This is a genomic window from Spirillospora sp. NPDC052242, assembly GCF_040679555.1.
Lineage (GTDB): Bacteria > Actinomycetota > Actinomycetes > Streptosporangiales > Streptosporangiaceae > Spirillospora.
This window is the reverse complement of record NZ_JBFAUZ010000037.1, coordinates 1-99,516: the sequence shown is the minus strand read 5'-3', so window position 1 is coordinate 99,516 and position 99,516 is coordinate 1. Positions and strand designations below refer to the sequence as shown.

Annotated in this window: 88 protein-coding genes and 2 pseudogenes; 51 read left to right on the top strand and 39 right to left on the bottom strand. The window is 74.5% G+C overall.

What is annotated here, in order from left to right; genetic code table 11:
* Positions 1-112: 112 nt before the first annotated feature.
* The 5 genes from AB0L25_RS27900 to AB0L25_RS27880 form a co-directional block, all read right to left on the bottom strand.
* Positions 113-694 (bottom strand): hypothetical protein, encoded by a 582-nt coding sequence (locus tag AB0L25_RS27900; RefSeq protein WP_500175668.1) that lies wholly within the window; start codon positions 692-694, stop codon positions 113-115.
* 9 nt (positions 695-703) lie between these two features.
* Positions 704-2,662, bottom strand: coding sequence for an FUSC family protein (locus tag AB0L25_RS27895; RefSeq protein WP_500175671.1), 1,959 nt, complete (start codon positions 2,660-2,662; stop codon positions 704-706).
* 97 nt (positions 2,663-2,759) lie between these two features.
* A complete protein-coding gene (locus AB0L25_RS27890) occupies positions 2,760-3,542 on the bottom strand; it encodes a barstar family protein (RefSeq protein ID WP_500175667.1) in 783 nt (260 codons plus the stop codon).
* 11 nt (positions 3,543-3,553) lie between these two features.
* Positions 3,554-7,303: an RHS repeat-associated core domain-containing protein gene (locus AB0L25_RS27885; protein ID WP_500175666.1), complete on the bottom strand. Its 3,750-nt coding sequence runs from the start codon at positions 7,301-7,303 to the stop codon at positions 3,554-3,556.
* A gap of 446 nt (positions 7,304-7,749) precedes the next feature.
* Positions 7,750-9,891 carry a TerD family protein gene (locus AB0L25_RS27880; RefSeq protein ID WP_500175665.1) on the bottom strand — a complete coding sequence of 714 codons (2,142 nt, stop codon included), beginning with the start codon at positions 9,889-9,891 and terminating at the stop codon, positions 7,750-7,752.
* Positions 9,892-10,103: 212 nt separating this feature from the next.
* Here AB0L25_RS27880 and AB0L25_RS27875 point away from each other — a divergent pair, with 212 nt between their 5' ends.
* Positions 10,104-11,168, top strand: a complete 1,065-nt coding sequence (locus tag AB0L25_RS27875) for an RNA ligase (ATP) (RefSeq protein WP_500175664.1) — start codon at positions 10,104-10,106, stop codon at positions 11,166-11,168.
* 52 nt (positions 11,169-11,220) lie between these two features.
* Here AB0L25_RS27875 and AB0L25_RS27870 read toward each other — a convergent pair whose 3' ends face one another.
* The 3 genes from AB0L25_RS27870 to AB0L25_RS27860 form a co-directional block, all read right to left on the bottom strand.
* Positions 11,221-11,775, bottom strand: coding sequence for a PepSY domain-containing protein (locus AB0L25_RS27870; RefSeq protein WP_500175663.1), 555 nt, complete (start codon positions 11,773-11,775; stop codon positions 11,221-11,223).
* Between the two features lie 502 nt (positions 11,776-12,277).
* The gene (locus AB0L25_RS27865) at positions 12,278-13,057 is read right to left on the bottom strand and encodes an aminoglycoside adenylyltransferase family protein (RefSeq protein ID WP_500175662.1); all 780 of its coding nucleotides are present in this window, start codon (positions 13,055-13,057) and stop codon (positions 12,278-12,280) included.
* Between the two features lie 23 nt (positions 13,058-13,080).
* Positions 13,081-14,028 (bottom strand): LysR family transcriptional regulator, encoded by a 948-nt coding sequence (locus AB0L25_RS27860; protein WP_500175661.1) that lies wholly within the window; start codon positions 14,026-14,028, stop codon positions 13,081-13,083.
* Between the two features lie 77 nt (positions 14,029-14,105).
* On the opposite strand from AB0L25_RS27860, the gene dnaE reads away from it, so the two are divergent.
* Positions 14,106-17,720 (top strand): DNA polymerase III subunit alpha, encoded by a 3,615-nt coding sequence (gene dnaE, locus AB0L25_RS27855; RefSeq protein ID WP_500175660.1) that lies wholly within the window; start codon positions 14,106-14,108, stop codon positions 17,718-17,720.
* Here dnaE and AB0L25_RS27850 read toward each other — a convergent pair.
* Genes AB0L25_RS27850 through AB0L25_RS27835 form a run of 4 tightly spaced genes read right to left on the bottom strand, consistent with a single transcriptional unit; the run spans position 17,707 to position 22,052 of the window.
* Entirely contained in the window at positions 17,707-18,294 is a 588-nt protein-coding gene (locus AB0L25_RS27850) for a DUF305 domain-containing protein (protein WP_500175659.1), read from the bottom strand. The two genes, dnaE and AB0L25_RS27850, sit on opposite strands and share 14 nt — an antisense overlap.
* 16 nt (positions 18,295-18,310) lie before the next feature.
* Entirely contained in the window at positions 18,311-19,174 is an 864-nt protein-coding gene (locus AB0L25_RS27845; RefSeq protein ID WP_500175658.1) for a lytic polysaccharide monooxygenase auxiliary activity family 9 protein, read from the bottom strand.
* A gap of 28 nt (positions 19,175-19,202) precedes the next feature.
* Entirely contained in the window at positions 19,203-20,486 is a 1,284-nt protein-coding gene (locus AB0L25_RS27840; protein WP_500175657.1) for a chitinase, read from the bottom strand.
* A 9-nt stretch (positions 20,487-20,495) separates the two neighbouring features.
* Complete coding sequence (locus tag AB0L25_RS27835; RefSeq protein WP_500175656.1) at positions 20,496-22,052, bottom strand: chitinase; 1,557 nt, start codon at positions 22,050-22,052, stop codon at positions 20,496-20,498.
* A gap of 260 nt (positions 22,053-22,312) precedes the next feature.
* Between AB0L25_RS27835 and AB0L25_RS27830 the strand changes: the two genes are divergently transcribed.
* Both AB0L25_RS27830 and AB0L25_RS27825 read left to right on the top strand, forming a co-directional pair.
* On the top strand, positions 22,313-22,486 hold the full coding sequence (locus tag AB0L25_RS27830; RefSeq protein ID WP_500175655.1) for an arginase family protein: 174 nt from the start codon (positions 22,313-22,315) through the stop codon (positions 22,484-22,486).
* A 108-nt stretch (positions 22,487-22,594) separates the two neighbouring features.
* Positions 22,595-23,263, top strand: a complete 669-nt coding sequence (locus tag AB0L25_RS27825; RefSeq protein ID WP_500175654.1) for a TetR/AcrR family transcriptional regulator — start codon at positions 22,595-22,597, stop codon at positions 23,261-23,263.
* Positions 23,264-23,296: 33 nt separating this feature from the next.
* Here the strand turns inward: AB0L25_RS27825 and AB0L25_RS27820 are convergent, their stop codons facing one another.
* Positions 23,297-24,037 carry a sulfotransferase family protein gene (locus AB0L25_RS27820; protein WP_500175653.1) on the bottom strand — a complete coding sequence of 247 codons (741 nt, stop codon included), beginning with the start codon at positions 24,035-24,037 and terminating at the stop codon, positions 23,297-23,299.
* A 388-nt stretch (positions 24,038-24,425) separates the two neighbouring features.
* Between AB0L25_RS27820 and AB0L25_RS27815 the strand changes: the two genes are divergently transcribed.
* On the top strand, positions 24,426-24,851 hold the full coding sequence (locus AB0L25_RS27815) for a PGPGW domain-containing protein (RefSeq protein ID WP_500175652.1): 426 nt from the start codon (positions 24,426-24,428) through the stop codon (positions 24,849-24,851).
* 169 nt (positions 24,852-25,020) lie between these two features.
* Here AB0L25_RS27815 and AB0L25_RS27810 read toward each other — a convergent pair whose 3' ends face one another.
* The gene (locus AB0L25_RS27810; protein ID WP_500175651.1) at positions 25,021-26,652 is read right to left on the bottom strand and encodes a hypothetical protein; all 1,632 of its coding nucleotides are present in this window, start codon (positions 26,650-26,652) and stop codon (positions 25,021-25,023) included.
* 369 nt (positions 26,653-27,021) lie between these two features.
* On the opposite strand from AB0L25_RS27810, the gene AB0L25_RS27805 reads away from it, so the two are divergent.
* A complete protein-coding gene (locus AB0L25_RS27805) occupies positions 27,022-27,621 on the top strand; it encodes a hypothetical protein (RefSeq protein ID WP_500175650.1) in 600 nt (199 codons plus the stop codon).
* 47 nt (positions 27,622-27,668) lie between these two features.
* On the opposite strand, the gene AB0L25_RS27800 is transcribed toward AB0L25_RS27805, so the two are convergent.
* Entirely contained in the window at positions 27,669-28,961 is a 1,293-nt protein-coding gene (locus AB0L25_RS27800; RefSeq protein ID WP_500175649.1) for a sensor histidine kinase, read from the bottom strand.
* 9 nt (positions 28,962-28,970) lie between these two features.
* Positions 28,971-29,624 carry a response regulator transcription factor gene (locus tag AB0L25_RS27795; protein ID WP_026405150.1) on the bottom strand — a complete coding sequence of 218 codons (654 nt, stop codon included), beginning with the start codon at positions 29,622-29,624 and terminating at the stop codon, positions 28,971-28,973.
* Between the two features lie 431 nt (positions 29,625-30,055).
* Here AB0L25_RS27795 and AB0L25_RS27790 point away from each other — a divergent pair, with 431 nt between their 5' ends.
* From AB0L25_RS27790 to AB0L25_RS27770, 5 genes are all read left to right on the top strand, one after another.
* Positions 30,056-31,192 (top strand): peptidoglycan-binding protein, encoded by a 1,137-nt coding sequence (locus AB0L25_RS27790; protein ID WP_500175648.1) that lies wholly within the window; start codon positions 30,056-30,058, stop codon positions 31,190-31,192.
* Positions 31,189-31,953: an ABC transporter ATP-binding protein gene (locus AB0L25_RS27785; protein WP_500175647.1), complete on the top strand. Its 765-nt coding sequence runs from the start codon at positions 31,189-31,191 to the stop codon at positions 31,951-31,953. Before AB0L25_RS27790 ends, AB0L25_RS27785 begins: the two co-directional genes overlap by 4 nt.
* Entirely contained in the window at positions 31,950-33,149 is a 1,200-nt protein-coding gene (locus AB0L25_RS27780; protein WP_500175646.1) for an ABC transporter permease, read from the top strand. Before AB0L25_RS27785 ends, AB0L25_RS27780 begins: the two co-directional genes overlap by 4 nt.
* Before the next feature lie 79 nt (positions 33,150-33,228).
* On the top strand, positions 33,229-33,888 hold the full coding sequence (locus AB0L25_RS27775) for an alpha/beta fold hydrolase (protein WP_500175645.1): 660 nt from the start codon (positions 33,229-33,231) through the stop codon (positions 33,886-33,888).
* Positions 33,885-34,031 (top strand): alpha/beta fold hydrolase, encoded by a 147-nt coding sequence (locus AB0L25_RS27770; RefSeq protein WP_500175644.1) that lies wholly within the window; start codon positions 33,885-33,887, stop codon positions 34,029-34,031. The genes AB0L25_RS27775 and AB0L25_RS27770 overlap by 4 nt, the downstream gene beginning before the upstream one ends.
* Positions 34,032-34,265: 234 nt before the next feature.
* Here AB0L25_RS27770 and AB0L25_RS27765 read toward each other — a convergent pair whose 3' ends face one another.
* Positions 34,266-34,748, bottom strand: coding sequence for a mannosyltransferase YkcB-related protein (locus AB0L25_RS27765; protein ID WP_500175643.1), 483 nt, complete (start codon positions 34,746-34,748; stop codon positions 34,266-34,268).
* A 2-nt stretch (positions 34,749-34,750) separates the two neighbouring features.
* Between AB0L25_RS27765 and AB0L25_RS27760 the strand changes: the two genes are divergently transcribed.
* The 3 genes from AB0L25_RS27760 (at position 34,751) to AB0L25_RS27750 (ending at position 38,807) form a co-directional block, all read left to right on the top strand.
* A complete protein-coding gene (locus AB0L25_RS27760) occupies positions 34,751-36,502 on the top strand; it encodes a helix-turn-helix domain-containing protein (protein WP_500175642.1) in 1,752 nt (583 codons plus the stop codon).
* A gap of 67 nt (positions 36,503-36,569) precedes the next feature.
* Positions 36,570-37,994: an FAD-binding oxidoreductase gene (locus AB0L25_RS27755; protein ID WP_500175641.1), complete on the top strand. Its 1,425-nt coding sequence runs from the start codon at positions 36,570-36,572 to the stop codon at positions 37,992-37,994.
* A 42-nt stretch (positions 37,995-38,036) separates the two neighbouring features.
* Entirely contained in the window at positions 38,037-38,807 is a 771-nt protein-coding gene (locus tag AB0L25_RS27750) for an SDR family NAD(P)-dependent oxidoreductase (protein ID WP_500175640.1), read from the top strand.
* Positions 38,808-38,819: 12 nt separating this feature from the next.
* Here AB0L25_RS27750 and AB0L25_RS27745 read toward each other — a convergent pair whose 3' ends face one another.
* Positions 38,820-39,257 (bottom strand): 5-methylcytosine restriction system specificity protein McrC, encoded by a 438-nt coding sequence (locus AB0L25_RS27745; RefSeq protein ID WP_500175639.1) that lies wholly within the window; start codon positions 39,255-39,257, stop codon positions 38,820-38,822.
* Between the two features lie 96 nt (positions 39,258-39,353).
* Positions 39,354-40,466 (bottom strand): McrB family protein, encoded by a 1,113-nt coding sequence (locus tag AB0L25_RS27740; RefSeq protein WP_500175638.1) that lies wholly within the window; start codon positions 40,464-40,466, stop codon positions 39,354-39,356.
* 87 nt (positions 40,467-40,553) lie between these two features.
* Here AB0L25_RS27740 and AB0L25_RS27735 point away from each other — a divergent pair, with 87 nt between their 5' ends.
* Positions 40,554-41,630, top strand: a complete 1,077-nt coding sequence (locus AB0L25_RS27735) for an AI-2E family transporter (RefSeq protein ID WP_500175637.1) — start codon at positions 40,554-40,556, stop codon at positions 41,628-41,630.
* Here the strand turns inward: AB0L25_RS27735 and AB0L25_RS27730 are convergent.
* The 3 genes from AB0L25_RS27730 to AB0L25_RS27720 all read right to left on the bottom strand — a co-directional run bounded on the left by AB0L25_RS27730 (position 41,599) and on the right by AB0L25_RS27720 (position 46,048).
* Complete coding sequence (locus tag AB0L25_RS27730; protein WP_500175636.1) at positions 41,599-43,083, bottom strand: long-chain-fatty-acid--CoA ligase; 1,485 nt, start codon at positions 43,081-43,083, stop codon at positions 41,599-41,601. The genes AB0L25_RS27735 and AB0L25_RS27730 overlap by 32 nt on opposite strands.
* Entirely contained in the window at positions 43,070-44,428 is a 1,359-nt protein-coding gene (locus AB0L25_RS27725; RefSeq protein WP_500175635.1) for a PucR family transcriptional regulator, read from the bottom strand. The genes AB0L25_RS27730 and AB0L25_RS27725 overlap by 14 nt, the downstream gene beginning before the upstream one ends.
* A 135-nt stretch (positions 44,429-44,563) precedes the next feature.
* The gene (locus AB0L25_RS27720; protein WP_500175634.1) at positions 44,564-46,048 is read right to left on the bottom strand and encodes a hypothetical protein; all 1,485 of its coding nucleotides are present in this window, start codon (positions 46,046-46,048) and stop codon (positions 44,564-44,566) included.
* A 445-nt stretch (positions 46,049-46,493) separates the two neighbouring features.
* On the opposite strand from AB0L25_RS27720, the gene AB0L25_RS27715 reads away from it, so the two are divergent.
* The 5 genes from AB0L25_RS27715 to AB0L25_RS27695 are packed head-to-tail and all read left to right on the top strand — an operon-like array spanning position 46,494 to position 51,189.
* Positions 46,494-47,252 (top strand): ABC transporter ATP-binding protein, encoded by a 759-nt coding sequence (locus AB0L25_RS27715; protein ID WP_500175633.1) that lies wholly within the window; start codon positions 46,494-46,496, stop codon positions 47,250-47,252.
* Positions 47,249-47,968: an ABC transporter ATP-binding protein gene (locus tag AB0L25_RS27710; RefSeq protein ID WP_500175632.1), complete on the top strand. Its 720-nt coding sequence runs from the start codon at positions 47,249-47,251 to the stop codon at positions 47,966-47,968. Before AB0L25_RS27715 ends, AB0L25_RS27710 begins: the two co-directional genes overlap by 4 nt.
* A 2-nt stretch (positions 47,969-47,970) precedes the next feature.
* Positions 47,971-48,852, top strand: a complete 882-nt coding sequence (locus tag AB0L25_RS27705) for a branched-chain amino acid ABC transporter permease (RefSeq protein ID WP_500175631.1) — start codon at positions 47,971-47,973, stop codon at positions 48,850-48,852.
* Positions 48,853-48,860: 8 nt separating this feature from the next.
* A complete protein-coding gene (locus AB0L25_RS27700; protein ID WP_500175630.1) occupies positions 48,861-49,898 on the top strand; it encodes a branched-chain amino acid ABC transporter permease in 1,038 nt (345 codons plus the stop codon).
* 16 nt (positions 49,899-49,914) lie between these two features.
* Positions 49,915-51,189 (top strand): ABC transporter substrate-binding protein, encoded by a 1,275-nt coding sequence (locus AB0L25_RS27695; protein ID WP_500175629.1) that lies wholly within the window; start codon positions 49,915-49,917, stop codon positions 51,187-51,189.
* Between the two features lie 245 nt (positions 51,190-51,434).
* Here AB0L25_RS27695 and AB0L25_RS27690 read toward each other — a convergent pair whose 3' ends face one another.
* Positions 51,435-51,989, bottom strand: coding sequence for a TetR/AcrR family transcriptional regulator (locus AB0L25_RS27690; protein ID WP_500175628.1), 555 nt, complete (start codon positions 51,987-51,989; stop codon positions 51,435-51,437).
* Between the two features lie 25 nt (positions 51,990-52,014).
* On the bottom strand, positions 52,015-53,169 hold the full coding sequence (locus AB0L25_RS27685) for an acyl-CoA dehydrogenase family protein (protein WP_500175627.1): 1,155 nt from the start codon (positions 53,167-53,169) through the stop codon (positions 52,015-52,017).
* A gap of 119 nt (positions 53,170-53,288) precedes the next feature.
* On the opposite strand from AB0L25_RS27685, the gene araB reads away from it, so the two are divergent.
* Genes araB through araA form a run of 3 tightly spaced genes read left to right on the top strand, consistent with a single transcriptional unit; the run spans position 53,289 to position 57,030 of the window.
* The gene (gene araB, locus AB0L25_RS27680; RefSeq protein ID WP_500175670.1) at positions 53,289-54,914 is read left to right on the top strand and encodes a ribulokinase; all 1,626 of its coding nucleotides are present in this window, start codon (positions 53,289-53,291) and stop codon (positions 54,912-54,914) included.
* Positions 54,911-55,573 (top strand): L-ribulose-5-phosphate 4-epimerase, encoded by a 663-nt coding sequence (locus AB0L25_RS27675; protein WP_500175626.1) that lies wholly within the window; start codon positions 54,911-54,913, stop codon positions 55,571-55,573. Before araB ends, AB0L25_RS27675 begins: the two co-directional genes overlap by 4 nt.
* Complete coding sequence (gene araA / locus AB0L25_RS27670; RefSeq protein ID WP_500175625.1) at positions 55,570-57,030, top strand: L-arabinose isomerase; 1,461 nt, start codon at positions 55,570-55,572, stop codon at positions 57,028-57,030. Before AB0L25_RS27675 ends, araA begins: the two co-directional genes overlap by 4 nt.
* A 43-nt stretch (positions 57,031-57,073) precedes the next feature.
* Here the strand turns inward: araA and AB0L25_RS27665 are convergent, their stop codons facing one another.
* Together AB0L25_RS27665 and AB0L25_RS27660 are read right to left on the bottom strand one after the other, a co-directional pair.
* Positions 57,074-59,602, bottom strand: a complete 2,529-nt coding sequence (locus AB0L25_RS27665) for an FtsX-like permease family protein (protein ID WP_500175624.1) — start codon at positions 59,600-59,602, stop codon at positions 57,074-57,076.
* A 3-nt stretch (positions 59,603-59,605) separates the two neighbouring features.
* Complete coding sequence (locus tag AB0L25_RS27660) at positions 59,606-60,376, bottom strand: ABC transporter ATP-binding protein (protein WP_500175623.1); 771 nt, start codon at positions 60,374-60,376, stop codon at positions 59,606-59,608.
* Between the two features lie 203 nt (positions 60,377-60,579).
* On the opposite strand from AB0L25_RS27660, the gene AB0L25_RS27655 reads away from it, so the two are divergent.
* Positions 60,580-60,990 carry a hypothetical protein gene (locus AB0L25_RS27655; protein ID WP_500175622.1) on the top strand — a complete coding sequence of 137 codons (411 nt, stop codon included), beginning with the start codon at positions 60,580-60,582 and terminating at the stop codon, positions 60,988-60,990.
* A gap of 148 nt (positions 60,991-61,138) precedes the next feature.
* Here AB0L25_RS27655 and AB0L25_RS27650 read toward each other — a convergent pair whose 3' ends face one another.
* Positions 61,139-61,594, bottom strand: a complete 456-nt coding sequence (locus AB0L25_RS27650; RefSeq protein ID WP_500175621.1) for a rhodanese-like domain-containing protein — start codon at positions 61,592-61,594, stop codon at positions 61,139-61,141.
* Complete coding sequence (locus AB0L25_RS27645) at positions 61,591-62,061, bottom strand: cysteine dioxygenase (protein ID WP_500175620.1); 471 nt, start codon at positions 62,059-62,061, stop codon at positions 61,591-61,593. The genes AB0L25_RS27650 and AB0L25_RS27645 overlap by 4 nt, the downstream gene beginning before the upstream one ends.
* Positions 62,062-62,264: 203 nt before the next feature.
* Between AB0L25_RS27645 and AB0L25_RS27640 the strand changes: the two genes are divergently transcribed.
* The 7 genes from AB0L25_RS27640 to AB0L25_RS27610 all read left to right on the top strand — a co-directional run bounded on the left by AB0L25_RS27640 (position 62,265) and on the right by AB0L25_RS27610 (position 70,321).
* Positions 62,265-63,419 carry a sulfite oxidase gene (locus AB0L25_RS27640; RefSeq protein ID WP_500175619.1) on the top strand — a complete coding sequence of 385 codons (1,155 nt, stop codon included), beginning with the start codon at positions 62,265-62,267 and terminating at the stop codon, positions 63,417-63,419.
* Between the two features lie 112 nt (positions 63,420-63,531).
* Positions 63,532-64,314 (top strand): GntR family transcriptional regulator, encoded by a 783-nt coding sequence (locus AB0L25_RS27635; protein WP_500175618.1) that lies wholly within the window; start codon positions 63,532-63,534, stop codon positions 64,312-64,314.
* A 60-nt stretch (positions 64,315-64,374) separates the two neighbouring features.
* Entirely contained in the window at positions 64,375-64,602 is a 228-nt protein-coding gene (locus AB0L25_RS27630) for a 4Fe-4S dicluster domain-containing protein (protein ID WP_075896179.1), read from the top strand.
* A gap of 7 nt (positions 64,603-64,609) precedes the next feature.
* The gene (locus AB0L25_RS27625; RefSeq protein WP_500175617.1) at positions 64,610-66,055 is read left to right on the top strand and encodes an ABC transporter substrate-binding protein; all 1,446 of its coding nucleotides are present in this window, start codon (positions 64,610-64,612) and stop codon (positions 66,053-66,055) included.
* Positions 66,052-66,864 carry an ABC transporter permease gene (locus tag AB0L25_RS27620; RefSeq protein ID WP_500175616.1) on the top strand — a complete coding sequence of 271 codons (813 nt, stop codon included), beginning with the start codon at positions 66,052-66,054 and terminating at the stop codon, positions 66,862-66,864. The genes AB0L25_RS27625 and AB0L25_RS27620 overlap by 4 nt, the downstream gene beginning before the upstream one ends.
* The gene (locus AB0L25_RS27615) at positions 66,861-67,631 is read left to right on the top strand and encodes an ABC transporter ATP-binding protein (protein WP_500175615.1); all 771 of its coding nucleotides are present in this window, start codon (positions 66,861-66,863) and stop codon (positions 67,629-67,631) included. The genes AB0L25_RS27620 and AB0L25_RS27615 overlap by 4 nt, the downstream gene beginning before the upstream one ends.
* Entirely contained in the window at positions 67,631-70,321 is a 2,691-nt protein-coding gene (locus AB0L25_RS27610; RefSeq protein ID WP_500175614.1) for a fumarate reductase/succinate dehydrogenase flavoprotein subunit, read from the top strand. The genes AB0L25_RS27615 and AB0L25_RS27610 overlap by 1 nt, the downstream gene beginning before the upstream one ends.
* A 92-nt stretch (positions 70,322-70,413) precedes the next feature.
* Here the strand turns inward: AB0L25_RS27610 and AB0L25_RS27605 are convergent, their stop codons facing one another.
* The gene (locus AB0L25_RS27605; protein WP_500175613.1) at positions 70,414-71,319 is read right to left on the bottom strand and encodes a TauD/TfdA dioxygenase family protein; all 906 of its coding nucleotides are present in this window, start codon (positions 71,317-71,319) and stop codon (positions 70,414-70,416) included.
* A gap of 285 nt (positions 71,320-71,604) precedes the next feature.
* On the opposite strand from AB0L25_RS27605, the gene AB0L25_RS27600 reads away from it, so the two are divergent.
* Genes AB0L25_RS27600 through AB0L25_RS27590 form a run of 3 tightly spaced genes read left to right on the top strand, consistent with a single transcriptional unit; the run spans position 71,605 to position 74,301 of the window.
* A complete protein-coding gene (locus AB0L25_RS27600; RefSeq protein ID WP_500175612.1) occupies positions 71,605-72,651 on the top strand; it encodes an ABC transporter substrate-binding protein in 1,047 nt (348 codons plus the stop codon).
* Positions 72,648-73,469, top strand: coding sequence for an ABC transporter ATP-binding protein (locus AB0L25_RS27595; RefSeq protein WP_500175611.1), 822 nt, complete (start codon positions 72,648-72,650; stop codon positions 73,467-73,469). The genes AB0L25_RS27600 and AB0L25_RS27595 overlap by 4 nt, the downstream gene beginning before the upstream one ends.
* A complete protein-coding gene (locus AB0L25_RS27590; protein ID WP_500175610.1) occupies positions 73,462-74,301 on the top strand; it encodes an ABC transporter permease in 840 nt (279 codons plus the stop codon). Before AB0L25_RS27595 ends, AB0L25_RS27590 begins: the two co-directional genes overlap by 8 nt.
* Positions 74,302-74,798: 497 nt before the next feature.
* Here AB0L25_RS27590 and AB0L25_RS27585 read toward each other — a convergent pair whose 3' ends face one another.
* Positions 74,799-75,203, bottom strand: a complete 405-nt coding sequence (locus AB0L25_RS27585) for a roadblock/LC7 domain-containing protein (protein ID WP_500175609.1) — start codon at positions 75,201-75,203, stop codon at positions 74,799-74,801.
* Positions 75,204-75,419: 216 nt separating this feature from the next.
* On the opposite strand from AB0L25_RS27585, the gene AB0L25_RS27580 reads away from it, so the two are divergent.
* The 5 genes from AB0L25_RS27580 to AB0L25_RS27560 all read left to right on the top strand — a co-directional run bounded on the left by AB0L25_RS27580 (position 75,420) and on the right by AB0L25_RS27560 (position 80,071).
* Positions 75,420-77,861 (top strand): sensor histidine kinase, encoded by a 2,442-nt coding sequence (locus tag AB0L25_RS27580; protein WP_500175608.1) that lies wholly within the window; start codon positions 75,420-75,422, stop codon positions 77,859-77,861.
* Complete coding sequence (locus AB0L25_RS27575) at positions 77,858-78,274, top strand: roadblock/LC7 domain-containing protein (RefSeq protein ID WP_500175607.1); 417 nt, start codon at positions 77,858-77,860, stop codon at positions 78,272-78,274. Before AB0L25_RS27580 ends, AB0L25_RS27575 begins: the two co-directional genes overlap by 4 nt.
* A gap of 6 nt (positions 78,275-78,280) precedes the next feature.
* Positions 78,281-78,643 (top strand): DUF742 domain-containing protein, encoded by a 363-nt coding sequence (locus AB0L25_RS27570; protein ID WP_500175606.1) that lies wholly within the window; start codon positions 78,281-78,283, stop codon positions 78,641-78,643.
* Entirely contained in the window at positions 78,624-79,235 is a 612-nt protein-coding gene (locus tag AB0L25_RS27565; protein WP_500175605.1) for a GTP-binding protein, read from the top strand. The genes AB0L25_RS27570 and AB0L25_RS27565 overlap by 20 nt, the downstream gene beginning before the upstream one ends.
* Positions 79,236-79,306: 71 nt before the next feature.
* Entirely contained in the window at positions 79,307-80,071 is a 765-nt protein-coding gene (locus AB0L25_RS27560; protein WP_500175603.1) for a glucose 1-dehydrogenase, read from the top strand.
* A 20-nt stretch (positions 80,072-80,091) separates the two neighbouring features.
* On the opposite strand, the gene AB0L25_RS27555 is transcribed toward AB0L25_RS27560, so the two are convergent.
* The gene (locus tag AB0L25_RS27555) at positions 80,092-80,451 is read right to left on the bottom strand and encodes a hypothetical protein (protein ID WP_500175602.1); all 360 of its coding nucleotides are present in this window, start codon (positions 80,449-80,451) and stop codon (positions 80,092-80,094) included.
* Positions 80,452-80,582: 131 nt separating this feature from the next.
* Here AB0L25_RS27555 and AB0L25_RS27550 point away from each other — a divergent pair, with 131 nt between their 5' ends.
* The 3 genes from AB0L25_RS27550 (at position 80,583) to AB0L25_RS27540 (ending at position 84,018) form a co-directional block, all read left to right on the top strand.
* Positions 80,583-81,719: a sensor histidine kinase gene (locus AB0L25_RS27550; RefSeq protein WP_500175601.1), complete on the top strand. Its 1,137-nt coding sequence runs from the start codon at positions 80,583-80,585 to the stop codon at positions 81,717-81,719.
* The gene (locus AB0L25_RS27545) at positions 81,716-82,351 is read left to right on the top strand and encodes a response regulator (RefSeq protein WP_500175600.1); all 636 of its coding nucleotides are present in this window, start codon (positions 81,716-81,718) and stop codon (positions 82,349-82,351) included. Before AB0L25_RS27550 ends, AB0L25_RS27545 begins: the two co-directional genes overlap by 4 nt.
* A gap of 71 nt (positions 82,352-82,422) precedes the next feature.
* Positions 82,423-84,018, top strand: coding sequence for a serine/threonine-protein kinase (locus AB0L25_RS27540; RefSeq protein ID WP_500175599.1), 1,596 nt, complete (start codon positions 82,423-82,425; stop codon positions 84,016-84,018).
* Positions 84,019-84,040: 22 nt separating this feature from the next.
* Here the strand turns inward: AB0L25_RS27540 and AB0L25_RS27535 are convergent, their stop codons facing one another.
* Entirely contained in the window at positions 84,041-87,208 is a 3,168-nt protein-coding gene (locus AB0L25_RS27535; protein ID WP_500175598.1) for an ATP-binding protein, read from the bottom strand.
* Between the two features lie 101 nt (positions 87,209-87,309).
* On the opposite strand from AB0L25_RS27535, the gene AB0L25_RS27530 reads away from it, so the two are divergent.
* Entirely contained in the window at positions 87,310-88,806 is a 1,497-nt protein-coding gene (locus tag AB0L25_RS27530) for an MFS transporter (RefSeq protein WP_500175597.1), read from the top strand.
* Complete coding sequence (locus AB0L25_RS27525; protein ID WP_500175596.1) at positions 88,799-89,389, top strand: NADPH-dependent FMN reductase; 591 nt, start codon at positions 88,799-88,801, stop codon at positions 89,387-89,389. The genes AB0L25_RS27530 and AB0L25_RS27525 overlap by 8 nt, the downstream gene beginning before the upstream one ends.
* Before the next feature lie 76 nt (positions 89,390-89,465).
* Here AB0L25_RS27525 and AB0L25_RS27520 read toward each other — a convergent pair whose 3' ends face one another.
* Together AB0L25_RS27520 and AB0L25_RS27515 are read right to left on the bottom strand one after the other, a co-directional pair.
* Positions 89,466-90,347, bottom strand: a complete 882-nt coding sequence (locus AB0L25_RS27520; RefSeq protein WP_500175595.1) for an RNA polymerase sigma-70 factor — start codon at positions 90,345-90,347, stop codon at positions 89,466-89,468.
* 13 nt (positions 90,348-90,360) lie between these two features.
* Positions 90,361-91,500 (bottom strand): NAD(P)/FAD-dependent oxidoreductase, encoded by a 1,140-nt coding sequence (locus AB0L25_RS27515; RefSeq protein WP_500175594.1) that lies wholly within the window; start codon positions 91,498-91,500, stop codon positions 90,361-90,363.
* A 113-nt stretch (positions 91,501-91,613) separates the two neighbouring features.
* Between AB0L25_RS27515 and AB0L25_RS27510 the strand changes: the two genes are divergently transcribed.
* Positions 91,614-93,113, top strand: a complete 1,500-nt coding sequence (locus tag AB0L25_RS27510; protein ID WP_500175593.1) for an SDR family oxidoreductase — start codon at positions 91,614-91,616, stop codon at positions 93,111-93,113.
* Between the two features lie 53 nt (positions 93,114-93,166).
* On the opposite strand, the gene AB0L25_RS27505 is transcribed toward AB0L25_RS27510, so the two are convergent.
* The gene (locus AB0L25_RS27505) at positions 93,167-94,756 is read right to left on the bottom strand and encodes a peptide chain release factor 3 (RefSeq protein WP_500175592.1); all 1,590 of its coding nucleotides are present in this window, start codon (positions 94,754-94,756) and stop codon (positions 93,167-93,169) included.
* Between AB0L25_RS27505 and AB0L25_RS27500 the strand changes: the two are divergent.
* Positions 94,697-94,840: pseudogene (locus AB0L25_RS27500) on the top strand (hypothetical protein); the annotation flags it as partial. The gene AB0L25_RS27505 and the pseudogene AB0L25_RS27500 overlap by 60 nt on opposite strands.
* 3 nt (positions 94,841-94,843) lie before the next feature.
* On the top strand, positions 94,844-95,071 hold the full coding sequence (locus tag AB0L25_RS27495) for a hypothetical protein (protein WP_500175669.1): 228 nt from the start codon (positions 94,844-94,846) through the stop codon (positions 95,069-95,071).
* Positions 95,072-95,077: 6 nt separating this feature from the next.
* On the opposite strand, the gene AB0L25_RS27490 is transcribed toward AB0L25_RS27495, so the two are convergent.
* Entirely contained in the window at positions 95,078-95,938 is an 861-nt protein-coding gene (locus AB0L25_RS27490) for an SCO6745 family protein (protein WP_500175591.1), read from the bottom strand.
* 217 nt (positions 95,939-96,155) lie between these two features.
* Here AB0L25_RS27490 and AB0L25_RS27485 point away from each other — a divergent pair, with 217 nt between their 5' ends.
* Together AB0L25_RS27485 and AB0L25_RS27480 are read left to right on the top strand one after the other, a co-directional pair.
* Positions 96,156-96,461 carry a hypothetical protein gene (locus AB0L25_RS27485; RefSeq protein ID WP_500175590.1) on the top strand — a complete coding sequence of 102 codons (306 nt, stop codon included), beginning with the start codon at positions 96,156-96,158 and terminating at the stop codon, positions 96,459-96,461.
* Positions 96,462-96,630: 169 nt separating this feature from the next.
* Positions 96,631-96,960: pseudogene (locus tag AB0L25_RS27480) on the top strand (peptidase C39 family protein); the annotation flags it as partial.
* Positions 96,961-96,963: 3 nt separating this feature from the next.
* Here the strand turns inward: AB0L25_RS27480 and AB0L25_RS27475 are convergent.
* Both AB0L25_RS27475 and AB0L25_RS27470 read right to left on the bottom strand, forming a co-directional pair.
* The gene (locus AB0L25_RS27475) at positions 96,964-97,446 is read right to left on the bottom strand and encodes an NUDIX hydrolase (protein ID WP_500175589.1); all 483 of its coding nucleotides are present in this window, start codon (positions 97,444-97,446) and stop codon (positions 96,964-96,966) included.
* A gap of 49 nt (positions 97,447-97,495) precedes the next feature.
* The gene (locus AB0L25_RS27470; RefSeq protein ID WP_500175588.1) at positions 97,496-98,050 is read right to left on the bottom strand and encodes a MarR family winged helix-turn-helix transcriptional regulator; all 555 of its coding nucleotides are present in this window, start codon (positions 98,048-98,050) and stop codon (positions 97,496-97,498) included.
* An 81-nt stretch (positions 98,051-98,131) separates the two neighbouring features.
* Here AB0L25_RS27470 and AB0L25_RS27465 point away from each other — a divergent pair, with 81 nt between their 5' ends.
* Together AB0L25_RS27465 and AB0L25_RS27460 are read left to right on the top strand one after the other, a co-directional pair.
* Entirely contained in the window at positions 98,132-98,656 is a 525-nt protein-coding gene (locus AB0L25_RS27465) for a cupin domain-containing protein (RefSeq protein WP_500175587.1), read from the top strand.
* Positions 98,657-98,700: 44 nt separating this feature from the next.
* Positions 98,701-99,249 carry a dihydrofolate reductase family protein gene (locus tag AB0L25_RS27460; RefSeq protein ID WP_500175586.1) on the top strand — a complete coding sequence of 183 codons (549 nt, stop codon included), beginning with the start codon at positions 98,701-98,703 and terminating at the stop codon, positions 99,247-99,249.
* A 72-nt stretch (positions 99,250-99,321) separates the two neighbouring features.
* Here the strand turns inward: AB0L25_RS27460 and AB0L25_RS27455 are convergent.
* Positions 99,322-99,516 (bottom strand): VOC family protein (locus AB0L25_RS27455; protein WP_500175585.1); only part of this gene is annotated, 195 nt, incomplete at its 5' end.

The window sequence follows — 99,516 nt, the reverse complement described above, 5'->3', positions numbered from 1 at the left end:
CCGTGGCGGGTGTGGTGGGGGTGGCCCCCCCCACCCCCGGACCCCCCCGGGCCCCCCCGCCCGGCGGGGCGGCGCCCCGGGCGGGGGGGGGCCCCCGCCGGGGGCGCCCTCCTCACAGGAGGCCGCTCGCTTCGAGGAGCCGCATCCAGGAGTCGCGGGGGCGGCCCTTCCGGTCCCGCTCCTCGACGACCTTCGGCCCGAGGACGCCCGCGACCAGCTCCGGATACTTCGGGCCCAGCACGAACTCGTCGAAGAACTCGACGATGCCGTCCGCGAAGTCCTCCGTGTGCACCTCGTCGATCTCGTACTTGTAGAAGGCGATGTAGTCGTCGGGGTCGCAGTAGTAGACGTCGCCGTTCCGCAGGTCGAGCCGGATGGGGGCGCCGCCCGCGATGTCGTCGCGCAGGTCGGGCGAGAGCCCGTACCGCTCGTAGCCGATCTCCAGCGGATCGCCCAGCGGGCAGTGGTCGTTGGGCCGCCGCCACCGCCAGGCGTCCGGACCGGCGATCTCCGCCGGCTGGACGAAGTTGAAGTAGTCGCCCGCGAGCCGCGAGAACAGGCCGAACACCTCGGTCACCCCGGCGGGCAGCTCCGGGATCGGCTCCAGCGCGTTCGGCTCGCGGATCTCGACCCCGAACCGGTACTCGTCCTCGACCCGCTTGACCAGGTCCAGTTTCGCCCGTAGCGCGTCCATGCCGGCACCCTAGACCGCGCGTCGGACACGGCGCCGGGGCTCGCGCCGCGGCGGCGGCTCCCGCAGCAGGCGGGCGAGCATCCGCAGCTCCGTGCCGATCCGCGGGTCCGGCACGTCCAGGTCGTCCGGCACGTCCGGCGGGACGACGCCGCCCGCCGCGGCCGCCGCGAGCCCGGTGAAGTACGGCCCGACCGCCGCGGCGTCGCCGCCGCCGCGCGGGCCCCGCCCCGGCGACTCCGTTCCCGGCAGCGCCAGGATCAGGTACCCGAGCCGCTCGGCGGCGATGAGCCGCGGCCAGAGCGTCTCCGCCGCCGGATGGTCCCCGACCGCCTGCACGTACACGTCCCGCAGGTTCAGCAGCGACGACTGCGCGTCCCGGCGGGCCTGGACGATCTCGAGCCGGGGGCGCCCCGCGAGCACCGCCGTCAGCAGCCGTCCCTCCAGCCGGATCGTCGTCGCCAGCACCGCCGACACCCGCCGTCCCGTCGCGCGCCGCCACAGCAGGTGCCCGCCGACCACGCCGATCGCGCACCCCAGCAGCGTGTTCACCAGCCGCGCCTCCGCGAACGGCACCGGCGACGCCCCGGGATGCGCGGCCTCCACCAGCAGCAGCGTCAGCGGCGTGATGAACATGACGGCCAGCGCGTAGTTGCGGGCGATCAGCAGCTCGACGACGAACTGGAGCAGCCCCACGATGAGCGCGACCGCCACCCCGTGCGGATGCAGCGGCAGCAGCAGCGCGGCCACCCCGAGCCCCGCGACCGTGCCGATCGACCGGTTGATCGCGCGCTGCCACGTCCCCACGAGCGTCTGCCCCTGCAGCACCGCGCACACCGCGATCGCCGCCCAGTACGGCTGCGACAGCCCGAGCGCGAACACCACCGCGAGCGCCACCGCCGTGCACACCGCCGCCCGCGCCGCCGACGCCGCCACCAGCGAGTGCCGCGACGCCGCACCGGCCAGCGCGAGCCGCAGCGCCCGCACGGACGAGCCGCCGGACGGCGCCGGGCCCTCCGGCCGCGTCCGGCGCGCCGCCTCGACGGTCGCCCGCAGGGCCCGGCCCGTCCAGCCCGGCGCGCCCACCGCGTTGGGGTCGGGCGCCGCCGCCGGATCGTCCACGGCACCGGCGAGCTCCCGCAGCGTCGCACCGACCGACGCGGGCGGCGGACGGTGCGCGCCCGCCGCGACCACCGCGCCGAACACCTCGCTCAGCCGCAGCACCATCGCCCGCAGCCGCCGCACGTGCGCGGTGCCGCCGCGGTCGCCGACGCACCGCGCCGCCGCGTCCAGCGCCCGGGCCGCGTCGTGCCGCGCCTGGTCCATGCCGCCGGTGCCGACGGCGTCCGCCAGTTCGGCCACCGCGCGGAACGCCGCCGACACCGCCGCGTTCTCCGGCCGCCGCGGCCGCCGCAGGAACCCCGACATCATGACCAGCCAGGTGAACGCGCCCCCGGCCAGCACCAGCCCGCCGCGCAGCGCCCACGCGCCCGGATCGTGCGGCAGCCCCGTCGCCGACGCGGCCACCAGCGTGATCAGCAGCGCGCCCGGCGGCCGGGACGTCACGACGCCGACCACGTAGCCGCTCAGCCCGGCGAACACCCCGAGGACGAGCACCACCGCCCACGCGTGCGGCGCGGCGAGCGTCCCGGCGACCATCCCCAGCGCCAGCGCCGCCACCGTCGCCGCCAGCGCCGCCGCGCGGCGCCCGTACGGGACGCCCCGCGCGTACGGGCCCGCGAACGCCCCCATCGACGCGACCATGCCGAGGTCCGGACGTCCGGCGAGGGCCCCCACGAGGGACGGCACGGCCATCGCGAGCCCCACCCTGGCCGCCGACCCGGCCGGCACCCCCGCCCGCCGCACCGCGAACGCCCCCCGGACCCGCGCGGGCGCCCGGATCGCGGGCGGCTCCGCCGGCCGCCGCGCCCCCGGCCCCCGATCCCGCGTGCCGTCGTCCCGGTCGGTCATCGCGCGCAAGGCCCCCCTTCGGACGGCCGCCCCCGGACCGCCCCGTCCTGGATATCAGGAGGTCAACACCGCCTTACGCGCCGCCTCGCGCCCACGCTCAGCGCGGCACCACGGTGACGCCGAACTGCTTCAAGCGGTCCAGGACCTTCCCCAGGGACGGGTCGTGGTACGGGTCGTTCGGGACGCGCGGTGCCCACGAGCGGCGCGCGACGTCGAAGTCACGCCAGACCAGCGTGAACCCGCCGGTGGTCCCGTAGCCGCCGGACATGCAGTCGTCGACGGCGACGAGGTTCTTCCCGAAGTAGCCGCCGGGCCCGTTGATCGCTTCGCCGAGCGCGCAGAAGAAGCCGGCGCCGCCGGTCACGTGGGCGCCGTCCAGCTCGAACGTCGAGCCGTCCGGACGGTCGGCGCCGTCCGTCCGCACGTGCCGCTGCATGGCCACGTTCACCCAGGCGCGACGGCCCCGGTCTCCGTACCGCGCCCAGAGGCCCGCCGTCCGCGGCGGCCCCGCCCGCCACATGTCCCAGATCTCCTCTTCCTCGGGGAAGGGGCGATGCCCCCACGTGGTCGCCGAGCAGCGCAGGCCCTCGGGGACGAGCCGGGTGGTGCTGGGCGCGAGGTGGTACTCGCCGAGGACGGTGCCGTCCGCGCCCAGGACCTCCAGCCTGCCGACGTTCTCCGTGGCCTTCCCGGTGCCGGGGAGCAGCTCCGCCATCTGGGGGCCCGGGGTGTAGCGGCGGACGAGCGCGTCGAGTCCGAACCGTTCCGCCATGTCGTCTTCGAGGGTGCCGGTGAAGAACCCCTCGATCTCGTCGAACGAGCACAGCACCCCCTCCTCGAGGCCGTGACGGTCGTCCGCGATCAGCCGATACCTCGCCATCCCCACCTCCGTCATCGGACCGGTCCCCCTTCGGGATACCACGGCCCGGGGAAGAGCTTGAGATTGCGGTAGTTGTGGTTGAGGGCGTAGCCGAGCTTGCCGTCGCGCATCTCGACGATCCGGTGGTCCGTGCCGGGCACGTCCCACTCCAGGCCCCCCGACCAGCGCGCCCTGTTCTGCGCGCCCAGCTCGTGGCCCTGGAAGACCTTCTGGTCGCCGACGTTCAGCCCATTCGGGATCCGCCCCTCCCGCCGGTCGCGCTCGTCGTAGACGCGGGGCGTGGGGGCGCCCAGCGGCGACGGGATCCCGTTCCGCTCGGCGGCCCGCATCGCCTTGATCTTCTCGTACTCCTCCTTGAGCCTCCTCGGCACCGGGTTGTTGCTCGACAGCTTGTACGGGGCGAGGCCGAGCGGGTCGGTGAGGAGCGTCGGGTTGCGGACGTACGCGTGCGGGTTGAGCTGGGGGTCCAGGCCCTGCGGGTCGGGCGACGCGTACCGGCCCGTCCCGGGGTCGTAGTACCGCTGGTGGTTGTAGTGGAGTCCGGTCTCCGCGTCGAAGTACTGCCCTGGGAACCGGAACGGGCACGGCGCGGCACCGCCCGTCCCGTCCGGATCCGCGCCCCACAGCGTCGAGCCCCGGTGCCAGGCGACCGTCCCGTCCGGGGCGACCAGTTCCGTGGGGGAGCCGAGCAGGTCGGCGACGATCGCGTGGAACCGTTCGTCCACCCACTCCTGCGTGCCGGGTGCGGCGGTGCGGTCGAGCTGGGTCAGCGGACGGTACGTTCCGGGCTCGTAGTCCCAGGAGGACGCGCGGACGGTGAACCCTGCGGTGCCGCGGACACGGTGCACCTGCTCGACCAGGTTCGGGCCGTCCCAGGCGTAGGCGAAGCTCTCGTCGACCGCGCCGTCCGCTGCCACGTGCTGCTTGCCGATCCGGCGGCCGAGCGGGTCGTAGTGGTAGTACCAGCGGGTCCCTTCGGGGACCTCGGCGGCGGTCAGCCGGTCGTCGGCGTCCCATTCGAACCGCCAGCGGCGGCGGGCGCCCGAGAGCGTGACGTGCTCGCGCAGCACCACCCGCCCCTGCCCGTCGTACTCGAACCGGACGCGGCCGGCCCGATGCAGGAGCGTCCCGGACACCTCGCGCGGGCCCGCCGCGCCGTCCTCGCCCCCGGGCCATTCGGCGGCGGTGACGTTGTCCAGCCCGTCGTAGGCGTAGCGTTCCTCCGGGCCCTCGCCGCGGACGGACGTCACGCGGCCGCGCGGATCGAGCTCGTAGGCGCGGTTCCCGCCGAGGCGGTCGGCGACGGTGGTGACCGCGCCGTCGGCGCGGTAGCCGTACGCGCGGTGCTGGAGCAGCCGAGCCTGTCCCTGGTCGGCGGGTCCGGGGGCGCCCCAGACCGCCTGGGCGGCGAGGCGCCCGGACGGGTCCCACTGCTGGACGAGCGCCGCGCCGGGGCCGATGCGGCGCTCGACCTCCCGGCCGAGTTCGTCCCGGGAGAATTGCAGCGTCCCGGTGCGCAGACCGGTGGTGTCGAGGCGGCTTGGTAGGCCGAGCACGTCGTGCGTCCACGTGCTGCGCACACCGGTCGGCGTCGTGCGGGAGACGGTCCGGCCGGCGGCGTCCCGGGCCACCGCGACGCGGGCGCCGTTGCACACCTCCGCGACGACGCGGCCCGCGCCGTCGCGTTCCAGGACGAGGTCGACGCCGCCGCCCGTGGCGCGCACGAGACGGCCCATGTCGTCGTGGGCGAACGTGGTGACCCGGTCGCCCGAGCGCTGCTCGACGACCGCGCCGAACGCGTCGCGGACGAACGTCGTCTCCTGACCGGCGCCGTTGGTCCGGGAGACGAGCCGGCCCGCCGCGTCGTGCGCGTACCGGAGCGTGCGGCCGTCGAAGTCGGTCTCGGCGCGCAGCCGGCCCGCCGCGTCGTGCTCGTAGGTCCAGGCGAGCCCTTCGGGGGTGCCGACGCGGACGAGCCGCAACTCGCCGTCGTAGGTGAACGTGAGGCGCGCGCCGTCCGGGCGGACGGTCGCGACGGGCACGTCGAACGGCCCGTACTCGGTGCGCTCGGTCCGTCCGGCCGCGTCGGTGTACGCGATCGCGTTGCCTTCGGCGTCGTAGGTCCACCGTTCCTCGGCGCCGCCGGGGGAGACGCGCGACTCCAGCAGCCCCTCGACCGTCCAGCGCAGCACGGTCGTCCCGGACGGATCGGTGATGCTCGCGGGCCTGCCCAGCGCGTCGTAGGCGTAGCGGGTGGTCGTGCCGGACGCGTCGGTGATCGACACCGGTCGTCCGGCGGGGTCGAGTTCCGTCCGGTACGTCGCGCCGGACGGGTCGGTGACGCCGACGATCCCGCCCCGTTCGTCGTGCTCGTAGGCGGTGGCGGCGCCGGACGGATCGACGATGCGGGTCATGTTGCCGCGCTCGTCGTACTCCATGGTCCACGTCGTGCCGTCGGGTTGCGTGACGAGCGTGGGCAGGTGGAGTTCGTTGTACTCGGCGGTGGTGCGGGACCCGTCCGGGTGGACGACGGACGTGACGTTGCCGACGTCGTCGTAGGCGAACCGGACGATGTTGCCGAGGGGGTCGGTGCGCGACAGCACGTGGTCGAACTCGTCCCACTCGGTGCGGACGGAACCGCCGAGCGGATCGATCTCCTCGACGACCTGGCCGGACGCGTTGTACCGGTAGACCGTCGCGTGGCCGGTCGCGTCGGTGACGACGGTGCGGCGCTCGTCCGGCCGGTGGTCCAGGGTCGCGTCGAGAAGGCCGCCGGTGCCCTCGCCGCGCACGGCGCGGCCCTCGTCGTCGTAGGTGTACCGGTACCAGAAGCCGTTGCGGTCCTCCCAGCCGGTGAGCCGGTCGCGGTCGTCGTAGCCGAGCTTGAGGGGACGCCCGGACGAGTTGTAGACCTCGGCGAGGTTCCCGGCCTCGTCGTAGCCGTACCGCACGAGGACCGTCCCGGCCGGGTCGGCGTCGTGGAGGAGGCGCAGTGCGGTGACGCGCCGTTCGGGCTCGGGGCCGGCGAGGTGGAGCGGCGCGGTGTCCACGGCGACGCGCGGGCCGCCGAGGGGGCGGATCCCGGTGAGGACGCCGTCCTCGTACTCGAGGTCGACGCGGTCGCCGTTGCGGTCGGTGACGGCGACCAGCGGCAGCCGCGACCAGCCGTACCGCTCGCCGGGGGCGGGGAAGTGCAGGGTGCGGCCGGTGCGCGGGTCGGTGAGCGTGTAGCCGCCGTCGGACGTCAGGACGAGGTCGCGGCGGGCGCCCGCGACCGGCCGGAACGCCACGTTCGGCACCATGGTCTGCGGGAAGCGGTGCACGGTGGCGTCCTCGTCGAGGAAATGGACGCCTTCGGGGTCGAGTTCGAGCGCCTGGTCGAGCGTCGACGCCCAGGTCCGTCCGAACAGCCGGCCCGCGCCGTAGGTGGACACGTGCGTCCGGGTCAGGGGGAACGGCAGTGCGGCGCCGAGGTCCGCGTCGTGCTGGGTGAGCAGGACCTCGCCGGTGACCACGTTGATCGGGTCGTTGGTGGTCGAGGAGTTCTGCTCGGTGCGGGCGCGGGACTGGTCGGAGCCGCCGCGGCGGTTCCCGTCCGTCCCGTCCCGCCTGCCGCCTGGGGTGCGGTTCCCGCCGGGACCGGGGGAGGCGCCCGGTCCGCGGCCCCGCCCGGCCGGGACGGGGAAGTGCGAGCCCGCCGCCCGGCCGAAGACGCCTCCGGCGGCGCCCGGTCCGCGGCGGCCCGGACGGCGCCTACCCATGGACGGGACGGGGGGACGGGGGCATCGGCGTTCCCTTCGCGTGCGGGGGGCGAACGGAGCGAGATCCTAACAAGATCATCGAAGTCCGGACGCGCGGAAGGGCGCGGCGGGGCCGCGCCCTTCGTGGTGTTCGGGTGGCGAGGAAAGCGGGGAGGCTGGAGCGTCAGAAAGGTGTGAGAAGGAAGCCTCCTCATGGCCTCGCCGATCACACGGTAACACACGCGGGCGGGAATGTGCGGGAAAGGGAACGGGCGCCGCGGTGAGCGGCGCCCGTTCGACGAGGAGAGCGAAGGAACTGGGTTGAAACACTGGCCCCTTCGGGCCAGGCATCAGAAGGAAGCTCCCTCGTGGCCTCGGCCGTGGGAGGAAGGCGAAAGGGCTGGGTTAACTTTTGCAGAGTTTGAGAAGGAAGCCCTTTCATGGCCTCACCGCGACGATTCTAACAGTCAGGCCGGGATCAGGTCGCGCAGATTTTGCAGCGTGAACGCCGTCGAGCCCTCGTGGAGCCGGTCGGGACGTTCGAGGCCGATGAAGGTCACGGGCTCGTCCGGCGGCCGGACCCCGTCGAGCACCGTCAGCCGCCGCGGCTCCATGAGGTCGACCAGGTGCCGGACGGTGAGGTAGCGGCGGTCGATGACCGCGCGGGTCAGCGCGGCCGTCGTCACCCGGTTGCCCTCGACGGTGTTGAACGCGAGCCCGCCGCGCAGGTGCAGGTGCATCCACTTGGCGTGCCAGTCGCCCTCCTTGCCGCGGACGAACGCGAGCGGAAGCGCGATCCGGGCGGGCCCCCGCAGTTCGGACTTCGTCCGGACGGTGCGGGGCTCGAACGGCCGGCCCGCCTGCTTCTCGTCCCGCACCATGAACCCGAAGAACGATTCCTCGACCTCGTCGAACCCTTCGCCCGAATAGACGTTGACCTGCGGGATGACGAACGACGCCTTGACCTTCCGCAGCGACAGGTTGATGAACTCCGACGCGCCGTCCGGCGCCTCGGTGATGTCGCCGGAATGCTCGCCGCCGACCTTGCGGAGCGACGTGTACGACAGCCACTGCGGATTGCCGTAGTTCCGGTCGAGCATGAGTGCGGAAAGGTCGAAGTCGGTGCGGTATTCGCGCTGCTTCCAGTAGACGAAGAACCGCAGCAGTTCCCCGTCGACCGGCGAGAGCGAGCCGCGGGGCAGCACGCCCAGGCCGCTCGCGGTCGCCTTCCCGCTGAGCGGCAGCGCGACGTCGAGGACGGCCGGGTCCACGACGAGGTGCGCGGGCGCGGGAAGCCGCGTGCGGATCTCGTCGTCGAGCAGGTCCTTGAGCCGCCGGAACGCGTCCGGGTCGAGCGGCGGGCGGGTGTCGGGGACGGCGACGCCGCGGCCCGTGCGGCCCGCGAAGACGCGCGTGCCCTTCGCCTTCCTCGTCCGGTTGAGCAGGTGCTCGCGGACCGACAGCAGCACCCGGCCGGACACCTGCCCGGCGACGGCCTCGGCGGCGTCGAGCACCGCGCCGGACGCGTCCGGGTCGGTGCGCAGCAGCCGGTCCAGCGACCGGAACAGCACGCCGGGCGCGTTCGCGGCGAGCTTCGCCGCGCCGGGGACGTCGCCCGCGCCGAGCAGGGCCTCGACCCGGCCGGCGAACGACGGCGCCTTCTTCTCCCCGCGCGCCACCGCGAAGACGTCCTGCGCGTGCGGCCACCGCGGGTACTCGTGCGGGTGCAGGCGCTCGCCGAGGCGCTTCCAGCGCTCGCGGTGCGCGGCCACGTCGCCGAGCTTCGCCGGGTTGTCGCGGACGACCGCGTCCAGCCCCGCGAGGAGCGCGCGGCGCTCGCGGCGGGTCAGCAGGAACTCCGTCGGTTCCGCGAGCGTGACGTCGCCGAGCGACAGCGCGCACGCGAGCCGCAGGACGTCGGTGACCGTGTCGAGCAGGAGGTCGCCGCCCTCGGCCACCCGCACCTGGTTGATCAGGGCGCGGTTCTCCCGCACGGGGATCGCGTCCGGCGCGGCCTCCGTGCAGTGCGCGGCGAGCACCCGCAGGACGTCGCGCTCCTCCTCGGTGAGCGGGGTGACGCTCCCGGCCAGCGCCAGGAAAAGCCGCTCGGCCTCGGCGTCCACCGGACGTCCCGCGTGCAGGACGGTCAGCCGGTCGCCGGCGCCCGCGACCAGTTCGTCGTGCGCGGCCAGCATCTCCTCGTAGGTGTGCAGGTACTTCCCGTACTTCGGCAGCGAGAGGAGGTTGAGCGACCCGTTCACGATCTCGACGTTCGCGTCCGGGTCGGCGAGCGCGTCCACCATGCAGGAGACCCAGAAGTCGAGGGTGTCCGGGACGCCGTGCGGGAAGTCCCGGAAGTAGACGTTGTGCCGGACGTGGTCGCCGACCATGTCCCGCACGACGGGCAGCACCCGCGCGGCGAGACCGTCGACGGCGTCCTCGGCGAGGCCGGACAGCGCGCCGAGCAGGTCGCCCGACAGCTTGAACCCGGCGGACATGAGCGCGGCGTCGAACCGCCGCGCGGCCGTGCCGCCCGCGCCCGCCGGGCCGTCCGGGACGGGCACCCGGTGCGCGTGCCGCACGACGAGACGCTCGAGAGTGTTGGTCACCCGGGAATCGTCGCAATATTCGCGATCCTCGCCTAACGGTTTTCGTGAAGTCGCACGAGGCGCGGCCCGAAGCGGCCCCCGCAGGCTCCCCGGCGACCTCGGCGAACGCCTTGCCCGGACGGACGACGCTTCGGCCTCGTACGTCCTAAATGGGTTGTTCGGGGGGTGAACGGTTGCCACTCTTGGCCCGGAAACGGGAAAGGGGAATGCCGATGTCGACACTGCGGGTGACGGCCGAACGGCTGACGATCCTTCCGCACGACAACGCCGACGCGCTGGAACTCGCGCAGGTGGGGCTGTACCGGGCGGTCGTGCAGAAGGGCCGGTACGCGACCGGCGACTGGGCCGTCTACATCCCCGAGGGGTCGCTGCTCCCCGACGAACTGATCGGCGAACTCGGGCTCACCGGAAAGCTCGCCGGGTCGGGCGAGAACCGCGTGAAGGCGGTACGGCTGCGCGGCGAGCTGTCGCAGGGGATCGTCTGCCGGCCGCGCGCCCTCGACGGGACGGACCTCGCCGCGGCCCACGCCGAGGGGCGGAACTTCGCCGACGAACTCGGCATCGTCAAGTGGGTGCCGCCGATCCCGGTGCACATGGCGGGCGAGGTCGTGCCGGCCCCCGACCTGATCCGGTGGGTGGAGATCGAGGACATCAAGCGGTATCCGACGATCTTCGAGCCCGGCGAGGCCGTCGTGGCGACGGAGAAGATCCACGGGACGGCGTGCCTGCTGACGCTCGCGGACGGCGAGCCGTTCGTGTCCTCGAAGGGGTTCGGCGGCAAGTCGCTGGCGCTCGTCCGCGACGGCAAGAACCTGTACTGGCGGACGCTCGAGGCGCACGGGGCCGTCGAGGCGGCGGCGAAGATCGCGGAGCGGTTCGGCGCGTCCCGGGTCGGGCTGTTCGGGGAGGTGTACGGCCGCCGCGTGCAGGACCTGCACTACGGCGCCGCCGAGCCCGGGTACGCGGCGTTCGACGTCGCGGTGGCGGGCGAGGACGGCGCGGTGCGCTGGCTCGACCCGGCGGAGCTCGCCGAGGTGCTGGCCGACGCGGGCCTGCCCGCCGCGCCCGTCCTGTACGAGGGCGGGTACGACGAGGCGCTGCTGATGGAGCTGGCGAGCGGGCGCGAGACGGTGTCGGGGAAGGCGGAGCACCTGCGGGAGGGGCTGGTCGTGCGGCCCGCGGCGGGGCGCCGCAGCCCGGTGACCGGCGGGCGGGCGATCGCGAAGTTCGTCTCGCCCGGCTACCTCACCCGCAAGGGCGGCACGGAGTTCGAGTGAGCCCGGAGTCCGAGTGAGCGGGTCCCGGCGGTCCGCCGCGCGGCCGCCGGGATCACCGCCGCAGGGCGCGGCCGGAGCGGGCGTCGATCACGAGGGCGTGCCGGGCGCCGTCGGGGCCGACGGCGTCGCCCTCCCAGACGAGCGTGCCGCGGTGGTCGTCGAGGTCCAGTTCGGTGATGCGGGCCCCGGCGACCGTCGCGCGCATCGCGTCGGCGGCGTCCCGGTAGTCGAGCTTCGCGCCCCGGATCCGCCGCAGGTTCTCCTCCCGGTCGGCCCGGTCCTCCGGTTCGGTCTCGTCCCGGACGACCTCGGTGCCCGCGCCGTCCACGAGGAGCTCGCGCTCGGCGCCGTCCGCGGCGACGAGCCGTACCTCCCAGCCGTCGCCCTCGCGCTCGACGGACGTCAGCGCGGTGCCCGGGGCGGCCTTGAGCGCGGTCGCCGCCGCCCGGTCGAGGGCGCCCCCGGCGGGGGTGGTGACGGGCAGCGGCGTGGTGTGCGGCGCGGTGAGGGTCTCCCCGGTGACGGACGGTTCCGGGGTTTCCGGGTCGCCGCCGCCGCAGGCGCTCAGCGCGAGCATCGCGGCCAGTGTCGCGGCGAGTCCTCTCACGACCACCCTCTACCCGCGACCGCGTTCCGTACGCGGGCGAGTGCGCAGGGGGAGGGTTCCCGGTTGGCCCGAAACGGCCAGGCGCCGGGCCGTCCTTGACAGGGGATGTGGCCTGATCACGATGGGAGCGCTCCCACATTTCTCCGCCGGGGGTCGACGGGAATGTGGGAGCGCTTTCATGAACAGGAAAGGGGCCCGTTCATGACCGTGCGAGGCGACGCCCCGCCGTCCCGGACCGACCGGGACGGCCGGGCGGTCCGGCCGCCGCGTCCCTGGGCGGCGCACGTCTGGTGGATCTCCCTGCTCGCCGGCGCGACCGGTGCCGCGGCCGTGTGGTTCCTGATGCCGCACGGCCGGGAGATCGAGGCGGCCTGGGAGCTGCCGGCGAAACCGCTGGCGTTCGCGCTCGCGCACGTCCCGCTCGTCGCCGGGTTCGCGCTCTTCCCGTGGGCGTCCCGGCTGCCTCGAACGCCTCCGCCGGCTCCTCAGCAGCTCTCATGCCCTAAGGACGACGCGCCCCCGCCGAATGTGACACCCGGCCGATCTCGGCCGCGACGAACTCGGCGTGCGGGCGCAGCCGGGCGCGCAGGTCGTCCCAGCGCTCGTCCTCCTCGCCCAGGTAGACCGCGCGCGCCCGGGCCAGGACGGGACGGTGCTCCGCGGGCAGCCGGGGCAGCGCCCACGCGGCCGCCGCGTCCTTCGGCATGATCTCCCCGGTCGCGGCCGTCGCCCACACGCGCGCCAGCGTCAGGACGACGTTGCGGGCGTCGCCGTCGAGCTCGCCGAGCAGCCCGGGGACGCTCCCGACGATCGCCCGGACGACGTCCGCGTGCGGCACCGGGTCGAACACCCGGGACGGCGGCGGGCCGAACAGCGGCGCGTCCCCGGCCAGCGCCATCGTGATCAGCGGCGCCAGGTCGGGGCCCGGCTCCGGGGCCGGGACCGCGCCGCGCTCGTACTCGTCCCGCAGCCACTCGCCGTACTGGAACTCGCAGACCGGCGGGTACCGCCACGGCCGGACGGCCGTCTCCACGACCACCGTCAGCTCCACGGGCCGCGCACCGCCCCCGGAGACCGGCAGCAGCCCCGCCACCAGCGCCCGCCGCTCCGCCTCCGCCGCGGGCCGCCGGACGACCGCGAGGACGTCCACGTCGCTGTGCGGCCGCAGCCCGCCGAGCACGGCCGACCCGTGCAGGTACGCGCCGACGAGGTCGGCGCCGAAGACGGCGTGCAGGAGATCGAGAACAAGGCCGGTCTGTGCGGCACCGTCGGTCCGTCCCATCGCCACCATGCTGGCACAGCCGATCACGAGGGCGGGACGGAGAAGGCGGGACGGTCGGGCTCCGGCAGCCACTCGCGGCCGGGCCGGAACGGGCGGAAGCCCTCGCGGGCGTACGCGAGCAGCGGCGGCAGCACCGGATGCCGGTTGCGCGGATGCCACAGCAGCGACCACGGGTACACCGGGACCGGGTCGACCACCGGGATCCGCACGACGCCGGGATGCCACGGCACGCGGATCTTCTCCCCGACGCCGAACGTGATCAGTTCCCGGGACGCGGCGGTCCGCTCCACCATGTCGTCCAGGCCGAAGTCCGGGCCGGACGTGTCGATGCGCACGCCGAACTCGGCGGTGAGCGCGCGGTAGAAGTCGGCCCATTCGGTGTCGGCCCGCGCGGCGCCCGGCAGCCACAGCCGCGGGCCGACCAGCTCCGCGATCGGCACCCGGTCGCGCCCGGCGAGGGGGTGCTCCCGCCCCACCAGGATGTGGATCGGCTCCAGCAGGACGGGCCGCGCCTCGACGTCGCCGAGGTCCCCGACCGCGCGGCCGAAGAACGCGTCGATCGTCCCGCGGGCGAGCGCGGGCAGCGCGTCGGCCAGCCCGCCGGACCGCAGGATCTCGATGCCCACGTCCGGCACCGTCTCGTGGAAGGCCCGGACGATCTCGACGGGCGCGAGCCGCGTCCCGAGCACGTCCACCCGCAGCGCCCGGTGCCGGCTGCGCACCAGCTCCACGGCCCGGTCGGCGAGCGCGAGCACGGCGCGGGCGTGCACGAGGAAGGACGCGCCGTCGTCGGTGGGCTCGGCGCCGTTCGGCGTGCGGCGCAGCAGGGCCGTGCCGAGGTCGGACTCCAGTTTCGCGATCCGCTTCGACACCGCCTGCTGGCTGATGCCGAGCCGGGCGGCGGCGTCGCCGAAGAACCGGTCGTCGGCGACGGCCACGAAGGCGCGCACCGCGCCGAGGTCCAGGTCCATTCAGCTCCTCCGACAACCGGTGGATGTGACCGCCGAGCGTGTCGATTGTTGGACGGGCGACTCTACCAGCGGGTCGAATGTCGGCTGCGGGAGATCGGCGACAACCGGGAGGCGTAGTGGGCGCGGGAGGGGCAGTGGACTCGTTCGTCCATCTGCATGTGCACACCGAGTACTCGATGCTGGACGGCGCCGCGAAGGTCGGCCCGCTGATGGACGAGGTCGCGCGGCAGGGGATGCCCGCGGTCGCGATGAGCGACCACGGCAACGTGCACGGCGCCTACGAGTTCTTCCACGCCGCGAACCGGGCCGGGGTGAAGCCGGTCATCGGCATCGAGGCGTACGTGGCGCCCGCGTCCCGGCACCACCGGGCGCCCGTGTTCTGGAGCGACGACCCGTCCCTGCGGAAGTCGGACGAGACGACCGGCGCGGGCGGCGACGTGTCCGGGCGCGGCCTCTACACGCACATGACGATGTGGGCGGTGGACGCGGACGGCCTGCGGAACCTGTTCCGCCTGCAGTCCCGCGCCTGGCTGGAGGGGCACGTCCAGAAGTATCCGCGGATGGACGCCGAGCTGCTCGCCGAGCACGCGGCGGGCATCGTCGCCACCACCGGGTGCCCGTCCGGCGAGGTGCAGACGCGGCTGCGGCTCGGCCAGTACGCGGAGGCCGCCGAGGCCGCCGCCCGGTACCGGGACGTGTTCGGCCCCGGCAACTACTTCCTCGAGCTGATGGACCACGGGCTGCCGATCGAACGCCGCGTCCGCGAGGACCTGATCCGGCTCGGCCGCGAGCTGGACCTGCCGCCCCTCGCCACGAACGACTCCCACTACGTCACCGAGGACCAGGCGGAGGCGCACGACGCGCTGCTGTGCATCGGCACCGGCAAGCGGCTCGCCGACGAGAACCGCTTCCGGTTCGGCGGCAGCGGCTACTACATCAAGACCGCCGCGCAGATGCGGGCCATGTGGGACGCCGAGGTGCCCGGGGCCTGCGACAACACGCTCCTGATCGCCGAACGCGTCGGCGACTACGGCGAGGTGTTCGCGCACCGCGACCTGATGCCGCGCTTCCCCGTCCCGGACGGCGAGACCGAGGCGTCCTGGCTGCGCGCCGAGACGCTCCGGGGCGCCCGCACCCGCTTCGGGGACGCACCGCCGCAGGACGTCCTCGACCGGATCGACCACGAGCTGTCCGTCATCGGCGACATGGGGTTTCCCGGGTACTTCCTGGTCGTCGCCGACATCTGCCGGCACGCCCGCGAGAACGGCATCGGGCTCGGCCCCGGGCGCGGCTCGGCGACCGGCTCGATGGTCGCGTACTGCGTCGGCATCACCGAACTCGACCCGATCGAGCACCGGCTCATCTTCGAGCGCTTCCTCAACCCCGAGCGGATCACGATGCCGGACGTCGACCTCGACTTCGACGACCGCCGCCGCGAGGAGATGATCGACTACGTCACCCGCAGGTACGGCGACGACCGGGTGTGCCAGATCGTCACGTTCGGCACCATCAAGGCGAAGGCCGCGGTGAAGGACGCCTGCCGCGTCCTCGGCTACCCGTACGCGCTCGGCGACCGCATCACCAAGGCGTTCCCGGCCGCCGAGGGCGGCAAGGAGATCCCGCTCGCCGCCATCCACGACGCGTCCCACCGGCGGCACGGCGAGGCCGCCGAACTGCGCCGGATGTACGCGGACGAACCGGACGTCAAGCGCGTCATCGACACGGCCGTTGGTGTCGAGGGCCTCACCCGCGGCACGGGCGTGCACGCCGCCGGGGTGATCCTGTCGTCCGAGCCGCTGCTGGACGTGCTGCCGCTGGTCCGCCCGAAGGCCGCCGGCCCGGTCGTCACCGGCTTCCCGTTCACGCAGGCCGAGGACATGGGCCTGCTCAAGATGGACTTCCTCGGCCTGCGCAACCTCACCGTCATCCACGACGCCGTCGCGGGCGTGAAGGCGAACCGGGGCCTGGACGTGGACGTCCGCACCGCGCCCCTCGACGACCCGAAGACCTACGAGCTGCTCGCGCGCGGCGACACGCTCGGCGTGTTCCAGCTCGACAGCGGCGGCATGCGCGTCCTGCTGCGGATGATGCGGCCGACGACGTTCACCGACATCGCCGCCGTCAACGCCCTGTACCGGCCCGGCCCGATGGAGATGGACGCCCACACCAACTACGCGCTGCGCAAGACGGGCCGCCAGAAGGTCGAGCCGATCCACCTGGAACTGGAGGAGGCGCTCGAACCGATCCTCGGCGACACCTACCACCTGGTCGTCTTCCAGGAGCAGGTGATGGCGATCGCGCAGCGGCTCGCGGGGTACTCGCTCGGCGCCGCCGACATGCTGCGCCGCGCCATGGGCAAGAAGAAGAAAGAGGTCCTGGACGCCGAGTGGGAGCGGTTCTCGTCCGGGATGCGGGAACGCGGCTTCTCCGCCGAGGCGATCAAGGCGGTGTGGGACGTCCTCGTCCCGTTCAGCGGCTACGGCTTCAACAAGTCGCACACCGCCGGGTACGGGCTCGTCTCCTACTGGACCGCCTACCTCAAGGCGAACTTCCCCGCCGAGTACATGGCCGCGCTCCTCAGCTCGGTCGGCGACGACAAGGACAAGATGGGCGTCTACCTGTCCGACTGCCGCCGCCTCGGCGTCCGCGTCCTGCCGCCCGACGTGAACGAGAGCGTCCTCGACTTCGCCGCCGTCGGGGACGACGTCCGGTTCGGCCTCGGCGCCGTCCGGAACGTCGGCGCGGGCGTCGTCGAGGCGATCGTCCGGACGCGCGCGGAGAAGGGCGCGTACGTCTCGTTCGACGACTTCCTCGCCAAGGTGCCCGCGCCGGTGTGCAACAAGCGGGTGCTGGAGTCGCTCGCGAAGGCGGGCGCGTTCGACGGCCTCGGCCACCACCGCAAGGGCATCGTCGCGGTCCACGAGCAGGCCGCCGACGCCGTCGTGGACGTCAAGCGGCGCGAGGCGCACGGCCAGGACGCCCTGTTCGGCGCGACCGCCGGGCCCGGCGCGGGGGACGCCGCCCTCGCGGTCGCGATCCCCGACGGCGAATGGGACAAGGCCACCCTCCTCGCCCACGAGCGGGAGATGCTCGGCCTGTACGTGTCGAGCCATCCGCTGGACGGCACCGAGCCCGTCCTCGAACGGCACCGCGACCGGACGATCGCCGAACTGCTCGCGTCCGGCCGGGCGGACGGGCGCGTCCGGCTCAGCGGCATCGTCTCCGGCCTGCAGCGCAAGGTCACCAAGCAGGGCAGCCCGTGGGCGATCGTCGCGCTCGAAGACCACGACGCGTCCGTCGAATGCCTCGTCTTCCCGAGAAGCTACATGTTGTACGGGGACGCGCTCGCCGAGGATCGCGTCGTGTCCGTGCAGGGAAGGATCAACCTGCGGGACGACACGATCAGCGTGTACGCCGAGGAGGTGACCGTCCTGGACGTGACCGGACCCGGCGACGCCGAACCCCCCGTCGTGATCACGGTGGCGGAGTCGCGGGTGACGCCGCGGCTCGTCCGCGACCTGAAGCAGATCCTCCTCGCGCACCCGGGCGCCGCGCCGGTGCATCTGCTGCTCCGGCGCGGCGGCCCGGCGAGCGTCCTGTTCGACCTCGCCCCGTTCCGGGTCGCCCCGGACGCGGCCCTGTTCGGCGACGTCAAGTCGCTGCTCGGCCCCGACTCGGTCACCCGCTCCTGACCCGGCCGTCGACCAGGACGAGCATCCGCTCGATCTGCGCGGACCGCGACCGCTCCACCTTCCCGGCGAGCTTCCGCGTCCACGGGTCCTCGCCGCCGTCCAGCTCCATGCGGGCGAGCTGGACGGCGTCGTCCTGGTGGGCGATCAGCAGGTTGAGGAACTCGCGTTCGAACCGGGCGGCCGGGAGCCGCTCCAGCGCCGCGAGCTCGGCGTCGGTCGTCTCCGGGACGACGCCGCCGTGCGCGTGGTGGGAGTCGGCGGGCGCCCGCAGCGGACGCTCCCACCCCCGTAGCCGCCCGACGATCCCGTCGGCCTCGGCGCGCTGCGTCGTCTCGATCGCCGCGGCGAGCGTCCGCACCTCGGGCCGCACGGGACGCTCGCGGGCGAGCGCCGCCAGCTTCACCGCCTGACCCTGGTGCGGCACCATCATCTGCAGGAACATCACGTCGGTCGAGTTGAAGCCCGCGCCGCCGCGGGTCGCGGCGGCGGTGCCGGCGGGCGGGCCGCCGGCACCGCAGCGCGCGAACAGCAGCAGGCCGCAGGCCGCGAGCAGCGCGAGCGCGGCGTACTTCATCGCGTCGGTCCCGGCGTCAGGCGGCCCGCCACAGCGCGGGCGTCGTGTCCGGTTCCCACCCGGCGATGGCGGTGTGCGGCTGGAGGCACTCGTACGTCGTGCCGCCGTAGGTGACCGTGTCGCCGGTGGCGTAGGACGTCCCGGCGGCCCACGTCCCGGACGGCGGGTCCGTCGGCGGGTCGGTGGGCGGGTCCGTGGGCGGGTCGGTCGGGGGATCGGTGGGCGGGCCGCTCGGCGTGCCGGCACCGCCGAAGTCCACGTCGGAGCAGGTGTAGAACGCCTCGTCGCTGTACTCCATCCGCTGCCAGATCGAGTAGACGAGGTGCCGGCCCGTCCGCTGCGGCAGGTTCAGCGTCCACTTCGTGAACGTGGTCGGGTCGACGTCGTCGAACGTCCGCAGGTGCACCAGGTCGGACCAGCGCAGCGGCTGCGTCGGGTCCCAGCCGGCGCGGGTGATGTAGAACTCGAAGCGGCTGCCCCGGTGCGGCGCGGTCGCGTGGTAGGTGATCTCGAACGGGCCGGGCGCCACGCGCGTCGCGGGCCAGTCGGCCCGCTGGAGGTCGAGCCCCCGGTACTTCGCGCGCCCGGCGCTGCACAACTGCCCGTCCGGGATCATCTCGCGGTGCCGCCCGTCCACGGTGAGCAGCGACACCTCGTTCCAGTCGTAGAACGCCTGCGTGCCGCTCGCCGCGACGGCCGCCTTGCAGGCGTCCGAGTCGGGCGTCTCCGGCCCCTCGTTCTTGCAGACGTACACGCGGCTCGGCGGGTTCGACATCGTGCCGTGCGCGCTCGCCGGCGCCGCCGACGCGAGCACGACCGCGACCGACGCGGCCGGCAGGGTGACGGCCGCGAGCGCGGCCTTCGAGCGGGGGGATCGCATGGATCTCCTTCCGGGATCGGTGGACGGCCTACGGGAGCGAATTCAGGAAGGGCTCGTGGGCGTTCATGAACTCCCAGCCGTAGTAGCGGTCCCAGTTGATGGACCACGTCATGAGGCCGCGCAGGGCGGGGGACGGCCCGCCGCGCAGCTCGTACGCACCGCACTGCCGCCCCTCGACCAGGCAGGTCAGCGCCTGCTGCACCTGCGCGGGCGGCGTGTGGCCGTTCCCCGCGCTGACGGCGGCGGGCACCCCGAACGCGATCTGCTCGGGCCGCAGCCCCGGGAACGTGTGCCCGGTGTTCGCGACGGGGAAGCCGGCCTTGAGCATGTCGGTCATCGCGATGTGGAAGTCGGCGCCGCCCATGTGGTGGTACTGGCCGTCGAGGCCCATGACGGGCCCCGAGTTGTAGTCCTGGACGTGCAGGACCGTCAGCTCGTCGCGCAGCGCGTGGATCACCGGCAGGTACGCGCCCGTCCGGTTGTCGCCGGAGCTCGTCCCGCCGTAGAACTGGTGCCCGACCTGGACGAAGAACGTCTCGGGCGCCATCGTCAGGACGAAGCCGTCGCCGTACCTCGCCGTCAGCTCCTCCAGCGCGGAGATGAGGTTGACGACCACGGGCGTCGTCGGGTTCCGGAAGTCGGCGTCGCCCCGGTCGAGGTAGAGCGAGTGCCCCTCGAAGTCGACGTCGAGGCCGTCCAGCCCGTACCGGTCGATGATCGCCGACACCGACCGGACGAACGCGTCCCGCGCGGCCGCCGTCGTCAGCTGCACCTGCCCGTTCTGGCCGCCGATCGACAGCAGCACCTTCTTCCCTCGTGCCTGCTTCGCCCGGATCGCCGCGGCGAACTCGGCGTCGCTCTCCACGTTCGGGCACTCGCCCACCGGGCACCGCTCGAACCGGACGTCGCCGGACGTCGGCGTCGTCGGCTCCCCGAACGCGAGGTTCACGACGTCCCACGCGTCCGGGACGTCCGCCATCCGCACGTATCCGGACCCGTTCGCGAAGCTCGCGTGCAGATACCCGATGAGCGCGTGCTTCGGCAGGCCCACGTCCGCGCATCCCTCCGTCGTCCCGGTCACGGTCGCGGACCGCGCCGACTCGCCCGCGTCGTTGTCGCCCGCCGTCACGCCGCCCGCCAGCGCGGCCGCGCCCGTCCGGGCCGCACCGGCGGCCGTCGCGCCGCCCGAGCACGTCCAGCCGGCCAGCCCCTGCTCGAACCCGCCGTTGGCCAGGACGTTCGCCGCGTGCGCCGACGGCGCCGCGACCAGCAGGCCCGCGGCCAGCGCGCCCGCGAAGAGAATGCTCCGCATGACGTCCCCCTACGGCAGCGTGTCGAGGTGGGCGCCGACCGTCCGGGCGAACCCGCCGCCGTTCGTGACGTCCCAGTTGATCGACCAGGTCATGGCGCCCCGGATGTCCGGGTACGTCCGCGCGGGCCGGAACGAGCCGCAGTTCGTGCCCCGGGCGAGGCAGTCGAGCGCGTCCGTCACCGTCGACGGCGCGACCACGCCGCCGCCCGCCGCGCCCGGCCCCGCGGGCAGCCCGAGCGCCACCTGGTCCGCGCGCAGCCCGTTCTCGAGCTGGATGCAGGCCAGCGCCGTCATGAAGTCGACCGACCCCTGCGCGTACACGCCCTGGTCGCAGCCCAGCATCGAGCCCGAGTTGTAGTACTGCATGTGGACGACGGTCAGGATGTCCTTGATGTTGAGCGCGAGCTGGAAGTACGACCCGCCCGTCGACTGCATGTCGATCGTCTGCGGCGCCATCGTGATGATGAGATCGCTCCCGGCCTTCGCCCGGAGCGCCCGCAGCGCCTGCGCCATGTACGTCGCGTTCAGCCCGTTCTCCAGGTCGATGTCGACGCCGTCGAACCCGTACTCGGTCATCACCCCGAACACCGAGTCCGCGAACAGCGTCGCGGCGGCCGCGCTGTCGACCCGCACCGTGCCCTTCTCGCCGCCGACCGACAGGATCACCTTCTTCCCCCGTGCCCGCAGCGCCGCGACGTCCGCCTTGAACTGTGCGTCCGTGTACCCCCCGACGGCCTGCGCCAGCCCCGGGTCGACCCCGAACACCACCTCGCCCGCCCGCGCGGTGGCCTCACCGAACGCGACCGCCACGAGGTCGTACTCGTCCGGCGTCTGCGACAGCTTCAGCTCCTGCGCGGGGTTCTCGAAGTTGTGCCAGTAGCCGGTCAGGAAGTGCCTCGGCAGCGGCCCGGTCGCGCACCCCGTGGTCGTCCCCGTGACCGTGCTCCCGGCCGACTCGCCCTCCCCGTCGAACGCCTTCACGGTGAACGTGTGCGTGCTGCAGGGCTCGAGCCCCGCGACCGTCGCGGACGTCCCGGTCACGCTCGCGCGCACGTCCGTCCCCGCGTACACCCGGTACCCGTCGGGCGCCCCGGCGCTCGCCGTCCACGCCAGCGTCAGCGAGGTGTCGGTGCGCCCGGTGACGCGCGGCGTCCCCGGAGCCCCGAGCCCGCCGCCCGGCGCGCCCGCGCACGGGCCCCCGTTGAACGTGCAGTTCTCCGGCGCGCCCGGCCCGCTCCCGAGGAACCCGAACGTCACCGTCCCGCCCGGCGGGATCGACGCGTTCCAGCCCCGGTCGGTGAACGTGTGACGGTTCCCGTCGCGGGTCAGCGACGCGTCCCAGAACGAGCCGACGCTCGTCCCGGCGGGCAGGTCGAACTCGACGCGCCACCCGTCGATCACGGTGGCGGACCCGTTCGTCAGGGTGAACCTGGCCTGCCAGCCCGACCCCCAGTCGGCGGTCTTCTCGAACGTCGCGGCCGGCGCGGCGGCGGCCAGCGCGGGCGGCGGAACCAGCAGGACGAGCAGCAGCGCGGCGAGAACGCCGGCGAACGAACGCGTGCGCAAGAGAAACTCCAAGGCGCGGATAGGGAGCTGACGGACGTTCCCCCGAACCCCGAAGCGATCGCGATCTAATAGGAAGGTTTCCTAATTGGTGGCACGTTAACCACGCCTCCGTCCCCCGACAACCCCCACGCCCCGCACCGCCCGAGCCCCCCGACCAACCACCGCAGCTAGCCGCCCGAACCACCACCGCCCGTCGGCGAACATTGGCAAGACCCGCCGAACTCCCACCCCGCCCTCCGGCGAACAGCACCAAACCGGCCGTGAATCCTCGCCCGCGCCCGCCACGACGGCACCTCGACACCCAGCCGGAGCCGGGCGGCCTGTACCCGCGCGAGGTGCTGAAGCTGGTCCGCCGGTTCGCCGCGGAGGGCCTGCTCGGCATGGAGGTCGTCGAGGTGTCGCCGCCGTACGACCGGGCGGTCGCGGTAGGTTGACACGATGCCGACAATCATTGGCGGAGTGCCAGTAAGCGGGCATCGCGGTCATCGCGGCGGTGCCCGGTATCGTCGGACCCCGGACGGGCGAGGACGGTGAGCGCACAGATGAGCGACGACGCAGCGGGCGAGGGGACGCCGCCGCGGCGCGTCCGCAAGGAACCGGACGAGCGGCGCGACCAGATCCTCGCGTGCGCGCGCCGGCTGTTCAGCCGCCGCCCGTACGCCGAGGTGTCCAACACCGAGATCGCGGCCGCCGCCGGGGTCAGCCGGGGGCTGCTGAACCACTACTTCGGCACGAAGCGCGAGCTGTACCTGGCGGCCGTCAGCAAGATGATGAGCGTCCCGCCGATCCCGATCCCGCCGTTCGTGGAGGGCGCGGAGGTGCGGGACCGCGTCGGGCAGAGCCTCGACGCGTGGCTCGAGCTGCTGGAGCGCAACCGGGAGACGTGGGTCGCGGCCCTCGACATGACCACGTCGGGCGGCGACGAGGACCTGGAGCGCATCCTCGAGGAGGGCCGGGACCGGGCCGTCGACCACATGACCGAGGTCGTCGGGCTCACCCCGCTGTCGCGGGACCGCCCCGAGATCCGCGCCGCGTTCCACGGCTACGCGGCGATGGCCGTCGCGACCAGCCGGGAATGGCTCAAGACCGGGCGGCTGACCAGGGCGCAGGTCCACCTGATCCTGCAGGAGGTCCTGCTGAACCTGCTCGACCAGTTCCCCCGCCTGCTGGAGGAGGAGCCGCCGCGTCCCGCCGGGGACGCGCGGCCCTGACGTCTCCCGAGTGACGGGGGCCCGCGGCCCGTCCTACGCGTTCGCCGCGGGGACCTCGCCGTCCCCGGCCGCGACGGGGGTGGGCAGCGGGATGGAGACGTGCCCCTCGGTCAGCAGCCTGCCGAACATCTGCTTGAGCGCGTCGCCGTCGTTGAGGTGCGGGAACGGCTCGTCCGGGGCCTCGACCCCGAGGAACGAGCACAGCGGGCCCCAGCCCTCGCGCACGTCGAACACCAGGAGCCGGTCCGCGGGCAGGCCCGCCCGGACGGTCTCGACGTACCGTTCGAAGGCCGCGGCGGCGGTGTCCTCGTCGGGCACGCCGGACTCCGGGTCCCAGTCGGGGCCGAAGAGGTCGCGCCCGTGCCGGTCCAGGATGGGGCGCATCCGCTCCATGGCGGCGGCGACGGGGCGCGCGGCCTCGGGCAGGTCGTCCGCGGCCGTCATGGCGGGGCCGTTCGTCATCAGGTTGCTGAAGCTGGCGTGCCAGCGGCGAGGGTCGCGGACGGTCAGCACGACCTTCGCCTCCGGGTAGGCGTCGGCGAGCTCGCGCCAGAACCCGCTGGACGGCCAGTCCTGGGCGGACGCGTACCCGTCCAGCACCCGGTCCCAGTCGACGGGCCCGCCGCCGGCGGCCGGGAGCCAGCGGTCGGCCTGCGCCGGATTCGTGAGGATCTCGAACATGTGGTGGCAGGGCCCGAGCCCGAGCCGTTCCAGGGCCGCCTTCATCGACGTCGTCCCCGTTCGCGGCAGTCCCGCACCGATGACCTTGAGCATGCTGACGCCTCTCACCCTCGGTAGGCACGCGCCGCCCTGCGCCGGGTCCCGCGGCCCCGAGGAGCACGCATCGGGCGGCACCCGATCGACGCTAGATCACGTTTCGGAAAAGCTCAATGTCCCGCCTCGCGTTCCCGTCGGAATGATCACGTATTGCCTATTTTGACTGGTAGGCAAGGGGTGAGTGGTCGATGTCACAAAAAGGCGTTCGAGAATTCCCACCTTTTCGGTCGCTTTAATATGAAGCCTCCGCGGGCGGCCCCGGCCGCGCGGGCGCCCGGCGCCGACACGGGACGTCCGGGTACCGGTCAGGGCCCCGGGTCACATAGCGTGACCCGTGCAGGGGGACAGGGCGTTCCCTCATCGGTGGCCGGATGGAGGACCGGGCATGGCCAGACACGTCAGGCGCGGCGTGGCGCTCGTCGTCGGAGCGCTGCTGACGCTGACCGGCGTCGCGCTGCTCGTCCTGCCCGGCCCCGGGCTGCTGCTGGTGCTGGCGGGCCTGCTCGTGCTCGCCCGCGAGTTCCCCATGGTCGAGCGCTACGTCGACCCCGTCCAGAACGCCGCGATGCGGGCGGCCGAGGAGAGCGTGTCGTCGCCGTGGCGCCTCGCCGGGTCGATCCTCACGGCGGCGGCGCTGTTCGGCGCGGGCGTGGCGTGGGGCCTCGTCGACCGGCTCCCGTTCAGCGGCTGGAGCACGGGCTCGGGCCTGATCCTGTCCGGGTTCATCCTCATCGGGCTGCTGGCGTGGAGCCACCGCCGGGTCAAGGCCGCCGCGCTCGCCGCCCCGCCCGCCCCGGACGACGCCCGCTGACCGTCCTCGCCGGGGACGTCCCGCCGAATTCGCCCAGCCCGTAGAAACGGGCCCGCAATTGTTCGAGCCCGCTCCTACGGGAGGGAAAAGATAAGCGAACGGGAACTGTGAGGCGCGCGCGCCGGATGCGGCTGCCCACGTGCCCCACGTGCCCCGCGCGCTCGGGGCCTCAGCGCACGGTGTACGCGCCGATCAGCGTCTGGTCGAGCACGCCCGGGACCGTCGTCCGGAGCGACACCGCGCCGCCGGCCGGATTCCGCACCGTCGCCTTCCAGACGCCTCCCGCCTCGTCCACGCGGACCTCGCGCCAGGTGCGCCCGTCGTCGTGGGACACCCGCAGCGCCGGGGCCGCGTCGCCGCCCTCGACGTCCAGCGTGATCGGCTGCGCGGCGCCCGCGCGGGCGCGGTTGCGGATGTCGAGCGGCGTCCGGACCCGGACGTACGGCAGTTCCATCGGTTCGCCGTCGCGGACCGTGAACCGCGTCTCGCCGCGGAACGCCGACCCGGACTCGGCCCACGGCGCCCTCCCGGCGGCGTCCACGACGAGGGTGTACTCGCCGGGCGGCGGCGCCGCCCAGTCGTGCGCGCGGCCCGGCTCGTCGCTGCGGTAGACCTCGCGGCCCTCGGCGTCCAGCAGCCGCGACGTCCCGGTCGTCCCCGCGTACGGGGAGAGGCCGCTGCCGCTGTCCCACGTGGACAGCAGCCGGACGGCGATGCTCGGCTCACCGCCCGCGGTGCTCCAGATCGCCGTGCTCCGGCCAGGCGCGAACGGGCCGATGTGCCAGTCCCGCCGGTACCTACCGGGACGCGGCGGCGCCACCTCGCGGGACCGCTCGACGAGCTCCGCGAACGCGCAGTCGGGCGTGGTGATCGCGGAGTCGAGCGCCCACCGGAAGCCGGGGGAGAGGTACTCGGTGCGGACGGTCGGCAGCGCTCCCACGCCCACGTAGAAGCCGAGGCGGAAGCCCGTTCCCCAGTCGACGCCGAAGTGGCTCCCGCCGCAGGCCGCCCCGCCCCGCGTCCCGTACCGGGTGCGGTACGCTGCGAGCGTCTCCGTCCGGACGGTCGCGGGGAACGGGTCCGCGACGCGGCCCTCGACCACGTTCGCGAGCCCGTAGACGTACGGGCTGCCCTCCTCGGCGCCGCCCTCGGTCATGATCGCCTGAGTGCGCAGGGTCAGGCCGTCCGCCGGGCCGGTCGGCACGACGTACAGCTCCGCGCCGCCCCACGTGACCGCGAGCGGCAGCACCTCGTCGCCGATCCGCTGCGCCACCTCGACCGACGCGGTCAGCGGGGCCGCCCCCGCCCGGTCCACGCGCGGGAGAACGCGCACCCCTTCGCGGGCGTCGAGCACGAGGTCGCCGGGGCGGACGTCCGGAAGGTGCACGACCGTCGTCGACTCGCCCGTCGCCACCTGCGCGGTCACCGCGTAGCGCCCGTCCGGGATCAGGCCCTCCAGGTACCCGTCCGTCACTTCGGCCTCGAACCCGGGGCCGCCGTCCAGGGGGACGAGCGACACGTGGGTGGGCTCGGGCGCGCGTCCGTCGCGGTCGAAGATCCGGATGCTCACCGGCAGCCCGGACGCCGCCCGGACGGACGCGAGCGGGCGCACCTCCGAACGGTGCGGCGTTCCCGTGACCTTCGGCGCGCGATAGCCGTCCTCCCGCGCGGTAGGCGCGGCGGCGGCCGGGGCGGGGGCCGGTGCGGCGGGTCCGGCGGGTGCCGCCTGTGCCGGGACGGCCGCCCCGGTCACGGCCAGTGCGGCCGCCACGAGGCCCGTCGCGATCTGCTTCGTCGGCAAGAATGCCTCCTTGGGAGAGTGTTCCGCCGACTGTTGCCCGACACCGCCCGCCGCGTTCGCGGCCGTCCGGGACGGGACGGGGATGGGGCATCGAGTGCGGTGCCTCCGCTCTCCCGCATCGAGTAAGCGGCCTTGCCCCGATTCACGTCCAGAAAGTGGCGGGGGCGCAATAGCTACCCGTCGGCCTTCTCCCTCAGCGCTACGCCATGCCGTTCTCGGCAGGCGGCTATCAAGGCAATCGAAAGTGCGGGGCGGGTGTCGGAACTCGGGAGAATGCGAGCTTTTCTTGCTGATACCTTCCCGCAACCGCCCGCTCGGTAGAACGAAAGTCAGAACCGATTCAGCGATCTCGACGAGAGGTGCGACGACATGCAGACGGATACCGACCGCGGCGAGGGGCGCGCCGCCGCGCGGCGGCCGCGCCGCCTCCGGCCGCTCGTGACGATGGCGGCGGCGGTCGCGGCCGTCGGGCTGCTGGCGGGCGCCTGCGGCGACGACGGCGGCGAGGGCGGCGGCACCGGTGTCGCCGCCGCCACCCCCGGGGCCGCGGGCCAGCCGAAGACCGGCGGCGCCGGCGGCGGCGGGGGCGACCCGCTCGCCTACGCCAAGTGCATGCGCGACAACGGCGTCGCGGACTTCCCCGACCCCGACTCGGACGGCCGGCTGGCCATCGACGGCAGCAAGGTCGACATGGACTCGCCGGCGTTCAAGGCGGCCCAGGAGAAGTGCAAGGAGTTCGACCCGCCGCCCCCGCCGGAGCCCGCGGCGGACCGCAAGGCGGCGCTCGAATACGCCAAGTGCATGCGCGAGAACGGCATCCCCAATTTCCCGGACCCGGACGCCCAGGGCAAGACCGACATCGACGCGAGCACCGGCATCGACCTCGACGGCGCGGCCTACAAGAAGGCCGACGAGGCGTGCAAGAAGGTCCTGGTGCACGGCGGCAAGAAGGTCGGAGGCGGTGGGTGACCACCCGCACCGTGCGGAACCCCGGCGCGCGCGACGGCGCGCCGGGGTCAGCCGGCGGCCGCCGGGGCGGACGCGTCCTCGGGAGTGTGCGCGCCGCCGGCCGCCGCGCCGGCCGCGGCCGGCGCGGGCAGGAAGCGGAGCGTGACCGTCAGCCCGCCGCCGGGGCGCGGCTCCGCGCGCAGATCCGCGTCGTGGGCGGTGGCGATGGCCTGCACGATGGACAGGCCGAGGCCGAGCCCCTCGCTGCGTCCGGTGCGTTCGGTCCCGAGCCGCTGGAACGGCATGAACAGCCGCTCCAGCGCGTCCGTCGGTACGACCGGGCCGGTGTTCTCCACCGTCAGGACGGGCCGGTCCCCGTCCATGCCGGTGGCGACCGTCACCCGGCCGTCCGGGACGTTGTGCCGCAGCGCGTTGTCGACCAGGTTGATCACCAGGCGTTCCGCGAGGCCCGGGTCGCCCGCCGCGACCGCCTCGCCGAGGGCGGCGTCCAGGGTGACGCCGCGCCGCTCGGCCTCCGCGCGGCGGGCCGCCACGACCTGCCCGGTCAGCCGGTCGAGCGCGACCGACACCCGGCGCTCGATGCCCGCCTGCCCGCGCGCCAGCGTGAGCAGCGCGGCGACCAGCCGCTCCTGATGCCGGCCCGCGGCGATGACCCGCAGGTGCGCGTCCCGCAGCGACTCCACGGTCGCGTCGGGGTCGGCGAGCGCGACCTGCGACAGCGTCCGCTGCCGCGCCATCGGGGTGCGCAGCTCGTGCGACGCGTTGGCGACGAACCGGCGCTGGGCCTCGAACGCGGCCTCCAGCCGGGCGAGCAGCCCGTCGATGGTGTCGCCCAGGTCCTTCAGCTCGTCGGTGGGGCCGGGCAGCGCCAGCCGCTCGTGCAGGTTGGTGGCCGAGATCTCGCGGGTCGCGGCCGTGATGACGCGCAGCCGCCGCAGGATGCGGCCGGCGACGACCCAGCCCAGCCCGACCGACGCCAGCGACATGATCCCCAGCGCGATGCCGGACTGGACGAGCTGCGTCCGCCGCTGCCGCTCCTTCTGGTGCCGGGCCAGCGCGGCGATCTGCCGGTCGTCGATGTCGCCCGGCGGGGTCAGCCCGCGGTTGCCGGTGTCGCTGTCGTCCCGCTGCGCCGGGCCCCGCTTGCGCGGCGGGTCCCGCATTTCCTTGATCGACGTCGTGATGCCGTCCTCGCCCTGGTAGAAGTACACGCCCTGGGTGGCGCGGTCCACCAGAAAGAAGGTGATGCCGAGCGTGACCGCGCCCGACAACAGGAAAAGCGCGCCGTAGAGCAGCGTGAGCCGGAGCCGGACGGTGTTGCGGGGCAGTCGGAACCGCATGGGCGTCCTTCAGATTCGGTAGCCGGATTTGGCCACGGTTTCGATGACCGGCGGGTCGCCGAGTTTGGCGCGCAGCCTGCTGATCGTCACCTTGACGGTCTTGGTGAACGGGTCGGCGGACTCGTCCCAGACCCGTTCCAGGAGTTCCTCCGCGGACACCGCCCGCCCGTTCGCGGCGAGCAGCAGTTCCAGGACGCCGAACTCCTTCGGGGCGAGGTCGAGGGTCCGCCCGGCCCGCCGCGCCCGCCGCTGCGCCACGTCCAGCTCGATGTCGCCGTGCCGCAGCACCGGCGGCACCGCCGGATGCGCCCGCCGCGCCAGCGCGCCGATCCGCGCCATGAGGACGGGGAAGTCGAACGGTTTCGGTAGGTAGTCGTCCGCGCCCAGGTTGAGCCCGTCGACCAGGTCGTCGCTGGTCGCGGCCGCGGTGAGCATCAGCACCCGGCTGCCGCGCCCCGCCGACACGAGTTGCGCGCAGACCTCGTCGCCGTGCAGGCCGGGCAGGTCGCGGTCGAGGACGATGACGTCGTAGTCGTTGACCATCGCGCGTTCCAGCCCGGACGATCCGTCGAGCGCGACGTCGACGGCCATCCACGCCCGGCGCAGCCCCACCGCGACCGTCTCCGCCATTTCCTCGTCGTCCTCGATGACCAGTATCCGCACCGCCCCGCACCCCCGGAAAGATCATTGAGCTCCGACCGCCCGGTCCATTCGGGCCGGGCGCGCGGCGTCCGCACGCCGCGCGAATCGCCATGCTAACCGAGGCCCGGTTTCGGCAGGGTTTCAGCGCCGAAATCCCGAAGGCGGACGCCGCTTCCCGGCGGCTCACGGCACCGCCCGCCGACCGAAAGGTGCGATTTTGTCGGCTCGCCGGAAGGGGCGGGGGCACCCGCCCGCCGGTCCGCCGCCCGAGGAAATGCGCCGCCGCCGATACCGTCCCGAAACCGTCGCCCGAGTAGAACCACATTGACATCGGAAAAGGCATCCGCCGAAGGAGAAGCAATGCGCGGCACCGAATATCGAACGCGGCCGGACGGGTCCGGCCGCGCCGCCGTCCGCAGCGGCCCGGCCCGGGACGGGGAGGAGGCATGAGCGTGACCTCCGAAACCGTGCCCAGCGAGGACGCCGCGGGCGGCCGGGGCGCCCCGCCGAAGCGCCGCCGCCGGCGCCGCACGCTGCTGTCGGTCCTGGTGCTCGGCGCCGCCGGCGCGGTCGTCGGCGTCGTGCTGGTCGACCCGTTCGGCGACGAGGCCCCCGCCACCACCCGCAACGCGGCGCCGACCGGCACCGCGGCCGTCCGCCAGGGCCAGGTGTCCGCCCGCATCTCGGTCAGCGGCACCCTCACCTACGACGGCGGCTACGAGGCCGTGAACCAGGCGAGCGGCGTCTTCACCGACCTGCCGAGCACCGGCAAGGTCTACAAGGCGGGCCACACCCTGTACCGGGTGAACACCGCGCCGGTCGTGTTCCTCAAGGGGTCCATCCCCGTCTACCGCGACCTGGAGTGGGGCGACCAGGGCCGGGACGTCCGGCAGCTCAACGCCGCGCTCGTCTCCCTCGGCCACGGCAGCGGCCTCGACGCCGACTCCAAGTACTTCGGCTACGCCACCTACCTCGCCCTCCTGCGCCTGGAGGACGCCCGCGGCCTGAAGGAGGACGGGAAGCTGTCCAAGGGAGAGATCGTCTACCTGCCCGCCGACCAGATCCGCGTCACCAAGCTGAACGTCGGTGTCGGCGACCGGGCCGGCGGCGGCACCGCCGTGCTGGAGGCCAGCTCGCTGCGCCGGCACGTCTCGGTGGAACTCGACGCCGCCTACCAGTCGCAGGTCAAGGAGGGCGACAAGGTCACCATCACGCTGCCGAACCTGAAGACGACCGGCGGCGAGGTCGTCTCCGTCGGCAAGGTCGCCACCTCCGACGACGACGAGGAGGGCGGCGCCAAGATCAAGGTGGGGATCCGGCCGGACGACCCCAAGGCCACCGGCAGTCTGGACCGGGCGCCGGTGCAGGTGTCGATCGTGACCGACAGCGCCGACGGCGTGCTGTTCGTCCCCGTGACGGCCCTGCTGGCGCTGCTGGACGGCGGCTACGGCGTCGAGGTCGTCGCGCCCGACGGCGCTCGCCGGCTCGTCCAGGTGGAGCTCGGCATGTTCGACCAGAACAGCGGGACGGTCGAGGTCACCGGCCAGGGCCTCCAGGCCGGCCAGCGCGTCGTGGTGCCGGCGTCATGAGCGGGCCGCACGCCGGCGCGGGCGACACCGCGCTGCTGACCGGGCCCCGCTCCGGCGGCGAGACGCCCGTCCTCGAACTCGACGGCGTCACCCGGCTGTACCCGGGCGCGTCGCCCGTCGCGGCGCTGGCCGGGGTCAGCTTCACCGTGAACCGCGGCGAACTCGTCGCGATCGTCGGGCCGTCCGGGTCCGGCAAGTCCACGCTGCTGAACGTGATGGGGACGCTCGACCGCCCCACGTCCGGCGTCATGCGCATCACCGGCACGGACGTCGCGCGGATGAGCGACCGCGACCTCGCGGCGCTGCGCGCCACCCAGATCGGGTTCGTGTTCCAGCAGTTCTTCCTCGCCGACCACACCACCGCGCTGGAGAACGTCGCCGACGGGCTGCTGTACGCGGGCGTCGGCCGCGCGGCGCGCCGCAAGGCCGCGGCGGAGGCCCTCGACCGGGTCGGGCTCGCGCACCGCGCCGGGTTCCTGCCGTCCAAGATGTCGGGCGGCGAGCGGCAGCGCGTCGCGATCGCCCGCGCGCTCATCGGCGGCCCCGCGATCGTGCTCGCCGACGAGCCCACCGGCAACCTCGACAGCGTCAACGGCGCCGCGATCCTGTCGCTGCTCACCGAGCTGCACCAGCAGGGCGCCACCATCGTGGTGATCACCCACGACCGGGAGATGGCCGCGCGGCTGCCCCGCCGGATCGAGGTGCTGGACGGCAGGCTCGTCGCGGACACCGGCGCACCGGGGGAGGCGCGGCGGCGATGACCACGACCACCACGCCCGGGCGGCTGGCGCCCGCCGATCTGGCGCGCACCGCCAGCGTCGGGCTCCGCACCCGGCGGCTGCGCGCCGCGCTGTCCGCCCTCGGCATCGCGATCGGCGTCGCGTCGATCGTCGCCGTCCTCGGCCTGTCGGCGTCGTCGCAGGCCGGGCTGCTCGCCGAGATCGACCGGCTCGGCACCAACATGCTGACGGTCAGTCCCGGCGTCGACATCGAGGGCAACGAGGTGAAACTGCCGAAGTCCGCGCCCGCGATGGTCGGCCGGATCGGGCCCGTCGAGCGGGTCCAGACGACCGGCAAGACCGACGCGAAGGTGTACCGCAGCCCGCTCGTCCCGGCGATCAACTCCAACGGCCTCACCGTCCAGGCGGCCAGCCTGGACCTGCCCGAGACCGTCCGCACCCGGGTCGCCGAGGGCGTGTTCCTCAACGAGGCCACCGCGACGCAGCCGACCGCGGTCCTCGGCTACGACGCGGCCCGGCGGCTCGGCTTCGACCGCATCCGCCCCGGGCAGCGGATCTGGCTCGACGAGCAGTGGTTCTACGTCGCCGGGATCCTCGCGAAGGCCGACCTCGCCCCGGAGATCGACGCCTCGGTCCTGATCGGGTACCCGGCCGCCCAGAAGTTCCTGCGCCACGACGGGCACCCCACGACCATCTACGTCCGGTCCGACACCGAGCAGGTGAACGCCGTCCACTCGGTGCTGGCCAGGACCGTCAACCCGATGAACCCCGGGGACGTCACGGTCAGCAACCCGTCGGACGCGCTCGTCGCCCGCGCCGCCGCCGAGTCGGCGCTGAACGGCCTGTTCCTCGGCCTCGGCGCGGTCGCGCTGCTGGTCGGCGGCGTCGGCGTCGCCAACACCATGATCATTTCGGTGCTGGAGCGGAGATCCGAGATCGGGCTGCGCCGCGCCCTCGGCGCGACCCGCGGCCACATCCGCGTCCAGTTCTTCTCGGAGGCGGTGCTGCTCGCCGGGCTCGGCGGGGCCGTGGGCGTGTTCTGCGGCGTCATGGCCACCGTCGTGTACGCGTCCATCAAGGGGTGGGCGGTGGTGCTGCCGCCCGAGGCGTGGGCGGGCGGTGTCGGCGCCGCGGTCGCGATCGGCGCGATCGCCGGGCTGCTCCCCGCGATCCGCGCCGCCCGCATGCAGCCCACCGAGGCCCTGCGCACCTCATGACCCGGCCCCCGCCGCCGGCGGGGGCCGCGCGACCCAGTCAGATCCGCCGCGCACCCCGCGCGAGGCGAAGGGACGGCCAATGCCCATCAGCGTCGTGAACGGCGTCCACCTCAGTTACGAGGAACACGGGACGGGCGACCCCGTCGTGCTCATCGCCGGCACCGGCGCCCTCGGCCGGGTCTGGCGCGCCCACCAGGTGCCCGCCCTCAACCGGGCCGGGTTCCGCGCGATCACGCTCGACAACCGGGGCGTGCCGCCGTCGGACGTCTGCCCGGAGGGCTTCACCCTGGCCGACATGGTCGCGGACGTCGCCGGGCTCGTCGAGCACCTCGGCGCCGCGCCGTGCCGCGTCGTCGGGGCCTCGATGGGGGCGATCATCGCGCAGGAGCTCGCCCTCGCCCGTCCCGACCTCGTCGCGCAGGCGGTGCTGATGGCCACCCGGGGGCGCACCGACGCGCTCGGCGCGGCGGTCGCCACCGCCGAGCTCGAACTGTTCGACTCCGGGATCAAGCTGCCGCCCCGCTACGAGGCGGTGTCCAGGTGCTGCGCGGCTTCTCCCGCCGCACCCTGCGCGACGAGCACGCCGTCCGCGACTGGCTCGACCTGTTCGAACTGTCCCCGCTCAGCGCGTCCCTCAGCCGGTCGCAGCTCGCGGTCGACCGGCTGCCGGACCGGCTGGACGCGTACCGCCGCATCGACGCCGAGTGCCTCGTCCTCGGGTTCGCCGACGACCTGGTGACGCCCCCGCACCTGGGCCGCGAGGTCGCCGACCGGATCCCGCGCGGCACCTACCGGGAGATCCCCGGCTGCGGGCATCACGGCCACCTGGAGGACCCCGTCGCGGTTAACGCGGCGATCGTCGAGTTCTTCGGGTCCGGCTGACCGGCGAGCCGGTGCGCGCGCCCCGCACGGGACGCGCGCACCTGCTCCCCGGCCAGTCAGCCTTTCGACAGGTCGTACAGCGTGGTGCCGCCGACCCGCGTCGCCGGGAAGGCGGACTCGACCCACGCGGTGATCCGCCGCGCGGCGTCGCTGCCGCTCGCGGCCCCGCGCGTCCCGCCGGGGCCAGCGCGACCGTGTAGTACTCGTGGAAGATGCCCCGCATGTGGCTGAAGATCACGGCGGTGAGCAGCAGCCAGCCGCCCCACAGCGCCAGCGACGCCCGCGCCGGGTCGGTGCGCGTCGCCCGCCGCGTCCGACGCGCCGAAGAAGAACGCCGCCCAGCTCGTCGCGCCCGCCTGCACGGCGGCCGAGTAGAACGCGTTCGCCCACCGGATGCGCCCAGGCCCCACAGGTACAGGACGGCCGTGGCCGCCAGCAGCACCAGCAGCGCGGGCCGCGCCCAGGCCGGATCGGCGGACGGGCCGCGCACCACCCGGCGGACAACGCGGTGCCGCCGTACTCGCTCGGCCGGACGAGCGTCCCGTGCTCCTGCACCCAGGCGGTGACGTCCGCGTTGCCGCGTCCGCCGGGACCGCCCATGCCGCCGCCGACGACGATGTACCGCAGCTCGCCGTCCTCGACGAGCCGCCGGAGCTTCTCGACGGTCATCAACGATCTCTCACCGGTGGTCCCGGCCGCCCCGGCGATAGCCTTCACCGGTGAACACCCGTGAGCTCCAGGCGCTGTACGACCTGGCGCTGCGGCTGTCGGGCGTCCACGATCTGGACGCGCTGCTGCAGGACGTCGTCGCGCAGGCGCGGCGGCTGCTGGACGTCGACATCGCCTACCTCGCGCTGCTCGGCGACGACGGCGCCCTCACCATCGAGGTGACCGACGGGTCGCTCGGGCCGCGGCTGCGCGGCGTCCGGCTCGCGCCCCGGGTGGGCGTCGCGGGGCGCGTCGTCGAGCGGGGCGAGCCGGTCCGCAGCGCCGACTACCTCGCCGACCGCGACCTGCTGCACAGCGACGCCGTCGACCGGGTCGCCCGCGAGGAGGGGCTGCGGACGATCGTCGGCGTCCCGCTGCGGCTGCGCGGGCGCGTCATCGGCGTGCTGATGATCGCGCAGCGCAGCGTCCGGGAGTTCGCCGGGCGGGAGATGACGTTCCTGACGTCGCTCGCCTCGTTCGCGGCCGTCGCGATCGACAACGCCCGGCTGATCACCGAGCACCGGCGGGCGGCCGCCGAGCTGACCGCCGCGAACGACGAGCTGCGGCGGCACGTGGACGGCGCCGAGCGGGCCGCCCGGATGCACGGCCGGATGCTCGGCATCGCGCTGCGCGGCGGCGGCGCCGAGGAGGTCGTGCTCGCGGTGTCCGCCGAGTTCCCCGGGACCGTGCTGCTCGTCGACGACCGGGACCGGCCGCGCGTCGCCGCGTCCGGCGGCGCCGTCCGGCCCGCCGCGCCGCCGGCGGGGGAGAGCCCCGCCGCCGCGTTCGCCGCCGAGCGCCGCACCCGCCGCGCCGGCCGCACCGTCACCGTCCCCGTCGCGTCCGCGCACTCCTACTTCGGGGCCCTGCAGGTCACGCCCGACGTGCCCCTGCACGACCAGGACGTCCGGGTGCTGGAGCGGGCCGCGATGACGCTCGCGCTCGTCCTGGTCGCCGAGCAGGCCGTCGGCGAGGCGGAGCGCCGCACCGCCGCCGACCTCGTGGAGCGGCTCGTCGCGGGCCGCATCGGGGACGAGGCCGCGTTCGCCCGGCGGGCCCGGCCGCTGGGGCTCGACCTGCGCGCCGCGCACCGGGTGCTGGCCGTCGAGACCGCCGACGACGCCCGCGTGCTCGCGCGGCTCGGCGAGCTGGTGCGGGAGCACGGCGGGATCGCGGCCCGGCTGCGCGGACGCCTCGTCGCGTTCGTCCGCGCGGACGGCACGGACGACGCGGACGACGCGGAGGGGGCGGGCGACGCGGGCGACGGAGTCCTGCGGGCGTTCGCCGCGACGATCGACGGGACGTGCGGGCTCGGCGGCCCCGCCGCGGGGGCCGCCGACCTCGCCGCCGCGCACGCCGACGCGTCCGCGTGCGTGACCGTGCTGAAGAGCCTCGCCCGCGAGGGGGCCTGCGCCGCCCCGTCCGATCTCGGCCCCTACCGGTACCTGCTGAGCGCCTCGGGCCGCGCGGACGCCGACCGGTTTGTCCGCGCGACCGTCGGGCCGCTGCTCGACCACGACGAGCGGCGCGGCGGCGACCTGGCCCGCACGGCCGACGCGTTCCTGTCCGGCGGCCGCCACCACACCGGCACGGCCGCCGCCCTGCACATCCACGCCAACACCCTGTACCAGCGGCTCGACCGGATCACCGCGCTGCTCGGGGACGGGTGGCGGCAGGGCGACCGCGCCCTGGACGTCCAGCTCGCGCTCCGGCTGCACCGCCTCGCCGCCGATCTGTGTAAAGAACCTCCACCCAACCCTTGATCGGCCTGGGAGAACCTCCATGGTCGAAAGGGGCGCCACCGCATACCATCGGTTGGCGGAAAGCGAGGTGTGCCCCATTCCCTCCACCGACGTTCAGGTCAAGGCGCTCGCGGACGCCCTGCCCGGCGCCCGCCTCATCACCGACCCCGACGTCCTCGCGAGCCTCGCCCACGACGACGCCGAGTGGGCGCCGGTCGGCGCGCCGGTCGCGGCGCTGCGGGCGCGCTCGTCCGACGAGGTCGCCCGCGCCGTCGCCGCCTGCGCCGGGCTGCGGATCCCCGTCGTGCCGCGCGGCGCCGGGACCGGGCTGTCCGGCGGCGCCAACGCCGTCGACGGCTGCCTCGTCCTCGACCTGTCGGCGATGAACGCCGTCGTCGAGATCGACGCCGAGAACATGGTCGCGGTCGTCCAGCCCGGCGTCGTCAACGACGACCTGAAGAAGGCCGTCGCCGAGCACGGCCTCTGGTACCCGCCGGACCCCGCCAGCGCGCCCTGGTCCACCATCGGCGGCAACGTCGCCACCAACGCGGGCGGCCTGTGCTGCCTCAAGTACGGCGTGACCCGCGACTACGTCCTCGGCCTCCAGGCCGTCGTCGGCGGCCCCGCCGGCGCCTACGGCACCCGCGTCGACCTCGGCCGCCGCACCACCAAGGGCGTCGCCGGGTACGACCTCACCGGCCTGTTCGTCGGCTCCGAGGGCACCCTCGGCGTCGTCACCGAGGTCACCCTCCGGCTCCGGCCCGCCCGCCGCGACGCGCCCCGCACCGTCGTCGGCGCCTTCGACGACCTCGTCGCCGCGGGCCGCGCCGTCGCCGCCGTCACCTCCCGCGGGCTCGTCCCCGCCGCCCTCGAACTCCTCGACCGCGCCTGCCTGGAGGCCGTCGAGGAGTGGAAGCACCTCGGCATCGGCCCGGGCGCCGAGGCCCTCCTGCTCGCGAGCGTCGACACGCCCGGCCCGTCCGGCGACGACGAGGCCGCCGCGATCGCGTCGATCTTCCGGGACGCGGGCGCCGCGTGGGCCGAGCAGTCCACCGACCCCGTCGAGGCCGACGCCCTGTTCGAGGCCCGCCGGCTCGCCTACCCCGCGCTCGAACGGCTCGGGCCCGTCCTGACCGAGGACGTCTGCGTGCCCCGTTCGTCCGTCCCGGCGATGCTGGCCCGCACCGGGGAGATCGGCCGCCGGCACGGCGTCCGCATCGCCACGATCGCGCACGCCGGCGACGGCAACCTGCACCCGCTGCTGATCACCCCGCCCGGCGACGACGCCGCCCGCGCCGCCGCGCAGGCCGCGTTCGAGGAGCTCCTGCAGGCGGCGATCGACCTGCGCGGCACCGTCACCGGCGAGCACGGCGTCGGCCTCCTCAAGCGCGGCGGCATGCAGCGCGAGCTGCCCCTAGGCGTCCGCGCGATGCAGCACGCGGTCAAGCAGGCCCTCGACCCGCTGAACCTCTTCAACCCGGGGAAGGTCATCGGCGACGATCCCGACCTCTGATACAAAGGTCGCAAATCGTCGCAGAGTGCCCGGGAGGCCATCGTGGACGCCGAGAAGCTGCGGACCCTGTTCGACCTGACCGGACGCGTCGCGATCGTCACCGGCGGCACCCGCGGCATCGGCCGCGCCATCGCCGAGGGCTTCGTCGCCGCCGGCGCGAGCGTCGTCGTCGCGAGCCGCAAGCCCGAGCCCTGCGCGGAGACCGAGGCGCACCTGAAGGCGATGGGCGGCGCCGCCCTCGGCGTCCCGACCCACCTCGGCGACCTCGCCGCCCTGGACGCCCTCGTCGCCCGCACCGTCGACACGTTCGGCCGCCTCGACATCGTCGTCAACAACGCCGCGAACCCGCTCGCCCAGCCCATCGGCGGCCTCACCCCCGAGGCGTTCGCGAAGTCGCAGGACGTCAACGTCCGCGGCCCCGTCTTCCTCGTCCAGCGCGCCCTCGACCACCTCACCGAGAGCCCCTGCGCGGCCGTCCTCAACGTGATCTCCGCCGGGGCGTTCATGTGGTCGCCCGGCGTGTCGATGTACGCCGCCGCGAAGGCCGCGATGGCCTCCTACACCCGCTCGATGGCCGCCGAGTTCGCCCCCCGCGGCATCCGCGTCAACGCCCTCGCCCCCGGCACCGTCGACACCCTCATGGTCCGCAACAACCCGCCCGAGGTGCAGGAGGCGATGGCCACCGCCGCCCTGCAGAACCGCATGGCCGACCCCGACGAGATGGTCGGCCCCGCGCTCTTCCTCGCTTCCGACGCCGCGAGCTTCGTCACCGGCCAGGTCCTCCTCGCCGACGGCGGCCTCGTCCCCCGCTGACCCCCGCCCCGGTCAGGCCTGCAGCAGGGTGCGCCGCAACTCGCCGATGACCGGCGGCGTCGTCCCGGCCGCGAGGCGGCCGAGGGTCTCCGGCACGTTGACGGCCACGCACGTCACCTGGGCGGCGGCGGTGGCGTCATACCGGTGCAGCCGGACGGTCCTGGGCCGCACGTCACGGTCGCTCGCATACAGGATGTAGGCCGTGGGCGGACCCAGGTTGTCGAGAATGTCCCCGCTGCGCTCGTCGTAGCGGCACTCCAGCCGGTCGAGCCGTCCGAAGCGCCGCATCACTTGCCGGTCCGCCAGCAGCCGCCCGCGGACGGCCGGGAGGTCCTCCTCCCGGCGCAGGTAGTCGCGGCGCAGCCCGTGCCGTAGCAGCCGGTCAGCCTCCAAGGTCAGTAGCAGGCAGACCAGGTCGCGTAGGTCGAGACCTTCCCCGAGCCGCCGCACCGTGTCCAGGTTCGGAGTCGGCGGCCGCCAGGTCGGCTGCGCTCGGCGTCAGCCCACCCTGACGGACGGTGCCGTACTCCTGGACCGAGACGAGCGTCACCGGTCGCCCACGGCCGCACCGAACTCCGCCGTCAGGGCGTCCACGAGCGCGTCGTCCTCCAGATCGACGACGGTGTGCCCCCGGACGTCCACGATCCGCTCGCCGAGGAAACGGGCGAGCAGCGAATAGTCGTCGTAGGCGTACTCCTGTAGGAGCGGCATCACCTCGGTGCGGATCACGGCCGCCAGCTCGCCCGGCTCGTCCACCGCCCGCCCGCCGGACAGGAAGAACGAGTGCCCGATCTGGCGTTCCCGTCCGAGCTCGGCGACGACCCGCCGGTTGAGCTCCCGGAGCAGCAGCCCGAGGTCGAGTTCGCCCACCTTCCGTCCGTACAGGACGTCGTCGGCGTCGGGCAGCAGCTCGTAGAAGGCGAACCTGCGGCGCAGCGCCGAATCCAGGAGCCGGATGCTGCGGTCGGCGGTGTTCATCGTGCCGACGATCCGGACGTTGGGCGGCACGGCGAACCGCCGACCTGTCGGCAGCGTGATGTGCAGGCCTCGCTTGTCCGGTTCGAGCAACGTGATCAGCTCGCCGAGGATCTTGGGGATGTCGCCCCGGTTGATCTCGTCGATCAGAACCAGATAGGGGCGCTCGGGATGGGCGGCGGCGGCCTCGCACACCCGCATGAAGACGCCGTCGCGCAGCGCCAGCCGGAGACCGTCGCCCGCCGTCCCGTCCGGCCGGTATCCCTCGATGAAATCCTCGTACCCGTAGGCGGGATGGAACGTGACCTGGGTGAGGTGCCCGCTTTCCGAGAGTGCGTCGAGGGACCGCCGGAACTCCGCCGTCCCGTAGTCGGCGACCGGGTCCAGCTCGAGCTCCGGCATCCGCGTGGCCAGCCGCCACAGGGCGAACCGCAGGCTGGTGTAGGTCTTGCCCGTCCCCGGGGGCCCGTACAGAACGGCTTGGCCCTTCTTGTCGAGAAGGGCGGCGATCTTCGCGAACAGAGGTTCGGACGGGACGGGCGGAGTCGGTGGCGTCGGCCCGGCCTTGCCCGCCACGATCGTCTTCCAGAGGCCCGTGCTCACCTTGGCGACGGTTACGGTGCCCCACGCGTTGTGTGGTTCGGCCAGCGTCTGCGCGTAACTGGTGTCCCAGTCGACGGCCACGGTGTGCCTCGCGCTCGTTTTGCCGACCATGCCGACTGACGCCCGGGGCGGGGGTTTCGGGGCGGGGGCCGGGGTAGTAGCGGCGAGGTGACCAACGGCAAGGGATTCGGCGCCGTTCCGGACGCGTTGCGGAAGGCGGCGGCGGTCGCGGCGTGCTTCCTGGTGATCGCCGCGGCGATCGGGCTGCTCGTCTACTTCCTGGTCATGCTGGCGCCGCTGACCATGGCGGTCATCGCCGCGCTGCTGCTGACCGCGCTGATGTCGCCGGTCGCGCGGTGGACGCGGCGGCTGCGGGCGCCCGCGTGGGCGGGGGCGCTCGCCGGGCTGCTCGCCCTCGTCCTCGCGATCGCGGGGCCGGTCGCGCTGGTCACCGGGCAGGCCGCCGACCAGTGGGAGCAGATGCGGCGGGGGCTCACCGAGGGGCTCGACCGGGCCCGCGACCAGCTCGTCAACGGGCCGCTGCCGATCAGCGAGCGGCAGCTGAACAGCGTCGTCGACGCGATCACGCGGGCAGCGCAGCGGTCGTCCCCCGACCCGGTCGCGGGCGCGAGCATGGCGGCCGAGGTGCTGGCCGCCGCGCTGATCGCCCTGTTCCTGCTGTTCTTCATGTTGAAGGACGGCAAGAAGATGTGGGGCTGGATCGTGGGGCTCGCGCCCGAGCGGCGGCGGGAGCGGATCGACGCGGCGGGACGCGCCGGGTGGCGGGCGCTCGTGTCGTACGTGCACGGCATCGTCGTGATCGCCCTCGTGGACGCGGTCGGCATCGGGCTCGCGCTGGTGCTGATCGGGGTGCCGTTCGCGCTGCCGCTGACGCTGCTGACGTTCGTCGCGGCGTTCGTCCCGATCGCGGGTGCGATCATCGCGGGCGCGGCGGCGGTGCTCATCGCGTTCGTCGGCGGCGGGGTCACCGACGCGCTGCTCGTGCTCGCGGCGGTGCTCGTGGTGCAGCAGGCCGAGAGCCACCTGCTGCAGCCCCTGATCATGGGACGGACGCTGCACCTGCATCCGGTCGTGATCATCGTCGCGGTGACGGCCGGGACGCTGCTGGCCGGCATCGCGGGCGCGGTGATCGCCGTCCCGACGGTCGCGGTGGTGTACCGGGTGTCGTCCGTGCTGGCGGGCCGTGACGGGCCTACCGGGCCGGCGTCGCCGCGGGAGGCGTGAGCGCGCGCTTGAGGATCTTGCCGGTGGGGCCGGTCGGCAGTTCGTCCAGGAACTTGATCATCCGCGGGTACTTGTAGGCGGCGACGCGTTCGCGCACCCAGGCGCGCAGCTCGTCGGCGCTCGCCGGGGCGCGCAGCGCCACGACCGCGGTGATCTCCTCGCCGACCTCCGGGTGCGGGACGCCGACGACCGCGGCCTGCCGCACGGCCGGGTGCTCGTACAGGACCTCCTCCACCTCGCGGGGGTAGACCGTGTACCCGGCGCGGATGATCACGTCGCGGCGGCGGTCGACGAGGTAGAAGACGCCGTCGCCGTCGACGCGGCCCAGGTCGCCGGTGCGGAACCAGCCGTCGCGGATCGCGGCCGCGGTGGCCGCGGGGTCGTTCCAGTAGCCCTTCATCACGTTCGGGCCGCGCACGACGATCTCGCCGATCTCGCCAGGGGGGAGCTCGCGGCCGTCGTCGCCGACGACCCGCATCCGCACCCCGTGGATCGGCCGGCCGATCGAGCCGGGGCGGCGGCCCGCGCCGCTCCGGTTGGACGCCGCCAGCGGCGACGTCTCGCTCATCCCGTACCCCTCGATGATCCGGCAGCCCAGCGCGTCGAACGCGCGCAGGACGTCCAGGGGGAGCGCGGCGCCCCCGGACACGCAGCTCCGCAGGAGCGACATGTCGGACACGGCCGGATGTTCGAGGAGCGCGATGAACATCGCCGGGACCCCGTGGAACACCGTCACGCCGTCCCGCCGGATCATCTCCAGGGCGCGGGCCGCGTCGAACCGTTCGAGGAGCGTGAGCCGGCCGCCCGCGTGGACCGTCGCGTTCAGCGCGCACGTCTGCCCGAACGCGTGGTACAGCGGGAGCGCGCCGAGGACGACGTCGTCGACGCCGAGCCCGTGCATCCGCGCGACCGTCGCGGCGTTGCCGCCGAGGTTGGCGTGCGTCAGCTCGATGCCCTTCGTCGGGCCGGTCGTCCCCGCGCTGTAGAGGAGCACCGCGGTGTCGCCGTCGGCGGTGGCGGCGACGTCCGGCGCGGGCGGCACGCCGCGCAGCAGCCGGCCCCACTCGCCCGGCACCACGAACATGTAGTCGGTGCGGGTGCCGGCCGTGCCCGCCTCCACGGTCTCCGCGTACGCGTGCCAGGCGATCACGAGGCGGGCCGCGCAGTCGCCCAGGTACGCGGCGACCTCCCGCCGCTTCAGCAGCGGATCGAGCGGGACGACGACCGCCCCGATCCGCAGGATGCCGTAGTAGACGACGGCGAACTCGGGCACGTTGGGGAGCATCACCGCGACCCGGTCGCCCGGCCTGATCCCGCGCCGCCGCAGCAGCGCGCCCGTCCGCGCGCTCCGCAGCTCCAGCTCGCGGTAGCCGAGCCCCTCCCGGTCGAGCGTGAGGGCCGTGCGCCCGCCGAGCCGTTCGGCGGCGGCCCGGAGCCGCTCAGCGAGATTCATGGGCCGACGGTACGTCGCCGGTCCCATCCTCCTCATTGGTCGCGGAGACCAGTCTTTCCCGCCCGGGATTGGTGGCCGGGGGCAACACGTCCTGGAGGGCGATCGCGACGAGCAGGTCGACGAGATCGGTGATGTGCCGGAGGTTGCGCCCGGTCCGTTCCTGGATGCGGCGAAGGCGGTACTGCGCGGTGTTGTGGTGGATCTGGAGGCGTTCCGCCGCGGCGCGCAGGTTGAGGTCGGCGGCGGCGAAGGCCCGGATCGTCGCGGTCAGCACCCCGCCGCGCATCCGGTCCTCTTCGAGCAGGTCCAGGACGCGCGGGTCCACCAGGTTCCGCGCGGTGTCGTCCGCCCGCAGTGCCATGTACTCGAACGGGGAGATGCGCGGCAGCGCCGCCACGCCGCCGTCCTCCGGGAGGAACTCCAGCACCGCGCGTGCCTCCTGGTAGGCGCGGGGGATCTCGGCCGTGCCCTCGACGACCGTGCTGATGCCCATCGCGAGCGCGATGTCCTCGTCCAGCAGGTCGCGCCGGACGGCCTGGAGCCGGTCGCACAGCTCGCCGGGGTCGCCGCCGGGGCCGAGCGCGGGCACCGCCACGATCTCCGACTGCCGCACGACCGCCAGCGTCCGGTGCCGGCCGACCCCGGTCCGGGCGATCGCCGCGCACGCCGCGTGCCGGGCGTCCGCCTTCGTCTCGCCGCCGACCAGGACGGCCGCGACCACGACCAGCGGCGCCCGCGACTCGGGGCTCAGCCCGTGCGCGTGCGCGGTCGCCAGCTGCGGCCCGCGCGTCGGCGCCTCCCCGGCCAGCAGCAGCTCGACCAGGTCGCGGCTCGCCTGGACGCTCTCCGCCGCGGCGTACCGCTGGTACTCCATGTACGCGTTCGCGGCGTGCGTGCTGGCGAAGTCGCAGTACCGCATCAGCGGCGACGCCAGCGTCAGCGCCGCCTCCTGGCCGGCGAACGAGCGGCCCGCGTGCGCCACGACCGCCTCCCAGAAGACCTGCTGGCCCACCCGGAACGCGTTGATGTAGTCGGCCAGCGTGAACCCGGCCTGCGCCCGCCGCATCGACGCGCGGCGGCTGAACGCGATGTCCTCGAACGTGACCGTGCGCTCCTCCAGCAGCACGGCGAGCTTGGTGCGGTAGTGGCGGCCGACTTGCTCGCGGACGTCCGCGAGGAAGCCGTCCGAGCGGTCCGCGTACGCGGGGATCTCCGCCCGCATGGCGGCGACGGCCCGGTCCGCCAGTTCGTCGACGATGGTGAGGAGTTCGGCGAGGATCCGTGAGCGTTCGGTGCGGACCGTGTCCGCACCGGTGAGCGTTCCCGTGCTGAGGCCACCGGACATGCCCGGATGATTCCCGTCACATCGGGCAGCGTCAACGGCCCGTGACAACTCCGAGACGCAGGCTGTTCTCAGCGGACAACTCTCCGGACCGAGGTTGGGTCCCCGCGCCCAAGACACCCGGGCGCCGACGCCGGGTCAGCCGTCGGCGCGCAGGACCTTGACGGCGCGGCGCGGGGAGGGCTGGAGCGTGGCGACCGACAGCTCCAGGAAGAGGGTTTGCAGGTAACCGGTGAACAGCGGCGCCGTCTGGCCGAGGTGGTAGGCGACCGCCTCCCGGAAGTCGGCGGGGGGTCCCGGCTGCGAGCGCGCACGGGAGCCGCACAGGGTGCCGTAGAAGACGGCGAACGCCTCGCACGCCACGGCATTGGACAGATCCCAGACCGTGTCCGCGTCCGGGTCGAAACCGAGGTCGGCGAAGGTCACGCCCACGATCGGCGTCGGCGCGAGAGGCCGGGCGGCGGCGAAGTCGAGGGCACGCCGCACGAGGTCGCCGTCGCCCTGCGCGTTCTCGCACATGCCGCAGCCGTGACCGAACTCGACCCTGCCCTCGTTCTGCCACTGGAGGGCGATCTCCCTGATCTGGCCGCCCGCGATGGACGGGCTCCCCACGACCGGAACGTTGTCGAGCGCGCTGTGGATGTTCTCGAGGTCGTAGGAGGCCACGTTGATGTTGGGCTCGGCGTCGTCGCAGGAGATCGTGCGCAGGACGCCCGCCATCGGCGCGGTCAGGTCCGGCGCGTAGAGGCGCTGGTTCCGGGAGATCCAGAGGATGAGCATCCGGTGCAGCGTGCAGAGGGCGGCGATCCGCGCGCGGCGCACGGGCCAGCCGTCCTTGCGGTCCCGGACGGCGGCCGCGGCGGCGTCGATCAGGCCGTCCATCAGCGCGCGGACCACGAGCACCTGCTCGCCGCCCTTCAGCGGGCCGCCGGCGTAGACGTTGCCGTGCCGGGACATCAGCGCGTCCCACTGCGCCGCGAGCGCCTCGCCGTCCTCCGCCGACGGCAGGACCCCGCCGGCCAGGAACATGCTCTGCCCGGCCACCCTCGCCGCCTCGCGGTGCCCCTTGCCGGAGGGCGCCGCGAGATACTCGCACAGCGCGTAGCGGAACGCCGTCTCCAGCGTCTTGCGGGCGAGCACCGCGTGCGCGTTGGCCGAGGACTTCGTCACCGCCCAGAACCGGGCACCGCCCCCGAGTTCGGCCCGGCGGGTGCGCAGCGCCCCGTACCACGCCTGCCTGAACGGGTTGACGGGCTCCCCGGCGTCGCCGCGCAGGCCGTCCCGGTACAGGTCCGGGGCGCATCCACCGAATGCCGTGCCCGCCACCGCGGCGCGGTAACGGTTCGACAGCGCGTCCAGGTTCCCCGCGGCGCCGCCCTGGACGTTGAGCGACGACGCGGCCTCCATGCAGCTTTTGAACGCCTCGATGCCCATGCAGTTGGCGCATCCGTGCGCCGCGCTGTTCTCGGCCGCTCTCGCCTGGTAGCGCCCCAGCAGTCCCTCCGCGCCGAACTGTGCGAGGGCCATCGCGACGGCGGTTTTCGGGTAGTCGGTTCCGAGCCTGCCCGGCAGCTCGATCGACAGGTCGGGGGAGCTGGTCCTGGGGGCGTACCTGCTGCGCATCGCGAGCCTCCGTTCGATCACCTGCCGTGAGCAAAGGGCAACCGTGAGGTCATGTCAATCGGCGCAAGTACGCGCTTGCCGCGAACGACTCGTCCGAAACGGAGCCGCCCTCGAACCGGTTGGGTTCCGTGTTGAGGTATGTCCGGTTCCACTCCGGCGAGTCCTGACCGCCGTCGCGACGAGTGACCACATAAGTCTCCCGCACCGAGCGCCACCGGCCCGCCTTGCAGCGTCGGGCCGTCCGGAGTTCCGTGGTGCCAGTGCCGCCCGGCCGGAGCGGGAGGGAGCGTGCCGACGGCCAGAGCGCGCGCGGGGGCTTCCCGGTAGAGCGCTGTTCTCTGCGGACAACTCCCCGGACCGAGGTTGGGTTCCCGCGCCCAATGTGCGAGGTGAGCGCGGATTTTACGCTGACGGCCCCTGTACGGAACGCGGTTCTGGAGGCCGGATGCTGGAGGTTCGCGAGCTCACCGTCCGCTTCGGCGGCATCACCGCGCTGGGAGGTGTCGGGTTCGCCGTCGACCGCGGTGAGATGGTCGGGCTGATCGGGCCGAACGGCGCCGGCAAGACCACCCTGTTCAACTGCCTGACCAGGCGGTACGACGCCGACGAGGGGGCGATCTCCTACGAGGGGCGCGACCTGCTCGCCGTCGCCCCGCACGCGATCGTCGGTCTCGGGATCGCCCGCACGTTCCAGAACCTCGGCCTGTTCCCGCGCATGTCCGTCCGGGACAACGTCCTCGTCGGCGCGCACCACCACGGACGGGCCGGGTTCGTCGGGGCGAGCCTGCGGCTGCCGTCCGTCCGGCGGGAGGAGGCGCGGCTGCGAGGGGAGACGGCCGAGCTGCTTGACCGTCTCGACCTGACGGGCGTCGCCGAGCACCCGGCGGCGGGGCTGCCGTTCGGCACGCTCAAGCGGGTCGAGCTGGCTCGGGCGCTGGCCGCCCGGCCGCGGCTGCTCCTGCTGGACGAGCCCGTCAACGGCCTCAGCCACGGCGAGGTCGGCGACTTCGCGGGCCTGCTCCAGACGATCCGGGACGACTTCGACGTGACGGTCATCGTCGTCGAGCACCACATGGGCTTCGTCATGGGCACCTGCGACCGGGTGGTGTGCCTCGACTTCGGCAAGAAGATCGCCGAGGGCCCGCCCGAGGACGTCCAGCGGGATCCCGCGGTCATCGAGGCGTACCTGGGAGCCGCGGCATGAGCGACTTCCTCACCGTGGACGACCTCCATGCGGGCTACGGCGATGTGCGGGTGCTGCACGGCGTGAGCCTGCGCGTGGGCGAGGGCGAGATCTGCGCGATCCTCGGGCCGAACGGCGCCGGCAAGACGACGCTGCTGCGCGCGCTCTGCGGGATGGTCAAGGGCCGTGGCGACGTGCGCCTGGACGGGACGCCGCTGACCGGGCGCTCGCCGGACGCCGTCGCGCGGCGCGGCGTCGCGCACGTGCCCGAGGGGCGCGGCACGTTCGTCCCGCTGACGGTCGAAGAGAACCTGCGGCTCGGGGCGTTCGCGCGCCGCGACCGCGCCGCCGTCCAGGCCGACCTGGACCGGGTGTACGGCCACTTCCCGGTGCTGCGGGAGCGGACCCGGCAGGCCGCCGGGAGCCTCAGCGGCGGCGAGCAGCAGATGCTCGCGATCGGCCGCGCGCTCATGTCCCGGCCGCGCCTGCTGCTGCTGGACGAGCCGTCGCTCGGCCTCGCGCCGCTGGTCACCCGGGAGCTGTTCGGCATCGTGCGATCGATCAACGAGGAGGAACGGACCACCGTGGTCGTCGTGGAGCAGAACGCGCATCTCGCGCTGGGCATCGCCGATCAGGCGCACGTGCTGGAGAGCGGGCGCATCGCGCTGTCGGGGTCGGCGGCGGACATCAGGGCCGACGAGCAGGTCGCGCAGTCCTACCTCGGTTACCGGATCTAGCCATGGCCGACTTCCTGCAGCAGTGCGTGGCCGGGCTGAGCGCCGGCGCGATCTACGCGAGCCTCGCGCTCGCGCTCGTCCTCATCTACCAGTTCACCGGGATCGTGAACTTCGCGCAGGGCGAGCTGGCGATGTTCGCGACCTACATCGCCTGGACGTTCATCGACGCGGGGCTCCCGTTCTGGCTCGCGCTGGTCCTCACGCTCGCGATCTCGTTCGCGGGCGGGATGCTGATCGAACGGGTGATCATCCGGCCGGTCGAGGGCGCCCCCGAGCTGACCATCGTGATCGTCACCGTGGGCCTGTTCATCTTCGTCAACGCCGCCGCCGGCTGGATCTGGACGTTCCTGATCAAGGACTTCCCGAACCCGTTCCCGGACGGCGCGCTGCGGGCGGGCGGGGTCAGCGTCGGCTACGCGACGCTCGGGATCCTCGCCGTCGTCGGCGCGGTGATGGGCCTGCTGTACCTGCTGTTCCGGCACACCAAGATCGGCCTCGGGATGCGCGCGGTCGCCACGAACCCCGAGTCGGCGCGGCTGGTCGGCATCCGGGTCGGCTGGACGCTCGCGCTCGGCTGGGGCCTCGCCGCGATGGTCGGCGCGGTGTCGGGCGTCCTCGTCGCGCCGCTGCTGTTCCTGGAGCCGAACATGATGGGCGGCGTCCTCATCTACGCGTTCGCCGCCGCGACCCTCGGCGGCTTCGACAGCCCGCTCGGCGCCGTCGTCGGCGGCCTGATCGTCGGCGTGGCCGAGACCCTCGCGGGCGCCTACGTCGACGCGATCGGCTCCGACCTGAAGATCGGCGTCCCGCTGGCGATCATCCTCGCGGTCCTGCTGCTGCGCCCGCAGGGCCTGTTCGGACGACCGGCGGTGGAGCGCGCGTGAGGAGCGAGATGAAGACGAGCACGGCCGGGACGCCCGGCACCGGGGCCCGCACCGAGCCGACGGCCCGCGACCGCGCGACGGCGTTCGCCGTCCGGCACTGGCGCCCGATCCTGGTCGGCGTCCTGCTGCTGGTGGCGCTGCGGGCGCCGTTCGAGCTGGTCCCGTTCCGGGTGTTCCAGCTGACGATGGTGATGGTGTACGCGGTCGCGCTGATCGGGCTGAACCTGCTGGTGGGGCACGCCGGGCAGATCTCCCTCGGGCACGGCGCGTTCTTCGCCGTCGGCGCCTACGGGACGGCCGCGATGATGTACCACTGGGACGTCCCGTACCTGCTGACGTTCCCGCTCGCGGCGGCGCTGACGTTCGCGATCGGGCTGGCGCTGGGGGTGCCCGCCACCCGGCTGCGCGGCCTCTACCTGGCGCTCGTCACCCTCGCCATCGCGATCTTCCTGGTGCCGCTGCTGAAGCGGTTCGAGTCGGTGACCGGCGGGTCGATGGGGCTGACGCTGGAGAAGCCCGCGCCGCCCTCGTGGACCGGCCTCGCCCCCGACCAGTGGCTCTACTTCCTCGCGCTCGCCGGGACGGTCCTGGCGTTCGCGGTCGTGCGGTTCCTGCTCCGCTCCCGCGTGGGCCGCGCGCTGCACTCCGTCCGCGACAACGAGACGGCCGCCGAGGTCATGGGCGTGAAGCCCGCGTCGTACAAGCGGCTCGCGTTCGCGTGGAGCGCGCTGTTCGCGGGGGCGGCGGGCTGCCTCTACACGTGGACGATCGGGTTCGTCTCGCCCGACTCGTTCACCGTCAACGTGTCGATCACGCTGCTGGCCGCGATCGTCGTGGGCGGCCTCGGGTCGACCGCGGGACCGCTGCTCGGCGGGCTGTTCATGATGTTCGTGCCGAGCCTCTCCCAGGACATCAACGACGCGGCGCCGGGGGTCATCTTCGGCCTGCTGATCATCGCGGTGATGTACGTGGCCCCGACCGGCCTGGCCGGGCTGCCGGGACGCATCGCGCCGTGGACGACCGACAAGATCCTCCGGAAGAGGTGACGCAATGCGTCGAACGATGAGAAGGACGACCGCGGCGTCGGCGGCCGCGCTGCTGCTGGCGTCCGCGGCGGCGGCCTGCGGCGGCCGCGACGAGGGCGGCGGCGGGAGCACCGCCGAAGGGCGGTGCGAAGGGCAGCAGACCACCGGCATCACCGACGAGTCGATCAAGCTCGGCGGCATCTACCCGCTGTCGGGCCCGGCGTCCGCGTACGGCGACATCCCGAAGGGCATCGGGGCCTACTTCGACTACGTCAACGCCGAGCAGGGCGGCATCGACGGACGCAAGGTGGAGTTCGTCGTCCGCGACGACGGCTACCAGCCGCCGAAGGCCGTCGAGGAGGCGCGCCGGCTCGTCGAGCAGGAGCAGGTGTTCGCGCTGTTCCAGACCCTCGGCACCCCGTCGACCACCGCGACCTGGGACTACGCGAACCAGCGCAAGGTGCCGCAGGTGTTCGTGGCCACCGGCGCGTCCAAGTGGGGCACCGACGACAAGCACCCCTGGACGATCGGCTGGCAGCCGAACTACGTCTCCGAGGCCCGCGTGTACGCGCAGTTCCTCAAGCAGGAGAAGCCGAACGCGAAGGTCGCCGTCCTGTTCCAGAACGACGACTTCGGCGAGGACCTCGTCGGGGGCTTCAAGAAGGCCATCGAGGGCAGCGGCATCACGATCGTCCAGGAGGAGAGCTACGAGGTCTCCGACCCGAGCGTCGAACCGCAGATGCGCGACCTCGCCGGCTCCGGCGCGGACGTCTTCCTCAACGTGACGACGCCGAAGTTCGGCTCGCAGGCGCTCGCCGCCGACGCGAAGATCGGCGACTGGAACCCGCTGCACATCGTCAACAACGTCGCCGCGTCCGTCACCGTCCTCGAGCCGGTCGGGTTCGACAACGTCCAGGGCGTCGTGTCCGCCACGTACTACAAGGACCCGAACGACCCGCAGTGGGCGAACGACGCCGAGATGAAGCTCTACCGCGCGAAGATGAAGCAGTACGCGCCGAACGCCGACCCGGCCGTCCCGTACCACGCGTTCGGCTGGGCCGTCGCGAGCAGCTTCCACAAAACGATGGACGCGGCCGAGTGCAAGACCCGCGAGGGCCTGCGCGACTCGATGCGCAACCTCGCGAACGTCCAGGTCCCGATGCTGCTGCCCGGCGTGACGATGCAGACCGGCGAGGGCGACGGCTTCCCGATCGAGTCGATGCAGATGATGCGCTTCGAGGGCGAGCGGTGGCAGTTGTTCGGCGACGCCATCGACACCCGCAAGGCGTTCGGCCCCGTCGAGCACCCCTGAACCCGAGCACCCCTGACCCCGAGCCCCCGCAGGCCCGGCCGCCCCCGCCGGTGGCCGGGCCGCCGCCGGTGGCCGGGCCCGGCCACCCTCGGCCCCGTTCCCGTCTGGGGCGAGCACGTCACGGTGACCGCGACGCTCGACGGGACGCAGATCGTCCACGACGTCTTCGTCGATCCCCCGCCCCAGTAGGCGGGAGGCCCGAGCCGGTGCGCGCGTCCGTCCCGACGGGCGCGCGCACCGGCGCGTCAGCGCTCGCGGTCCGGGAGCGGGGCGAGGAGGAGGTCGAGCATGCGTTCGTCCTGGTCGGGGGCGCCCGGGGGAGCGGGGACCAGGTAGCCGCCGACCCACGAGCGGAGCATGAGCAGGGCGCGCAGGCGGGCGTCGTCGGGGGCGAAGCCGAGGTCGCGCAGGCAGCCGGCGATGTGGCCGAGGAGGGCGCGGTCGGCGTGCCGGACGGCCTCCTGCGCCGCGGGCTCGCGCCGCGCCCACAGCCGCATCGCGCGGTCGATCGGCGCGATCTCGCGGCCGAGCGCCTGGACGCGGCGCAGCCGCTCGCGCGGGTCGGCGGTGGTGCCGAGCGCGAGCCCGAGCATCTCGTCCGTCCGCTCGTGCGCCCACCGGTCGAGCAGGGCCCGCACCAGCTCGGTGCGGTCCTTGAAGTGCCAGTAGAAGCTGCCCTTCGTGACGCCCAGCCGGGACGCGAGCGCGTTGATCGTCACGCCGCGCTCGCCGGTGCGGGCCAGCTCCCCGTACGCGGCCTCGATCCAGTCCCGCCTGGACGCCTTCGTGTGGGCCGTCATCGCGCTCCCCCGATCGTTCGTGCGGTCACACGAGGTTGACCGGGCCGGGGTCCAGGCCGAGCTCGATCTTGCCGTAGAGCGCGTAGGACGCGTCCGGGTCGAACACCACGTGCCCGGAGATCGTATTCACATCCCGCTGCGCCCGCTGGAACGGCGAGTCGGTGAACTGGGTGCTCGCCCCGGCCGCGCCGCACAGGTCGTTGACGACGCGGCGGGCGGTCGCGACGACGTGGGCCGCGGCGAGCCGGGCGTCCGCGCGGCGCCGCAGGTCCGCGGCGTCCTCGCCGGACGCGGCGCGCAGCGCGTCCGCGAGCAGGAGCCGGGCGGCCCGCAGGTCGGCGGTCGCGGCGGCGAGCCGGATCTGCCCGCTCATCAGGTCGCGCTGCCGCTCGCCCGTGTACGACATCACCCGCCCCTCCATGCGCTCGCGGAACCGGGCGAGCACCCCCTCCGCCGCGCCGAGGACGGGCGCCGCGCCGGCCAGCGCGAACACCGGGACCAGCGGCGTCCGGTACGGGACGCCCGGATGGACGCGGGAGCCGGGGGAGCGGCCCTCGGCGAGGTCGGCGAGGGGCACCGACCGGTGCGCGGGGACGAACGCGTCCGCGACCTCGATGTCGTTGCTGCCGGTGCCGCGCATGCCGCTGGTGTGCCAGACGTCGTGGACGGCGACGTCCGCGCGGGGCAGCAGGAACAGGCGGGGCTCGATGGTGCCGGCGGCGGTGACGAGCGCCAGCACCATGACGTGGTCGGCGTGCATGACCCCGCTGCCCCACGACCAGCGGCCGGTGACGGTGTGGCCGCCGTCGACGGGTTCGGCGGTGCCGCTCGGCGCGAGGGTGCAGGGGATCAGGGCGTAGGGGCGCTCGGCCCACACCTCCGCCTGCGCCTCCTCGGGGAACAGCGCGACCATCCAGTTGTGCAGCGTGTAGATGGCGGAGAGCCATCCGGTGGACGCGCAGCCCGCGCCGGCCTCGCGGCACGCGGCGGCCATCGTGGCGAAGCCGAGTTCGGCGCCGCCGAACCGTTTCGGGACGAGCGTGCCGAACAGGCCGGTGGCGGCCAGGTCGGCGATCGTCTCGTCGGGCAGCCGCCGTGCCTCCTCGGCGGCGCGGGCGCGGTCGGCCAGCGCGGGCGCGAGGGCGCGCACGCGGGCGATGACGTCATCTCCATACCCCATGGTACGGAACCATACTCCCAGGTATGGATGCTGTCCATGGGTCTTGACGGCGGCGCATGTTACCGGTCACAGTGGCACCCGGCAGGGAGAAAGGGGACGGTGTGGGGGCAGACGCGTACGTGGTGGGGGTGGACTTCGGCACCCTGTCCGGACGGGCCGTGGTGGTACGGGTCGCGGACGGCGCCGAGCTGGGAAGCGCGGTCCACGAGTACGCCCACGGGGTGATCGACGAGCGGCTGCCCGGCGGCGGGCCGCGGCTCCCGCCCGACTGGGCCCTGCAGTCGCCCGAGGACTGGCGCGACGTCCTGCGGGTCGCCGTCCCGCGGGCGCTGGACGCCGCGGGCGTCGACCCCGCGGACGTCATCGGCATCGGCACCGACTTCACCGCCTGCACCGTGCTGCCGGCGGCCGCCGACGGGACGCCGCTGTGCGAGCGGCACCCGGACCGGCCGCACGCCTGGCCCAAGCTGTGGAAGCACCACGCCGCCCAGCCGCACGCCGACCGGATCAACGCGCTCGCCGCCGAGCGCGGCGAGCCCTGGCTCGCCCGGTACGGCGGGAAGATCTCCGCCGAGTGGGAGTGGGCCAAGGGCCTGCAGGTCCTCGAAGAGGACCCCGAGACGTACGCGGCGGCCGACCGGTGGATCGAGGCCGCGGACTGGATCGTCTGGCAGCTCACCGGCGTCGAGTCCCGCAACGTCTGCACGGCCGGGTACAAGGGCATCTACCAGGACGGCGCGTACCCTTCCGCGGAGTTCGCCGCCGCCCTGAACCCCGGGTTCGCGGGCTTCACCGGCAAGCTCGGGCACGACCCGGCGCCCCTCGGCGGGCTGGCCGGGCGGCTCACCGCCGAGGCCGCCGCCTGGACGGGCCTTCCCGAGGGCGTCGCGGTGGCCGTCGGCAACGTCGACGCGCACGTCACGGCCGCCGCGGCGGACGCCGTCCGGCCCGGCCGGATGGTCGCGATCATGGGCACCTCGACCTGCCACGTCATGTCGTCCGACCGCCTCGCCGAGGTGCCGGGCATGTGCGGCGTGGTGCGCGACGGGATCGTCCCCGGGCTGTGGGGGTACGAGGCGGGCCAGTCCGGCGTCGGGGACATCTTCGGTTGGTTCGCCGACACGTTCGTCCCCGCGTCCTACGCCCGCGAGGCGGACGCCCGGGGGATGAGCGCGCACGAGTACCTCACCTCGCTCGCCGAACGGCAGCGGGTCGGCGAGCACGGGCTCGTCGCGCTCGACTGGCACAACGGCAACCGGTCCGTGCTCGTCGACCACGACCTGTCCGGCGTGCTCGTCGGGCAGACGCTCGCGACCCGGCCCGAGGACGTCTACCGGGCGCTCATCGAGGCGACCGCGTTCGGCGCCCGGGTGATCGTCGAGACGTTCGAGGCGGCCGGGGTGCCGGTCGAGGAGTTCGTCGTCGCGGGCGGGCTGCTCGGCAACCGGTTCCTCATGCAGGTGTACGCCGACGTGCTGCGCCGCCCCCTGTCGGCGATCGGCTCCGACCAGGGGCCGGCGCTCGGCGCGGCGATCCACGCCGCCGTCGCCGCGGGCGCCCACCCCGACATCACCGCCGCGGCCGCCGCCATGGGCCGGCGCGTCCCGGACGCGTTCGTCCCCGACCCCGGCCGCGCCGACGCCTACGACCGGCTGTACGCCGAGTACCGCCGGCTGCACGACCACTTCGCGGACGGCGGCCTCCTGCACCGCCTCCGCGCGATCAGGAACGAGGCCGCCCGATGATCGACGAAGAGCTGCGGGAGACCGTCTGCCGCCTGCACGCCGAGCTCGTCCGCAATGACCTGGTCGCGTGGACGGCGGGCAACGTGTCGGGGCGGCTGCCCGGCGGCGACCGGTTCGCCATCAAGCCCAGCGGGGTGTCCTACGACGACCTGACGCCCGAGTCGATCGTCGTGTGCGACCTCGACGGGAACCTCGTCGAGGGGGAGCTGTCGCCGTCCAGCGACACCGCCGCGCACGCCTACGTGTACCGGCACATGCCGGACGTGAACGGGGTCGTGCACACGCACTCCACCTACGCGTCCGCGTGGGCGGCGCGGGGGGAGCCGATCCCGTGCGTGCTGACGGCGATGGCCGACGAGTTCGGCGGCGAGATCCCGGTGGGGCCGTTCGCGCTGATCGGCGGCGACGACATCGGCCGCGGCGTCGTCGACACGCTGCGGGGCCACCGGTCGAAGGCGGTGCTGATGCGCAACCACGGCGTCTTCACGATCGGGGACTCCCCGAAGGCCGCCGTCAAGGCGGCGGTGATGTGCGAGGACGTCGCCCGCACCGTGCACGTGTCCCGGCAGCTCGGCGAGCCGCTGCCGATCGCGCAGGCCGACGTCGACAGCCTGTACGACCGCTACCAGAACGTCTACGGGCAGAGGAGCACGCGATGACGGCATGGTTCCTGACCGGCAGCCAGGGGCTGTACGGCGAGGACACGCTGCGGCAGGTGGCCGAGCAGTCCCGGCGGATCGCGGACGGCCTCCCCATCGACGTCGAGTGGAAGCCGGTGCTCACCGACGCCGCGGCCATCCGCCGCGTCATGCTGGAGGCGAACGCGGACGACGCGTGCACCGGGGTGATCGCGTGGATGCACACGTTCTCCCCGGCGAAGATGTGGATCGCGGGCCTCGACGCGCTGCGCAAGCCGCTGCTGCACCTGCACACGCAGGCGAACGTGGAACTGCCGTGGAGCTCCATCGACATGGACTTCATGAACCTCAACCAGGCCGCGCACGGCGACCGCGAGTTCGCGCACGTCCAGACCCGGCTCGGCGTGGCCCGCAAGACCGTCGCGGGGCACGTCACCGACCCGTCGGTGGCGTCCCGGATCGCGGCGTGGGCGCGGGCCGCCGCCGGGGCCGCGGCGCTGCGCACGATGCGGCTCGCCCGCTTCGGCGACAACATGCGCGACGTCGCGGTGACCGAGGGCGACAAGGTCGAGGCGCAGCTCCGCTTCGGCGTCTCGGTCAACACCTACGCCGTGAACGACCTGGTCGCGGCGGTGGACGCGGCCGCCGACGCCGACGTGACCGCCCTGGTCGCCGAGTACGAGGACGCCTACGACGTCGCCCCCGAGCTGCGCGCGGGCGGCGACCGGCACGCCTCGCTGCGCTACGCCGCCCGCATCGAGCTGGGCCTGCGCGGGTTCCTCGCGGACGGCGGCTTCACCGCGTTCACCACCAACTTCGAGGACCTCGGCGGGCTGCGCCAGCTCCCCGGCCTGGCCGTCCAGCGGCTCATGGCGGACGGCCACGGGTTCGGCGGCGAGGGCGACTGGAAGACGTCCGCGCTGCTGCGGGCCCTGAAGACGATGGCGCCGGACGGCGGCACCTCGTTCATGGAGGACTACACCTACAACCTGGTGCCGGGCGAGCAGCTCATCCTCGGCGCCCACATGCTCGAGGTCTGCCCCTCCATCGCCGCGGGCACCCCGTCCTGCGAGATCCACCCGCTCGGCATCGGCGGCCGCGAGGACCCCGTCCGCCTGGTGTTCGACGCCGAACCCGGGGCCGGGATCGTCGTGGGCCTCGCCGACCTCGGTGACCGGTTCCGGCTGGTCGCGAACGAGATCGACGTCGTCGTCCCGCCGCCGCTGCCGAACCTGCCGGTGGCGCGGGCCGTCTGGCGGCCGCGCCCCGACCTGGCGACGTCCACCGAGTCGTGGCTCACCGCCGGGGGCCCGCACCACACCGTCCTGTCCACGGCCGTCGGCGCCGAGGAGCTCACCGACCTTGCCGAGATGCTCGGCGTCGAGCTCGCCGTCATCGACGCCGCCACGACCACGGCCCGGTTCGCGAAGGAGCTCCGCTGGAACCAGGCGTACCACCGCCTGGCCCAGGGCTTCTGACGCCGGACGCCCCGGGGGCGCACGGCCCCCGGGGAGCGTGCGGCTACTCGCGGACGCCGATGCCCTCGACCGGACGGGTGCGGCGCAGCACCCGGCCGATCGGCAGCATCGTGGCGACCAGCGCGAGCGCCGCGGTCCCGCCGGCGATCACGACCCAGCCGAGCGCCGGGACGTACGGGACGCGCTGCCCGGCGATCGCGTTGACGATCGAGGAGAGGGTGACCGCCGCGATCGCCGCGCCGATCCCGATCGACACGCCGAGCAGCGCGGCCTGCTCGGCGTGGACCATCCGCTTGACCTGCCCGGTCGTCACCCCGACCAGCCGCAGCAGCGACAGCTCCCGGGTGCGGGCCAGCGCCGCCATGACGAGGGTGTTGGCGGCGGCGAGCACCGCGTAGCCGACGAGCACGGCGATCAGCATCTTGTTGAGCCAGGCGCTGATCTCCAGGTCGCGGGCGAGTTCCCCGGTGAACCGGTCGGTGCCCGTCACGGCGCTCGCCGGGTACTTGCGCGCCAGTTCCGCGAGGGCCGGGCCCGCGTCGGCGCCCGGTGCGGTGCGGATCAGGACGTGGTCGTTCAGCCCGGTCGCGGTGTGCCCGGCGAGCGTCGCGTTGCTCAGCGTGACGTCCCCGAACCCGAAGCCCCGCTCGTAGACGGCGACGACCTTCAGCGTGACGGGCGTCCCGTCGCCGAGCCACAGCCGCGCGTCCTCGCCGACCTCCCACTTCGACGTGCTCGCCTGCGACGACGACACCGCGACCGTCCCGTCCCGCAGGTCGGCGAGGCTGCCCGCGGTGACGTCCAGGTCCATGGTCTGGGCCGCCCCCTGCGGGTCGACGCCCTGCGCGACGACCGCCATGCCCTCGCCCATGAACGGGACGATCACGGACGTGCGGCGCACGCCGGTCGCGGCGACCACGCCGGGGACGCGGCGGGCGTCCTCCGCCGCCGCCGCGGGCAGCCCGGCCCCGCCGACGAGCGCGTGCCGCGCGATCGTCCCGTCCCGGCTCTGCTCGACCGTCTGGCGTTGCAGGTTGTCCTGCAGGAACCAGACGGTGCCCCCGAACCCGACGGACAGGACGAGCGCGGTCAGCACGGCGACCATGCCGCGGGCGTTCGCCCGCAGGTTCGCGGCGGCGAGGTACCCGCTGTCGCGCCACACCAGCCGCAGCACCGGCGCCGTGACGGCCGCCGCGGCCCGGTTGATCCACGGCGCCAGCAGCGCGACCGCCAGCACGAACGTGTACAGCATGCCGACCGCGGCGCCCATGGCCGTCTGCCCGTTCGTGCCGCCCGTGACGAAGATCAGCGCGACCCCGCCGGCGAGGCACGCCACCCCGAAGACGATCCGGACCTGGCCGCCGAGCCCGCGCTCGACCGCCGCCTCGCCGAGCGCCTCGGTGGGCCGGATCGCGGCGGTGCGCCGCGCGGCGATCCCCGCGGACAGCAGCGCGGCGGCCGCCACCGCCGCGACCACCGCCGGCGCGGCCAGCAGCCCGCCGCTCGCGGTGTAGGTGACCGGCACGAACCCGCGGTCGACCAGTTCGCCCCACACCCAGCGGGCGGCGGCGAGGCCGCAGGGGACGCCCGCCGGCGCGGCGAGCGCCGCGAGCATGCCGACCTCGCCGAGGATCAGCGCCCGCACCTGGCCCGGGGTGGCCGCGATCGCGCGCAGCAGGGCGAGGTCGCGGCGGCGGTGCCGCACCGACAGCCCGACCGTCGCGGCGACCACGAACCCGATGATCAGCGCGGCGTAGCCGCCGAACGCGCCGCCGGCCTGCACGAGCAGATCCCGCGCCGCCCCCACCTGCGGCTGCTCCGCGATGCCCCGGTCGTCCCCCGCGTAGGCCGTCGCGCCGGCGCCGTCCGCGACCTCGCGCACCCCGGCGAGGACGGCCGCCGGGTCGGCGCCGCGCTCGGCGAGGACGCCGACCGCGTCGACGTCGCGCGGGTCGGGGTCGAGGCGGGCGGCCAGCGCGTCGGTGAAGAACAGCGCCGCCGGCACGCCGCGGGTCTCGCCCGCGTCGACGACGCCGCTCACCGTGAACCGGTGCGCCGCCCCGCCGGCGACGACGGTCGCGGCCGAGCCGGGACGCAGCCGTCCGGCCTCGGCGATCCGGGCGTCCACGGCGATCTCGCCGTCCGTCCGCGGCGGCGCGCCGGACACCACCCGGTACGGGGCGAGCGCCGCGCCGCCCCAGCCGTGCCCCTGGGCGGGCACCCCGGGCGCGGCCGTCGCCGTCGCGGCGATCGAGCGGTCCGCGACCGCGCGCCCCACGCCCGGCACCCCGGCGAGCCGCCGCACCAGCTCGCTCGGGACGCCGCCGGGTTCGGGCAGCGGCAGCGTGACGGTCTCGGTCTCGCCGAACATCTTGTTGGTGATGGCGAGGTCCCGCTGCGCGACGACGGCGGTCGCCCCGGCGTACCGCTGCGGCAGCCCCTTGTACCGGAGCCCCGACTCCACGAGGACGCCGCACACGGTGAGGACCGTGACGCCCGCGGCGAGCGCGAGGAACGTCGCGACGAACGTCCCCTTGCGGTGCCGGAGCATCTGCAGGGCGAGCTGGAGCACGGCTCAGCCCTCCCGGTGCGCGGCGGGGCGGCGGCCGAGGTTCGCGAGCTGCTCCGCGATGGACCGGACGCCCGGCTGCGGCATGTCCGTGACGATCCGGCCGTCGGCGAGGACCATGACCCGGTCGGCGTAGGACGCGGCGACCGGGTCGTGCGTCACCATGATCACGGTCTGCCCGGTGTCGTCGACCACCGCCCGCAGCAGCGCCAGCACCTCGGCGGCGGTCTGCGTGTCGAGCGCGCCGGTCGGCTCGTCGCAGAAGATCACCTCCGGCCGGGCGGCGAGCGCGCGGGCGATCGCGACCCGCTGCTGCTGCCCGCCGGACAGCTCCGACGGGCGGTGCCGCAGCCGCTGCCCCAGCCCGACCCGGTCGATCACCTCGGCGAGCCACGCCGGCTCCGGGCGCCGGCCCGACAGCCGTCCGGGCAGCAGGATGTTCTGCTCCACGGTGAGCGCGCCGACCAGGTTGAACGCCTGGAAGACGAACCCCACCCGGTCGCGGCGCAGCTTCGTCAGCTGCTTCTCCGACATCGCCGACAGGTCCGTGCCGCCGATCCGGACCCGGCCCGCGCTCGGCCGGTCCAGGCCGGCCGCGCAGTGCAGCAGGGTGCTCTTGCCGGAGCCGGACGGCCCCATCACCGCCGTCATCGTCCCCCGGTGGAACCGGGCGTCGACGTCGTCGAGCGCCACGACGGGCTGCTCGCCGCCGTAGGTCTTGCGCACGCCTTCGACGCTGACGGCGCCGTCGGCCGCGGGCGGGTCGGCTGGGGTCATTGACATGGTGCGGGTGCCTTCCAGGGGAGTCTCTTCCGACGCCCTTCGACGCTAGGGAGGCCGCCCACCCGCGACAATGCAGCCAGTTGCCCACTTGGAGTAGTGCAGGCACTACCGCGCACCGCGAACCCGGGTACGTCCGGCGCGCGGAGATGAGTATCCGTACTCAACCGGCCAGGGCGCCCCCACAACACCATGGACGCATGACGAGAAGAGAGCCGAAGCGCGCCGCGATCGAGGCGGCGGCGTTCCTCCTCCTGGCCGTGGCGGCCGCCGCCAACTGGGCCGCCTGGCTCGGCTGGGACCGGCACTACGACGTGCATCCCGACGGCCGGGTGTCCGGCCCCTACCAGCCGTGGCAGGTCGCGGGCCTGGTCCTGGTCCTCGTCGCGCTGACCGTCGCCGCGGCGGCCTTCCGCCATCCCGTCACCGCGGCCGCCGCGCCCGTCCTCGGCACCATGGTCGCGCTGTGCGCCGACTGGTCCGACGACTCCAGCGGGCTCTGGGCGGTGGGCGCCATGATGGCGTTCGTCGGCCTGTTCACGGGCGCCGTCATCACGACCGCCGTGGTCCGCGTGGTGCGCGACCGGCGGGCCGGCGCCGTCGCGGCATGACCCGCCCGGTCGCGTTGCGGGTCCGGTCCGGTCGCCGCGCCGTGTAGGAGGCCGGACCGGACCCGCGTCCCGGGGGCGGCCGCTCGGGCCGCCCGCGCGGCCCGGCGCTCCAGCCGGGCCGCCCCCGGAGCGGGGAGTGCCCGTCCGGTCAGGACGAGCAGGGGACGGGCGCGGCCGGACGCGCGGAGGCGGGGAGCCCGGCGGCCCGCCAGGCGCGGAACCCGCCGGCGACGTCGGTCGCGCGGGTCAGGCCGAGGTCGTGCAGGGACGCGGCCGCCAGGCTGGAGGTGTACCCCTCCGAGCAGAGCACGATCACCCGCACGTCGTGGCCGGTGGCCTGCGGGATCCGGGCCTCGCAGGCCGGGTCGAGGCGCCACTCCAGGACGTTGCGCTCGATCACCAGCGCGCCCGGCACGCTCCCCTCCGCGGCCCGCTGCGCCGCGGGCCGGATGTCGACCAGCAGCGCGCCGCGCCGCCACTCGTCGTGGGCCGCCCGCGGATCGAGCCGCCGCAGCCGGGCGCGCGCCGCCGCGAGGACCTCGTCGATCGTTCGCGTGGAGATCGTCCGCGTGTCTACTGTCCGCGTGTCGGTCGTCCGCGTCACCACTGGCCCGCCTCCTCGGTGGCGAGCCGGACGAGACGTCCGCCGGCGAGGTCGTAGCGGTTCATGGTCGCCAGCGGCGGCGCGTACGCGTGGACGCTGACCGCCGGGGCGGCGGAGACGTTGCGGACCTCGTGCACGTAGTCGGCGCCGAAGGCGCGGGACTCGCCCGCCGCCAGGTGGCGCGCCGCGCCGATGTCGCGCTCCTCGAGCGTGCCGAGCGCGACCGCGAAGGCGCCGCGCGAGCCGCCGTGGTCGTGCAGCCCGGTGGACTGCCCCGGGAGCCAGCTGATCAGCCAGATCTCGTGGTCGCCGTCGCGGTGCAGCCGCTCGTACCAGCGGCCCTGCGGGTCGAGCCGCACGCGCGGCAGCCACTCGTCGGGGTGCGCGGCCAGCCGCGCGACCGTCGTGGACAGCTCCGCGATCGGGGTGGGGCGCGCCGCCTCGGGGGCGGCCGTGCTCGTCGTCATGTGCCGGGGTCCTCTCCGTTCGGTTCCGTTCCGCGTGCCGCACCCGGCCGCCGGGCCGGGCCGGGCGGACACAGGCCGCTCGCGAGCCGTCCGAGGTCCAGGTGCGGTCGTCGCCACAGAGGAGGATCCCGATGCATGGGCGGCATCCTCGCGCAGGTTTCCCACTAAGTCAATCGGAATAACCGAGATAGCATGTCGCGGCGGTGGGCAAGCGTCAGATGGAGACCGCCCCGGACGAGGAGTGGTGGATCATGCGGAGAACTCACGAAGCGAGCGGCGTCCTCAAGCCGCTGCCGCCGGACCGGTTCGTCGTGCACGGCGCCAACGCGGAGATGCGCTGGGACGCCATGCGCGACCAGGGGCTCCTGGTGCCCAACGACCGGTTCTTCGTGCGCAACCACACCCGCACCCCGGTGATCGACGCGCGGACGTGGCGGCTGCGCCTGTTCGGCACCGGCCTGCGGGGCGCCCCGACGCGCGCCCGCGCGGTGGAGTTCGGCTACGCCGACCTCCTCGCCATGCCGTCCCGCACGCTGGACGCGGTGATCGAGTGCGCCGGGAACGGCCGTGCCCTGTTCGGGAGCCAGCAGGGCACGCCCATGCCGGGCATCCCCTGGCACCTGGGCGCCGTCGGCGCCGCGCGCTGGCGCGGGGTCCCGCTGGCGGACGTCCTGGAGCGCGCCGGGCTCCGCCCCGAGGCGGTGGACGTGCTCCCGTGCGGGCTCGACCCGGCGTACCGCCTCGACGGCGAGGACCTGGGGCCCGTGCGCCGGCCGCTGCCGGTCGCCAAGGCCCTGGACGACGTCCTGGTGGCGTACGAGATGAACGGGGAACCGCTGCCGCCCGACCACGGGTTCCCGGCCCGGCTGGTGGTGCCCGGCTGGGTGGGCGTCGCGTCGATCAAGTGGCTGGGGGAGATCGAGGTCGCCGACCGCCCGCTGACGTCGCCGTGGACCACCCGCTTCTACCGGATGGCCGGTCCCGGTTACCCGTCCTCCGGCGGGCCTCCGCTGGCGGAGCAGGTGGCCAAGAGCGCCTTCGAGCTTCCCTGGGACGCGGGCGTGCCGCTCGGCCGTCCGGTCGTCCTGACCGGCCGGTCGTGGGCGCCGCGCGGCCCCGTGCGGGCGGTCGAGGTCAGCACGGACGGCGGAGCCACCTGGCGGCCCGCGCGCCTGCGGGAGGACGACACCGCCTGGTGCCGCTGGAGCCTGGACTGGTGTCCCGACAGGACGGGCCCGGTCACGCTCGTCGCCCGCGCCGTCGACGGGACGGGCGCCCGCCAGCCCGCCGCGTGGCCCCCCAACGACGACGGGTACCTGTTCGGCGCGGCCGTCCGGCACCGCGTCCAGGTGGCGTAACACCCCTCCGCGGGCGGCGCCGCCGCAGGTGGGCGGGCGTGCGGGGGAGGTGCGGGGTGGCGGAGTCCGGGCACTATTCCACTATTCCTACTCATTTAGTATGTTGCTGCCCGTGAGCAGGAACGATGCGGTCTCCGAACCCCCGTCGCTGTCCGACGCCCGGCGGCGCCGCGCGGACCGGGCCCGGCAGATCGCCGACGTGCTGCGCCGGCAGGTCCTCCGCGACGCCTTCCCGTCGGGAGTCCTGCCGCCGGAGCCCGAACTGGTGCGGGAGTTCCGCACCACGCGCAACGCCGTCCGCGACGCCCTCGGGCTGCTGCGGGCGGAGGGGCTCGTCGAACGCTGCCCCGGCGTCGGGACGACGGTGACGACGGAGAAGTACCCGCACGGGCTGGAGCACCTGCTCGGCCTGGCGGAGACGCTCGGCGGGCACGGGGAGATCGGCAACCTCGTCCGGGCGGCCGGGCTCACCGACCCGCCCCGCGAGATCGCCCGCCGCCTGCGGGTGCCGGACGGCGAACCCGTCGTCTACATCGAGCGGCTGCGGCGGCTGAACGGGCGCCCGCTGTCGCTGGACCTCACCTACGTCGTCCGCGACCTCGGCGAGCCGCTGCTCGCCGAGGACCTGGCCGGCAACGACGTCTTCGTCCTGCTCGAACGCATCGCGGGGCAGCGGCTCGGCCGCGCCGACCTCACCGTCGAGGCGGTCAACGCCGACCCCCACTCGGCCGCCACGCTCGACGCCCCCCGCGGCGCCGCGCTGCTGATGGTCGAGCGGCTGACGCACCTGGCCGACGGGCGGCCGGTGGACCTCGAGTACATCCGGCTGCGCGGCGACCGCATCACCCTGCGGGGGACGGCACGGCGCGGGCCGCGCGCGGACACCGGCGCCTGACCCCGCCCGCCGCCGAGCCCCCGCCGCCATCCCCCGCCGACGACACCCCGAAGGAGCGCCATGTCGCTGGTGAACAACCGTGCCGACGTCCCGGTCACGGTCGACGAGGCCCTGTGCATCGACGGCTGCACCCTGTGCATCGACGTGTGCCCGCTGGACGCCCTCGCCGTCCATCCCGAGACCGGCAAGGCGTACATGCACGTGGACGAGTGCTGGTACTGCGGCCCGTGCGCCGACCGCTGCCCCACGGGCGCCGTCACCGTGAACATGCCCTACCTACTGCGTTGAGGACCCGATGAAACGGAAGAGATCACTGGGCCTCGCGGCCCCGGCCGCCGCCGCGGCCGTCGCGCTGTCGGCCGGGTGCACCGTGGCCGGGAACGCCGCCGCCGGGGACGGCCCGGCGACCGTCGTGGTCGGCTACCAGTCCAAGACCATCAACACCGTCACCGCCGGGACGCTGCTGCGCTCGCTCGGCCTCTTCGAGAAGCACCTCGCCGAGCTGGGCGAGTCCGAGGGCCGCGACTACGAGGTCGTCTGGAAGGACTACGAGACCGGCGCGTCGATCACCGCCCAGATGCTGGCCGGGAAGATCGACATCGGCTCGATGGGCGACTACCCGCTGCTCATCAACGGCACCCGCTCCCAGGGGCTCGGCGCGGACGCCCGCACCGAGTTCGTGTCGGTGACGGGCTACAACATGCGCGGCTCCCTGAACGGGGTCGTCGTCGCCGGGGACTCGCCCGCCCGGTCGCTCGCCGACCTGAAGGGCCGCAGCATCTCCGCGAGCGTCGGGTCCGCCGGGCACGGGACCCTCGTGCAGGCCCTCGGCGACTACGGCCTCACCCCGGACGACGTCTCCGTCGAGAACCAGGAGCCGTCGGTGGGCGCGTCGGCGCTGCAGGCCGGCAGCGCCGCCGGGCTCGCCCAGTTCGTCGCCTGGCCGGGCCTGCTCGTGCAGAAGAACGGGGCGCGGCTGCTGTACGACGGCGGCGCCCTCGACGTGCCCACCTTCCACGGCGTGGTGGTGCCGCGCGAGGAGGCGAAGAGCCGCCCGAAGGTGCTGCGCGCGTTCCTGCGCGCGCAGATCGACGCCACCCGCCACCTGCACGAGCACCCCCTCGCGGCCGCGGAGTCGGTGGCGGCCGAGACCGGGCTGCCCGCCGAGACGGTGTACCTCTACAACGGCGCCGGGGGCGTGGCGACCTTCGACACGACGATCAAGCCGCGGCTGCGCGAGGCGCTCGCCCACGACGTCCCGTTCCTGAAGTCGATCGGCGTCCTGAAGGGGACGATCGACCTGGAGTCGTTCGTCAACGACGCCTACATCCGGGAGGCGTACGGCGCCGGATACGACGCGGCCGCCGCGTCCGCCGCCAACCCGGCCGCCATCACGGGCACCGACCGCGCGTGCGGGAAGCAGGTCGGCGACCCGGCGAAGGCGGGCGAGGTGTGGGTCGCCGGCGAGCGGGCGACCCGCCCCGCCGCCGACCCGGTGTGCCTGCTGCGCAACGTCCGCGCCTTGCGCGCGGACGGCGGCGAGCCGCGGGCCGCGTACGTCCCGGACGCGACGACCGGCACCCGCTGGTTCGCCGACCGGATGACATGGGTCGAGGACCCGGAGGCGGGGGACGACGAGCGGTTCCGGCCGTTCGCCACCGCCGAGCAGGCACGGAAGTACATCGACGCCCACCCGGGAGCGGAGACCGTCCCGTACGACGAGGCGGTGAAGCGCGCATGACCACCACGACCAACGGCGACGCCACCGCGACCGGCGTCGTGCGGTGGGGGGTGCGGGGGGCTTCGCTCGGTGCCGCGCTCGGGTTGTGGCACCTGCTCACCGCCGCGGACGCCCGGCTGTGGATCCGGTTCGACCGGTTCCCCGGGCCGGCGGAGGTCGCCGGGGAGTTCGGGCGGCAGCTCGGGGAGGGCCGGTTCTACGCCGACGTGGCGCAGAGCCTGGTGCGGATCCTCACCGGGTTCGGCCTCGCCGCCGTCGTCGGCGTCGCGCTGGGCGTCCTGGTGGCGCGGTCCCGCTGGGCGAACGACCTGCTGCAGCCGCTGTTCGAAGTGGCCCGGCCGATCCCGGCGATCGCGCTGGTGCCGGTGGCGATCCTGCTGTTCCCCGCGAACGAGCAGGGCATCGTGTTCATCACCTTCACCGCGGCGTTCTTCCCCGTCCTGGTGAGCACCCGGCACGCGGTGCGGGCGCTGCCCGCCACCTGGGAGGACGCCGTCCGCACGCTGGGCGGCGGCCGGGCGCGGGTGCTGTTCCAGGTCGTGCTGCCGGGCGTGCTGCCCGGCGTGTTCGGCGGCCTGTCGGTCGGTATGGGCGTGGCGTGGATCTGCGTCATCTCCGCCGAGATGATCTCCGGCGACTTCGGTGTCGGCTACCGCACCTGGCAGGCGTACACGATCGTCGACTACCCCGGCGTGCTCGTCGGCATGATCACCATCGGGCTGCTGGGGCAGCTCACGTCCGGCGCGGTGGAGCTGGCCGGCCGGCGGGCGACCCGCTGGCTGCCCGGACGCGAGGGAGGCGCCCGGTGACCACCGGACTCGAACTGCGGATGGACGGCCTCGCCGTCGGGTACGGCGGCACGCCCGTGGTGACGGGCCTCGACCTGACCGTGCGCGCCGGGGAGTTCCTCGTCGTGGTCGGCGCGTCCGGCGGCGGCAAGTCCACCCTGCTGCGCACGCTGGCCGGGCTGCTCCCGGCCGTGGCGGGCCGGGTCACCGCCGACGGGACGCCCGTGACGGGCCCGTCCCGCGACCGCGCCCTGGTCTTCCAGGAGGACGCCCTGCTGCCCTGGCGCTCGGCGCGCCGCAACGTCGAGCTCGCGCCCGCCATCGGCGGCGTGCCGCGCGCCGAGCGGCGCCGCGTCGCCGCCCGCTGGCTCGACCGCGTCGGGCTCGGCGACGCCGCCGGACGGCTGCCGCGCGAGCTGTCGGGCGGGATGCGGCAGCGCGTCCAGCTCGCCCGCACGCTGGCCGCGAGCCCGCGCGCGATCCTGATGGACGAGCCGTTCGGCGCGCTCGATGCCCAGACCCGCGGCGCGATGCAGCGGCTGCTCGGCCGCGTGCTGGCCGACGCGCCCGCCACGGTCGTGTTCGTCACCCACGACGTGGACGAGGCGCTGCTGCTCGGCGACCGGATCGCGGTGCTCGGCGCCGCCGGCGTCACCGCCGAATTCCCCCTGCCGGACCGCGCCGGGCGGGCCGGCGGCCCGCCCGCCGGGCTCCGGGAGCGGATCCTCGCCGAACTCGGCGCCGCTCCCGCGGGCGCCCCCGAACTCCTCTCCGAAGGGACCCGCTGATGCGCATCCCCGCTGTCTCCGAGCGGCGCGAACTGCGCTGCGACGTCCTCGTGATCGGCGGCGGGACCGCCGGCACGATGGCCGCGATCACGGCCGCCGAGCGCGGCGCGTCCGTCCTGCTGCTCGACAAGGCGCACGTGCGGCACTCCGGCGCGCTCGCGATGGGGATGGACGGCGTCAACAACGCGGTCGTCCCCGGCAAGGCCACGCCCGAGGACTACGTCGCCGAGATCACCCGCGCCAACGACGGGATCGTGAACCAGCGCACCGTCCACCAGACCGCCTCCCGCGGCTTCGCGATGGTGAAGCGGCTGGAGGGGTACGGGGTCAAGTTCGAGAAGGACGCCCAGGGCGAGTACGCCGTGCGGCGCGTGCACCGGTCGGGCAGCTACGTCCTGCCCATGCCGGAGGGCAAGGACGTCAAGAAGGTGCTGTACCGGGTGCTGCGGCGCCGCGCGATCCGCGAGAAGGTCACGATCGAGAACCGGGTGATGCCGGTCCGGGTCCTCACCCACGAGGGTCGCGCGGTCGGCGCGGCGGGCTTCGACACCCGGACGGGCGAGTTCGTCACCGTGTCCGCCGGGGCGGTCGTCCTCGCGACCGGCGCCGCGGGACGGCTCGGCCTGCCCGCCAGCGGCTACCTCTACGGCACCTACGAGAACCCGACCAACGCGGGCGACGGGCACTCGATGGCCTACCACGCGGGCGCGGAGCTGAGCGGCATCGAATGCTTCCAGATCAACCCGCTGATCAAGGACTACAACGGGCCCGCGTGCGCGTACGTGGCCAACCCGTTCGGCGGCTACCAGGTGAACGCGGACGGGGAGCGGTTCGTCGACTGCGACTACTGGTCGGGGCAGATGATGGCCGAGGTCAAGCGGGAGATCGACTCCGCGCGCGGGCCGATCTACCTCAAGCTCACCCACCTGCCGGACGAGACCATCACCGAGCTCGAAGGCATCCTGCACACGACGGAACGCCCCACCCGGGGCACGTTCCACGCCGGGCGCGGCCACGACTACCGGACCCACGACGTCGAGATGCACATCTCGGAGATCGGCCTGTGCGGCGGCCACTCCGCGTCGGGCGTGTGGGTGGACGAGCACGCCCGCACGACCGTCCCCGGCCTGTACGCGGCGGGCGACCTCGCGTGCGTCCCGCACAACTACATGATCGGCGCGTTCGTCTACGGCGACCTGGCGGGGGAGCACGCCGCCGCGCACACCCGCCCCGGGCCGCTCGACGAGGGGCAGATCGCCGCCGCGCACGAGCTGATCTACCGGCCGCTGCGCCATCCGGACGGCCCGCCGCAGCCGCAGGTCGAGTACAAGCTGCGGCGTTTCGTCAACGACTACGTCGCCCCCGCGAAGACGGCCCGCAGGCTGGAGATCGCCGTCGAGACGTTCGACCGGATGCGGGACGAGATCGCGGCGATGGGCGCGCGCACGCCGCACGAGCTGATGCGCTGCGCCGAGGTGTCGTTCATCCGCGACTGCGCCGAGATGGCGGCGCGCGCGTCGCTGGCCCGCGCCGAGAGCCGCTGGGGCCTCTACCACGAGCGCGCCGACCTGCCCGAACGCGACGACGCGAGCTGGTTCTGTCACCTGAACCTGCGGCGCCGCGACGACGGCGTGATGGAGTTCGTGAAGCGGCCGGTCGAGCCGTACCTGGTGCCGGTCGAGGGGATCACCGTGCCCGAGCCGGGCGGGACGGTCGTCCTGGGCCCGGTCGGCCCGGGGCCGCGCGCGGCGGGCGCCCGCCGGGACGCGGGCGCGGGCGGGGCCGTCCCGGCGGTCGGGCGGTCGCCGCGCATCCTGGAGCTGCAGCGCCTCGCCGAGACCGCGCCCGCGCTGGACGCGTTCGCGCCCTACCTCGACGACCCCGACCCCAAGGTGCGGCGGGCCGCGGTGGCGTCGCTCACCGAGGCCGTCCCCGATGGCGCGGGTGTCGCCCTGGCGCGCGCGCTCGGGGACGGGCACGGGTCGGTGCGCCGCGCCGCCGCGGCCGCGCTCCGCGAACTCGTGGAGGTGCTGCCTGCCGACCGCGCCCTGCACGACGCGCTGTCCGCCGCGCTGGACGCCGCCGACCCGCTCGTCCGGGCCGCGGTGCTCGAACTGCTGCGCGTCCTGCGGCTGGGGGACGCGGCGGTGTTCGAGAAGGCGCTGCACGACGCCGACCACCGGGTCCGGCTGCGGGCCGTGGACGGCGTCGTCGCCCGCGGCGGCCCGGCGGCGCTCGCCCCCGCCGTCACCGACGCGTCGCGCGAGGTCCGCGTCGCGGCGGCGCACGCCCTCGGGTCCCTCGCCGACCCGCTGGGCCGCCCGCCGCTGACGGCGCTGGCGGGCGACGCGGACGTCCTCGTCCGGGCCGCCGCCCTGGAGGCCGCGGCGGAGATCGGCTGCCCGCCGCCGCTGGACGGGCTGGCCGTCGCGTCCCTCGGCGACCCCGCCTGGCAGGTGCGGGTCGGCGCCGCCCGCGGACTCGCCGGGGCGGAACCGGCCGTGGCGGTCGGCCCGCTGGTCACGGCGCTGGACGACCCGAACCCGGACGTCCGGAAGGCGGCCGTGATCGCGCTCGGCCGGTGGGCGGGCGCCGTCCCCGGGGCCGGCGCCGCCCTCCGCGCGGCCCGCTCCGACCCGGACGCCGATGTCCGGGCGCACGCCCGCACCGCGCTCCCGGCGGCCGGCTGACCCGGCCCGCCGCCGGGCGGGCGGCCCGCGCGGGGCCGCCCGCGCGGGCCCGGTGCCACCCCGCCCCGGGCCCGCGCGGACGGGGTTCGGGGTCAGGCCGCGGCGGCCTTCGGCGTGTAGTGGGCCGCGTCGTCGCCCTCGACGCGGTAGCTGCGCCGCCCGTCCACGCCGGCGGGGACGTCGCCCGCGACGGTGACGCGGTGCAGGCGGCGCGGCAGGTCGCCGTAGTCGTCCGGGGCGTAGTGCTGGGTGATGCGGTTGTCGAACACGATGACGTCGCCCGGCTCCCAGACCCAGCGCAGCACGTTCTCCGGGCGGGTCACGTACGACTGGAGGATGTCGAGGATCGCGCGGCCCTCCCTGCCCGGCAGGCCCACGACGCTCTGCGCGAACCCGCCGATGAACAGGTTCCGCTCGCCCGACTCGGGGTGGACCCGCACCACCGGGTGGGCGGTCTTCCAGGTGCGCGACACGAACGCCTTGCGGTGCTCGGCCTGCTTGTCCGGGTCGGCGCCGGACTCCACGGGCGCGGCGTAGTCGTAGTCGTTGGTGTGGACGGCCCAGAGCCGGTCGGCGAACGCGCGCAGCTCGTCCGGCAGGTCCCGGTAGGCGGCGGCGCTGTTCGCGATGAGGGTGTTGCCGCCGTAGGGCGGGACGACGAGCCCGCGCAGGGTGCTGATCTTCGGCGGGCTCTGCACGAACGTGACGTCGGTGTGCCAGTGGTTGGCGCGCGACGTCTCGCCGTCGACCGGCAGGATCTCCCGCCGGCCGTCGACGCCGGGGACGGTCGGGTGCGCGCCGGTCAGCTCGCCGAACTTGGCGGCGAACGCGAGCTGGCCCTCGTCGGTGAGGTCCTGGCCGCGGAAGCCCAGGGCCTTGTGCTCCAGCAGGGCCTCGTGGATCTCGCCGAAGACCCGGTCGGACAGGTCGCGGAGGTCGACGCCGACGACCTCCGCGCCGATGCGGCCGCCGATCTTGCGAACGTCGAAATCGGACACGGAACTACCTCTCTCTCAGGGGGAGCGGGGGACGGTCGCCCCAGCGAAGCACGGCCCCCGCGAGCCAGTCAACTATTCCTACTCATTAAGTAGGGATTATTTCCTATCAAACCTGTTGACTTAGTAGGAAAAGTGGTCGATAGTCGCATCCGTGACTCCCCACCACGCGCTCCGCGACGCGCTCGTCGCGCGCCTGTACGTCGACCTCCGGCGCCAGGCCGGCGACCTGTGTCGCCCCGCCACCTGACGAACCGCGCAGTACAGGCGTCCAGGGAAAGGGCATTCTTGAGCAGCATCACGGGAACCACACGCCGGCGATTCCTCACGACACTCTCGGCCGCCGCGCTCGGCGCGCCGCTCGCCCCGCTCGCGGCCGGCTGCGGCGCGGCGTCCGGACGGGCGCGCCGCACCGGCACCCTCCGCTACCAGGGCTGGACCGGGACGGTCACGCTCCCCGAACTCGCGGCGGACCTCGGCTTCCTCGGCGAGGTCACCCTGGAGTGGGTCGGCAACACCAACAGCGGGCCGCAGGACGTCCAGATCGCCGCGACCGGCGAGGTCGACTTCGGCGGCGCGTTCAACGGCGCGTCCGTCAAGCTCCAGGAGGCCGGCGCGCCGCTGACGTCCGTCATCGGCTACTACGGCACCGACGCGAAGTACTACCACGGCTTCTTCGTCCTGGACGACAGCCCCATCCGGAACCCGCGGGACCTCATCGGCAAGAAGATCGGCATGAACACCCTCGGCGGCCACGCCCAGGCCGTCCTCGACCTCTACCTGCGGGGGAAGGGCCTCACCGCCGCCGAGGTCGCCGAGGTCCGCCCGCTGGCGGTGCCGCCCGTCGCCACCGAGCAGGCGCTCCGCCAGGGGCAGATCGACGTGGCCGCGCTCAGCGGGATCTTCCAGGAGAAGGCGAAGGACAACGGCGGCGTCCGCCCGCTGTTCCGCGACGTCGACTTCCTCGGCCCGTTCACCGCGGGCTCCTACGTCTTCCGGGACGACTTCATCGAGCGGAACCCCGACACCGTGCGGGCCTTCACGGCGGGCGTCGCCAGGACGATCGAATGGTCGCGCGAGCGCCCGCGTGAGGAGGTCGTCGCCCGCCTCACCCGCGTCCTGGAGGCCCGCGGCCGCAACGAGACCGCCGACGCGCTCCGGTACTGGCTGTCGTGGGGCGTCGCGGGAAAGGGCGGCGTGATGAGCGACCGGGAGTTCACGACCTGGAGCGACTGGCTCGCCGAGGTCGGCCAGATCCCCGAGGTCACGGTCGCGCCCGCCGACCTCTACACCAACGAGTTCAACCCGTACGCGACCGGAGGGGGCGCGCGGTGACCGCGAAGATCCGCATCACCGGGGTCGGCAAGACCTTCCCCGTCCGGGGCGGCGGCGAGTTCCCCGCACTGCGCGGCGTGTCCCTCGACGTCGCCGAGGGCGAGTTCCTCACGATCGTCGGGCCGAGCGGCTGCGGCAAGTCCACCCTCCTCGACCTGATCGGCGGGCTCACCCGGCCCACCACCGGCCGCGTCGCGATCGACGACGCCGAGGTGACCGGCCCCGCCCTCGACCGCGGCATCGTCTTCCAGCAGTACGCGCTGCTCCCGTGGCGCACCGCCCGCCGCAACGTCGAGTTCGGGCTGGAGGCCAAGGGGATCGGCCGCCGCGAGCGCGCCGACATCGCCCGCCGCCACCTCGACCTCGTCGGCCTGTCCGGCTTCGAGGACCGCTACCCGCACGAGCTGTCCGGCGGCATGAAGCAGCGGGTCGCGATCGCCCGCAGCCTCGCCCACGACCCCGGCGTCCTGCTGATGGACGAGCCGTTCGCCGCGCTCGACGCCCAGACCCGCGAGGGGCTGCAGGACGAACTCGTCCGGATCCAGGCGGCGACCGGCAAGACCATCGTGTTCATCACGCACGGCATCGACGAGGCCGTCTACCTGGGCGGCCGCGTCGCCGTCATGACCGCGCGGCCCGGGCGGATCAAGGAGGTCGTCGACATCGACCTCGGCCCCCGCGACGCGCACGCCGACCTGCGCTCCGGGCCGGGGTTCGCGGCGTACCGGCACGCGGTCTGGTCGCTGCTGCGGGACGAGGTGCGCGCCGCCCGCCCCGGCGTCCCGCGACCGCGCGAGGAGGCGGTGCCCCGTGGCTGACACCCTTCGCGCCGAAGCCCCCGCCCCGCCAGCGGACCCCGCGCCCGCCCCGCCGCGCGCGTCCCGTCCGGTCCGCCGCATCGGCGCCGCCGCGGCCCGCGCCGCGCGCGGGACGGTCGCGATCCTCGCGTTCCTCGCCGTCTGGGAGGCCGCGCCCCGCGCGCACCTCGTCGACCCGATCTTCCTGCCGCCGCTCTCCGAGGTGCTGCCCGCGCTGGGGGACCTCGCCGCGAGCGGACGGCTGTGGGACGACGCCCGCGCCAGCATCGTCCGCTCGCTCGCCGGCTTCGGGCTCGCGATCGCGGTCGCCGTCCCGCTCGGCCTGCTGATCGGCTGGTACCGGACGGTCGCCGACCTGCTGAACCCGCTGCTGGAGGTGTTCCGCAACACCGCCGCGATCGCGCTGCTGCCGGTCTTCGTCCTGGTCCTCGGCATCGGCGAGACGTCGAAGGTGGCGATCGTCCTCTACGCGTGCACGTGGCCGATCCTGCTCAACACCATCGGCGCCGTCCGCACCGTCGACCCGACGCTGATCCGGTCGGCGCGCTCGCTCGGGCTGCCCGCGCCGCGCGTCTTCCAGAAGGTCGTCCTGCCCGCCGCCGTCCCGGAGATCTTCACCGGGATCCGGCTGGCCGGGGCGACGTCCGTCCTGGTGATGATCGTCGCGAAGGAGGGGCTCGGCTTCCTGGTCGGCTCGTCGCAGCAGAACTTCGCGATCCACGAGATGTACGCGGGCATCATCGCGATCTCGGTGCTCGGGCTGGCGTTCAACTACCTGCTCGTCCTGGTCGAGCGCCGCCTCACCCGCTGGCGCCCCGCCGCACCGGACTGACCGCCCGCGACCCGCCGCGCCCGCCCGCCCGTCCGTCCGGATGGACGGGCGGGTGCTCGTCTTCGGGAGCGTTCCGACCGCGCGGGGTCAAGGGCCGGAGTCACGCCACGCGAATGCGGCGAGGCGGCGAAGCGCGCGGGAGGAGTTTCGGTGCGGACGGGCGCGGCCGGTTCGGCGGCGCGCGCAGCTCGAGGCGTCCATCCCGGGCGTTCTCCAACGCCGGTAACCGGACACTGACCTGCGCGATCAAAAGCGACGCGGATCCACATCGACGATCCGGGCATTGCGGCACACGGCAGTCGATTTCGTCCATTCGACATGATCGTCTGCGACCGCGCCTTTTCGCTTTCCCGGCCATTTTGGACCGTTCCTTGACGCCCACCGTGACGAAACGGCGTTCGATCGGGAAGCGGGAAGTACGCGAACTGGACGCGCCGCCGTTCGTCCCCGCCGGGGGAGTCGCCCCCGGCGGCCGGGCGATGCCGTCCCGGGCGGGCTCAGTTCCCGCGGGGACGGGTCGCGAGGTGCTCGCCGACCCGCCGGACGAGGGTGGCCATCTCGTAACTGATCTGCGCCGGGTCGACGGTGGCGTCGCTCATCACGGTCAGCGAGGCGCCCTCGCCCGCGGCGGTGACGAACAGGAACGTCTCGCTCATCTCGATGATCGTCTGGCGCACCTCGCTCGCGTCGAACTGGGTCCGCGCGCCCTGCGCGAGGCTCTGCAGGCCGGCGGCCAGCGCGGACAGGTAGTCCGCGTCCGCCCGGTCCAGGCCGGAGGACGCTCCCAGCAGCAGCCCGTCCGCGGACTGCAGAACCGCCCTGGTGACCTGCGGCACGCGTTCGACGAGTCCGTCGATCAGCCAGTCCAGCCGGTCGGAAGATTCGCCGAGCAGGGATGTCACGTGAGTTTCTCCTCTTCGGGGAGGGGGCGGGGTCGGCAGACCCTTCGGATGATTCCATCCCAAGACGATCCGTATCCACTCAACCTGGCGACAACTGATCAAAATGGTGGCTATGGTGTCCCCCGTTCCAGCCCCGGTCCGCAGCGAAGGTAAGAGAGACGGCCAGATGCCCGACGTGATCACCTACGTGCCCGTTCTTCATGGTGGCAACGCCCGGTGAAAAGCCCCCGCCGGCGCTCGATCCGGTTCTCGCTCTACGGACTGCTCGTCATTCCCCTGGTGTCGCTGGTCACACTGTGGGCGTTCGCGGCGCAGGGCGTCGCGTCCGAGGCCTTCCAGCAGCGCAACATCGACACGGCCAACGAGATCTACGGTTACGCCGTCCAGCCGATGCTGGTCACCCTGGCGCAGGAACGCCAGGAGTCGGTGGTCTGGCTGAGCGGGGGCGGGCGCCTGCCGCGCACGTCGATGGACGCCGTCCGCAAGAAGATGGACGGCACGATCGTGCAGATGAACGAGGCCGCGCGCTCGGACGAGTTCCAGGACACGCTGAACGGGCCGATGAAGTCGCGGCTCTCGGTGCTGATCGGCAAGCTCAACGAGATCGGGAAGATTCGGGACCAGGTCGACTCCGGGGCGCTGACCAAGCTCACGGCCTTCGAGGCGTACAACGACGTCGTCGACGCCCACTTCCGGTTCATCTACCTGCTCGTCGCCGACAACGGCTACCAGCAGGCCTACCACCTGACCGGCATGTCGCGGGCCATCGAACTGGCCGGGCGCGAGGCCGCGCTCGTCGGCGGCGTGCTGGTCGGCGGCGGCCGGATGACCGCCGCCGAGCACACCGCGATCACCCGGCTGGTGTTCGAGCGCCGCTACCTGGAGACGTCGAGCCTCTCGGAGTTCACCGCGGCCAACGGCGCGCCCTTCGAGCAGGCGCTGTCGTCCGCCGCGGCGAAGAGCTTCACCGGCGTGGAGAACCGCGTCCTCGCGACGCGGCCCGGCGCCCGGATGCGGCTCGCCCCCGACGCGTGGACGGCGTCCGCGGGCGGCTACATCCAGGCGCTGGACGGCGCCCTCGGCAAGTCGCGGATGGTGCTGGCCGCCGACGCGAAGAAGACCTCCGACGCGACCCTGCTGCGGCTCGGCCTCGTCGGCGGCATCGGCCTGCTCGCCATCGTCCTGACCGCGGTCCTCATGCTCAGGTTCGGCCGCCGGATCGGCCGCGACCTGCAGGACCTGCGGGACGCGGCGCACACGTTGGCCGAGCGGCGGCTGCCCGGCGTGGTCGACCGGCTGAAGCGGGGCGACGAGGTCGACGTGGCGGTGGAGGCCCCGCCGCTGGAGGTGGGCCGGACGGCCGAGGTGTTCGACGTCGCCACCACGTTCTCCACCGTCCAGCGCACCGCCGTGGAGGCCGCCGTCGGCCAGGCCGAACTGCGCAAGGCCGTCAACAAGGTCTTCCAGAACCTGGCCCGCCGCAACCAGTCGCTGCTGCACCGCCAGCTGGCGATGCTGGACACGCTGGAGCGCAAGGCGTCCGACCCGGACGCCCTGGCCGACCTGTTCGCCATCGACCACCTCACCACCCGCATGCGGCGGCACGCCGAGGGCCTGATCATCCTGTCCGGGGCCGCGCCCGGCCGCGGCTGGCGCCGTCCGGTCCGCGTGCTGGACGTGCTGCGCGGCGCCGTCGGCGAGATCGAGGACTACGCCCGCGTCGAGGTGGTGAGCACGGCGGAGGAGGCGATCGTCGGCTCCGCCGTCGCCGACGTGATCCACCTGCTCGCCGAGCTGATCGAGAACGCGGCGACCATGTCGCCCCCGAACACCCCGGTCGAGGTCGACGCCGGGCTGGTGGGCCAGGGACTCGTGGTGGAGGTCCAGGACCGCGGCCTCGGCATGGAGCCGGACAAGCTCGCCGCCGTCAACCGGCAGCTGTCCCGCGAGCCGGAGTTCGACCTGACCGACGGCGAGCGGCTCGGCCTGTTCGTCGTCGGCAGCCTCGCGCACCGGCACGGGATCAAGGTCGCGCTGGAGCCGAACGCCTACGGCGGCATCAAGACGATCGTGCTGCTGCCGCACGCGATCGTCGTGTCGGCGGACCGCGCGGACGCGGCGGCGGAGGACGGCGCGGCGGAAGACGCCCCGGAGGGCACCGCGCCGGAGCCCGCCGGACGGCACCGCGCCGAGGACCCCGAACCGGCGCTCCGGCCCGGACGGCACGGCGCGCCCGCCACCGATCCCGCGCCCGCCGACCCCGCAGGCGACGTGCCCGACGCCTCCGCGCCCGACGCCTCCGCGCCCGACGCCCCCGCGCCCGACGCGTCCGCAGGCGGCGCGTCCGGCGCCTCCGCAACCGACACCTCCGCGCCCGGCGGCTCCGCGGACCTCGGCGGGGAGGGCGGTACCCATGCGGGCATGCCGCGCCGGGTGCGGCGGGCGAGCCTGGCCCCGCAGCTGCGCGATCCCGCGCCCGCCGAGACCGCCGCGCCGTCCGGCCCGGACGGGGGAGGGGCGTCCGGGCGGAGCGTGCGCTCGCCGGCGCGGGCCCGTGCGGTCATGGCGTCGATGCAGAGCGGATGGCAGCGCGGGCGCGCCGAGCCGCTGCCGCCGGACCCGGCGGCGGAACCGACCGAGGAGGAGGGGGAGCGATGACCGCGGCACCGATCAGCGCAGGGGAGGTGCTCCGGCTCCTCGACGGCATGGTGCGCCGGGCGGCGCCGCTGCGCGGCGCGGTCCTGCTGTCCAACGACGGGCTGGTCGTGGGGTCGTCCTCCGGGCTCGGCCGGGAGGAGTCCGAGCACCTCGCCGCGCTGGTGTCGGGCGTGCAGGGGCTCGCCCGCGGCGCGTGCCGCCGGTTCTCGGGCGGCGAGCTGCTGCAGAGCGTCATCGAGCTGGACACGACGCTGGTGTTCATGAACCCCGTCGGCGACCGGGCGTCCCTGGTCGCGATGGGGCCGCCGGACGTCGACGCCGGTGCGGTCGCGTACGAGATGACCGAGCTGTCCGAGCGGTTCGCGGAGCGTCCGCCGGTCCTGCCCCGGCTGTCGGTGCCGGGCCCGGGGTGAGTCCCGGTGAGCGATGACCGGTGGCTCGACGGGGACGCGGGGCCCGTCGTCCGCCCCTACACCCTGACGCGCGGGCGGACCCGGCTCCGGGACGACACCCTCGACCTGATCTCCGTGCTGGAGGCGACCGGGGTGCCGGCGCGGACGCGGCTGGCCCCGGAGCACCGGCGGCTGCTGGAGATCTGTCGGCGGTCGATCACCTTCGCCGACCTGACGTCGGAGATCGACCTGCCCGTCGGCGTCGTGCGCGTCCTGGTCGACGACCTGCGTGACGAGAATCTGCTCAGGGTGCTGAAGCCGACCCCGGCCGGCGACGTCCCGGATGAGCTCGTACTAAGGAAGCTGCTGAATGGTCTCCGTGCACTCTGACACCGAGCTCTCCGGCCGGGACGCGCCGGCCGCCGGCCGGCCGATCGCCGCGAAGATCCTCATCGCGGGCGGTTTCGGGGTCGGCAAGACCACGATGGTCGGCTCGATCAGCGAGATCCGCCCGTTGCGCACCGAGGAGATGCTCACCGACCGCGGCGCGGACGTCGACGACACCACCGGCGTGAGCGGCAAGACCAGCACGACCGTCGCCATGGACTTCGGCCGGATCACCATGCAGGACGACCTGGTGCTGTACCTGTTCGGCACGCCGGGGCAGGAGCGGTTCTGGTTCATGTGGGACGAGCTGGCGCTCGGGGCGATCGGCGCGGTGGTGCTGGCCGACGTGCGCCGCCTCGCCGACTGCTTCGCCGCCGTCGACTACTTCGAGGACCGCGGCACCCCGTTCATGGTCGCGGTGAACTGCTTCGAGGGCGCCGAGCGCAAGGACCCGCGGGACGTGCGGATCGCGCTGGACCTGGAGGACCACGTCCCGCTGCTGCTGTGCGACGTGCGCAGCCGGGAGTCCGCCAGGGACGTGCTGATCACGATGATCGAGCACGTCCTCACCACGACCACGGGCGCGCGGTCCTGAGCGCGCCGGCGGCGGCGCCGTCCAGCACGGGACGGCGCCGTTCCTTCACCCCTTCCCCAAGGAGCTGACACGTGAGCACGAAGCTCGCCGGCAAGTCCGTCCTCATCACCGGTGCCGCGCAGGGCATCGGCGCCGCGACCGCGCGGGTGTTCGCCGGGTACGGCGCGCGCGTCGTGGTCTCCGACGTCAACGAGGACGGCGGGCGGGAGACCGCGGCCGCGATCGAGAAGGACGGCGGCGAGGCGATCTTCGTGCGCGCCGACATCACGTCGGGGGCCGACATGGAGGCCGCGGTCCGGGCCGCGGTGGACGCCTACGGCCGGCTCGACTGCGCGGTCAACAACGCGGGCGTCGAGGAGCAGGGCGCGGCGCTGCACGAGATCACCGAGGACGCCTGGGACCGGCTGGTCGCGGTGAACCTCAAGGGCGTCTGGCTGTCGATGAAGTACGAGATCCGGCAGATGCTCGCGCAGGGCGGCGGGACGATCGCCAACATGGCGTCCGTCGCCGGGCTGGTGGGTCTGCCGCTCGGGATCTCCGACTACTCGGCGACCAAGGGCGGCGTCGTGGCCATGACGCGGACCGCCGCCATCGAGTACGTGAAGCAGGGCGTCCGGGTCAACGCGGTCTGCCCGGGCGTCGTCCGCACCCCGCTGCTCGACCAGGCCATCCAGGGCGGCATGTTCACCCCGGAGGAGGCGGCCGCGCTGCACCCGACCGGCGTGCTGATCGACCCGGAGGACGTCGCCGAGACGTTCGCGTTCCTCTGCTCGGACGCGTCGCGGCACATCACGGGCCAGGCGATCGCCGTCGACTGCGGCATGTCGGCCGGCTGACCGGCGCCGCCGCGTCCCGGTCACGGCCGCCGGGCCCCGCCGTCCGGGCGTCCCGCACCGGCGGCGCGGCCCAGCAGGAGCGCGGCCGTGACCGCGCAGCCGACCACGCCCAGCAGGCTCGCGCCGCCCAGCTCCCCGCGGACCGCGTACGAGGACACCGACGCGGTGAACACCCCGGTGCACATGGCGAGCGCGAAGCCCAGCGCCGGCGCCGCGTACGGGCCGGGCAGCGCCGCCGCGACGAGCAGCAGCGCGCACAGGATCAGGTCCGGCACCAGGAAGAGGTTGTCGCCGCGCCACGAGTCGTTGATGAACAGGAACGCGAACGTGGTCGCGCTGATCAGCACCGCGAAAGCGCGGCCGAAACCGATGAGGGTCATGCCCCCATCACAGCGGCGGCGCCCGCGCGGGGGAATCGGCCGGCCGGGCCGATCCGGCGGCCACCCGGCGGAGGCCGCCCTCCTGCGCGCGGACGAGGCCCCCGCCGGGGCCCGGCGTCTACGATCGGGGCGTGTTCGCCGAACGGGTGGAGGAGTTCGTCTCGCGCCGGTTCGTCCCGCTGCGGTCCGTGCTGGTCGCGGTCCTGGCGGCCGGGGACCTGGCGCTCATGCACCGGCCCGGCGGCGCGGCCGACTGGACGCTCGTGGCCGCGGCGTACGGGACGTACGCGGCGGCCGTGCGGCTGCCGATGCCCGCGGTGGCCGTCCTCGCGGTCCTGCTGGGCGCCGCCGAGGCGACGGACTCGGCGGTGCTCCTCCCCGTCAAGGCGATGCTGGCGATCGCGCTGTTCGAGCTGGCGGTGCGCCGCCCGGCGGCGGAGCTCGCGGCCGGGGCGGCGGCGTTCGCGCTGGCGGTCGCGGTCGGCTGGATCGGCGAGCCGCCCGGGGACGTCGCGCCCGCGCTGTTCCGTGTCGCGGTGTTCCTCACCGTCCTGCTCCTGGCGGGCGCGTACGTCCGGTCGGCGCGGGCGGCCGCGCGGGAGGCGGCGGAGCGGGCCGCGGCCGAGGCGCGCGCGGCGCGGGCCGCCGAGCGCACCGCGATCGCCCGCGAGCTGCACGACCTGGTCGCGCACCACGTCTCGTCGATGGTGCTGCGGGTCGGCGTGGCGCGGCACGTGCTGACCGGCGCCGAGCCCCCCGTCCGGGACGTCCTGGACGACCTGCACGCCACCGGCACCGCGGCCCTCGACGACCTCGGCCGGCTGGTGGCGGTGCTGCGCGACCCGGCCACCGTGCGGGACGAGCCGCCCCCGGTCGAACCGGCCGCGCTGCCCGCCGCGCTGGAACGGGCCGTCGAACGGTGCCGCGCGGCGGGCCCGGCGGTCGAGGCGGCCGTCGACCCGGCGGTGGCGGGGCTGGACGCGATGCGCGGCGTCACGCTGCTGCGGCTGGTGCAGGAGGGGCTCGCCAACGCCGCCCGGCACGCCGGGCCCGACGCGACCGTCCGGCTGTCCGCGTGCGTCGACGGCGGCGCCGTCCGCCTGGTGATCAGCGACGACGGGCGCGGCGGCCCGGCCGTCCCCGGGCACGGGCTGACCGGCATGCGCGAGCGCGTCGACCTGCTCGGCGGGTCGTTCGCGGCGGGCCCGGCCGGGCGCGGCTGGCGGCTGACGGCCGAGCTGCCGCCGCCGGAGGGGGCCCGGGCGTGATCCGCGTACTGATCGCCGACGACCAGCACCTCGTCCGCATGGGGCTGCGGATGCTCTGCGAGTCCGCGGACGGCGTGACGGTCGTCGGCGACGCGGCCGACGGGCACCGGGCGGTGGCGCTGGCCGCGCGGCTCGTCCCGGACGTGATCCTCATGGACCTGCGGATGCCGGGCCTGGACGGCGCCGCGGCCACCGAGCGGATCACGGCGGCGCGCCCGGACGCCCGGGTGCTGGCGCTGACCACGTTCGGCGACGACGACCACCTCTACCCGGCGCTGGCCGCGGGCGCCCGCGGGTTCCTGCTGAAGAGCGCGCCGCCGGAAGAACTGCTGGACGCGATCCGCCGCGCGGCGGCGGGCGGCACCCCGTTCAGCCAGGAGGTGCTGGGACGGCTGGTCGAACGGGCGGTGAGCGTCCGCGCCGAGGCCGCGCCCGGGGACCTCACGCCGCGCGAGCGGGAGGTGCTGGTGCTGGTCGCGGCCGGGCTGTCCAACCAGGAGATCGCCGCACGCCTGCACGTGGGGGTGACCACCGTGAAGACGCACGTCGCCGCGCTGCTCGCCAAGACCGGCTGCCCGAACCGGATCCGCCTCGCGGTGTTCGCCGTCCGCGCCGGGCTCGCCCCGGGATGACCGCCGCGCCGTTACCCTTCGCCTCGAAGATCACCGATGCGCGAACCCCCGCCCGTGAAGGAGATCCGGCCGTGAGCACCCAGCCGCTGCGTCCCGACGACCCGCGCACCATCGGTCCCTACCGGCTGCTGGCCCGGCTCGGCGCGGGCGGCATGGGGACGGTGTTCCTGGGACGGTCGGCGGGCGGCCGGGCCGTCGCGATCAAGCTGGTGCACGCCGGGCTGGCGGGCGACCCCGAGTTCCGCCGCCGGTTCCGGCGGGAGGTGGACGCCGCGCGCGAGGTCGGCGGGGAGTTCACCGCGCGGATCCTGGACGCCGATCCGGACGCGCCCGTCCCGTGGTCGGCGTCCGGCTACGTCGCCGGACCCACCCTGCACGAGGTGGTCGGCGAGCACGGCCCGCTGCCGGAGCGGTCGCTGCGCCCGCTGGCCGCCGGGCTCGCCGGGGCGCTGCGCGCGGTGCACGGGCACGGGCTGGTGCACCGCGACCTGAAGCCGTCCAACGTGCTGCTCACCCTGGACGGGCCGCGCGTGATCGACTTCGGCATCGCGCGGGCCGTCGACGCGAGCATCGCCACCCGCACCGGCGCGGTCATCGGGACGCCCGCGTTCATGGCGCCCGAGCAGGTCCGCGGCGACCGGCTGACGCCCGCCGCCGACGTCTTCTCGCTGGGCTCCGTCCTCGCGTTCGCCGCCACGGGGCGGCTCCCGTTCGCGACCGAGGACGGCGGGATGCACGCGCTGATGATGCGCGTCGTGTCGGGCGAGCCCGACCTGGCGGGCCTGGACGGTCCGCTGCGCGGGCTGGTCGAGGCGTGCCTGGCCAAGGAGCCGGGGGAGCGCCCGTCGCCGGAGGAGATCGCCGAGCGGGCGGGCGCCGGTGCCGGCGACGGCCCGTGGCTGCCCGCCGAGGTCGTCGAGCGGCTCGGCCGGCACGCGGTCGCGCTGCTCGACCTCGAGGACCCGCACGCCCCGGACCCGTCCGGCACCGCACCGTCCGGCACCGGGCCCCTTCCGGCGGCTCCGGCGCCGGTCTTCGCCCCGCCCGCGGGCGCGGTTCCGCCGCCCGGCCCGCCGCCCGCACCGGCGCGGGGGACGGCGCACTGGCCGACGCGGCCGCCCGGGGACGGGCCCGCGCGGTTCCCGGTCGTCCCGGCGGCGATCGCGGCGGGGGCCGTGCTGGTCGTGATCGTCGTCGTCGCCGTGGCCGTCGCCCTGTCGCAGGACCGGACGGGCACCGCCGCGACGGACTCCACACCCCCGTTCCCGTCCGAGCGGAACACCACGCGGGGGGAGGGGGCGGGGGAGGACCCGTCTCCCGACTCTTCTCCGGAACCGGTGCCGTCCAACGACGTCCCCTCCTTCTTCGTCGGCACCTGGCAAGGACCCACGGACATCGGCGGGATGCACATGGTCGTCCGGCGGGGCGTCCTCAAGCAGGACGTCGCCACCACGCGCCTCACCCTGAACGGGAAGGTCTGCGAGGACGACTGGATGATGTGGCGGGACGAGGACAGTCAGTCGAGGGCGGCAATCGTCTTCCGGCTCCGCGGTGAGACCGACGACGGATGCCCCGTGCTCGGGGACATGACGCTCGCCCGGATGGGCGATCTCCTCATGATCAGCACTGCCGAGGGCGTCCAGGGCAACCTTCGGCGGGCGGACTGACCGGGCGGCGCGGCGGCGGCGCCTAGCGCGAGGCGTCCGCCTCCTCCGCGACGACCTCCTCCGGGGGCGCGTCCCGTCCCGCGGCGTACGCGGTGGCGAACGCGGCCTCGCCCGCGTTCGCGGCGGCCCGCGCCCGGGCCCGTTCGGCGTCGGCGCGGTGCAGCGGCAGCGTGGCCGCGGCGGCGTCGAGCAGCGCGTCCGCCGCGCCGAGCAGCCGCGCCGCGCGCCGCGGGTCGCGTCCGGCGTGCGCCGCCGCCAGCCCCGTCAGCGCCAGCGCCAGCGGACGGGCGGCGCCGGTCGCGCGGGCGGCGGCCAGTGCGCGGCGGTGCTCGCGCAGCGCGGCGCCGTCGTCGCCGCGCTGCCCGGCGAGGAAGCCCAGCTCGGCGAAGGCCAGCACGACGTCCACCGACCGGTGGTCGCCCGGATCGGCGCCGAGCCAGGTCCGCAGGTGCGGCGCGGCCTCCTCCGGGAGCCCCGCCCGGCGCAGCGCCATGCCGAGCCCCAGCTCGGCCAGCCGCGCCCCGTACGCCTCGCCGTGCACGGTGGAGATCTCCAGGGCGCGCCGGAAACGCCCGGTGGCCCCGGCCGTGTCGCCCCGCGCCAGCGCGGTCCGCCCCAGGCAGCACGTCCAGTGCGAGACGCTCAGCCAGATGCCCAGCCCCTCCGCGAGTTCGAGCGCCTCGGCGGCGATCCGGTCGGCCTCGGCGTGGTCGCCGACGGTGTCGGCGTGCCGCCACAGCACCGCCATCGCCTCCAGCCGCCCCCAGTCGTCGCCGAGTTCGGTGAACGTCCGCAGCGCCTCGGCCCCGTCGGTCTCGAAGCGGGGCAGCCCGCCGCGGATGTAGGCCAGGTAGGCGCGGTTCGCGAGGGCGGCCGCGATGCCCCACCGGTCCCCGCGGGCGCGGAACGCCGACAGGGCCAGCCCGATCCGCGTCTCGGCGGCGTCCAGCTCGCCGCACTCGATCAGCGCCGGGCCGAACAGCCACTGGACGAACGCGCGCCCCTCCTCGTCGTCCGCGCCGTCGAACGCGGCGAGCGCCCGCTTCACCCGGACGAGCGGCGCGTCGGCCTCGCGCGCCACCAGGTCCAGGTAGGCGAGGAACGCGCCCGCCCTGGCGCGCAGCATGCGCGAGCCGCCGTCCAGCTCCAGCGCGCTCGCGAGCATCCGGTGCGCCTCGCGGTGCCGTCCGCGCAGCCACCGGTACCAGAACAGGTGCACGGCCAGCCGCAGCGCGGTGTCGGCGTCCCCGCGCCGGACGGCCGTGCCGGACGCGGCGTCCAGGTTGGCGTGCTCGCGGCCCAGCCGCCGCATCCACGTGCGCTGGCCGGGGCCGCGCAGCCCGGCGTCGGCGTCCGCGGCGAGACCGGCGTAGTAGCGCATGTGGCGCTCCTCGGCGGCCGCCCGCTCCCCGGCCTCGTCCAGCCGCTCCCGCGCGTACGCGGCGACGGACTCCAGCAGCCGGTAGCGCTTCCCCTCCGGGGTGTCCACGGTGCCGACCAGGGACCGGTCCACCAGCCGCGCCAGCGGGTCCAGCACGTCGCCGCCGGTCGCCTCGGCCGCCTCCAGCGTGCAGCCGTCGGCGTGCACCACCAGCCCCTGCAGCACCTCCCGCTCCCGGTCGTCCAGCAGGTCCCAGCTCCAGTCGATCGCCGCGCGCAGCGTCCGGTGCCGGTCCGGGCGCCCGCCCCCGGCACCGCGCAGCAGCCGGAACCGGTCGTCGAGCCGGGCGGCGATCCCGTCCACGCCGAGCGCCCGCACCCGCCGCGCCGCCAGCTCCAGCGCGAGCGGCAGGCCGTCCAGCCGGCGGCAGATCGCGGCCACCGGCGGCGCGGTCCGCGCGTCCAGCGCGAACCCCGGCGCCGACGCCGCCGCCCGCGCCGCGAACAGCTCCACCGCCCCGAACGACGCCGCGTCCGCCCCGGCGTCCTCGGGCGGGACGGCCAGCGGCGGCACCTCCACGACCCGTTCGCCCGCGACGCCCAGCGGCTCCCGGCCCGTCGCCAGCACCCGCAGCCCGGCGGCGCCGCGCAGCAGCCGGGCGGCCAGCGCGCCCGCCTCGGCGAGCACGTGCTCGCAGTTGTCCAGCACCAGCAGGCAGCGGCTCCCGCGCAGCGCCCCCGCCACCCGCCCGGCGAGCGCCGCGTCGCCGGCGTCGACGTCCCGCAGCCCCAGGACGTCCGCGACCGCCGCCGCCACCCGGGACGCACCGCCGCCCGACGGCGGCAGCGGCGCCAGCTCCACCAGCCACACCCCGTCCGGGAACGCGGCGGCGACCCCGCCCGCCGCCTCCAGCGCGAGCCGCGTCTTACCGACCCCGCCGGGCCCGGTCAGCGTGACCAGCCGCTCCGGCCCGTCCGCGACGAGCAGGTCCCGGACGGCCGCGACCTCCCGCTCGCGGCCCACCAGGACGTCCACGATCGCGGGCAGGTTCGTGACCGCCTCCGCTTCCGGCGGCGACCCCCGCAGGATCTCCCGGTACGCCGCCGACAGCTCCGGGCCGGGATCGGTGCCCAGCTCCTCCGCGAGCCGCCGCCGCAGCCGCTCGTACGAGCGCAGCGCCTCCGTCTGCCGCCCCGACCCGTACAGCGCCCGCAGCCACGCGGCCTGCAGCCGCTCCCGCAGCGGATGCCGCCGCACCAGTTCGCCCAGCTCTTCCGCGAGCAGCCGGTGCCCGCCCAGCTCCAGCCGCGCCTCGGCGCGCAGTTCCAGGGCGGTCAGCCGCTCCTCCTCCAGCCGCGCCGCCGCCGGGGCCGCGAACCCGTCGGCGAACCCGGCGAACGCGGGGCCGCGCCACAGCGCCAGCGCCTCGTCGCACAGCGCCGCGCGGCCCGCCGCGTCGCGCGTCCGCCGCGCCCGGTCCAGCAGCGCGCGGAACCGGTCCGCGTCGACCTCGCCGTCCGCGACCGCCAGCCGGTACCCGCCCGGCCCGTGCGCGAGCCGGGCGCGGCCGTCCGGCTCGGCCCGGTCCAGGACGCCGCGCAGCAGCGACATCTTCGAGCGCAGCACCCGCCGCGGATCGGCGGGCGCCCGGTCGCCCCACAGCTCGTCCACCAGCCGGTCCGCCGGGACGGGACGCCCCTCCCGCAGCAGCAGCGCGACCAGCAGCGCCCGCACCCGGGCCTCCGGGATCCGCACCGGCGCCCCGCCGGCGTCCCACACCTCCGGCGCCCCCAGCGTTCCGAACCTCATGCCGATCACCGTATTCGGCCGGAACCCCGCCGGAGCCCTTCCGGAACGCCCCTTCGCGACGCTCGGACCACGACACCGCACCAACGAGAGGAGGTGCCGCGATGCGCGCCACCGCGCGCGACTGGGCGGGACTCGCCGCCCTCGTCCTGCCGGCGCTGCTGCTGTCGATGGACGTCACCGTGCTGTTCCTGGCGCTGCCCGTGCTGGGCACGGAGCTGGGCGCCGACGCCACCGCGCAGCTGTGGATCATGGACGCCTACGGCTTCCTGATCGCCGGGTTCCTCGTCACCATGGGCACCCTCGGCGACCGGATCGGCCGCCGCCGGCTGCTGCTCGCGGGCGCCGCCGCCTTCGCCGTCCTGTCCGCCCTCGCGGCCTGGTCGACCGGCCCCGGCATGCTCATCGCGCTCCGCGCGCTGCTCGGCGTCGCCGGGGCGACGATCATGCCGGCGACGCTGTCGCTGATCCGGCACATGTTCGCCGACGACCGGCAGCGCCGGCTCGCCGTCGCGCTGTGGACCGCCGGGACGATGGGCGGCATGGCGCTCGGCCCGGCGGTGGGCGGCCTGCTGCTCGACCGGTTCTGGTGGGGCGCCGTCTTCCTCATGGCCGTTCCGGTGATGCTGCTGGTCCTGGCCGCCGCGCCGCTGCTCCCCGAGCACCGCGACCCCGCGCCCGGCCGCATCGACCTGCCCAGCGTCGCGCTGTCCCTGGCCGCGATGCTGCCGCTGGTGTACGCGGTCAAGGAGACGGCCCGGCACGGCCCCGGGCTCTGGGCGGCGGCCGCCCTTCTCGTGGGAGCGGCCTCGGGGGTGCTGTTCGTCCGGCGGCAGTCCCGGCTCGCCGACCCGCTGGTCGACCTCCGGCTGCTGCGGCTCCCCGCGTTCGCCCCGGCCCTCGTGACCGTCCTCGCCGCCTCCATGACGATGGGCGCGTTCTCCCTGCTGCTCGCCCAGTACCTCCAGCTCGTCAAGGGGCTGACGCCCGCGCAGGCCGGCGCGTGGCTGGTGCCGACCGCCCTCGTCTCGATCATCGCGATGCTCGCGACCCCCCGGGCCGCCGCGCGGATCGGCGACCGCGCCGCGACCGTCGCCGCGCTCGCCGTCGCCGCGGCCGGGTTCGCCCTCCTCGCCCAGGTCTCGGCGGACCGGCCGACCGCGGCGGCCATCGCCGCGGCCGCCGTCGTCAACCTCGGCATGAGCCCGCTGCTCGTCCTGGTCAACAACCTGGTCGTCGGCGTCGCCCCCAGGGAGCGCAGCGCCTCCGCCGCCGCCCTGGCGGAGACCTGCCTGCAGGCCGGGGCCGCGCTGGGCGTCGCCGCGCTCGGCTCGCTGGCCGCGTTCGTCTACCGCGCCCGCATGGCCGACGCGCCCGCCGCCGCCCGCGACGGCCTCGCCGCCGCCGTCGCCGGCGGGCCGTCCGCCGAACTGCTGGAGACCGCCCGCGCCGCGTTCGTCTCCGGCTACGCCGTCGTCGCCTACGTCAGCGCCGGCATCGCCCTGCTCCTCGCCCTGTTCACCGCCCGCACCACCCGCACGTCCGGTGCGTCCGGTCCGTCCCGCACGATTCGCGACCGTAAGGAGAACGCCCATGTCTGACCTGATCCGGCTGCGCCTCGCCGTCATCGTCGGCAGCACCCGCAAGGACCGCTTCGGCCCCGTCCCCGCCGCCTGGGTGGCCGACCGGGCCCGCAAGCACGGCGGCTACGAGGTCGACGTGATCGACCTGGCCGAGGAGCGGCTGCCGGACGTCCTCAACGGCGACGACGCCGACGCCCCGCCGCCCCCGCCCGTCCGGGCGCTGGCGCCCCGGCTGGCGTCCGCCGACGCGTTCGTGATCGTCACGCCCGTCTACAACCACGGCTACCCCGCCTCCCTGAAGAACGCCATCGACTGGTTCTTCGACGAGTGGAGCGCCAAGCCCGTCGGCTTCGTCTCCTACGGCGGCGCGGGCGGCGGCGTGCACGCCGTCGAGCAGCTGCGCCAGGTGTTCTGCGAGGTCCACGCGACGACCATCCGCGAATCCCTCGGCTTCGCGAACTACTGGGAGCGGTTCGACGACGCCGGGCAGCCCATGGACGCCGCGGGCGCGGAGAAGGCCGCCGCGACCTTCCTCGACCGCCTGGCCTGGTGGGCCCACGCCCTGCGCGAGGCCCGCGGCAAGCGGCCGTACACCGTCTGAGCGGTACACCGTCTGAGCGGTACACCGCCCGACGCTGCACGGCCCGGCGGGGGCGGCCCCGCTCACCCCGCGGCGGTCACGCCGACCGCAGGGTGAGCGGGGTCCCGCCCGCGACGTGCCCCAGCTTCGCGGGGTTGCGGACGTAGTAGAGGCCCGCGATGCGGCCGCCCTCGACCCGCACCGCCATGATGCCGTCCAGCTCGCCGTCCAGCCGCAGCAGCAGCGCCGGGCCCCCGTTGACCGTCGCCGGCTCGCAGGTCAGCGTCCCCTCCAGCCCGCCGCGGTAGAAGGCGATCAACCTGTCGGCGCCCACGACCGGCTCCGGCGCCGCCCGCTTCACCCCGCCGCCGTCGCTCAGCAGGACGACGTCCGGCGCGAGCACGTCGAGCAGCTCCTGCGGATCACCCGTCTCGAGCGCCCGCCGGAACGACTCCACCGCCGCCCGGGTCTCCGCCGGCGACACCGCCCGCTGCGGCCGCCGCGCCGCGACGTGCCGGCGCGCCCGGTGCGCGATCTGCCGCACCGCCGCCGGGCTCTTGCCCACCGCCTCGGCGATCTCGCCGTAACCGACGTCGAACACCTCGCGCAGCACGAACACCGCCCGCTCCGTCGGCGCGAGCCGCTCCAGGACGACCATCATCGCCATCGACACGCTCTCCGCGAGCTCGACGTCCTCGGCGACGTCCGGCACGGTGAGGATCGGCTCGGGCAGCCACTGCCCCACGTACGCCTCCCGGCGGCGCTTCAGCGCCCGCAGCCGGTTGAGCGACTGCCGCGCGGTGATCCGCACCAGGTAGGCGCGCCCGTCCTCCACCCGCGACGCGTCGACCCCGGCCCACCGCAGCCACGTCTCCTGCAGGACGTCCTCGGCGTCGGCGGCCGACCCGAGCAGCTCGTAGGCGACGGTGAACAGCAGGTTCCGGTGGGCGACGAACGTGTCCGTCGAGCCCGCGTCCACGACCGTCCTCCCCTCAGCCGGCGGCCGCGCCCGCGACCGGCAGGCGCCGCCGCTTCGCGTCCTTGACCGGCCACGTGTGCGAACCGGGCTCGCGGGCCTCCTTCGCGAGCTGCTTGATCGGGCTCTCGCACGCGGCCTCCTTCAGTTTCGCGCCGAGCCGCCCGCCCACGTGGATCCACGTCGCGGTGTCGTCGCGGTGCGCGAGCTGGAACACCCCGGCCCGGCGGCCGAGGCTGACGCACATCGCGGCGATCCCCTTGCCGAAGTCCGCCGGAGCCTCCCCCGCGATCCGGGCGAGCACCGTGTCGGCGGCGTGCGCGCCCAGCGGGAGCGCCGCCTGGCAGCTCATCCGCAGCGGCGCGCCCGACGGGGCCGCGGCGTCCCCGGTCGCGACGATGCGCGGGTCGTCCACGCTGGTCAGCGTCTCGTCGGTGAGGAGCCGTCCCACCGCGTCGGTGGTCAGCCCGCTCCGCGCGGCCAGGTCCGGCACGCCGAAGCCGGCGGCCCAGACCGTCACCGTGCTCGCCAGTTCCAGGCCGTCCGAGAGCCGCACCGCGTCGCGCTTCACGGCGGTCGCCGTCACCCCTTCGAGCACCGTCACGCCCAGCTTCGCCAGCCCCCGGGCCACCGCGCGCCGCCCCCGCGGGTGCAGGTACGGGCCGAGCCGCTCACCGCACACGAGCGTCACGTCGCGTCCCGCCTCCGCCAGCTCGGCGGCCGTCTCGATGCCGAGCGGCCCGCCGCCCACCACCGTCACCGAGGACGCGCCGTCAACGGCGTCCCGCAGCCGGCCCGCCTCCTCCAGGGCGGCGATCGGGTAGGCGAACTCGGCCGCCCCCGGCACGCCCGGGTCGGCGCCGCTGCCGACCGCGTAGACGAGGTAGTCGTAGTCGAGGACGGCGCCGTCCTCGAGCGTCACGCGGCGCCCGTCCGCGTCGATCGCCGCCGCGGTCCCGACCACCAGCCGGACGCCGTCCGCGAGGATCTCCCCGTAGTCGACCACCGCGTCGTCGGACCCGCCCACCAGCTGGTGCAGCCGGATCCGCTCGACGAACACCGGGCGCGGGTTGACCAGCGTCACGTCCGCCCGCTGCGTCAACCGGTTGGCGGCCATGACCCCCGCATACCCGCCGCCGATCACGACCACGTTCATGGTGTCTCCTTCCATCGGACTCGCCGTGAAGACACCGCCCGCCCCGCACCTGTGACAGCACGTGAGCCAGATCACCCGCGCTTGCGCCGCCGGGCGCCGGGTACGGGGAGACGATGTTCCTGGTGACGGGCGCGAGCGGGTACATCGGCGGACGGCTGGTGCCCGAACTGCTGCGCGCCGGACGCCCGGTGCGGTGCATGGCACGGTCGGCGCGGCGGCTCCGCGACCATCCCTGGGCGGCGGACGTCGAGATCGCCGAGGCCGACGCGACCGACCCCGAGTCGACCCGCCGGGCCCTGGACGGGGTGGACGTCGCCTACTACCTCATCCACGCGCTCGGCCACGGGACGTTCGCCGACACCGACCGCCGGGCCGCGCGCACCTTCGCCGCCGCGGCCCGCGACGCGGGCGTCCGCCGGCTCGTCTACCTGGGCGGCATGGACCCGGCGGAGGACCCGTCGCCGCACCTGCGGTCCCGCGCCGAAGTGGGCCGGATCCTGCTGGGCGCGGGCGTCCCCGCCGTCTGGCTGCGCGCCGCGGTGATCATCGGATCGGGTTCGGCGTCGTTCGAGATGCTCCGCCACCTGACCGAGCGGCTGCCGGTGATGGTCACCCCGCGCTGGGTGCACACCCGGATCCAGCCGATCGCGATCCGGGACGTCCTGCACTACCTCGTCGCCGCCGCCGACCTGCCCGCCGAGGTGAGCCGCGGCTTCGACATCGGCGGCCCGGACGTGCTCACCTACGCCGGGATGATGCGCCGCTACGCGGCCGTCGCCGGGCTGCGGCCCCGCCTCATCGTCCCGGTCCCGGTGCTGAGCCCGCGGCTGTCGAGCCTGTGGGTCGGCGCGATCACGCCCGTGCCCGGGGGCCTCGCGCGTCCGCTGGTGGAGTCGCTGCGCAACGAGGTGGTGCGCCGCGAGCACGACATCGACCGGTACGTCCCGCCCCCGCCGGACGGCCCGATCGGCTTCGACCGCGCGGTGTCGCTCGCGCTGCGCCGCGTCCGGGACGCCGACGTCGCCACGCGCTGGTCGTCGGCGAGCGTCCCCGGCGCCCCCAGCGACCCGCTGCCCACCGACCCCGACTGGGCCGGCGGCAGCCTGTACACCGACGAGCGGGCGTGCGGGACGGACGTCCCGGCCGAGCGGCTGTGGGCGGTCATCGAGGGGATCGGCGGCGAGCGCGGCTGGTACTCGTTCCCGGCCGCCTGGCGCGTCCGGGGCCTGCTGGACCGGCTGGTCGGCGGGGTGGGCCTGCGGCGCGGCCGCCGCGACCCGCACCGGCTGCGGATCGGGGAGACCGTCGACTTCTGGCGCGTCGAGGAGATCGAACCCCGCCGCCTGCTGCGGCTGCGCGCGGAGATGCGGCTGCCCGGCCTCGCCTGGCTGGAACTGGGCGTCGCGGAACGCGACGGCCGCACCCGCTACACGCAGCGGGCCCTGTTCCATCCGCGCGGGCTGGCGGGACACCTCTACTGGTGGGCCTTCAAGCCCTTCCACGACCGCGTCTTCGGCGGCATGTGCCGGGGCGTCGTCCGCGCCGCCGAGGAGCCCGCCGCCGAGGAGTCCTCCGGCGAGCGCGCACCCTACCCTGACGTGAGGTCAAGGTAGGGCCGGTGCGCGTCGGCTGCGGCCGGCGAGCCCGGACGGCCTCGCCGTCCGGGTCAGTCCGGGACGCCCGCGGCGAGCATCGGGATCAGGGTGAGGTCCGGCTTGTCGCGTTCGATGGCGCGGACGCGCCATTTGTCGGGGAAGACGGCGATGAGGGCGCCGTCCAGGTCGCGGGTGAGGACTTCGACGCCGCGTTGGGCGGTCAGGGCGGGCGCGGATTCCTTGTCGGTGATGCGCGCGGTGGTGTAGTCGAGGCGGGTGAGGTTGACGGGGGCGCCGAACTCGTCGGCCATCCGGGCGGTGACGACCTCGAACTGCAGCGGCCCGACCGCCGCGAGGACGGGGGCGCCGTCGCCGCGCAGGTCGCTGCGCAGGACCTGCACCACGCCCTCGTTGTCGAGCTGGTCGATGCCGCGGCGGAACTGCTTGGCGCGGCCGTTGTCGTCGACGCGCGCGACCATGAAGTGCTCGGGCGCGAACGCCGGGATCGGCGGGAAGGTCACCGGCCCCTTGGCGTAGAGGGTGTCGCCGACCTTGACGCCGGCGGCGTTGGGCAGCCCGATGACGTCGCCGGGGTAGGCGGCGTCGACGGTGAAGCGGTCGCGGCCGAACACCGTCTGGGCGTGCTTGGTGGTCAGCGGCCGTCCGGTGGCGGCGTGGGTGAGGGTCATGCCGCGCTCGAACCGGCCCGAGCACACCCGGACGAACGCGAGCCGGTCGCGGTGCGCGCGGTCCATGCCCGCCTGCACCTTGAACACCTGGCCCGCGAAAGGCGCCTCGATGGGACGGTCGACGCCCCGTTCGTCCGCGCGCGGGCCCGGGGCGGGCGCGAGCCGGCACACGGTCTCCAGCAGCGCCTCGACGCCGAAGTTGGGCAGCGCGGCGCCGAACAGCACGGGGGTGCAGGTTCCGGCGGCGAACGCGTCCATGTCGAGGGTCGCGCCGATCTCGTCGAGCAGCGCGAGTTCCTCGGTCGCGGTCGTCCAGGCGTCGCCCTCTTCGGCGGCGGCCCGGTCGGCGGGGACGGGTTCGGCGATCGCTCGGGTCGCGCCGCCGGGCGTGCGGCGGAACCGCACGTAGGACCCGGCGTCGCGGTCGATGAGGCCGCGGAAGTCGCCCGCGACGCCGACGGGCCAGTTCAGCGGCGCGGGCCGCAGCCCGATCCGCTGCTCGACCTCGTCCAGCAGTTCCAGGGGCTCGCGGCCCGGACGGTCCCACTTGTTCACGAACGTGATCACGGGGATCTTGCGGTGCCGGCAGACGTCGAACAGTTTCAGCGTCTGCGCCTCCAGGCCCTTGGCCGAGTCCAGCAGCATGATCGCGCCGTCGACGGCGGCCAGCACCCGGTAGGTGTCCTCGGAGAAGTCGGCGTGCCCGGGAGTGTCGAGGAGGTTCAGCAGGGCCCCGCCGAACTCGAATCGCAGCACCGACGAGGTGATCGAGATGCCCCGCGACCGCTCCATGTCCATCCAGTCGGACGTCACGCCCCGCCGTCCGGCCTTGCCGTGCACCGCCCCCGCCTGCTCGATCGCCGCCGCGTGCAGCGCCAGCGCCTCGGTCAGCGTCGACTTGCCCGCGTCCGGGTGACTGATCACCGCGAACGTCCGGCGGCGCGCCGCCTCCGCGCGCACCTCGCCGCTCACCGCGGCCCCCCGTGCAGCACCATCGTTCCTCCGTCCCGATCGACCTACACCGACGACGACGTCGCCCGCCTTCTCGTCATCAAGCGGATGAAGCCCCTCGACTTCACCCTCGAGGAGATGCGCGACCTCCTCACCGTCCTCGACGAACTCCGGTCCGCCGGCCCGGACGACGTTACCCGCGCCGACCTCGCCAAGCGCCTCGCCGTCTACCGCGCGCTCGTCGAGGAGCGCCGCGCGAAGATCCGCGCCCGCCTGGCCGACGCCGAGCAGTTCGCCGCCGAACTCTCCGCCGAGCTGCGCGGGCACCGGCCGTAGCGGCGGTCACGGACGGGCGACCCCGATCGGGTTCGGCACCGGCACCGCCGCACGATCGATGAGCGTGCGGCTCAGCGCGGTGAGCGTCCGGACCGTCCACGCCGGGTCGTCCAGGGCGCGCAGGCCGTCGCCGCACAGCCGGTCGGTGGCCTCCTCGATCCGGGCGCGCAGCGCGACGCCGTCCGCGGTGAGCCGCCCGGCGGACTCCAGGACGCCCCGCTCCACCAGCGCGCGTTCCGCCGCGGCCCACTCGTCGTCCGTCCAGCCGCGGTTGTCCTGGATCGCCGCGCGCGACACCCGTCCGGTGGCGACGTGGGTGATCGACGCCTGCAGGCCGGTGAGCCCGTGCGCGGTCGCCGCCACCACGTGCCCGTCCCCGCGGTGCTCGCGCAGGACGGTCACGGCGAGCCACAGCCGGGCCAGCGGCGACCGGGGCCGCGCGACGGACGCCCACGCCCCGGCCAGGGCCCGCCCGTCGAACGGCAGCGCGTCGACGGCCCGTTCGAGGCCGTCCGCGACCCGCCGCAGATCGGCGAGCGACCCCTCCGGAGCCAGCTCCGCGAGGACCTCCTCGGCGGCCCGCAGCCGCGCGTCGACGGCCGCTTCCGGCTCGATGCGCGTCCAGATCTTGGGGATCGCCTTGGCGACCATGGAGAGCGAGAAGCCGAAGAACACCGCCGCGACCGCCTCCGGGGGCGTCCGTCCGAGCGGCGCGGCGCGTCCCGCGAAGTAGCCGTTCCACCACCCGGTCAACCCGGTCTCGGCCATGGCCGAGGGGAACCGCGGATGGAAGTAGCAGATGGCGTGAACCGGTTCGTACGCGCGCCAGAACCGTCGTTCGGCGCTGTCAGCGGCATCATCGTGCACCCCCTTAATCTGGCGCATCGCACCGATATGCGCAGCCCCCGTTCTGCTCCCGCGGACGGTTCGCACGCGGGGAGCGGACGGGCCCGAGGGCTCGACGGCCAGAGCGCGTTCCATGCCGGGACGGTTATAGATGCAGGTATTGGACGTGCGATCGCCCCTCCGGCGAAGCTCGGTGCCGGGGGCGAGCAACCGGCTCGCCGAGCTTTCAGGAGGGGTCATGCCTGTTTTCGTGCTGTCGTACCAGGTGTCCGACGAGGGTGTCGCCGAGGTCGCCGAGGCGGTCGAGAAGGCGTTCGCCGCCGTGAAGGCGCACCGGCCGGAGGGCGTCCGGTACGCCTACCTCCGCCGCGCCGGGAGCGCCGAGTTCGTCGCGCTGCTGGAGCTCGCCGAGGGGATGGAGAACCCCCTGCCCGGCATCGCGGAGGCGCGCGAGCTGCAGGCGACCGTGGCCAAGTGGGCCGTGGGCCCGGCGCCGGCGCCCCGGCCCGTCGAGGTGCTCGGGGACTACGGCATGTTCGGCTGAACGAGGACCGGGGGCGGCGCCGGGAGACGGACGTCTCACCTCGGTCGTCCGGGGTGAGGGCGGCGCCACCTGCGGAATAGGGACATGTCCGGTGGGGGCGCGGAACTGGGGATAGGGCGGCGCGAGGCGGGCACGCGGGTGCGGCGGGCCGCTCCGCTGCCGAAGGGGGGACGAACGGGAATGGCGCGCCGTCCTCCAGCGCGCCTCCCGAACCGACGCGGCCGCCGCCGGAGTCCCGATCGACCCCCGCCGCCTCTCCCTGCCCGGCATCCGCGCCCGGCTCGCGAACGGCGACCGCGTCCTCCTCCTGCTCTCCCTGGAGGCGATGCAGCGTTTCGCCGTCCCCCACTGGGTCCTCTGCCACGCCGCCGTACCCGGCGCCCTCATCATCGAAGACCCATGGACCAACGACGCCACGGGAGACACCTGGCTCGACGCCCACCTCCTCCCCGTGCCCGACGCCGCCCCCGAGCCGGGCACCGAGATCGCCGGCCGGTAGCCATCACGGCCGGGACGCATCGCGCGCGTACCGCGCCAGGGTCGCATCGATGATCTGAGTGCCGTCCGGGGGAGGCCCGGCGGTGTCCCACCAGCACACGGCACCGATCTCCTCGTTCGGCGTGAAGTCCTGCTCACGTGTGCGGACGCGCGCCGCGTAGACGGCGGCGTACTCGTCCCGCAGCGGATCGATCAGCCGGAAACGCGCGTACCCGGCCAGGACCAGCCCGGACAACACCAGGCCGCTTTCCTCGCGCAGTTCCCGCACGGCCGCCTGCAAAGGCGTCTCACCAGGATCGATCCGACCACCGGGCAGCTCCCACTGCCGCCGAAAGCGGTCGAACACCAACAACACGTCCCGCCCGCACCGCACCACGACCAGCGCCGCAGGCATCGGAACGTCGTCCGGCACCCGGTGAGTGCGCACGGCGGGCAGGAACGCCGTCAACGCGTTCCCCTTGGCATCCCGCGCCAAAGCCCGTTCCATGCGCTCCACGATGACCCGGGAAGTGGGCATGCCGACCGCCGGATGGCCGCTACCGGACGGTCAGGTCGTGCAGGAGTTTGCGGGCCAGGGCGTCCAGGGTGCTCACCTCTTCGGGTGTGAGGCCGGCCAGCAGGTCGGTGACGTTGGCGGTGTGCCGCGTCATGGCGGCGTCGACGGTGGCGTAGCCCTGGTCGGTGAGGCGGACCTGGAAGCTGCGCCGGTCGGCGCGGTCGAGGGAGCGTTCGATCATTCCGGCGGACTCCAGCCGGTCCAGCCGGTTGGTCATCCCCGCTCGGGAGAGCATCAGCAGGTCGGACAGACGCGAAGGGCTGAGGGCGTACGGGGAGCCTGAGCGGCGCAGCGCCGCCAGGACGTCGAACTCGCCGCGTTGCAGGCCGAACTCGGTGAAGACCTGCTCCTGGGCGGGGCCGAGGAGGAGGCTCACGCGGCCGAGCCGGCCGACCACGGCGATCGCGGTCAGGTCCAGGTCCGGCCGTTCCCGCCGCCAGGCGGCGACCACCGCGTCCACCGCGTCCGGATCGTCCGCCGGCGTGCCGGAGTCGGGGGAAGCGGGGGCGCGGTCGTGCGTGTTCGCGGTGCTCATGCCCCCAGTGTAGTTCGAGACCGAATACAACATCCACCGAATAGTTTGACGCCGTACTATCGGACGTGTAACTATCTCTCCATGAGCCAGACACACCCGCCGGAGACGCCTCCGGACGAGCACCCCGGGTTCGCCCCCTTGGTGGTCCACCCGCAGGACGCCGAGTTCCTCGGCGCCGGGGCGGACACCATCGCCCTGCTGGCCGACGCGTCGGACACCGGCGGCCTGCTGGGCGCCGGCCGCACCACCCTGGGACGCGGCAAGGACGGTGCGACCCCGCACTACCACCGCGGCTCGGCCGAACTGTTCTTCGTCCTGGACGGGCGGCTGCAGGTCCTCGCGGGCGAGGAGGTGGTGGAGGCCGAGGCCGGCGCCACCCTCGTCGTCCCGCCGCACACCGTCCACGCCTTCGCGGCCGCGCCCGGGTCGGGCGCCGACCTGCTGATCGTGATCACGCCGGGCGTCGAGCGGTTCGCCTACTTCCGCCTGCTGGACCGCGTCCGCCGCGGCCTCGCCGAGCCCCGCGAGCTGCTCGCCGTCCAGGACCGCTTCGACACCCACTTCGTCGACAGCACCCCCTGGCGCCGCACCCGCGCGGCCGCCTGACCCCGACCCCCCCACCCACCTGCACTCACATCAAGGGAGACACCATGCGTAAGATCATCGCCTCCACCTACACCACCCTCGACGGCTTCATCGACAACCCGCACGAGTGGTCCCTGAGCTACAACAGCGAGGACGCCATGGCCGCCGCGCTGGCCCTGACCACCGGCTGCGACGCGCTGCTGCTGGGCCGCATCACCTACGAGGGCATGGCCCAGGCCTGGCCGAACATGGGCGGCAACCCCTACGCCGACCACGTCAACGCCATGACCAAGTACGTGGTCGCCTCCCAGCCGGTCGACACCACCGCGTGGAGCCCCACCGTCGTCGTCCCGGGCGACGACCTCACCGCCGAGATCACCAAGATCAAGGAGCAGGACGGCGGCGACATCCTCATCTGGGGCAACGGCCGCCTCACCGACCACCTGGCCACGGCCGGGCTGCTCGAGGAGTACCGGATCTGGATCTACCCCGTCCTCAAGGGCGGCGGCGAGCCGCTGTTCCGCCCCGACAGCGTCACCGGCCTGGAGCACATCGACACCACTACGTTCACCTCCGGTGTCACGCTCCTGACCTACCGCCCGACCACCGCTTGAACGCCGCGCGCGTCCATCGCCGGGGGCTGCGATCTCCCGCCCGCAGCCCCCGGCCCCGCCGGCCGGGTGCCGTCAGCCGAGCTGCTCGGCCAGCCCGACCATGATCCCCTCCGGGCCCCGGACGAAGCAGAGCCGGTAGGCGTCCCCGTACCGCGCCACCTCCCCGACGAGCTCGGCGCCGTGCGCGCGCAGGCGGGCGAGGAGGCCGTCGAGGTCGTCGACGGCGAACATGATGCGCCGGATGCCCAGCGTGTTCGCCGTCGCGTT

Bases quoted from the DNA above. Each gene is read 5' to 3' on its own strand.
- AB0L25_RS27690 (WP_500175628.1), bottom strand. From the start codon at position 51,989: ATGACGGCCCACACGAAGGCGTCCAGGCGGGACTGGATCGAGGCCGCG.
- AB0L25_RS27785 (WP_500175647.1), top strand. From the start codon at position 31,189: ATGAGCGGGCCGCACGCCGGCGCGGGCGACACCGCGCTGCTGACCGGG.
- AB0L25_RS27775 (WP_500175645.1), top strand. From the start codon at position 33,229: ATGCCCATCAGCGTCGTGAACGGCGTCCACCTCAGTTACGAGGAACAC.
- AB0L25_RS27530 (WP_500175597.1), top strand. From the start codon at position 87,310: ATGCGCGCCACCGCGCGCGACTGGGCGGGACTCGCCGCCCTCGTCCTG.
- AB0L25_RS27625 (WP_500175617.1), top strand. From the start codon at position 64,610: ATGAAACGGAAGAGATCACTGGGCCTCGCGGCCCCGGCCGCCGCCGCG.
- araA (WP_500175625.1), top strand. From the start codon at position 55,570: ATGACGGCATGGTTCCTGACCGGCAGCCAGGGGCTGTACGGCGAGGAC.
- dnaE (WP_500175660.1), top strand. From the start codon at position 14,106: ATGTCGGCTGCGGGAGATCGGCGACAACCGGGAGGCGTAGTGGGCGCG.
- AB0L25_RS27865 (WP_500175662.1), bottom strand. From the start codon at position 13,057: ATGGGACGGACCGACGGTGCCGCACAGACCGGCCTTGTTCTCGATCTC.
- AB0L25_RS27470 (WP_500175588.1), bottom strand. From the start codon at position 98,050: ATGAGCACCGCGAACACGCACGACCGCGCCCCCGCTTCCCCCGACTCC.
- AB0L25_RS27485 (WP_500175590.1), top strand. From the start codon at position 96,156: ATGCCTGTTTTCGTGCTGTCGTACCAGGTGTCCGACGAGGGTGTCGCC.
- AB0L25_RS27655 (WP_500175622.1), top strand. From the start codon at position 60,580: ATGACGAGAAGAGAGCCGAAGCGCGCCGCGATCGAGGCGGCGGCGTTC.
- AB0L25_RS27885 (WP_500175666.1), bottom strand. From the start codon at position 7,303: ATGGGTAGGCGCCGTCCGGGCCGCCGCGGACCGGGCGCCGCCGGAGGC.
- AB0L25_RS27895 (WP_500175671.1), bottom strand. From the start codon at position 2,662: ATGACCGACCGGGACGACGGCACGCGGGATCGGGGGCCGGGGGCGCGG.
- AB0L25_RS27890 (WP_500175667.1), bottom strand. From the start codon at position 3,542: ATGGCGAGGTATCGGCTGATCGCGGACGACCGTCACGGCCTCGAGGAG.
- AB0L25_RS27840 (WP_500175657.1), bottom strand. From the start codon at position 20,486: ATGCGGAGCATTCTCTTCGCGGGCGCGCTGGCCGCGGGCCTGCTGGTC.
- AB0L25_RS27710 (WP_500175632.1), top strand. From the start codon at position 47,249: ATGAGCGACTTCCTCACCGTGGACGACCTCCATGCGGGCTACGGCGAT.
- AB0L25_RS27565 (WP_500175605.1), top strand. From the start codon at position 78,624: ATGGTCTCCGTGCACTCTGACACCGAGCTCTCCGGCCGGGACGCGCCG.
- AB0L25_RS27825 (WP_500175654.1), top strand. From the start codon at position 22,595: ATGAGCGACGACGCAGCGGGCGAGGGGACGCCGCCGCGGCGCGTCCGC.
- AB0L25_RS27860 (WP_500175661.1), bottom strand. From the start codon at position 14,028: ATGGACCTGGACCTCGGCGCGGTGCGCGCCTTCGTGGCCGTCGCCGAC.
- AB0L25_RS27515 (WP_500175594.1), bottom strand. From the start codon at position 91,500: ATGAACGTGGTCGTGATCGGCGGCGGGTATGCGGGGGTCATGGCCGCC.
- AB0L25_RS27685 (WP_500175627.1), bottom strand. From the start codon at position 53,169: ATGGGGTATGGAGATGACGTCATCGCCCGCGTGCGCGCCCTCGCGCCC.
- AB0L25_RS27805 (WP_500175650.1), top strand. From the start codon at position 27,022: ATGCAGACGGATACCGACCGCGGCGAGGGGCGCGCCGCCGCGCGGCGG.
- AB0L25_RS27555 (WP_500175602.1), bottom strand. From the start codon at position 80,451: ATGACCCTCATCGGTTTCGGCCGCGCTTTCGCGGTGCTGATCAGCGCG.
- AB0L25_RS27820 (WP_500175653.1), bottom strand. From the start codon at position 24,037: ATGCTCAAGGTCATCGGTGCGGGACTGCCGCGAACGGGGACGACGTCG.
- AB0L25_RS27850 (WP_500175659.1), bottom strand. From the start codon at position 18,294: ATGAAGTACGCCGCGCTCGCGCTGCTCGCGGCCTGCGGCCTGCTGCTG.
- AB0L25_RS27525 (WP_500175596.1), top strand. From the start codon at position 88,799: ATGTCTGACCTGATCCGGCTGCGCCTCGCCGTCATCGTCGGCAGCACC.
- AB0L25_RS27510 (WP_500175593.1), top strand. From the start codon at position 91,614: ATGTTCCTGGTGACGGGCGCGAGCGGGTACATCGGCGGACGGCTGGTG.
- AB0L25_RS27705 (WP_500175631.1), top strand. From the start codon at position 47,971: ATGGCCGACTTCCTGCAGCAGTGCGTGGCCGGGCTGAGCGCCGGCGCG.
- AB0L25_RS27900 (WP_500175668.1), bottom strand. From the start codon at position 694: ATGGACGCGCTACGGGCGAAACTGGACCTGGTCAAGCGGGTCGAGGAC.
- AB0L25_RS27630 (WP_075896179.1), top strand. From the start codon at position 64,375: ATGTCGCTGGTGAACAACCGTGCCGACGTCCCGGTCACGGTCGACGAG.
- AB0L25_RS27495 (WP_500175669.1), top strand. From the start codon at position 94,844: ATGAAGCCCCTCGACTTCACCCTCGAGGAGATGCGCGACCTCCTCACC.
- AB0L25_RS27535 (WP_500175598.1), bottom strand. From the start codon at position 87,208: ATGAGGTTCGGAACGCTGGGGGCGCCGGAGGTGTGGGACGCCGGCGGG.
- AB0L25_RS27645 (WP_500175620.1), bottom strand. From the start codon at position 62,061: ATGACGACGAGCACGGCCGCCCCCGAGGCGGCGCGCCCCACCCCGATC.
- AB0L25_RS27700 (WP_500175630.1), top strand. From the start codon at position 48,861: ATGAAGACGAGCACGGCCGGGACGCCCGGCACCGGGGCCCGCACCGAG.
- AB0L25_RS27845 (WP_500175658.1), bottom strand. From the start codon at position 19,174: ATGCGATCCCCCCGCTCGAAGGCCGCGCTCGCGGCCGTCACCCTGCCG.
- AB0L25_RS27610 (WP_500175614.1), top strand. From the start codon at position 67,631: ATGCGCATCCCCGCTGTCTCCGAGCGGCGCGAACTGCGCTGCGACGTC.
- AB0L25_RS27730 (WP_500175636.1), bottom strand. From the start codon at position 43,083: ATGAATCTCGCTGAGCGGCTCCGGGCCGCCGCCGAACGGCTCGGCGGG.
- AB0L25_RS27715 (WP_500175633.1), top strand. From the start codon at position 46,494: ATGCTGGAGGTTCGCGAGCTCACCGTCCGCTTCGGCGGCATCACCGCG.
- AB0L25_RS27875 (WP_500175664.1), top strand. From the start codon at position 10,104: ATGTCGACACTGCGGGTGACGGCCGAACGGCTGACGATCCTTCCGCAC.
- AB0L25_RS27660 (WP_500175623.1), bottom strand. From the start codon at position 60,376: ATGACCCCAGCCGACCCGCCCGCGGCCGACGGCGCCGTCAGCGTCGAA.
- AB0L25_RS27725 (WP_500175635.1), bottom strand. From the start codon at position 44,428: ATGTCCGGTGGCCTCAGCACGGGAACGCTCACCGGTGCGGACACGGTC.
- AB0L25_RS27695 (WP_500175629.1), top strand. From the start codon at position 49,915: ATGAGAAGGACGACCGCGGCGTCGGCGGCCGCGCTGCTGCTGGCGTCC.
- AB0L25_RS27620 (WP_500175616.1), top strand. From the start codon at position 66,052: ATGACCACCACGACCAACGGCGACGCCACCGCGACCGGCGTCGTGCGG.
- AB0L25_RS27475 (WP_500175589.1), bottom strand. From the start codon at position 97,446: ATGGAACGGGCTTTGGCGCGGGATGCCAAGGGGAACGCGTTGACGGCG.
- AB0L25_RS27780 (WP_500175646.1), top strand. From the start codon at position 31,950: ATGACCACGACCACCACGCCCGGGCGGCTGGCGCCCGCCGATCTGGCG.
- AB0L25_RS27815 (WP_500175652.1), top strand. From the start codon at position 24,426: ATGGCCAGACACGTCAGGCGCGGCGTGGCGCTCGTCGTCGGAGCGCTG.
- AB0L25_RS27675 (WP_500175626.1), top strand. From the start codon at position 54,911: ATGATCGACGAAGAGCTGCGGGAGACCGTCTGCCGCCTGCACGCCGAG.
- AB0L25_RS27720 (WP_500175634.1), bottom strand. From the start codon at position 46,048: ATGCGCAGCAGGTACGCCCCCAGGACCAGCTCCCCCGACCTGTCGATC.
- AB0L25_RS27460 (WP_500175586.1), top strand. From the start codon at position 98,701: ATGCGTAAGATCATCGCCTCCACCTACACCACCCTCGACGGCTTCATC.
- AB0L25_RS27575 (WP_500175607.1), top strand. From the start codon at position 77,858: ATGACCGCGGCACCGATCAGCGCAGGGGAGGTGCTCCGGCTCCTCGAC.
- AB0L25_RS27465 (WP_500175587.1), top strand. From the start codon at position 98,132: ATGAGCCAGACACACCCGCCGGAGACGCCTCCGGACGAGCACCCCGGG.
- AB0L25_RS27800 (WP_500175649.1), bottom strand. From the start codon at position 28,961: ATGCGGTTCCGACTGCCCCGCAACACCGTCCGGCTCCGGCTCACGCTG.